The sequence below is a fragment of the Geothrix sp. genome, assembly GCF_030219325.1.
GTDB lineage: Bacteria > Acidobacteriota > Holophagae > Holophagales > Holophagaceae > Geothrix.
On sequence record NZ_CP126625.1, the window covers coordinates 224,152 to 339,494 of the forward strand.

At 64.5% G+C, this 115,343-nt stretch carries 90 protein-coding genes, 1 tRNA gene and 1 pseudogene; 59 read left to right on the forward strand and 33 right to left on the reverse strand.

The genetic code is table 11. The features are described from left to right. Positions 1-45: 45 nt before the first annotated feature. The 6 genes from QOZ81_RS00970 to QOZ81_RS00995 all read left to right on the forward strand — a co-directional run bounded on the left by QOZ81_RS00970 (position 46) and on the right by QOZ81_RS00995 (position 7,121). Complete coding sequence (locus QOZ81_RS00970; protein WP_291202964.1) at positions 46-339, forward strand: hypothetical protein; 294 nt, start codon at positions 46-48, stop codon at positions 337-339. A gap of 90 nt (positions 340-429) precedes the next feature. Continuing rightward, on the forward strand, positions 430-651 hold the full coding sequence (locus tag QOZ81_RS00975; RefSeq protein WP_291202961.1) for a hypothetical protein: 222 nt from the start codon (positions 430-432) through the stop codon (positions 649-651). Between the two features lie 48 nt (positions 652-699). Further along, positions 700-855, forward strand: a complete 156-nt coding sequence (locus QOZ81_RS00980) for a DUF3309 domain-containing protein (RefSeq protein WP_291202959.1) — start codon at positions 700-702, stop codon at positions 853-855. Between the two features lie 8 nt (positions 856-863). Further along, entirely contained in the window at positions 864-2,501 is a 1,638-nt protein-coding gene (locus tag QOZ81_RS00985; RefSeq protein ID WP_291202956.1) for a BamA/TamA family outer membrane protein, read from the forward strand. Between the two features lie 465 nt (positions 2,502-2,966). After that, entirely contained in the window at positions 2,967-6,194 is a 3,228-nt protein-coding gene (locus tag QOZ81_RS00990) for a PAS domain S-box protein (RefSeq protein WP_291202953.1), read from the forward strand. 15 nt (positions 6,195-6,209) lie between these two features. Beyond that, the gene (locus tag QOZ81_RS00995; RefSeq protein ID WP_291202950.1) at positions 6,210-7,121 is read left to right on the forward strand and encodes a response regulator; all 912 of its coding nucleotides are present in this window, start codon (positions 6,210-6,212) and stop codon (positions 7,119-7,121) included. 66 nt (positions 7,122-7,187) lie between these two features. Here QOZ81_RS00995 and QOZ81_RS01000 read toward each other — a convergent pair whose 3' ends face one another. The 5 genes from QOZ81_RS01000 to QOZ81_RS01020 all read right to left on the reverse strand — a co-directional run bounded on the left by QOZ81_RS01000 (position 7,188) and on the right by QOZ81_RS01020 (position 12,840). Continuing rightward, positions 7,188-8,903, reverse strand: a complete 1,716-nt coding sequence (locus QOZ81_RS01000) for an ABC transporter substrate-binding protein (protein ID WP_291202947.1) — start codon at positions 8,901-8,903, stop codon at positions 7,188-7,190. Next, a complete protein-coding gene (locus QOZ81_RS01005) occupies positions 8,900-9,520 on the reverse strand; it encodes an SCO family protein (RefSeq protein WP_291202944.1) in 621 nt (206 codons plus the stop codon). Before QOZ81_RS01005 ends, QOZ81_RS01000 begins: the two co-directional genes overlap by 4 nt. Positions 9,521-9,595: 75 nt before the next feature. Further along, on the reverse strand, positions 9,596-11,728 hold the full coding sequence (locus tag QOZ81_RS01010; RefSeq protein ID WP_291202941.1) for a multicopper oxidase family protein: 2,133 nt from the start codon (positions 11,726-11,728) through the stop codon (positions 9,596-9,598). A 222-nt stretch (positions 11,729-11,950) separates the two neighbouring features. Beyond that, the gene (locus QOZ81_RS01015) at positions 11,951-12,301 is read right to left on the reverse strand and encodes a hypothetical protein (RefSeq protein WP_291202938.1); all 351 of its coding nucleotides are present in this window, start codon (positions 12,299-12,301) and stop codon (positions 11,951-11,953) included. Next, positions 12,298-12,840: a hypothetical protein gene (locus tag QOZ81_RS01020; RefSeq protein ID WP_291202935.1), complete on the reverse strand. Its 543-nt coding sequence runs from the start codon at positions 12,838-12,840 to the stop codon at positions 12,298-12,300. Before QOZ81_RS01020 ends, QOZ81_RS01015 begins: the two co-directional genes overlap by 4 nt. A gap of 1,063 nt (positions 12,841-13,903) precedes the next feature. On the opposite strand from QOZ81_RS01020, the gene QOZ81_RS01025 reads away from it, so the two are divergent. The 4 genes from QOZ81_RS01025 (at position 13,904) to QOZ81_RS01040 (ending at position 19,915) form a co-directional block, all read left to right on the forward strand. Next, positions 13,904-15,553, forward strand: a complete 1,650-nt coding sequence (locus QOZ81_RS01025) for a sigma-54-dependent Fis family transcriptional regulator (RefSeq protein WP_291202930.1) — start codon at positions 13,904-13,906, stop codon at positions 15,551-15,553. A gap of 299 nt (positions 15,554-15,852) precedes the next feature. Then, a complete protein-coding gene (locus QOZ81_RS01030) occupies positions 15,853-18,300 on the forward strand; it encodes an ice-binding family protein (protein WP_291202927.1) in 2,448 nt (815 codons plus the stop codon). Between the two features lie 451 nt (positions 18,301-18,751). Next, complete coding sequence (locus QOZ81_RS01035) at positions 18,752-19,612, forward strand: ice-binding family protein (RefSeq protein ID WP_300715251.1); 861 nt, start codon at positions 18,752-18,754, stop codon at positions 19,610-19,612. Between the two features lie 102 nt (positions 19,613-19,714). After that, on the forward strand, positions 19,715-19,915 hold the full coding sequence (locus QOZ81_RS01040; RefSeq protein WP_291202921.1) for a hypothetical protein: 201 nt from the start codon (positions 19,715-19,717) through the stop codon (positions 19,913-19,915). Positions 19,916-19,997: 82 nt separating this feature from the next. Here the strand turns inward: QOZ81_RS01040 and QOZ81_RS01045 are convergent, their stop codons facing one another. Next, a complete protein-coding gene (locus QOZ81_RS01045; RefSeq protein ID WP_291202918.1) occupies positions 19,998-21,659 on the reverse strand; it encodes a sigma-54-dependent Fis family transcriptional regulator in 1,662 nt (553 codons plus the stop codon). A 159-nt stretch (positions 21,660-21,818) separates the two neighbouring features. On the opposite strand from QOZ81_RS01045, the gene QOZ81_RS01050 reads away from it, so the two are divergent. The 18 genes from QOZ81_RS01050 to QOZ81_RS01135 all read left to right on the forward strand — a co-directional run bounded on the left by QOZ81_RS01050 (position 21,819) and on the right by QOZ81_RS01135 (position 35,909). Then, entirely contained in the window at positions 21,819-22,124 is a 306-nt protein-coding gene (locus QOZ81_RS01050) for a hypothetical protein (RefSeq protein WP_291202914.1), read from the forward strand. Positions 22,125-22,184: 60 nt separating this feature from the next. Further along, positions 22,185-23,666, forward strand: coding sequence for an Ig-like domain-containing protein (locus tag QOZ81_RS01055; protein ID WP_291202911.1), 1,482 nt, complete (start codon positions 22,185-22,187; stop codon positions 23,664-23,666). A gap of 38 nt (positions 23,667-23,704) precedes the next feature. Further along, positions 23,705-25,198 carry an OmpA family protein gene (locus QOZ81_RS01060; protein ID WP_291202908.1) on the forward strand — a complete coding sequence of 498 codons (1,494 nt, stop codon included), beginning with the start codon at positions 23,705-23,707 and terminating at the stop codon, positions 25,196-25,198. Positions 25,199-25,251: 53 nt separating this feature from the next. After that, positions 25,252-26,010 carry a BON domain-containing protein gene (locus QOZ81_RS01065; RefSeq protein WP_291202905.1) on the forward strand — a complete coding sequence of 253 codons (759 nt, stop codon included), beginning with the start codon at positions 25,252-25,254 and terminating at the stop codon, positions 26,008-26,010. Positions 26,011-26,078: 68 nt separating this feature from the next. Then, complete coding sequence (locus QOZ81_RS01070; RefSeq protein WP_291202902.1) at positions 26,079-26,228, forward strand: lmo0937 family membrane protein; 150 nt, start codon at positions 26,079-26,081, stop codon at positions 26,226-26,228. A 10-nt stretch (positions 26,229-26,238) separates the two neighbouring features. Beyond that, entirely contained in the window at positions 26,239-26,526 is a 288-nt protein-coding gene (locus QOZ81_RS01075; protein WP_291202899.1) for a hypothetical protein, read from the forward strand. A gap of 66 nt (positions 26,527-26,592) precedes the next feature. Beyond that, entirely contained in the window at positions 26,593-27,084 is a 492-nt protein-coding gene (gene dps, locus QOZ81_RS01080) for a DNA starvation/stationary phase protection protein Dps (RefSeq protein WP_291202896.1), read from the forward strand. Positions 27,085-27,106: 22 nt separating this feature from the next. Next, positions 27,107-27,496 (forward strand): hypothetical protein, encoded by a 390-nt coding sequence (locus QOZ81_RS01085; RefSeq protein WP_291202893.1) that lies wholly within the window; start codon positions 27,107-27,109, stop codon positions 27,494-27,496. A 10-nt stretch (positions 27,497-27,506) separates the two neighbouring features. Continuing rightward, a complete protein-coding gene (locus QOZ81_RS01090) occupies positions 27,507-27,782 on the forward strand; it encodes a YtxH domain-containing protein (protein WP_291202890.1) in 276 nt (91 codons plus the stop codon). A 125-nt stretch (positions 27,783-27,907) separates the two neighbouring features. Then, on the forward strand, positions 27,908-29,410 hold the full coding sequence (locus tag QOZ81_RS01095; RefSeq protein WP_291202887.1) for an OmpA family protein: 1,503 nt from the start codon (positions 27,908-27,910) through the stop codon (positions 29,408-29,410). 94 nt (positions 29,411-29,504) lie between these two features. Beyond that, positions 29,505-29,780, forward strand: a complete 276-nt coding sequence (locus QOZ81_RS01100; protein WP_291202884.1) for a YtxH domain-containing protein — start codon at positions 29,505-29,507, stop codon at positions 29,778-29,780. Positions 29,781-29,863: 83 nt separating this feature from the next. Next, positions 29,864-30,694, forward strand: coding sequence for an alpha/beta fold hydrolase (locus QOZ81_RS01105; protein ID WP_291202881.1), 831 nt, complete (start codon positions 29,864-29,866; stop codon positions 30,692-30,694). Continuing rightward, the gene (locus tag QOZ81_RS01110) at positions 30,691-31,233 is read left to right on the forward strand and encodes a general stress protein (protein WP_291202879.1); all 543 of its coding nucleotides are present in this window, start codon (positions 30,691-30,693) and stop codon (positions 31,231-31,233) included. Before QOZ81_RS01105 ends, QOZ81_RS01110 begins: the two co-directional genes overlap by 4 nt. A 67-nt stretch (positions 31,234-31,300) precedes the next feature. Next, positions 31,301-32,344 carry a zinc-dependent alcohol dehydrogenase family protein gene (locus QOZ81_RS01115; protein ID WP_291202876.1) on the forward strand — a complete coding sequence of 348 codons (1,044 nt, stop codon included), beginning with the start codon at positions 31,301-31,303 and terminating at the stop codon, positions 32,342-32,344. Between the two features lie 67 nt (positions 32,345-32,411). Beyond that, on the forward strand, positions 32,412-32,969 hold the full coding sequence (locus QOZ81_RS01120; RefSeq protein ID WP_291202873.1) for a DUF1003 domain-containing protein: 558 nt from the start codon (positions 32,412-32,414) through the stop codon (positions 32,967-32,969). Beyond that, on the forward strand, positions 32,966-34,372 hold the full coding sequence (cls, locus tag QOZ81_RS01125) for a cardiolipin synthase (RefSeq protein ID WP_291202870.1): 1,407 nt from the start codon (positions 32,966-32,968) through the stop codon (positions 34,370-34,372). The genes QOZ81_RS01120 and cls overlap by 4 nt, the downstream gene beginning before the upstream one ends. 209 nt (positions 34,373-34,581) lie before the next feature. Then, positions 34,582-35,334, forward strand: a complete 753-nt coding sequence (locus QOZ81_RS01130) for a hypothetical protein (protein ID WP_291202867.1) — start codon at positions 34,582-34,584, stop codon at positions 35,332-35,334. A gap of 122 nt (positions 35,335-35,456) precedes the next feature. Next, positions 35,457-35,909 (forward strand): hypothetical protein, encoded by a 453-nt coding sequence (locus QOZ81_RS01135; RefSeq protein ID WP_291202864.1) that lies wholly within the window; start codon positions 35,457-35,459, stop codon positions 35,907-35,909. A gap of 18 nt (positions 35,910-35,927) precedes the next feature. On the opposite strand, the gene QOZ81_RS01140 is transcribed toward QOZ81_RS01135, so the two are convergent. Next, on the reverse strand, positions 35,928-36,365 hold the full coding sequence (locus tag QOZ81_RS01140; protein WP_291202861.1) for a helix-turn-helix domain-containing protein: 438 nt from the start codon (positions 36,363-36,365) through the stop codon (positions 35,928-35,930). A 345-nt stretch (positions 36,366-36,710) separates the two neighbouring features. Between QOZ81_RS01140 and QOZ81_RS01145 the strand changes: the two genes are divergently transcribed. The 4 genes from QOZ81_RS01145 (at position 36,711) to trhA (ending at position 43,239) form a co-directional block, all read left to right on the forward strand. Further along, positions 36,711-39,302 (forward strand): response regulator, encoded by a 2,592-nt coding sequence (locus QOZ81_RS01145; RefSeq protein ID WP_291202858.1) that lies wholly within the window; start codon positions 36,711-36,713, stop codon positions 39,300-39,302. A 113-nt stretch (positions 39,303-39,415) separates the two neighbouring features. Then, entirely contained in the window at positions 39,416-41,740 is a 2,325-nt protein-coding gene (locus QOZ81_RS01150; RefSeq protein WP_291202855.1) for a response regulator, read from the forward strand. A gap of 78 nt (positions 41,741-41,818) precedes the next feature. Next, positions 41,819-42,298 (forward strand): methylglyoxal synthase, encoded by a 480-nt coding sequence (locus QOZ81_RS01155; protein WP_291202852.1) that lies wholly within the window; start codon positions 41,819-41,821, stop codon positions 42,296-42,298. Between the two features lie 275 nt (positions 42,299-42,573). Beyond that, a complete protein-coding gene (gene trhA / locus QOZ81_RS01160; protein WP_291202849.1) occupies positions 42,574-43,239 on the forward strand; it encodes a PAQR family membrane homeostasis protein TrhA in 666 nt (221 codons plus the stop codon). Between the two features lie 18 nt (positions 43,240-43,257). Here the strand turns inward: trhA and QOZ81_RS01165 are convergent, their stop codons facing one another. Then, positions 43,258-43,632 carry a L,D-transpeptidase family protein gene (locus tag QOZ81_RS01165; RefSeq protein WP_291202847.1) on the reverse strand — a complete coding sequence of 125 codons (375 nt, stop codon included), beginning with the start codon at positions 43,630-43,632 and terminating at the stop codon, positions 43,258-43,260. A 312-nt stretch (positions 43,633-43,944) separates the two neighbouring features. Between QOZ81_RS01165 and QOZ81_RS01170 the strand changes: the two genes are divergently transcribed. Then, complete coding sequence (locus QOZ81_RS01170) at positions 43,945-45,366, forward strand: alanine/glycine:cation symporter family protein (protein ID WP_291202845.1); 1,422 nt, start codon at positions 43,945-43,947, stop codon at positions 45,364-45,366. Next, a complete protein-coding gene (locus QOZ81_RS01175) occupies positions 45,363-46,295 on the forward strand; it encodes an ion channel (protein WP_291202842.1) in 933 nt (310 codons plus the stop codon). The genes QOZ81_RS01170 and QOZ81_RS01175 overlap by 4 nt, the downstream gene beginning before the upstream one ends. Before the next feature lie 18 nt (positions 46,296-46,313). On the opposite strand, the gene QOZ81_RS01180 is transcribed toward QOZ81_RS01175, so the two are convergent. The 3 genes from QOZ81_RS01180 to QOZ81_RS01190 form a co-directional block, all read right to left on the reverse strand. After that, positions 46,314-47,009, reverse strand: a complete 696-nt coding sequence (locus QOZ81_RS01180; protein WP_291202839.1) for a response regulator — start codon at positions 47,007-47,009, stop codon at positions 46,314-46,316. Next, positions 47,006-49,690: a sensor histidine kinase gene (locus tag QOZ81_RS01185; protein WP_300715267.1), complete on the reverse strand. Its 2,685-nt coding sequence runs from the start codon at positions 49,688-49,690 to the stop codon at positions 47,006-47,008. Before QOZ81_RS01185 ends, QOZ81_RS01180 begins: the two co-directional genes overlap by 4 nt. 81 nt (positions 49,691-49,771) lie before the next feature. Further along, entirely contained in the window at positions 49,772-50,494 is a 723-nt protein-coding gene (locus tag QOZ81_RS01190; protein ID WP_291202833.1) for a hypothetical protein, read from the reverse strand. Positions 50,495-50,781: 287 nt separating this feature from the next. Here QOZ81_RS01190 and QOZ81_RS01195 point away from each other — a divergent pair, with 287 nt between their 5' ends. From QOZ81_RS01195 to QOZ81_RS16710, 3 genes and pseudogenes are all read left to right on the forward strand, one after another. After that, positions 50,782-52,155: an outer membrane beta-barrel protein gene (locus tag QOZ81_RS01195; RefSeq protein WP_291202830.1), complete on the forward strand. Its 1,374-nt coding sequence runs from the start codon at positions 50,782-50,784 to the stop codon at positions 52,153-52,155. A 14-nt stretch (positions 52,156-52,169) separates the two neighbouring features. Next, positions 52,170-52,463, forward strand: a complete 294-nt coding sequence (locus tag QOZ81_RS01200) for a hypothetical protein (RefSeq protein WP_291202828.1) — start codon at positions 52,170-52,172, stop codon at positions 52,461-52,463. Beyond that, positions 52,426-52,896, forward strand: a pseudogene (locus QOZ81_RS16710) (response regulator); the annotation flags it as partial. The gene QOZ81_RS01200 and the pseudogene QOZ81_RS16710, both read left to right, overlap by 38 nt. Before the next feature lie 187 nt (positions 52,897-53,083). On the opposite strand, the gene kdpC reads toward QOZ81_RS16710, so the two are convergent. The 5 genes from kdpC to QOZ81_RS01225 are packed head-to-tail and all read right to left on the reverse strand — an operon-like array spanning position 53,084 to position 57,802. Continuing rightward, positions 53,084-53,677, reverse strand: a complete 594-nt coding sequence (gene kdpC, locus QOZ81_RS01205) for a potassium-transporting ATPase subunit KdpC (protein ID WP_291202826.1) — start codon at positions 53,675-53,677, stop codon at positions 53,084-53,086. 9 nt (positions 53,678-53,686) lie between these two features. Continuing rightward, complete coding sequence (gene kdpB / locus QOZ81_RS01210; protein WP_291202824.1) at positions 53,687-55,810, reverse strand: potassium-transporting ATPase subunit KdpB; 2,124 nt, start codon at positions 55,808-55,810, stop codon at positions 53,687-53,689. Between the two features lie 14 nt (positions 55,811-55,824). Beyond that, positions 55,825-57,522, reverse strand: a complete 1,698-nt coding sequence (kdpA, locus tag QOZ81_RS01215; RefSeq protein ID WP_291202822.1) for a potassium-transporting ATPase subunit KdpA — start codon at positions 57,520-57,522, stop codon at positions 55,825-55,827. Beyond that, positions 57,519-57,611 (reverse strand): K(+)-transporting ATPase subunit F, encoded by a 93-nt coding sequence (gene kdpF, locus QOZ81_RS01220; RefSeq protein WP_291202820.1) that lies wholly within the window; start codon positions 57,609-57,611, stop codon positions 57,519-57,521. Before kdpF ends, kdpA begins: the two co-directional genes overlap by 4 nt. Then, positions 57,608-57,802, reverse strand: a complete 195-nt coding sequence (locus QOZ81_RS01225) for a hypothetical protein (protein WP_291202818.1) — start codon at positions 57,800-57,802, stop codon at positions 57,608-57,610. Before QOZ81_RS01225 ends, kdpF begins: the two co-directional genes overlap by 4 nt. A 303-nt stretch (positions 57,803-58,105) precedes the next feature. On the opposite strand from QOZ81_RS01225, the gene QOZ81_RS01230 reads away from it, so the two are divergent. Further along, positions 58,106-59,998 (forward strand): APC family permease, encoded by a 1,893-nt coding sequence (locus QOZ81_RS01230; RefSeq protein ID WP_291202816.1) that lies wholly within the window; start codon positions 58,106-58,108, stop codon positions 59,996-59,998. A 21-nt stretch (positions 59,999-60,019) separates the two neighbouring features. On the opposite strand, the gene QOZ81_RS01235 is transcribed toward QOZ81_RS01230, so the two are convergent. The 3 genes from QOZ81_RS01235 to QOZ81_RS01245 all read right to left on the reverse strand — a co-directional run bounded on the left by QOZ81_RS01235 (position 60,020) and on the right by QOZ81_RS01245 (position 63,377). Further along, complete coding sequence (locus QOZ81_RS01235; protein ID WP_291202814.1) at positions 60,020-60,469, reverse strand: c-type cytochrome; 450 nt, start codon at positions 60,467-60,469, stop codon at positions 60,020-60,022. A 181-nt stretch (positions 60,470-60,650) separates the two neighbouring features. Beyond that, on the reverse strand, positions 60,651-62,129 hold the full coding sequence (locus tag QOZ81_RS01240; RefSeq protein WP_291202812.1) for an aminotransferase-like domain-containing protein: 1,479 nt from the start codon (positions 62,127-62,129) through the stop codon (positions 60,651-60,653). 63 nt (positions 62,130-62,192) lie between these two features. Further along, a complete protein-coding gene (locus tag QOZ81_RS01245) occupies positions 62,193-63,377 on the reverse strand; it encodes a TIGR03118 family protein (RefSeq protein WP_291202810.1) in 1,185 nt (394 codons plus the stop codon). 203 nt (positions 63,378-63,580) lie between these two features. Here QOZ81_RS01245 and QOZ81_RS01250 point away from each other — a divergent pair, with 203 nt between their 5' ends. Then, positions 63,581-64,639: a hypothetical protein gene (locus tag QOZ81_RS01250; RefSeq protein ID WP_291202808.1), complete on the forward strand. Its 1,059-nt coding sequence runs from the start codon at positions 63,581-63,583 to the stop codon at positions 64,637-64,639. A 2-nt stretch (positions 64,640-64,641) separates the two neighbouring features. Here QOZ81_RS01250 and QOZ81_RS01255 read toward each other — a convergent pair whose 3' ends face one another. Beyond that, a complete protein-coding gene (locus tag QOZ81_RS01255; RefSeq protein ID WP_291202806.1) occupies positions 64,642-65,316 on the reverse strand; it encodes a cupredoxin domain-containing protein in 675 nt (224 codons plus the stop codon). Between the two features lie 55 nt (positions 65,317-65,371). Between QOZ81_RS01255 and QOZ81_RS01260 the strand changes: the two genes are divergently transcribed. From QOZ81_RS01260 to QOZ81_RS01275, 4 genes are all read left to right on the forward strand, one after another. After that, entirely contained in the window at positions 65,372-67,555 is a 2,184-nt protein-coding gene (locus QOZ81_RS01260) for a serine/threonine-protein kinase (RefSeq protein ID WP_291202803.1), read from the forward strand. Between the two features lie 123 nt (positions 67,556-67,678). Continuing rightward, positions 67,679-68,173 (forward strand): Rieske (2Fe-2S) protein, encoded by a 495-nt coding sequence (locus QOZ81_RS01265; protein WP_291202801.1) that lies wholly within the window; start codon positions 67,679-67,681, stop codon positions 68,171-68,173. Positions 68,174-68,223: 50 nt separating this feature from the next. After that, positions 68,224-69,462 carry a DUF5666 domain-containing protein gene (locus tag QOZ81_RS01270; protein ID WP_291202799.1) on the forward strand — a complete coding sequence of 413 codons (1,239 nt, stop codon included), beginning with the start codon at positions 68,224-68,226 and terminating at the stop codon, positions 69,460-69,462. 187 nt (positions 69,463-69,649) lie between these two features. Further along, on the forward strand, positions 69,650-70,039 hold the full coding sequence (locus QOZ81_RS01275) for a hemerythrin family protein (RefSeq protein WP_291202796.1): 390 nt from the start codon (positions 69,650-69,652) through the stop codon (positions 70,037-70,039). Between the two features lie 63 nt (positions 70,040-70,102). Here the strand turns inward: QOZ81_RS01275 and QOZ81_RS01280 are convergent, their stop codons facing one another. Further along, positions 70,103-70,513, reverse strand: a complete 411-nt coding sequence (locus QOZ81_RS01280) for a c-type cytochrome (protein WP_291202793.1) — start codon at positions 70,511-70,513, stop codon at positions 70,103-70,105. 209 nt (positions 70,514-70,722) lie between these two features. Here QOZ81_RS01280 and QOZ81_RS01285 point away from each other — a divergent pair, with 209 nt between their 5' ends. From QOZ81_RS01285 to QOZ81_RS01295, 3 genes are all read left to right on the forward strand, one after another. Continuing rightward, a complete protein-coding gene (locus QOZ81_RS01285; RefSeq protein ID WP_291202790.1) occupies positions 70,723-71,994 on the forward strand; it encodes a sensor histidine kinase in 1,272 nt (423 codons plus the stop codon). After that, entirely contained in the window at positions 71,987-72,526 is a 540-nt protein-coding gene (locus QOZ81_RS01290) for a response regulator transcription factor (RefSeq protein WP_291202788.1), read from the forward strand. The genes QOZ81_RS01285 and QOZ81_RS01290 overlap by 8 nt, the downstream gene beginning before the upstream one ends. A gap of 87 nt (positions 72,527-72,613) precedes the next feature. Beyond that, positions 72,614-73,567, forward strand: a complete 954-nt coding sequence (locus tag QOZ81_RS01295) for a TonB-dependent receptor (protein ID WP_291202786.1) — start codon at positions 72,614-72,616, stop codon at positions 73,565-73,567. Here QOZ81_RS01295 and QOZ81_RS01300 read toward each other — a convergent pair. Continuing rightward, complete coding sequence (locus QOZ81_RS01300) at positions 73,564-76,014, reverse strand: diguanylate cyclase (RefSeq protein WP_291202784.1); 2,451 nt, start codon at positions 76,012-76,014, stop codon at positions 73,564-73,566. The genes QOZ81_RS01295 and QOZ81_RS01300 overlap by 4 nt on opposite strands. A gap of 252 nt (positions 76,015-76,266) precedes the next feature. Between QOZ81_RS01300 and leuS the strand changes: the two genes are divergently transcribed. From leuS to QOZ81_RS01320, 4 genes are read left to right on the forward strand one after another with little or no spacing between them, the layout of a single operon-like run. Then, positions 76,267-78,693, forward strand: coding sequence for a leucine--tRNA ligase (gene leuS / locus QOZ81_RS01305; RefSeq protein ID WP_291202780.1), 2,427 nt, complete (start codon positions 76,267-76,269; stop codon positions 78,691-78,693). Between the two features lie 4 nt (positions 78,694-78,697). Continuing rightward, positions 78,698-79,636, forward strand: coding sequence for a PLP-dependent cysteine synthase family protein (locus tag QOZ81_RS01310; protein ID WP_291202778.1), 939 nt, complete (start codon positions 78,698-78,700; stop codon positions 79,634-79,636). Further along, positions 79,636-80,277: an orotate phosphoribosyltransferase gene (pyrE, locus tag QOZ81_RS01315; protein WP_291202775.1), complete on the forward strand. Its 642-nt coding sequence runs from the start codon at positions 79,636-79,638 to the stop codon at positions 80,275-80,277. The genes QOZ81_RS01310 and pyrE overlap by 1 nt, the downstream gene beginning before the upstream one ends. A 25-nt stretch (positions 80,278-80,302) precedes the next feature. Continuing rightward, the gene (locus QOZ81_RS01320; RefSeq protein WP_291202772.1) at positions 80,303-80,860 is read left to right on the forward strand and encodes a cob(I)yrinic acid a,c-diamide adenosyltransferase; all 558 of its coding nucleotides are present in this window, start codon (positions 80,303-80,305) and stop codon (positions 80,858-80,860) included. Positions 80,861-80,923: 63 nt separating this feature from the next. On the opposite strand, the gene QOZ81_RS01325 is transcribed toward QOZ81_RS01320, so the two are convergent. From QOZ81_RS01325 to QOZ81_RS01340, 4 genes are all read right to left on the reverse strand, one after another. Continuing rightward, positions 80,924-84,097 carry a TonB-dependent receptor gene (locus QOZ81_RS01325; protein WP_291202769.1) on the reverse strand — a complete coding sequence of 1,058 codons (3,174 nt, stop codon included), beginning with the start codon at positions 84,095-84,097 and terminating at the stop codon, positions 80,924-80,926. 316 nt (positions 84,098-84,413) lie between these two features. Continuing rightward, on the reverse strand, positions 84,414-87,362 hold the full coding sequence (locus QOZ81_RS01330) for a TonB-dependent receptor (RefSeq protein WP_291202766.1): 2,949 nt from the start codon (positions 87,360-87,362) through the stop codon (positions 84,414-84,416). A 256-nt stretch (positions 87,363-87,618) separates the two neighbouring features. Beyond that, complete coding sequence (locus tag QOZ81_RS01335; protein ID WP_291202763.1) at positions 87,619-88,923, reverse strand: thymidine phosphorylase; 1,305 nt, start codon at positions 88,921-88,923, stop codon at positions 87,619-87,621. Positions 88,924-88,951: 28 nt separating this feature from the next. Beyond that, positions 88,952-89,632: a hypothetical protein gene (locus tag QOZ81_RS01340; RefSeq protein WP_291202760.1), complete on the reverse strand. Its 681-nt coding sequence runs from the start codon at positions 89,630-89,632 to the stop codon at positions 88,952-88,954. A gap of 105 nt (positions 89,633-89,737) precedes the next feature. On the opposite strand from QOZ81_RS01340, the gene QOZ81_RS01345 reads away from it, so the two are divergent. Beyond that, positions 89,738-89,813, forward strand: a tRNA-Phe gene (locus QOZ81_RS01345). 129 nt (positions 89,814-89,942) lie between these two features. Continuing rightward, complete coding sequence (locus tag QOZ81_RS01350) at positions 89,943-90,536, forward strand: hypothetical protein (RefSeq protein WP_291202756.1); 594 nt, start codon at positions 89,943-89,945, stop codon at positions 90,534-90,536. 82 nt (positions 90,537-90,618) lie between these two features. Here QOZ81_RS01350 and QOZ81_RS01355 read toward each other — a convergent pair whose 3' ends face one another. The 6 genes from QOZ81_RS01355 to QOZ81_RS01375 all read right to left on the reverse strand — a co-directional run bounded on the left by QOZ81_RS01355 (position 90,619) and on the right by QOZ81_RS01375 (position 105,829). Then, positions 90,619-92,091 (reverse strand): IS4 family transposase, encoded by a 1,473-nt coding sequence (locus QOZ81_RS01355; protein ID WP_291202754.1) that lies wholly within the window; start codon positions 92,089-92,091, stop codon positions 90,619-90,621. A 1,479-nt stretch (positions 92,092-93,570) separates the two neighbouring features. After that, positions 93,571-93,993: an antitoxin Xre-like helix-turn-helix domain-containing protein gene (locus tag QOZ81_RS16715; protein WP_441316714.1), complete on the reverse strand. Its 423-nt coding sequence runs from the start codon at positions 93,991-93,993 to the stop codon at positions 93,571-93,573. A gap of 167 nt (positions 93,994-94,160) precedes the next feature. Then, positions 94,161-95,102, reverse strand: coding sequence for a metallophosphatase domain-containing protein (locus QOZ81_RS01360; RefSeq protein WP_291202752.1), 942 nt, complete (start codon positions 95,100-95,102; stop codon positions 94,161-94,163). Positions 95,103-96,583: 1,481 nt separating this feature from the next. Continuing rightward, positions 96,584-96,970: a hypothetical protein gene (locus QOZ81_RS01365; protein ID WP_291202749.1), complete on the reverse strand. Its 387-nt coding sequence runs from the start codon at positions 96,968-96,970 to the stop codon at positions 96,584-96,586. 5 nt (positions 96,971-96,975) lie between these two features. Further along, positions 96,976-102,519, reverse strand: a complete 5,544-nt coding sequence (locus QOZ81_RS01370; RefSeq protein WP_291202746.1) for an RHS repeat-associated core domain-containing protein — start codon at positions 102,517-102,519, stop codon at positions 96,976-96,978. 10 nt (positions 102,520-102,529) lie between these two features. Next, positions 102,530-105,829: a hypothetical protein gene (locus tag QOZ81_RS01375; RefSeq protein WP_291202743.1), complete on the reverse strand. Its 3,300-nt coding sequence runs from the start codon at positions 105,827-105,829 to the stop codon at positions 102,530-102,532. Positions 105,830-106,574: 745 nt separating this feature from the next. Here QOZ81_RS01375 and QOZ81_RS01380 point away from each other — a divergent pair. Further along, the gene (locus QOZ81_RS01380; protein ID WP_291202740.1) at positions 106,575-107,687 is read left to right on the forward strand and encodes an NHL repeat-containing protein; all 1,113 of its coding nucleotides are present in this window, start codon (positions 106,575-106,577) and stop codon (positions 107,685-107,687) included. A 91-nt stretch (positions 107,688-107,778) separates the two neighbouring features. Here the strand turns inward: QOZ81_RS01380 and QOZ81_RS01385 are convergent, their stop codons facing one another. Further along, positions 107,779-108,546, reverse strand: a complete 768-nt coding sequence (locus QOZ81_RS01385) for a hypothetical protein (protein ID WP_291202737.1) — start codon at positions 108,544-108,546, stop codon at positions 107,779-107,781. 881 nt (positions 108,547-109,427) lie between these two features. On the opposite strand from QOZ81_RS01385, the gene QOZ81_RS01390 reads away from it, so the two are divergent. The 6 genes from QOZ81_RS01390 (at position 109,428) to QOZ81_RS01405 (ending at position 115,276) form a co-directional block, all read left to right on the forward strand. Then, positions 109,428-110,969: a hypothetical protein gene (locus QOZ81_RS01390; protein ID WP_291202734.1), complete on the forward strand. Its 1,542-nt coding sequence runs from the start codon at positions 109,428-109,430 to the stop codon at positions 110,967-110,969. A 69-nt stretch (positions 110,970-111,038) separates the two neighbouring features. Next, positions 111,039-111,386: a helix-turn-helix domain-containing protein gene (locus QOZ81_RS16720; protein WP_366082406.1), complete on the forward strand. Its 348-nt coding sequence runs from the start codon at positions 111,039-111,041 to the stop codon at positions 111,384-111,386. Between the two features lie 88 nt (positions 111,387-111,474). Beyond that, on the forward strand, positions 111,475-111,729 hold the full coding sequence (locus QOZ81_RS01395; protein ID WP_291202731.1) for a hypothetical protein: 255 nt from the start codon (positions 111,475-111,477) through the stop codon (positions 111,727-111,729). 592 nt (positions 111,730-112,321) lie between these two features. After that, entirely contained in the window at positions 112,322-113,566 is a 1,245-nt protein-coding gene (locus QOZ81_RS16725; RefSeq protein WP_441316718.1) for a ThiF family adenylyltransferase, read from the forward strand. A 2-nt stretch (positions 113,567-113,568) separates the two neighbouring features. Continuing rightward, positions 113,569-114,240 (forward strand): hypothetical protein, encoded by a 672-nt coding sequence (locus QOZ81_RS01400; RefSeq protein WP_291202728.1) that lies wholly within the window; start codon positions 113,569-113,571, stop codon positions 114,238-114,240. A 223-nt stretch (positions 114,241-114,463) separates the two neighbouring features. Beyond that, the gene (locus tag QOZ81_RS01405) at positions 114,464-115,276 is read left to right on the forward strand and encodes a hypothetical protein (RefSeq protein ID WP_291202725.1); all 813 of its coding nucleotides are present in this window, start codon (positions 114,464-114,466) and stop codon (positions 115,274-115,276) included. Positions 115,277-115,343: the final 67 nt, after the last annotated feature.

The following is a 115,343-nucleotide window of genomic DNA, read 5'->3' on the forward strand; positions in this document are numbered from 1 at the left end:
CGGGGTGAATGACTTGCGCATCAACCCCACTCCATGGAGTCAGACATGAACGGCAAAGCTCTCGTTCCAGTCCTCTCGATCCTTCTGCTCTCGGCCTGCGTGGTGGCCCCCAACCACCGGGGCGGCCTGGACATCATTCCCATCCTGCCGACCATCGTGGAAGTCGATTCGGACAACTACTACGCCCACGGCGGCTACCACTATTTCCACACCAATGACCGCTGGTACTACGCGTCCACGCGGGACGGCGAACGCAGGGAACTGCCCCGCTCCCACTGGCCGCAGGAGACCCGCCATCGCGATGAAGGCCATCACCGCGACGAGGACAATCGCCGGTAGTCCCGCTTGATGCCTGGATGGGTCGGCCCGCTTGACGCGATTCCCCGCGGCGCAGGCGGGCGGCCGTCCACTTTGACGAAGTGAGAGCCCGTGAAACCCACTGCCATTTTCGCCATCGTCCTGATCGCCGCGGGCATCGCCGCCATCGTCTATCAGGGGTTCACCTACACGACCCGGGAGAAGGTCGTGGATCTCGGCCCCGTCCACGTGCAGGCGGACCGGACCAGGTCCGTGCCCCTGCCGCCCCTGGTGGGAGCCATCGCCATCATGGGTGGCGTCCTGCTCCTGGCGGTGCGTCGCCGGCCCGATTGAGCCTGCCCTGGCCAGGGATGCCTGAACCCATCGACAAGGAGAGAACCCATGCTCGGAACCATTCTGATCGTCCTCGTGATCCTGATGCTGGTCGGTGCGATGCCGCGCTGGCCCCACAGCCGGGACTGGGGCTACTACCCGAGTGGTGGCCTGGGACTGGTGCTGCTCGTGCTGGTCATCCTGCTGCTGCTGGGCCGACTCTAGGAGCCACCTTGAACGGCCTTCGAAGGCTTGGAGCCTGTCTCGCCATGACCCTGGTGAGCCTTGCCGTACCCCTTCGGGCCGCCGCCCGGCCGGCCAAGCCATGGAGTGCCCTGGAGGCCCGCAAGGCCACCATCGGCAAGATCGACGTGGAGATCGGCGACGTCTTCGACCTCGCCAAACCGGAGGAGGACATCTGGGTCGGCCGGTTGGCCAACCACCTGCATGCCTCCACCCGGGAGACGGTCATCCGGCGGGTGCTCCTCTTCGCGGAGGGCGAGCCCGTTCGCGAGCGCCGGATCCGCGAGACCGAGCGCCTGCTCCGCGCCCTCCCCTTCGTGAAGCAGGCCCGGATCGATCCCGTGGTCCAGCCGGATGGCAGCGTGGTGGCCGTGGTGAAGGTCCGGGATGCCTGGACGACCCAGCTGAACGTGGGCTACACCCATGTCGGCGGTCAACACGCCATGAACCTCGGCCTGGACGAGAAGAACTTCCTCGGTTCGGGCAAGAGCGTGACCTACGATCTGTCGAAGGACCACGAGCGCAGCACCTGGGGCCTGGCCTATGGAGATCCCCAGCTCTTCGGGAGCCGGTGGACGCTCGCGGCGCACACCCAGTACCTCACCGATGGGTTCGTGCGCAGCATCCACCTGGAACGCCCCTTCTACGCCCTGGACACGCCGTGGTCCACCGGGTTGGCCCTGTCGCAGAGCCACTCCAGCCTCTACCTCTACGACCAGGGCCTCCAGGTGTTCCAGGCCCCCTTCGTCCAGAACGAGGTCCGCCTGTCCGGCGCCTGGCTGGTGCATGAATCAGAGAACCGGGTCTGGCGGGCCGGCCTGCTCCTGAAACGCCAGGACACCAGCTATGGCCTCATCACCCAGACGAACCCCCTGGGCACCCTGCCAGCGCCAGTCCTGACCGATCGGCGGCTCCGTGGCGCCGGGGTGACCCTGGCCACCCAGGAGGACGCCTTCGAGGAATTCGAGAACCTGTCGGGCATGGACAGCCCCGAGGACTACAACCTGGCCTGGACGGGCGATCTGGAACTGGGGAACTACAGCCGCGCCTGCGGGTCCACCATGAATGCCCCCTTCTTCAAGGTCCAGGTGGCCAAGGGCTGGTCCTCCTCCAGTGAGAACCTCACCCTCCTGACGGCCTCCTGGGATGGCCGGGGGCCCGCCACCGGCCTGGAAGACAGCCGCCTGGCCCTCGCCCTGGTGAGGTACCACAAGCTGACCGAGCACCAGATCCTGGCTGGCCTCGTGGCCGTGGACAGGGCCCGGCGCCCGGACCCCGAACACTGGTACTACCTGGGTGGGGACCAGGGCATGCGCGGCTTCCCCAACCAGCTGCATCCCGGGGACGCCCGCTGGCTGGCTTCTTTCGACTACCGGCTGCTGACGGAACAGCGCTGGTGGGGTCTCGTGCGGCTGGGGTACAGCGCCTTCGTGGACCTGGGCTCTGTCCGCCGGATCGATGGACAAGGGTGGTCCCGCACCTACTCCGACGTGGGGATCGGGCTCCGGCTGGGGAACCTCAAGAGCTCCGTGGGCCGCGTGATCCTGCTGAGCGTGGCCGTGCCCCTGAACCGCGAACCCTACCAGGCCCGCTGGCAGTTCACCGTCGGCAACGCCATGCGGTTCTGATCCCGACCGGGTGATGGGAGGGCCCAGCCCGCCGGGGCAAGGCCTTCGAATTGAAGGAAGGTCGCTCCAGAATGATGGACCGATTCCTGGGCATCGGCGGCGGCAGTGAACTTAATTGCCTTTGAGTAAGCTCTTTATGGTTCGGAACGGAACGTGCTGCATCTCCTCCGGGAGGATCTCACACCGGAAGGGCGCAGCCTCCATGCCGAGGCTCAGCTTCTCACCCCCGGCCATCGACGCCGCAAGCCCGATTCCACCCAGAGGTCCACCGGCGTTCTCTTCCCGAGAATGCCAACTTCACTTTCAGCGAAACGATGTGTCCTGCGACACACACTGCAGATACATCCACCCCTATTTCCGCGGCGACGGGATTCCATGCGGGATGGGCGTATAAGTAGTCGAGGTGCTGCTTGCATCTTCGGCCTCGCGATCCGCACGTTTTTCGCGGTTTCCCAGAGGTTGGCCGTGCCCAAGATTGTCCTCTCTCCCGCCCTTGCGCCGCCTACCCTGGAGGGGGGAGAGGACCTTTCCCGAACCCGCCCGGGGGGCCTGAAAGCCTCGTCCCGGACCTACGCCACCCTGGCCATGGCGATCCTCCTGGCCGCCCTCCTGATCATCCCGTCCTTCTGGGTGTTCATCCAGGTCAAGGGGGCCGCCAAGGCTCGCAGGCATGCCTACGAGGTCATCGTCCAGGCGCAGACCCTGCTGACGGCCCTGAGCGATGCCGAAACCAGCCAGCGCGGCTTCGTGCTGACCGGAGACGAGGCCTTTCTGAGCCCCCATGCAGCCGCTCGAGACGGTGTTCACCGGCAGCTGGACGAGCTTGGCTTGCTTGCCCGAACGGGTGCGGCCCGCGCCCACCTCGCGGCGCTGAAGCCCCTGGTGGATGCGAAGCTGGCCGAGCTGTCCAGGGTCATCGAGTTGCGCCGCGCCCACCAGGTGAAGGCGGCGGTGGCGGTCGTGGCGGAAGGCCAGGGCAGGCGCCTGATGGATGCCATCCGGGTCGAAATGGGCGGGTTCCTCCTGATCGAGGATGGCGAGGTGGCGAAATACGAGGCGGCGCTCCAGTCGAACCTGGCGGCCCTGTTCGTCATCCTGGCCGTGGTCGGCGCCTTCGCCCTGCTCGTGGCCTTCTTCTTCGTCTATGCCATGCACCGCCAGACGCGGCAGAGGATCAGGGACCTGGTCCATGCGGAGACGCAACACCTGCTTGGCATCCAGGAGGGTACCAACGACCAGCTCCAGCGGGTCAACGCCATCCTTCAGGCGAGCGAGGAACAGCTTGCGGTCACGCTCAATTCCATCGGGGACGCGGTCATCGCCACCGATGCGGAGGCCCGCGTGAGGATTCTCAATCCCGTCGCCGAGCAACTCACCGGCTGGACCCTGGCCGAAGCCAAGGGTCGCCCCCTGGATGACATCTTCCGCATCATCAACCAGGAAAGCCGCCTGCCCGCGGTGGCTCCGGTCATGGAGACCCTGGCCCGGGGGACGATCCAGGGCCTGGCCAACCACACCCTGCTCATCGGGCGGGACGGTACTGAGCGGGCCATCGCCGACAGCTGCGCGCCGATCCGCGACCGGGTTGGGCAGGTGGTGGGCGCCGTCCTGGTGTTCCGCAACGTCACCGATGAGTACGCCTCGCAGCAGGCCCTGCACGACAGCAATGCCATGATCCAGACCATCCTAGGCACCGTGGTGGATGGCATCATCACCATCCATGCCCGGAACGGGGTCATCCAGACCGTCAACCCGGCCGCGGAGCGGATGTTCGGGTACGCCGCGACCGACCTCATCGGCCAGAGCTTCGGCCGGTTGATCCCCGAGCTCGGGCAGGTCCAGCTCGACGGGGCACTGGATCTCTTCCAGGCCAGCGAAGAGGCCCGCGCCCTGGGCTTCGGCCGGGAGGTCGAGGGCCAGCGCAAGGATGGCCAGGTCTTCCCTCTGGAGATGGCGGTCGGCGAGATGTGGCTGGGCGGCCAGCGCTACTTCACGGGCATCCTCCGGGACATCAGCGCCCGCAAGCAGGTGGAGGCGGCCCTGCTGAAGGCCGGGGCGCTCCAGAACGCGATCTTCAACAGCGCCAACTTCTCGAGCATCGCCACGGATGCGAAGGGCGTCATCCAGATCTTCAACGTCGGCGCGGAGCGCATGCTGGGCTACGCGGCGGAAGACGTCCTGAACAAGATCACCCCGGCCGACATCTCGGATCCCGAGGAGCTCATCGAGCGGGCCAGGGCCCTGAGCCAGGAGCTGGACACCCCGATCACGCCGGGCTTCGAGGCGCTGGTGTTCAAGGCCTCCCGGGGCATCGAGGACATCTATGAGCTGACCTACACCCGGAAGGACGGCAGCCGCCTGCCGGCGCTGGTATCGGTGACGGCCCTGCGGGATGCGCAGGGATCCATCATCGGGTACCTGCTCATCGGCACCGACAACACGGCCCGGATCCAGATCGAGGCCGAGCGGACCCTGCTGGACGAGGCCCTGCAGGCCAAGAACGCGGAACTGATGAGCGCCCGGATTATCGCCGACAAGGCCAACCTCGCCAAGTCCGAGTTCCTCTCCAGCATGAGCCACGAGCTGCGCTCGCCCCTCAATGCCATCCTGGGCTTCGCCCAGTTGATGGACTCGGCCTCCCCGGCCGCGAGCCCGTCGCAGAAGGCCAGCATCGACCGCATTCTCCATGCGGGCTGGTACCTGCTGGAGCTGATCAATGAGATCCTGGATCTGGCGGTCATCGAGTCCGGCAAGCTCTCCATTTCCGAAGAGCCGGTCTCGCTGGCGGAAGTCATGTTCGATTGCCGGTCCATCATCGAACCCCAGAGCCAGAAGCGCGGCATCAAGCTGACCTTCCCGGCCTTCGACGCGCCCATCTTCGTGAGGGCCGACCGGGTCCGCCTCAAGCAGGTCCTCATCAACCTCCTGTCCAATGCCATCAAGTACAACCGGCCCGGGGGGACGGTGGTGGTGGCCTGCACCTCCACCGTCCAGGGGCGCGTCCGCATCAGCGTCCGGGATACCGGGCAGGGCCTGGCGCCCGACCAGGTCCGGCAGCTCTTCCAGCCCTTCAACCGCCTCGGCCAGGAACGAAGCGCCGAGGAGGGCACGGGCATCGGCCTGGTGATGAGCAAACTGCTGGTGGAGCTCATGGGCGGCGCCATCGGCGTGGACAGCAAGGTCGGCACCGGAAGCGTGTTCTGGTACGACCTCAATGCATCCGCGGCCCCTGCAGCTCCCGGTCTTGATGACAGCTTCATGGACAAGGCGACGGCGCCGGATGCGGACGTCGGGTCACCCCGCACGGTGCTGTACGTGGAGGACAATCCGGCCAACCTGGAGCTGGTGTCCCAACTCATCGGACGGCGCCCCGACCTGCGGATGCTCGGCGCGGTGGATGCGATGCAGGGCCTCCAGATGGCCCGCGACCACCAGCCGGACGTCATTCTCATGGACATCAACCTTCCCGGGCTCAGTGGCATCGAGGCGCTGGCCCTCCTGCGGAAGGACCCTCTGACCCTCCATGTCCCGGTGGTCGCCATCAGCGCCAACGCCATGGTGGGTGACATCAAGAAGGGCCTGGAAGCCGGCTTCTTCCGCTATCTCACCAAGCCCATCAACGTCGTCGAGTTCATGGACACGCTGGATGTGGCCCTGGAGTTCGCACGGCTGGCATCCATCGAAGGCAAGTAAGGAGCTGCGGTACACATGATCAGTGCAACGGACATCCTCCAGGGCAGGATCCTCATCGTCGACGATCAGGAGGCCAACGTGCGCCTGCTTGAGCAGATGCTGCGGGAGGCCCACTACACCTCCATTGCCTCGACCATGGACCCGGGCCAGGTCTGCGAACTCCACCTGATCAACCACTACGACCTGATCCTGCTGGACCTCCAGATGCCGGGCATGGACGGCTTCCAGGTCATGGAGAACCTCAAGGAGATCGAAAAGGGCGGCTATCTCCCGGTCCTCGTCATCACCGCCCAGCCGGACCACAAACTGCGGGCGCTGAAGGCCGGGGCCAAGGATTTCGTCAGCAAGCCCTTCGACCTGGCGGAGGTGCTGCTCCGGGTCCACAACATGCTCGAAGTCCGCCTGCTCCACCAGGAGACCAAGAAGCTCTACGACCGCATCCTGGCCGAGCAGAAAGTGTCTGAGCGCCTCCTGCTCAACGTACTGCCCGGCTCTTTGGCGGAACGGTTGCAGGCACGGCCCGAGGCGAAGACGAGCGTCTTCACGGAGCTCGTGACTGAAAGCTATGCGGAAGTGTCGGTCCTGTTCGCCGACATCCTGGCCTTCACCAAGTTTACGGAGGGGGCGAGCGCCGAAGTCCTGGTCGGCGTGCTGGACGAGATCTCCCATCGCTTCGTGGACGGCTTCCACAATCCGGTGATGGACCGGACCCGGACCATCGGCAACGCCTACCTGGCGGCCATCGGCCTGACCGACGCGGTGGCCGAACGCACGATCCAGGCCTCACGGAAGGCGCTGGACATCATCGAGGCCGTGGACCGCTTCAACGAGCACAGCCGGTACAAGCTGAACCTGCGCATCGGCATGGATGTCGGTGCCGAAGTCTCCAGCATCGTCCACAAACGGAAGATTACCTACGACCTGTGAGGGCCCGGGCCAGTGACTTCCGCCTCCAGGATCCAGTCGAGGTGGGCATGGCCCTTGTCTGCGTTCCTAGTGGATGACCCAATCGCTCTTCTGGATCAGGTTTGGTGAAGGGCCGGAGGCGAGCTGCATGATGAAGCAGCCCTTGGAGGCGTAGCGCTGACCGGGGCCGAAGCTGAGGCGGAAGAAATCCGGAAGGGACTGGTCCCCTTGAAGGCTGATGCGGTCCAGGAGGTTCTCCCGGTGGATGTTGCGGTCCATGTCCAGCAGGGCCTGGCGGAAGACTTGGATCATCGAGTAGGTCCGGGTGGAAATCCGGGTTTCTGGGTTCCCCTTCTCTATCCCCGTCAGCAGGGAATCGGCGAGCTTGGACACCTTCGGTTCATAGGCGGGGTCGCGGTAGGGGTAGGTGAGGTAGGTATAGGCCCGGGCCCGTTCCGGCAGGCTGTAGAGCTTCGGGCCGAGCTGCCGGGAGGACATGAACACGAGCTCGGGACGGCCTGGCCGGTCCGCCAGGCCATCGAGGGCCGGGAAGGCGCCGGCGCCGGTCCACAGCATCACCGTGGTGAAGGTCTCCAGCTGGAGAAGGGATTCGAGAAGGCCCCGGTTCAGGGTTTCGCCCTTCACCAGGCGGATTTGTCTTGCCTCGCCCTGGCCCAGCTCCTGCCAGGTTTCCTGGAACCCGGCGGCCAGCGCCCGGCCCTCGGCCCCATCATGAACGACCTGAAGGACCCGCTGGACCTGCCCCCTGGAGGTCAGGCCCCGGAGGAAGCGGGCGGCGGCCTGACCCTCCTGGTAGTACCCCTTTGAGAAGTACTGGGTATACCAGTCAGAGTCGGACACCACTGGGAAATCCGTGATGGGGAATAGGCAGGGGAGCCGGTGGGATTCGCAGAAGGCATGGATGGGCTTCCAGTCCTGATAGGAAAGCCCGCCGAGCAGGGCGAAGACCGGTTCCTTCGCCAGGTAGGCCTCCAGCTGTCGGGGCCAGGAATCCGGCGAGCCCTTCAAGCGCCACACGGAAAGCGACAGGTGGCGATAGCTGCCTCCTGGATCGATGCCGCCGACGCCCCGGTCCATGCGGTTGTGGAAACCAGTCGGGATCTGGTTGTGCCGGGTCACATAGTTGTTCATGGGCACAAGCATGGCCTGCTGATCCTCCCGACTGACCTCGGCCGTGATCACCGTGGCCAGATGGATGGTTCTGGCATCCACGCCCGGGGGCGCTTCGGTACTGAGGGTCCGCAGGTAGTGGATCAGGGTGGCCATGTCCTCCTCTGCCAGGTCGTAGCGGGGCATGACCTGGCGCAGGGTGCGCCCGGCGGGATCGAGTCCCGAACGGAGGGCGCGGGCGAGGGTCTCGTCGGTATAGGCGGGCCGCACCGGGGGTGTCCGGAATTTCAGGCGCTTGCGCTCCTCCGGGCTCAGGTTGGGGAACTTCACGAACCTGGGCTGGAAGAGCCGGGCACCGCTGATGGCGAGGGTAGGGATGCCGCCCTCCCAGGAGCCGAACCCGCTGCGCAGGTGGCAGCTCACGCAGGTGAAGGCCGTGCCGGATACCGGCACGTCCCCGTTAACCAGGGCCTGCATCGGTTCCCCCGAAGGAAGCAGGCCCTCGCGGTACATGCGCTCACCCAGGGCCTCCCGGGACGGGGCGGCCGACGCAGCCCTCGCATCCCGCCTTGGCGGGGCCGCCACGGCCGCACTGGATGAGACCAGCAGGAAGAGGGCCAGGGCCTGGAACAAGGTCCGGAGTGGGGAGATTTCCTCGATTCGCTGGATCATAGGATGCCCTCCTTGCGGCACTCGGCGACAAACTCCGTGGAGCTCATCAGGCCGAAAATTCGAGTCCACTTGCCTGTTCTGGGCACGCGGATGAAGGTCAGGGGGTAGTGGGCCATCTTGTTGGGGATGTAGGCGTTGAAGGCCCGCATCACCTTGTCGATGTCTTCGCGTCGGCCGGTGAGGAACTGCCAGCCGGGCCTGGACCGGTAGCGTTTCAGATAGTCCCTCATCACTTTGGGAGTGTCGTGCTCGGGATCGATGGAGATGGACACCAGGTGCAGAGGGGCCGCCCCGGGTGGCCGCTTCAACTGAAGATTCGCGTAACCCGCCGAAAGCACCGGGCAGATGGTGGTACAGGTCCCGAAGATGAAATCCACGATGACGGGTTCGCGGGATTCGAGCATGGCCTTGAGGGACACGCCCATTCCGTCCTGGTCAACCAGGGTGACATCCGGAACGGAGTAGCTTTCGGTGGAGCGGGTGTAGGGCGCCGGTGTCTGGGCCGCCAATCCGGTCGCGGACAGGGCCCCCAGGGAAAAGACGAGTGCGGGGATGGTCCGTGTGCGGTGGTTCATGCCGAAGTCCCTCAGCTGAATCGTGCGGTTCTGGGTGTCCATCCGGTGCCCCGGGCTAGCCCCCGGCTCCATGACGGGGAATCGTGGACGACGATCCCCCGCCATGGGCGTGGGAGACTACTTCACGACCAGGGGCCGCATCATGTCGTGCTCTTCGTGCTCGAGGATGTGGCAGTGCCACACATATTCGGCGCCACCGGTCCGGGGGCTGGGCGGCACCACGAAGGGCAGATTCCTTGGCAGATCGAACTTCATGATCACGGTGGTGACCTCGCCGGGGTGCATCTTGATGGTCTCCTTCCAGCCGATCTCCGTGGTCTCGGGGCCACGGGCCGGACCCGTGTAGATCATGCTGGCTGCCTGACCGACGGGGGCCGCGAGGTAGGCGGTGGTATCGAAGGGCTGCCGCGAGAGGATCTGGATGTTCACGAGGTGGATGTGGATCGGGTGAGTATCCGCCGTCAGGTTGGCGATCTGCCAGACTTCCGTCGCCCCGGCTTTGACCGTCTCGGTGGTCGGGTCCGCGTAGGCCCGGGTGAAATCACCGACCTGCACTGGCGCGACGTTGGTTCCGAGCATCTGGACCAGGCGGCCGTCGGCGTCGAACGTCTCGTTCAGGGTGAGCTGCCGAACGGTGACGCCGCGACGGATCGGTATCGGCAGCGGAGCTGCCGGCGTGGTGTTCCAGCTCAGGAAGGGGATGGGCGTGGTCGAGACAGGACCGGCCAGGGGCTGATCCATCTTCGCGTCCGGAAAGCCCGCCAGCTGCATCGCGGGCGAGATCCGCAGGGGCTTGTCCCTGGGAATCGCGGGGCTGTCCGCCTTGACTTCGAACCGCAGCAGGGTCTGGGTATCCCCATCCCCGGCCGCATTCGGGAAGTCGTTGTCAATGGACCCACCTGGATAGGGCCCCGGCGAGTCGTTCCACATGATGTATTTCTTCCCGCCGTTGCCGTGGAAATCCACCAGGACATCCAGGCGTTCACCGGGAGCCATGATGAGGCTTCCTCCGGGGTTGGCCGGGTCGACGGCGCGGTTGCCGAGGGAGTCCGCGACCGTGTTGAGAGGAACGCCCGAGGGGACATTCACCGCATGGGCCAGGAAGCCGCCCTCGGTGCCGATCACGGTCCAGTTGGGGCCGGGCCGGGTGAAGTCTGGCCGGCCTGCGCCGTTATCCTCGTAGAGCTGGAGGTTGAGGAAGCGGGCCTGGCAGGCGTTGAGGATGCGCAGGCGATAACGCCGGGGGTCCACCGTCGCCTTGGGGTAGGGCGCTCCGTTGACCAGCATCGTGTCGCCGAACATCTCCGGCACGATCGAAACCGGGGGTGGCGCGCCAGGACCGAGCTCCCACTTGCTGCTGTTGTAGACATAGGGGTAGTAGAGGTCCCCGGGTCCCACGGCACTCCCCGGGAAGGCGGGATCCGGGTGGGCAGCGGTCTGGAAGATCTTGTCCTGGAAGACGATGGGAAGTTCGCGTCCCCCCTTCTCGATGAACTGCGGCAGCCCGAAATCCCGCACCAGCGAGGCTTCGAACGCGTCGCGCAGGATGTAGGCCGAGGCGATGCCGGCATAGGCATTCGGGCGCGTGATCCCGACCGAGTGATCGTGGTACCACATCAGGCGGGCGCTCTGATCATTCGGGTAGTAGTACTCCGCCTCATTGGCGGGGACCACCTCTCCGGGCCTGAGCACCTGGTTGTTGATGAAACTCGTGCCCTTCCCGCCTTGCGGATCCCAGTTGTTGAAGGGCCCGCCATCGCTGATCCAGGGGATGAATCCCCCGTGGAGGTGGGTGCTGGTGCGGTTCACCGCCCCCTGGGCACCCATGAGGGTCGCGTCGACGGGGAGGATGTGGGCATTGGGCAGGTTGTTGTGGAAGGTCAGCTGGGCCGGGTGCCCTCGCTGCGCGACGATGATGCCGCCCAGGTGCTTCTGAACGGGGATCCCCGTCACGCCTAGGGCGGTGCGCGGGTTGTAGCCCCAGAGGGTGGTGGGCCCGCCCAGGTCGGGATGCAGGGTGTCGGTGAATTCATTGATGTCGATGCTGTAGTGGTCGGCGACCTGCCCGTTCGGGAAAGTCCGCGTGCCGTCAGGCACCGCCACGGGGATCGCGCCGGGTCCGACGCCCCGGAGCTCCTGGGTGAAGTGGGTCAGGGGCGGTGTCACCACCCCCTGGGGCACGAGGACCCCCAGCGGCTTCGGCGGAGCCTGGGCGGTGGCGGACTGGCCGCAGACGAGAGCAGCTACCACCAGGCCGAGGAAGGGCCTCCCCGTCCGCCGCAGAAGCGCAGATGTTCTTGGTGCAGAGCCAGTACGAACACGCATAGATCACCTTTGGAAGAGCCGCGCGGATGCGCGTCGGGGTAGAGAAGGTCCTACAGCGGGGGGGGCTGCAGGGGTGGCCCCAGAAGTCATCTCCTGGGGTTGTGGATGGGGGTGGGGTGGTATCCGTGGTTGGTTGGGGTTGTTTGTTCAGGTGATGACCAGTCGATTCCAGCTGAAGGAAGCCACTGGCCGTGGTTTGGCGATATGCCGGTGGTGTTCGGCCTCGCAGAACCGGATGCGCCAGGCCTCCTGGGCCTGTTCCCGGGTACGGCTCCAGGCGGTGCGGCACCGGGCATCGTGATCCAGGAGCTCCAAGGTGGCTCCATTGAGAGCGGCCTGCAGGGCGGTGTAGTCGAAGCGGTCACGTTCCGCTCGCAGCGGGTCGACGCCGAAATGGGCCGGGAGGCCGCCGAGGAGACTCCGGAGGAACCAGGTCAGGCGTGATTCGGCATGCGGAAGCTCGTCGATCTTTGGCTTTGGTGAGGGCAGCCGGGTCATGATCCGCCTCCCACGTCGCACAGGACGCCCGGATGGATGGCGTAGTGGGTCGCCCCCGAGGTCACGAGGATGGCCCGGGCGACCGACACGTCGAAGGGTGCGCCGTGCGTGATGACGAGGCACTTGTCGGCCGTGATGGCGGCCTCGTACTGCAGGCTGCAGTTCCTGGGGAAGCCGAGGCTGAGGAACGCGCTGCCCAGGACGCCGAGATCACTCACCACCAGTCCGCTGTCCAGGGCTCCGACGAGCCAGTACACCAGGGGGCCGAAGGCGGTGAGGGTGCCCAGGCCCGGAATGAGGAAGGAAGCGGAGCCGAACACCAGACGACGGGTCCCGCCCCAGAAGCCGGCCTGGCTGTCCCAGACCTCGATGCTGTCGTCCGCATCGCCATGGCTGGCGAGGGGTCCTCCGGTTTCCACATCCCGGCAGACGATGGATAGCCGCTTCATGTCGAAACCGGCGATGTGGAGCGTCCGGATGCTCGATTCCGCCTCCCGCCGGGAGTTGAAGATGCCCACCGCTGCATTCTGCTCGGCCACGGCGCTCCTCCTTTCCTGGTGACGGTGGGTCGGTTGGACGGCAGGCCGGAGCCTTCGCCGCTCTGGGACGCAGAGGTTGCCCTCCCTCCAGAAGGCCAGGAGCATCGCCCCTGTGCCGTCAGGCTGGCCGAACATCAGAGGACTCGGAGGCAGGGCTGTCCGGTTGAAGGGAGTACTCCTGGGGAACGCCCAGGGAAGTCAGCGCATCGTCGGAGAGCTTGCAGTGGTTTCCGAGGGCATGGCTGAGCAGGGTTCTCCAGTCCCATGAGAGCTCGCTGCCTCCCGGGACGGATGCAGGCGGGGGCTGGGGAACCAGGATCGGAACCAGGAACTCACCAGGGCGTGGGGGGACGGACCCGACCATGTCAGGACTTCCGGCCATTTCCGGAGCTCGGCTTCCCGGTCACCGGTGGCGCCGCGGTGGGTTTGGCCGCAGGATCCTGCTTCTCCCTGGCATTGCGCCGGGGGGGCTCTGCATCTTCCCTCGGGTCGCCGTCAGAGGAATGCGACTGGCCGCGGCTGCGCATGAAGAACGCTGCATCCCGCATGGGCTCCCTATCGAGCTCGGCCTCGGCCGTCGGATGGAAGCCGATCCTCAACCGATTGGCTTCCCGTGGCAGCGGGACCAGGGAGCTGATCCCCTTGAGCAGGGCGATGGGTGGAGCCGGCAACCGACTGGATTTCATGGACACGATGAACCTCGGTGGGGAATTGACTCGGTGATCCGATGGGCTTTCGGCACGGGAATGACAGGGCAGACCAAAGAAACCCCCTCGGGAATCGATGGGTAGGAGGAGCGGGTGGGCGGGCTGGAGGAGGGGCGGGGAAGGGAGATCCCTTCTGGTCTCGATCAGGCGATCGAAGCCGGGATCTCGGGAATCGAGGATTTCGCGGTCTGCCCAATTGTTAGCAATTTATGAACCAATTATAAAAATTGAAATAAAACAAGTTGAAATATAGAAAAATAAAACGGCTCTGCATTACCGTTCAATTCGAAAGCATCCACTTCAATTTGAACGATATTGATGGAGCAAATCTAAAATGATGGAAGTCGGGGCCCCGCATGCGTGCCAAAGAGCTCGACCACAAGGAGGTGCTGGACCTGGATCCGGATCGGGGCCTGATCCATTTTGCGGGCCGGCGGGCGCTGATCCTTGATGCCGAGGCGTTGGGAGTGCTCAGAAAGTACCTGGTCGAGAATTTCGGCCTGTCGGCCGCCCGGACCCTGCTCACCCAGTTCGGATTCGCCCATGGCTGGCGGGTCGCCGAGGCCGTACGCTCCGGGTTCACGATGGATAGCGAGGATGACTGGCTGCTTGCGGCCACCCGGATCCATGCGCTCGGCGGGCACTTCCATGTGGAATCGGCGTGCAAGGACCCCCTCGTCCAGGAGGGGATCCGCATCGTTTCCTCGTATGAGGCGGAGCAGCACATCCTCCATTTCGGCCGTTCCGATGCCCCGACCTGTTGGACCATCAGCGGCATTCTGAGTGGCTACCTCTCCCGGATCGCCGGCGAGGACATCTTCGTCCTCGAAGACCGCTGTACTGGGAGGAACGACAGCTGCTGCCATCTCACCGGGAAGACCCGGGAGGCCTGGGGCGATGACCGGGCGAACGAGCTCGGTTTCTTCGAATCGGAGCGGATCCACGACTGCCTCGATGTCTCACTCCAGCGGGTCACGGACACTTTGAAGGCGGCCGAGGGAAAGTTGAAATCCCACCGCCAGCTGCTGGAAAAGGCGGTCCCCAGCTTCGACGATCCGCTGGGCCTCGTCGCCAAGAGCGAGGCGATGCGCCAGGTCCTGGACTGGGCGCGGCGCCTGGCCCGGGTCGATGCCACCGTCCTCATCACCGGCGAAAGCGGCGCCGGCAAGGAGCGGATCGCGCGGTTCATCCATAACGAGTCCACGCGGGCGGCGGGGCCCTTCGTGGCCGTCAACTGCGGCGCCATCACCGAGACCCTGCTCGAAAGCGAGCTCTTCGGACACGTGCGGGGGTCCTTCACCGGCGCGACGCATGACCGGGCCGGTCTGTTCGAGGCGGCCCACCAGGGCACCCTGCTGATGGACGAGATCGGGGAGATCTCGCCAGGCATGCAGATCAAGCTCCTGCGGGCGATCCAGGAACGGGAGATCCGCCGTGTCGGCGAGAACCGGAGCCGACGGGTGGACGTCCGCATCCTCGCCGCCACCAACCGCGACCTTGCCGCCAGTGTGTCGGAAGGTTCCTTCCGGCAGGATCTCTACTACCGCCTGAAGGTGGTCGAGCTGAACGTGCCGCCCCTCCGCGAGCGCCGGGAGGACATCCTGCCCCTCGCCCGGCAATTCCTCGCGGCCTCGGCCCTGCGGATGAAGCGCCAGGTGTCGGGCCTGGCCTCGGGTGCGGCGAGCCACCTGCTGAACTACCCCTGGCCGGGCAATGTGCGCGAGCTCGAGAACACCATGGAGCGGGCTGTCGCTCTCGCCCGGGGGAGCCGCGTGGAGTCCCAGGACCTGCCCGTGGAGGTCTGCCTGGCGATCCCCCGACCCCATGCCACCACTGGCACGGTGCTGCCGCTGGAGGCGGTCGAGAAGGACCACATCCTCGCCGTGCTGAAGTTGAACGGCGGGAACCAGGCCCGTACCGCCGAGCAGCTCAAGATCTCCCCCGTGACGCTGTACCGCAGGCTCAAGAGCTACGGCATGCTTGGCCGGGAAGCCAAGAACCGGTAGAACGGCCGTCGGCCACGACCCAGTCCTGGTGGCAGGTGATCGGTCCCTGCCGCTAAGCCCGAGCCGAAACCGGGGTTCCCGGCGGCAAGACGTCCATCCGCACCCATCAAACTGGAAATGAATGCCATCACATTGATGGGCATTCAAAATCGATGGGCATTCACAACGACTGGAAATAAAAGATTAATGACAACTTAAAGAAGTGGAACGAATGCTGCCCTTCTAGGTCTGGAATGCTCCATCGCTGGTGAGTGGCGTTTTTAAAAGAATTTCCGACCTACTCACGCAAGGAATCCACCGTGACATCCATTTGGAAGTCCTCCCTCTATCGACCAGGCGCAGCCCTGCTGGTCCTCCTCTCTTTGGCAGCCTGTGGCGCAGCCGCCCCAGGGGCCAAGACCAAGCAGGCGATCTCCACCTCGACCACCCCGGCGCTGCCCGTGAGCCTGGGCTCGGCCAAGCAGTTCGTCATCCTCGCCAAGACCGGGATCTCGACCGTGCCGACCTCGGCCATCACGGGCGACATCGGCGTCAGCCCCATCGCGGCGACCGCCATCACGGGGTTCGGCCTGATCGCGGACGCCTCGAACGGCTTTTCGACCTCCTCCCAGGTGACCGGACGGGTCTACGCGGCCGATTACGCGGCTCCCACCCCAACCTACATGACCACGGCCGTCAGCGACATGCAGCTGGCCTTCACGGATGCCGCTGGGCGCGCAGCCGATGTCACGGAGCTGGGTGCCGGCAACCTCGGCGGATTGACCCTCAGCCCAGGCGTCTACAAGTGGGGCACAGGCGTCCTCATCCCGACAGACCTGACCTTGAATGGCAGTGCGACCGATGTCTGGATCTTCGAAATCGCCCAGGACCTGAACCTCAGCAACGGCACGAAGGTCATCCTGTCCGGTGGCGCCCTGCCCGAGAACATCTTCTGGCAAGTGAGCGGCGCGGCCCACCTCGGCACGACGGCCCACCTCGAAGGCGTGGTGTTGAGCCAGACCGCGGTGACCCTGGCGACCGGCGCCTCGATCAACGGCCGGATCCTCGCGCAGACCGCGGTCACCCTGGATGCCAGCACCGTGGCGGCGGGCGCGAGTCCAGTAGCTCCCATGGTCCTTGCCAATACGCCCCTCAATGGAGCCACCGGCGTCCTCCTCAGTGAGAAGATCGGCGCTACCTTCAGCACCGGGATGGATCCCGCCACGCTGACCTCCGCCACCTTCACGCTGGTCGCCGGCGCAGGTGCGGTTCCGGTTTCTGGGACGGTCAGCTACGCCAATTCGACGGCGGTATTCCAGCCGATGGCCGTGCTCACGCCCAATGAAACCTACACGGCGACGATCACCACCGGGGCCAGGAACGGCGCTGGCGTGGCCCTGGCAGCCAACCGGGCCTGGAGCTTCACCACCGGCGCGGGCAACACGACGGTCCCGCACATCCTTGCCAACTCCCCCCTCGACGGCGCCACGGGCGTCACGCTTTCGGGCACCGCCAGCGCCACCTTCAGCGAGGCGATGGATCCCGCCACCCTCACCGCCAGCACCTTCACCCTGACCTCCGGAGCTGGGGCCCTTCCGGTCCCGGGCACCGTGTCCTACGCCAATTCAACGGCCGTGTTCGTGCCGTCCGCTCCGCTTGCGGCCGGCAGCACCTATGCCGCGACCATCAACACCGGAGCCCGGAGCGCCTACGGCGTGACCCTCGCCGCGGGTCGCACCTGGAGCTTCACCACGGTCAGCAACGTCCCCACCACTCCGACCGTCCTGTCCAGCGTCCCCCTCGATGGGGCCACCAATGTTCTCGTCAACGAGAACGCCAGCGCCACCTTCAGTGAAGCCATGGATCCCACGACCCTGACTTCGCTCACCTTCACCCTGACCTCCGGCATGGGTTCCATGGCGGTGCCGGTCCAGGGCACGGTCAGCTACACGAACATGACCGCGACCTTCCTGCCGTCGACGCCGCTGGCGAACAATGGCATGTATACCGCGATGATCAGCACCGGGGCCAAGAGCGCCTCCGGGATGGCCCTCGCCGCCAACCGCGCCTGGAGCTTCACCTGCAGTCCCATGTCAATCGGCCGGTCGGTGAACCTTGGAACCGCCGGCAACTACGTGATTCTGGCCAAGACCGGGATCTCCACCGTGCCTGATTCCGTGATCACCGGAGACATCGCCGTCAGTCCCATCGCCTCCGCCGCCATCACGGGCTTCTCCCTGACTGCGGATGCCTCGAATGTGTTCTCGACCTCCCTGCAGGTCACCGGGAAGGTCTACGCGGCCGAGTATGCCGCGCCCACTCCCGCCAGCCTGACCACCGCCGTCGGCGACATGCAGACCGCCTTCACGGATGCCGCCGGCCGCACCGCCGACGTCACCGAACTGGGCGCCGGCAACATCGGTGGCATGACCCTGGCCCCGGGTGTCTACAAGTGGAGCAGTGGCGTCCTGATCCCCACGGATCTGACGCTCACCGGCAGCGCGACGGACATCTGGATCTTCGAAATCGCCCAGACCCTGACCATGGGCAGTGCCACCAAGATCATCCTGGCCGGCGGCGCGCTTCCCAAGAACATCTTCTGGCAGGTGAGCGGTGCGGTGGTGCTCGGCACCACCTCCCACATGGAAGGAATCGTCCTGGCCCAGACAGGCATCACCCTGGCGACCGGCGCCTCGATCAACGGTCGGCTGCTCGCGCAAACGGCAGTCACCCTCGACCACGGCACCGTGACCCAGCCGGCGCTCTAGTCGCCCATCCCTTCAGCCGATCGATGGGTTCCTCCCTCTAAGAGGCATGAACGGAAATCCAGAATCGGCTGAAGGGTTCCCACCCGCCAGGATGCCCTGCGAAGGCGACCAGACCTTCCAGCCCAGCGAACCTGCGCAAGCACAAGCGCGCACCTCGTCCAGGGACTGGAGATCGACCCGAACCGAAGCCGCCTGGCGGGTGCGGACACGCAGCCCGCTGCTGCCACCCAGTGAACGGCCCCTGAACCACGAATCACCTGGCAGGGGGGCACAGCCCCCGTCTGCCCGCCATTCCACCCGCTGATTCGAAGGAGGCAGAGAAGTGCTGGCGCCCTAACCCTGAAATCTGCAAGCAATCCTCAACAACCGCAATCAACATCCGATTTTGGAGATCATCACCATGTTTACTTCACCTCGAACCAAGCTCATCTCAATGCTCATTCTCGGCGGCATGACCAGTGCGATTCCCGCCTTCGGACATGCCCTTCATGACGATCGCCACGAGGGCCGGAAGCATCGGCATCCCGTGGTCGCGCCTCCTCCTGTGACTCCTGCAGGAGTGCCCTACTCCGCCATTCTGGGGTCCGCATCCCCCTTCGGCGTCTTCGGTGGCGGCGCCGGGGTGACCAACTCGGGCATCTTCACGGTCATCAACGGGGATCTCGGCACCACCGGCATCACCACCATGATCACAGGCTTCCATGATGGCAATGCCGTCTACACGGAAACCCCCCTGAACATCGGCGCCGTCAATGGCACGGTTTTCACCGCCACCGCCCCTGACGGTTCCGTGCCCAGCGTGATCGCCTCCGCCGCGGCCCTGGACGCCCTGAAAGCCTATGATGCGCTGTCTCCTGCGGCGCTTCCCGGTGGCATCGATGTCGCCACCCTGGGCGGCGGCGCCGGCGAGCTGGGCAACCGCACGCTCGGACCTGGCATCTACAAATCCGCGGCCGCGTCCTTTGCCATTCAGGGGGGTGACCTCACCCTCGATGGCCGCAACGATCCCAATGCCATCTTCGTCTTCCAGATGGCCAGCACCCTCCTCGTCGGTGGTCCTGGCGCCGCCTTCCCCCAGAGCGTCATCCTCATCAATGGCGCCCAGGCCAAGAATGTCTTCTGGCAGGTGGGCAGCGCCGCCACCATCAATGCAGCAGGCGGGGGCCACATGGTCGGCACCATCATCTCGTCGGCGGCCACGACGTTCTCCACCGCCGGCAACGTGACCGTGGTGACCCTTGAGGGCCGAGTGCTGGCCTTGAACGCCTCCGTCACGATGGTCAATACGCACGTCAACCTGCCCGCGCTTTAAGGCTCAGGGCCCTGTCGTCATTGGATAGGCACGGGAGGAGATGGACTGGGTTTCCAGTCCGTCTCCTCCCTTTCACACATCATTGCCCGAGAAGGATCATCCATGAATTCCACCGGAAAGCTCATCCAGGTTTCGACCCAGGAAACCGCCCAGAAGACCTACCAGGATGGACTCCAGGCCATGTGGGAGGCGCGCTGGCGCGTGCTGGGGGCCGATGGCGAGGCCGACTGGGCCCAGCGTCACGGATCCCATCCCTCGGCTGTCTGCCCGCTCGTGGCTGTTGAGGATCCTCGCAAGGGTTAATCTGCTGTGCTCTCCGAGGAGCCCCGCTCCATCCACGGAATCACCGGAACCAGGACGGTCCCGGGTCAAGTCCTTCCGTTGGTCAGGCGTCCTTGCGGCTTGACCGGTTTCCGGCGATGACGCCGTAGCCCTTGAGCTTGCGGTAGAGGGTGGCGGAACCGATCTGGAGCTGCTCGGCGGTGCGCGTCTGGTTGCCGTTGTTGAGGGCCAGGGCTTCCAGGATGTAGTCCTTCTCGATCGAATCGAGGGGACGGACGGTTCCGTCGGAAGCTGCGGGGATGGGGCGCGCCTGCCGGACCTCCTCCGGCAGGTCTTCGAATTCCACCCGGGTTCCCGGCGACAGCGCCACTGCACGCTCCATGGCGTTCTCGAGCTCGCGCACGTTGCCCGGCCAGGCGTAGCGGACGAGCTGATCCGTCGCCGCCGGGGTCAGGCCTGAGATCTTCCGCTTCATCCACAGGGCCGAACCCGCCAGCAGGACCCGGGCCAGGGGCAGGATGTCCTCCCGGCGCTCCCGGAGGGGTGGGACGTTCAGTTCGACGACTTTGAGGCGGTAATAGAGATCTTGGCGGAAGGCACCGCTCGTGACTTCCGCGGAAAGGTTCCGGTTGGTGGCCGCGATGATGCGCACGTCCACCTTGCGGTTCTTGTTCTCGCCGACGCGCCGGATCTCGCGCTCCTGGATGGCCCGCAGGAGCTTGACCTGCATCCCTGGCGAGACCTCGCCCACTTCGTCCAGCAGCAGGGTTCCGCCATTGGCGGATTCGAACAGGCCCGGGCGGTCGTGGGTGGCGCCCGTGAAGGCACCGCGGGCGTGCCCGAAGAGCTCGCTTTCCAGCAGGGATTCGGAAATGGCGCCGCAGTTGACCGCGATGAACGGTCCTGCGGCCCGGGTGGATTCCTCGTGGACCAGGCGGGCGATGCGCTCCTTGCCCGAGCCGCTTTCGCCCGTGACGAGCACGGTGGAATCCACCTTGGCCACGCGGCGGGCCAGGTCCACCACCCGCTTCATGGCGGGGCTCTTGGCCACGATCCCCAGGATGGGCTCATCCCCCTCGGGTGTCACCAGGACCAGGACGCGCTTGTGCTCCTTGATCTTCCGCTCAGCCGCCTTGAGGGTCTCGGTGACCCGTTGGATCGAGACATCGAGGCACTCCGCCAAGCGGGTCTGATCATAGAAGCGCAGCTCGCCGGCCCGCTCGTCACCCCACTCCTCGCGCGTGCGGCCGAAGAGGTGGCAGCCTGCGTCCCCCTTGCCCAGGCAGCGATCCTCCAGGACGAAGATCTCCTTCCCCGCGGTGCGGCTGAGGTAGCCGCTGATGAGCCCGCTGATGGTCCAGCACATGGGTGCGTCGGCCCGGCCGAAGTGGAGCAGGTGCTGCTCCGCCTCGTACGAGGCCAGGAGCATCATGCCTTCCTTCGAGAGCGGATCGCGGCTTTCAGGCACCACGCCAAACAGCCCACCGAGGGCGGAAATGCGGCTGCCCGCCTGGCGCCACTCCTCATCATTCCTCCATTTGAACTCGGTCTGCATGGCCTCGGCCATGCGCCAGCCGTGGGCGAAGCCGAACTGGGTGAGCACAGTGCGGGCGGCGGTGAGGCCGAAGTTCTCGACCAGGTACTTGCGGAGGAGGCCCATGGCCACGGCATCCAGGACGATGGCGCGCTGTCCCGCGAAGCGGATGACTCCACCTCCTGGATCCAGCTCCAGGAGTTCCTTGTGGTCCAGATCCTCGGCACGCATCGGTGGCCTTCATCCTTCGGACTGAAGGAGTGGGTCGTTCATCTTGATCGAATATACCACCAGGCTCCAGTAGTTGATGATATTTAAAATTTGATTTAACAGATGTTAAGAAATGGCTTGGTTCGTGCGGAGGAGAACTTCAGTAAGAGGAGTTCCCCCTTGAGTTCTCGAATTGAAACGATCCGCCGCGTCATGTACGCCCTGGCCATGCTGACCGGCGTGGCTATGGTGGCCTCGCAGTTCGCCTGCAAGCAGCCGCGGTCCATCCCCTCGACTGCCGAGCTCCGCTCGGTGGACAGGCTGCCCTTGTCTCCGCAGGAAACGATGAAGGTCGTGCAGCCCGATATGGTCAGCCCCCTCAGCTGGTGGGTTCGATCCCAGCGCACCGCCAAGGCGGCGGCCACGGCCGCTTCGGAACTCGCCCCATCGAAGACCTCCGGCGCCGCCAGCCAGGCTCTGCCCTGACGAAGCGGGCAGGTCTTCCAACCATCCACAACCACCCCCCTCAACCTCAAGGAGTTCTCCATGAATCATTCCACACGTGAAATCCAACGGCTGGCGGTCCCCATGGGCTGCCTGCTGCTCATCCTCGCAGCCGGATGCCGGGGGCGTGACCCGATCCTGGGTGGCAGTGGCGTCGTGTCGGGCACAGCCCCGGACACGATCCGGCCCCGGGTGACGCTCACCCAGCCGGCCACGACAAATCCCGGCCCCACGGTGGTGGCGCCTTCCAACTCGGCCATCACGGCCACCTTCTCCGAAGCCATGGCATCCGCCTCGCTGTCCGGCGCCTCCTTCACGGTGACGAGCGGAGGACCTGGCGCGAACCCGGTCGGTACCGTGACCTACCTGGCCGGCAGCCGGACGGCGGTCTTCACGCCGGCGGCCGCGCTGGCGATCGGTACGACCTACACCGCCACCGTGACCATGGCCGCCACGGATCAGGCTGGCAATCAGCTGGCTGGCAATCAGGCGGCCCTGCCGGCCGCCAGCAACTTCATGTGGACCTTCGTCGCATCGGCACCCGACCTGGTGGCGCCGACCGTGATTCTCACCAGCCCGGCCCACCTGGCCACCGGTGTGGCGATCAACAGCAGCATCAACGCCACCTTCAGCAAGCCGATGGACCTGTCGAGCCTCACGACCACGACCTTCACCCTTCAGCCCAGCGGACCGCCCCTCGGCAATTCGATCCTGGGTGTGGTCACTTATGATGCGCTGAGCCGCATTGCGACGCTCAGCCCCTCCGGTCCCCTGACGGCCAGCACGCAGTACACCGCCACGATCACCGGCGCCAAGGACCTGTCCGGCAACGCCCTGGTGGCCGGGCTCGCCCCGAACCCCTGGACCTTCACCACGGGCACCAATGTGGCAGCCGCTGGCGTGGCCCTCGGTTCGGCCGGCGTCAACGGCATCATGGCCACCTCCGCCATCACGAACACCGGTGCCGGCACCATGGTCAACGGCAACGTCTCCCTGGAACCCGGCACATCGAACGGACTGCTGCCGGTGCAGGTGAACGGCCAGATCCACATCAATGACACCGTGTCCCACCAGGCGGCCATCGACCTGCTCGTGGCCTACAACTTCGCCAAGAACCTGCCTCCTGGCACCACCGTCACCGCGGGTGCCGACCTGGCGGCCGTGTATCCCCTGGGCATTCCTCCCGGAACCTACACCTCGGGCAGCACCATCCTCGTCTCGACGCCCCTGATCATGGATGCCGGTGGCAACGCCAACGCTGTATGGGTGTTCCAGATCGGTTCATCGCTGACCACCTCCGCCAACATCAGCCTCGTGAACGGGGCCCAGGCCAAGAACATCTTCTGGGTTCCCACCCTGGACGCGACCATCGGCGTCGGCTCGACCTTCTTCGGAACCATCGTGACGGGTCGGGATGCCACGGCGAAGACGGGTGCCGTGATCAATGGCCGGATCCTGGCTGGCGCGACCCTCGCCGGCACCATCGCCCTCGACACCAATACCGTCAACGTTCCTGCCCTTTAGCATCCTGAGCCCCGCTCACCCACCCATTGGAGAACCCCATGAAGGCATCAAGACTCACAGGAATGCTCGGCCTGGTGGCGCTCGCGCTAATCGCCAGCCCCCGCGCCATGGCCCAGGACTCGGGCTGGTACATCGGACTCAACGTCGGGAAGTCCAAGGCGAAGATCGATGACGCGAAGATCACCAGCGGCATCGTGGGCTCCGGCTTCACCGTCACCACGCTGAACGACCAGAACAGCAGCACCGGCTACAAGGTCTTTGGCGGCTACTCGTTCAACAAGTACTTCGCCTTTGAGAGCGGCTACTTCGACCTGGGCAAGTTCGGCTACGACGCCACCACCCTGCCCGCGGGCGCCCTGAACGGCGAGATCAAGGTCAAGGGCTTCAACTTCGACGCTGTCCTGAGTCTCCCCCTCACCGAGAAGTTCTCGGTGTTCGGCCGGATCGGCGTGGATCGGGCCAAGACCAGCGGCACGTTCTCGGGAACGGGCTCTGTGACCGTGGCGACACCGAATCCCAGTGAGCAGGCGACCAACGTCAAGTACGGCGGCGGCCTGCAGTACGACTTCACTCCCACCATCGGCATGCGTGCCGAGCTGGAGCGCTACCGCATCAACGACGCCGTCGGCGGCAAGGGCGACATCGACCTGGCCTCCATTGGCCTCCTCGTGCGCTTCGGACGGACCAGGCCGACGCCCGTCGCCTATACGCCCGCGCCTGAGCCGGTGGCCCCCGCTCCGGAACCCTACCTGGCGCCCCTCCCCGTGGTCGTACCGGCTGTCGCCCGAACCGAGCAGTACTGCACCATCCTCGACCTGACCTTCGAGATTGATCGTGGCGCCATCGAGCGCGACGACCTGGAACGGCTCGCCGTGGTGGGGACCTTCCTCACCAAGTACCCCGGCACCACCGCCGTGATCGAAGGCCACACCGACAATGTCGGCACCGAGGAACACAACCTGGCCCTTTCCAAGCAGCGGGCCGAGAGCGTGGTGACCTACCTGGTGGACACCGTCCACGTGGACCGCAGCCGCCTTTCGGCCGTGGGCTACGGGTACGCCCGCCCCATCGGGGACAACGCCACCGAGGAAGGCAAGCGCCAGAACCGCCGCATCAATGCCGTCGTCTCCTGCGTGACCGACATCGAGGGCCTGAAGGTCAAGCCCGCCCGGATCACCATGGCCCTGGAGATCGAGTTCGACCTGCTGAAGGACGACGTCAAGCCCGAGCATCGCGAGGAGCTCCGCAAGGTGGCCAATTTCCTGAAGGCCAATCCCGCCGTCACCGCGACGGTGGAAGGCCACGCCGGCAAGGTCAAGACCACCGATGCCTCTGCCATGGCCATCTCCAAGCGCCGCGCCGAGAACGTCGTCACCTACCTGGTGGACAACTTCGGCATCGAGCGTTCACGGCTGACCGCGGAAGGCTTCGGCAAGACGCGCCGCTTCGCCTACAGCACCACCCTGGAGGGGCAACAGGAGAACCGCCGCGTGAACATCATCATCAGCTACCCCGGCACCACGAAGATCTAGGAAACACCAGCACTTCAACCCCATTCGCCCTTCGGGCAGAAAGTGAACTCACCATGCGCAATTTCAGGCTCTCCCCCGCCACCGCCATCACGGCCTATGCCGCCATGATCATGGTGACCGGCGTGTCGCTCCAAGCCTCGGATGCCGACCACAAGATCGAGCATGCCGCCAAGACCAGCTACAACTTCAAGACCTATCTCAAGGACGACAACATCAAGGTGGATTCGGCCGATGGCGTGGTCACCCTGACGGGTACCGTGGCCCGCGAGTACCACAAGTTCCTGGCCCAGGAGACCGTGGTCGGCTTGCCGGGCGTGAAGCGCGTGGACAACCAGCTGGGGGTCGTGGGCGAGCAGCCCGCCGAGCACTCCGATGGCTGGATCACCATGAAGGTGAAGACCGTGCTGGCCTTCCACAAGCATGTCAGCGCCACGGGCACGGAAGTGAACACACAGAACGGGGTGGTCACCCTCACGGGCAAGGCCGACACCCTGGGTGAGAAGCAGCTGACCGGGGAGTACGCCAAGGACGTGGAGGGCGTCACCGAGGTCCGCAACGACCTGGTGATCGCCAAGTCCAACCGGCGCACCATGGGCGACAAGGTGGACGATACCTCCATCACGGCCCAGGTGAAGTCGACCCTGCTGTTCCACAAGTCCACGAGCATGCTCGCCACCAAGGTCTCCACCCTGAACGGGGTGGTCAGCCTGAACGGCGAGGCGAAGAATGCCGCTGAGCGCGATCTGGTCACCAAGCTCGTCGAGGACATCCACGGCGTGCAGTCCGTCCACAACCGGATGACGGTGAGGTAGACCCTTCCATGCCCGACCCCCGGAACGTTCCGGGGGTCGGGGCTTCACATCCCAAGAGAGGAGCCACCATGCTCTGGACCATCGCCATCATCCTGCTCGTCCTGTGGGCCCTCGGCCTCGTGAGCTCCTACACCATGGGCGGCTTCATCCACATCCTCCTGATCGTGGCCATCGTCGTCGTCCTCATCCGGCTCATCCAGGGCCGGAGGGTCCTCTAGGAGTGCCCTCATGTTCGAGAAGCGCAAGGCCTACGAAAGCAACCTCGAAGCCCAGCTGGCGATGTGGAAGGCCGACATCGACGTGCTCCGGGCCAAGGCCGGGCGCGCGGAAGTGAGCGCCAAGGTCCAGTACGACAAGACCATCGACAGCCTTGAGCGCACCCACGCCGAGGCCGGCCAGCGCCTGCACAGCCTGCAGGAGGCCGGTGACGAGACCTGGGAAAGCCTGAAGACCGGCACCGAGAAGGCCTGGACGGAGCTCCGGGACCTGTTCCACCACTCCAGGGGAAAACACTGACCAGGCGCCCAGGACCCGACACACTGCCAGCCCCCCCATCCCGACCGATCCCCCTAGGAGTCAGACATGAGCAAGCACCCCGCGCTCCTCGAGCATGAGCTGTTCAACGAGAAAACCACCATCGAGCTGGTGGCCCTGCTGAACCAGTCGCTCGCGGACACCCTCGACCTGGCCTACCAGACCAAGCAGGCCCACTGGAACGTGAAGGGGCCGAACTTCTATGGTCTGCACCTCCTCTTCGACCAGCTCTACATCCAGCTGGGCACCACCGTGGACGACATGGCCGAACGGGCCGTGGCTCTGGGTGGCCAGGCCCTGGGCACCATCCGCGCCGCTGGGAGCGCCTCCCATCTGGAGGAGTACCCCCTGGATGCCAAGCAGAGCATGGTCCACGTGAACGCGCTCATCGACCGCTACAGCGACTACACCAGCCGGGTCCGTCATGCCATCCGGAAGGCCGAGAAGCTCGGCGACCAGGACACGGCGGACCTCTACACCTCGGTGAGCCGCGCCATGGACAAGGCGCTGTGGATGCTGACGGCCAGCCAGGACGCCTGAGCCCACCCTTCTGGAGCCCGCCATGCCCATCGCCCTCGAGATCACCCTCATCCTCGTCCTGATCGCCCTGGCTGTCGGCCTGGTGCCCCTGCTCCATCAGCTCCGCCGGACGGCCCAGAGCCTGGACCTCTTCCTGCTCTCCACCCGGAAGGACCTGACCCAGATCGCCGAAGACGTGCATGCTTCCCGGCTGCGCATGGACCACCTGGCGGGCTCCCTGGCGGGCTCCCTGGGCGAACTGTCGGTCTTCGCCAAGTCGGTCGGAGAGATCGGCACCACCGTCTCGGAATGGCACGCGCGCTTTCGAAACACCATTGACTCCGCCTCCCGCAACTTCGGGGGCGTCATCGGAGGGATCAGCGCCGTGCTGGCCTTCTTCAAGAGCAGGCCCACCCCCCAAGAACCTGAATAGGACGCCCACCATGAGCGAACCCAAGACCTCCTCCTACGGCACCACCCTCCTGACCTTCCTCGCCGGCGCCGCCGTCGGCGCGGTGGTCGTGGCCCTCACCACGCCCAAGACCGGCCCCGAACTCCGCGGCAACCTGAAGGACCTCTCCCTCCGCGCCAAGCGCCGGGCCGGGGAGTTCGCCGACGACGCGAGCGACACCTGGGACGACCTGAAGGGCCGCACCGCCCTCGCCGCAGCCGATCTCAAGCGCGGCATGACCGACGCCGCGAACGACCTGCGCGGCTGAGGCCCTGACGGGCGAAGGCCCGGCCTCCGAACTCGATTTCCGCCCACTGCAAAACCAGTTTCCGGCCACCTCCGTCCAGTCCAGGCGGGGTGGCTGCCTTCCCATGGACCCTGGAAAGGAACAGCATGCACCTCTGGAAAATGATCCCCTTCATGACGGCCCTCCTGGCGGCCCAGGCCGGCACCCCGTCCACCCTTCTCACCGCCAATCCCAACCTGGTCGCCACGCCCCAGGCCCCGGCAGCCACCGTTCCCCTGTACCGGGTGACGGTGGTGCAGGGCTCGGCCAAGGCCATCAACTACCGGAACCTGAAGCGTTCCACCGAGATCGACCTGCTGGGCACGGTCCTGGTCGCGAACGCCTCGGGAGAGGCCCGGGTGAAGAGCGAGGGCGGCGCCATCCAGATCACCGCGACGTTCAAGAACCTGCCCCCGGCCTCCTCCTTTGGCGGGGAGTTCCTGACCTACGTCCTCTGGGGCGTGTCGCCTGAAGGGCGGGCCACCAACCTGGGCGAGGTCCTCCTCGAGCAAGGGCACGGCAAGGTGAAGGTGACGGAAAAGCTCCAGACCTTCGGTCTGGTCGTGACCGCCGAACCCTACTTCGCCGTCACCCAGCCGAGCGACGTGGTGGTCATGGAGAACGCGATCCGCAAGGGTTCCGTGGAGCAGTTCGAGTTCATCGACGCCAAGTACGAACTGCTGAAGCGGGGCCAGTACACCCTGAACCTGGATGCCCTGGCGCCCCTGGCGATGGATGACACGACGCCCTTCGCCGTCTTCCAGGCCCGCAACGCGGTCCGGATCGCCCGGGCCTCGGGCGCCAAGTTCTACGCTCCGGAGGCCTATGGCAAGGCGATCGGCTACCTGGTGGAGGCCGAGACCAAGGACGGCTCGAAGAAGGCTCGGATCATCTCCGCCAGGGAGGCGGTCCAGAGGGCCGAGGATGCGCGCCTGATCGCCATCCAGAAGCAGGGCGTCGAGGTCGCCGCCATGGAGCGGAAGACGGCCCAGGACAAGCTGGATGCCGCCAACCAGCAGACCGCCCAGGCCACGGCCGCCGGCGATTCGGCCCGCAAGGAGAACAAGATGGCCGAGCTTGAGAATCGCACCCTGCGGGCCACGAACGAGGGCCTGTGGACCGCCAACAAGGGGCTGGAGTCCAAGAACGATGGCCTGCAGACCAAGAACGAGGGGCTGAGAAACCAGTTGATGGTGGAGCTCAATGCCGTCCTCCAGACCCGTGCCACGGTCCGGGGCCTCATCGTGAACATGTCCGGCGTGCTGTTCGAGAATGGGAAGGCATCGCTGCTGCCCACCGCCCGGGAGAAACTCGCCAAGATCGCCGGCATCCTCTCCACCCACAAGGGGCTGAAGATCGAGGCTGAGGGCTTCACGGACAGCAAGGGCAGCAATGCCTCCAATCAGGTCCTGTCCGAAAAGCGAGCCCAGAACACGAGGGATTACCTCGTGCAGCAGGGGGTCGCCTCGGATGCCATCAGCTTCAAGGGCTTCGGTGAGAGCCATCCCATCGCCACCAATGAAACGGCAGCCGGGCGCCAGGAGAACCGGCGCGTCGAGCTGGTGGTTTCGGGCGAGGGCCTCTCGGCCACCAAGGCCGCCGGCCTCTGAAGCGGGCCCCGGGGGGGCCAAATGGCCCCCCCGGGTTTCACCCCTGGCGCAAATGGCCAGGCCCACCATCCGCACGCCTTCCGGAGCCTTTCACATGAGCCAGAACCAAACCCCATTCCCACTCCCATCCCTGATCACCTTTCTGATGGGTGCCGCCATCGGCGCCGTCGTGGTGGCCCTCACCACGCCCAAGTCAGGTCCCCGCCTCCGGAAGGACCTGAAGGACCTGGCGCGCCGTGGCAGGGAGCGCGCCCATCGGGCCATCGAGGGCTTTCGCGGTCATGGCCCACGGTCCCGCCGGACCTATGTCTGGCACACTCCCGACGCCAAGGGTGACCACCCGATTTCCGTGAACGATCTGCCCGGCTGAGCCGGATGCGAATCACCTTGCGCCCTGGAATCCGAAAGCACGAAAGGGGAGTCATGATGATGGCCCTGGTTCATGGACAACGAATGGCCTACACGGATGAGGGAAAGGGATCGCCGATTCTCTTCGTCCACGGCTTTCCCTTGAATGGGGATGCCTGGTCCCGGCAGTTGGATACCTTCAAGGCCACGAACCGGGTGCTCACGCCGGATCTGCCCGGGTTCGGCGCCAGTGCGCCAGCGGCTGGCCCTGCCACCATGGCCCGGTACGCCGAGGATCTGTTCACGCTGTGTCAGCACCTGGAGACGGGTCCGGTCGTCATGGTGGGCCACTCCATGGGAGGCTACATCGCCCTGGCCTTCGCCAGGGCCTATCCCCTCTTCCTCCGGGGCCTGGTGCTGGTGGGCACGAGGGCCGGAGGGGATCAGCCCGACGTGGCCGAGGCCCGGCGCGAGACGGCGACGAAGGTCCGGAACGGCGGCTTCGAGGCTGTCGTGAAGGGTCTGATTCCGAAGATGCTCTCGGAGACCCCTTCGAACCTAGGCATGGTCCAAGCCGTGCGCGACATCATGTGGGCGTCCAGTCCCCATGGTGTGAGCAGTGCCCTCCTGGCCCTGGCGGATCGGCCGGATCAGCGGGGCCATCTCGACGAACTCAGGATGCCGACCCTGGTGGTGACCGGGGCCGAGGACATGCTCATCCCGCCCGGCGAATCCGCGGAGCTGGCTCGGGGCATCCGTGGGGCCGAGCTGATCGTGATTCCCAAGGCTGGCCACCTCGTGGCCTATGAGCAGCCCTTGGCCTTCAACGAAGCTCTGGGAGCCTGGTTGGGGGCCCTCCAAGCCCATGGCCTGGGTCAGTCTCCGGCCAGTCTGGTTGGGTCACCCCAGGCCCCATCCCAAGGAGTTCAACCATGAATGAACGCCACGCAGTGGTCGGCGTGTTCCTCTCCCACCTGGAGGCCGAAGGCAGCATCAAGGAACTCCAGCTGGCGGGGTACGACATGAAAAAGCTCTCCATCGTGGGAAAGGATTTCCACACGGAGGAACACGTCATCGGCTACTACAACGCCGGGGACCGCATGAAGGTATGGGGCAAGCTCGGCGCCTTCTGGGGGGGCTTCTGGGGTTTGCTGTTCGGATCCGCCATCTTCGTGGTGCCCGGCCTGGGGTCCCTGGTGGTCTTCGGGCCATTGGTGAGCTGGATCGTGGGCGCTCTGGAAGGCGCCCTCACGGCCGGCGGGCTGGGTGTGCTGGCTGCGGCCCTCTACAGCCTGGGCATCCCCAAGGACAGCTGTCTGCAATACGAGACCGCCGTCAGTTCCAACCGCTTCCTGGTGATCACTCACGGCACCCATGAAGAAGCCGCCAAGGCCAGGGGCATCCTCGAGCAGGCTGGTGCGGCACATATCGGCGTCCATGCGGAGTCCTGCCGGGAACTCGTCAGCTTCACCTAGCTCTTCATTAGCACCACCCGGCCGCTCCATTCGCGATCCGCCGCCGGGCTCGAAAAGAGGTTCCACCATGCAAGCCCTTGTCTATCACGGTCCTGGGATTAAGGCATTAGAGGAACGGCCGGATCCTATCCTCAAGGACGCCACGGATGCCATCGTCCGGATCACCAAAACGACCATCTGCGGCACAGACCTGCACATCATGAAGGGCGATGTCCCCACGGTGACTGCTGGACGGATTCTCGGGCACGAGGGGGTCGGCATCGTCGAACAGGTGGGTGGGAGCGTCTCGAATGTCGCGATTGGGGATCATGTCCTGATCTCGTGCATCTCCTCCTGCGGGAGGTGCTCCAACTGCAAGGCGGGCATGTACTCCCACTGCGAGAATGGCGGTGGCTGGATCCTGGGCAACCTCATCGACGGCACTCAGGCCGAGCTGGTCCGGATCCCCTTCGCCGACCACAGCCTGTACCCCATTCCGTCGGGAACGGACGAGGAGGCGCTCGTCATGTTGAGCGACATCCTTCCCACAGGGTTCGAATGCGGCGTCCTCAGCGGGGCCATCAGGCCCGGAGATTCCGTGGCCATCGTCGGGGGGGGGCCCATCGGGCTGGCCACGCTCCTGACGGCGCGCTTCTATTCGCCCGCGGAGGTCATCGTGGTCGACGTGGATGACAACCGCCTCGAGGTGGCGAAGACATTCGGTGCCACCTGGGTCGTGAACAACAGCGATGGTCAGGCCGTGGAGCGCGTCATGGCGCTGACCGGGAACCGGGGCGTGGACGTGGCCATCGAGGCCATCGGCCAGGCTGCGGCCTTCGACATCTGCCAGGCCATCGTGACGGCAGGCGGGCACATTGCCAACATCGGCGTCCATGGCAAGCCCGTCCAGCTGAACCTGGACAAGCTCTGGTCGCACAACATCACCCTGACCACCCGGCTGGTGGACACCGTCTCCACCCGCATGCTCATGAAGTCGGTGGTCGCCGGGAAGCTGCAGCCGGCGCGGCTGATCACCCACCGGTTCGCCTTGACCGAGGTCATGAAGGCCTACGATACCTTCGGCCAGGCCAAGGAGGAGCGGGCTCTGAAGGTGATCCTGACCAATGAGTAAAATCCGTCCCAACACTCCGGCAACTGCCACCCACGGTGGGCGACCAGGGCCGCTGAAGGAAGGCTCTGTGAACCCCTCTGGCGAGTTGGCCTCAAAGTATCTGGGCATTCCCTTCGAGAGCCTGGATGAGCAAGCCCAGCGGGTTGCACGGCACGTGGCGGAGGGCCGGCACATCGCCCGGAACGTCACGAAGGCCTACGATGAGGGGACGACCTTCGGCCAGCGTGCTGCGGATGTGGTCGCGAGCTTCGGCGGCTCATGGACCTTCGTGGGGCTTTTCGCGGCGGTCATGCTCATTTGGGTTGGGCTCAATGCCTTCCTGCTGACAAGCCGGGGCCGAACCTTCGACCCCTACCCGTTCATTCTGCTGAATCTGTTCCTGTCGATGCTGGCTGCCATCCAGGCGCCGGTCATCCTCATGTCCCAGAACCGCCACTCGGAGCGGGATCGGCTCAATGCCGAGCATGACTACGAGGTCAACCTCAAGGCCGAGCTCGACATCATGCTGCTGCACGAGAAGATGGATCTGCTGCGGGAGAAGCAGTGGGAGGAACTGCTGGTGATCCAGAAGGAGCAGCTGGCGATCCTGTCCACCTTGATCCAGAAGAAGACCCTCTCGCCATGAGCCCCGACTCCAGCCTCTGCGGTCAGGAGGAGCGGCAGCTCCAGCCCCCATGGTACTGGATCCTGGCGTTCTGTCTGCTCTGCTCGGCTTGTGCGCGGCTGCCGGATCTGAAGTATCTGAAGGAGCCGCTCAACACCCCCACGACTCCGAGGGTGGTGGATGGTCGGGGCCCGCTGAGCGAGCCTGAGGCGGCCTCCCTGCTCACCCGCCGGCTGGGCCGCGCCAAGGTCGATGCCAAGTACCTCGCGGGCCTGGAGGAAGCCGCCACGGGTCGCCCCCTCATCGCGGGCAACCAGGTGACGCTGCTCTTCGACGGCCCCGTGACCATCGCGGCCATGATGGCGGCCGTCTCGGCGGCCCGGGACTCCATCAACCTGGAAACCTACCTCTTCGATCAGGACCCCCTGGGCATGAGGTTCGCCGACTTGCTCATCGCCAAGCAGAAAGAGGGCGTCCAGGTGAGCATCATCTACGACTGCGTGGGGACGCTCGGCACGCCGCAGGCATTCTTCGACCGCATGCAGGAGGCCGGCATCCGGCTCCTGCCCTTCCAGCCCGTGAGCCCGCACCACAAGCTCCTGGGATGGCGCATCAACAACCGCGATCACCGGAAGGTCCTCGTCGTGGATGGCAGGGTGGCCTTCACGGGAGGGGTCAACATCACCGCAAGCTACGCGCGAAGCTCGCTGTTCCGCTCCGCCCGCAAGGCCAAGGCCGTGGGGTGGCGGGATACCCACGTCCAGATCGAGGGGCCCGCCGTGGCCGCCCTCCAGTGGATGTTCCTGGACAACTGGGCCAGCCAGAATGAGGGCAGTCTGCCGGAGCGTGACTTCTTTCCCACCCTTGCCCCGGCAGGCGACAAGGTCGTGCGGGTGCTCCGCAGCCAGCCGGGAAGCAACCACGAGATCTTCAAGGCCTATTTCGTGGCCATCCAGGGAGCCAGGACCTCGATCCACATTGCCTCGGCCTATTTCGTGCCGGACGTGCAGATCTCGAAGGCCCTGCAGGCGGCGGCGCGGCGGGGCATCGACGTGAAGGTCCTCCTGCCCGGCGTCTCCGACAGCTGGCTGACCACCTATGGCTCGCACTCGTTCTACCAGGACATGCTGGATGCTGGCGTGAGGATCTACGAGCTGAAGACCTCCGTCCTGCACGCCAAGACCGCCGTCATCGATGGCTCCTGGTCCACGGTGGGCTCCACCAACCTGGACACCCGCAGCTTCCTCCACAACAAGGAGGTGAACGTGGTGATCCTGGGCGACGCCTTCGGTCGGGAGATGGAGGATGCCTTCCAGGATGACTTGAAGGATTCCAGGGAGATCACGCCGGGGACGTGGCAGCAACGGCCCTACCTTCAGCGGCTCAAGGAGTGGTGCGCACGGCTGGCATCCTACTGGCTCTGAGCGGCGGCAGCCTGGTCCCATCGAATTGACGGGAGAGGTCCCTCGGCATGATGGGCCTGCCTGGGCCATTTCCCGCATCGCCCATGGCAAGTCCAAGGAACCAGTCATCTTCTGGCCTGGCACGGAATCCGCTGCCTTACGGGTCCTGCTGGCGACCGCCCCCGTGGAGGGTCTGCAGATCAGCGCAGGCACCCACCGGGAGCGACGACATGGCATCCATCGGACTCATCAACCTCGGCATCCTGCCCCTGCTCTTGGAGGCCATGACGCCCGCCTATGCGCAGCATGACCAGCGCGAGCAGGACTCGAGAAAGCAGCAGCAGGAGCAGGAGACCAAGGCGAAAAAACCCCAGCCATCCCGACCGGAGCGGGAGGAGAAGCCGCAGCACGAGGCCAGGCCCCAAGGCCAACCGCGGCAGGAGCGGCCCGATCATCCGGAGAAACCTCAGCCACGCCCTGAAGTCAGGCCGGAGGGCCAGCCTCGGCAAGACCGCGCCACCCGCCGGGAACCGCCGCAGCAGCGACCCGAGCCCAGGTTTGAACGACAGCCGCCCCCCGCCCAGGTGCCCCGGCCCACGCCGCGTACCCCGCAGGCGCAGGCAGGCCAGCATCAAACGGCCTGGCCAGCCCGCCGCGCGCGGGACTGGAAGACGGAGCATCGAACCTGGCAGGATCGGGGCGGCTACCGTGGCTACCGCATTCCCGAGGCCCGGTTTCAGGGGTACTTCGGGGCCAGCCACGGGTTCCGGATGTTCCGCTTCCCCTTGATCGTCGTGGGCGGCTACCCCCGATTCCAGTACAGCGGCCTGTGGTTCAGCGTCATGGACCCCTGGCCCGAGTACTGGTCCGACACCTGGTACGGGGACGACGATCTCTACATCGAGTACTGGGGTGGCGGCTACTACCTGCTCAACCGGAGACACCCCATGGATCGCATCGCCATCACCGTCCTGGCCGGCTAGGCCTCGGCGGCGCCGCTCTCGGTGACCGTCCTTGCAAACGACAGCACCGTAGGCCCGAACTGGTTGCCGGCATGACCGAAGCGCGGCAGCTGCACCAACCCATCCCGGTCGAGGAGATCTGCATGCAAAAGACATTGGCTAGATTGGTTCTACCCGCCGTGCTGGCGGTGCTGAGTGCCGCGCCTGCGGCGGCCCAGGTCCGGATCGGCGTGGAGCTCCCATCGATCCACATCCGCATCGCGCCGGACGCCCCGCCGCCGCCCCAGGTGGAGGTCCGGATGCACCGTCCCAGCCGGGACCATCGGTGGATCGCCGGGTACTGGGATCGCCAGGATGACCGCTGGGCCTGGGCCCCGGGACGCTGGGAACAGCCCTCCCGCCGTGGCTCGAGCTGGATCGCGGCACGCTATCAGCGCGAGGGCGGGGCCTATCGGTATGAACCGGGGCACTGGTCCCACGAGAAAATGGTCGAGGGGGACGACTACACCCGCTGGCATCGGGACCACGGTCGCGGGCCGGAGAGACATGGCGACCGGGATAGGGACCATGAGCGGGACGATCACCGCCGGGATTGATGAATCCAGAGCGTGAACCTACTGGGGGGTCGCCAGGGCCTCGAGCCGGACCTTGACCTGCCGCTTGCCGATGCCCCTCAGGGCGGCGATGGCGGCCAGCTGCGACCGGCGGGGCCGGGACTTTTCGGCCTCCCAGTTGTAGACCGTCTGGGCCGAGACGCCCAGGAGCAGGCCCATGTCCGCCGCGGAGAGCCCCAGCTTCTCCCGCTGCCGGGCCAGGCGCTTCGCGCTGAACCGGATCCGGGTGGCATCCTCGGGGGTCTCCACTGGCGCGGCGGCACGCTTCTTCTCGCCCCGGGCCAGGCCCTTCTCAAGCACCAAGATCCTGCGCTTCAGGGCCGCGATCTCAGTGCGATGGGCGGCCGCCGCCTTCTTGAGTCCTTCCGTGGCCGTCCGCAGCTCCTTGCGCGCCAGCCGGACGACCTCTTCCTTCAGCACGGATGCAATGTTCGGCATGTGTCCTCCCCGGCGTCGAGGCCCTGATGGACCGGCCCTTTCTTGATAATAGGGGAGTTGTCGGGGCCGGGGCCCAATTACCAGTTCAAAAGCAATCTTATAACTTTGGCGACCGGGCCTCCGGCCCCGTCAGACCGGTCCGGATCAGGGGTGGAGGGGGGTCGCCCGAGCCTGCAGCTGCTTGATAACTGCAATGAATGTTTGATGTGTGGTTGAACCGGTGGGCGGGGCGGAGCGGTCCGGCCCCGGGATTCGTGATCTTCGGCCGAGGGTGGTCCTGCAACAGTTATCCAGCAGGAGAAACTTCGGAAGGCGTTCGACGATTTTCGGGGGAAGGACCCACGCATGCGCAGCGGCACCCGGTCAGCCATGATCAGTGGGCTCCTCGCCCTCCTCCTGATGGTCCTCCCCTGCGCGCTGGGGGCCGGGACCCGGCAGGTCCGGGTGGCGGTCTTCCCGCACAAGCCGGCCACCTTCCAGGACGCCGGGGGCCAGGTCCGGGGCTTCTACATCGACATGATCGAGGAGGTCGGCCGGGCCAAGGGCTGGGATATCCGCTACGTTCCGGGCTCCTTCGCCGAAGGACTGGAGCGGGCCCGCCGCGGCGAGGTGGACCTGGCCACGAGCGTGGCCTACACGGAGGAGCGGGCCCAGTACCTCGACTATGGGCGGGAGGTCACCCTCACGGTCTGGAGCCTCCTCTACGCGAATCCGAAGGTGCCGATCCAGAGTGTCTTCGACGTGCGCGGACGCCGGGTGGCGGTGATGAAGTCCGACGTGAATGGTCAGCACTTCATGGACCTCTGCAATCGGTTCGAGATCCAGGTGGACTTCGTGGTGGTGCCCTCCTTCGAGGACGTCCTGCTCACCGTGGCGGCCGGCGCCGCCGACGCCGGCGTGACCACCAGCATCTTCGGGTATTCGCGCGAAGGGGACTTCCGGGTCGTGCGCACGCCGGTGGTCTTCAACCCCTTCCCCACCTATTTCGCCACCACCAAGGGCCGCAACGCCGACCTGCTCCAGGCCCTCGACGCCTACCTCGCCGATGGCCGGGGCAAGGTTGACTCGGGATACACCCGGGCCATCGACCGGTGGATGCAGTCGGGCGGGGCGGTCCGGGGGCTGCCCCTCTGGCTCCCGCGGGCCGCCCTGGCCCTGGTGGTGCTGCTGGCCCTCACGTCGGGGCTCATGCTCCTCTTCCGGTTCCGGGTGCGCCGGGCCACGGCCGAGGTGCGGGCCCTGAACCAGGAGCTGGAGAAGGAGCTGGCGGAGCGCCGCCGGCGGGAGGACGTGATCCTGAACGTGGCCAGCGGCGTCTCCGCCATGACCGGGGACACCTTTTTCCAGGAGCTGACGCGCTACCTGGCCCAGGCGGCCCATGCGGACGGGGCGATGATCGGCGAGGGCTTCCTGAGGGATGGCGCGGAATGGGTTCGCACCCTGGCCGTGTTCCTCGATGGCGAGACGATCCCCGGCTTCGAGTATCCCCTGGCGGGAACCCCGTGCGCGGCGGTCTATCGCGGTGAGCCGTGCGCCTTCGCCGAAGGCGTCCAGGAGCGCTTCCCGGCCTTCGACCTGCTCAGGAAGCTGGATGCCAGCGCCTACGTGGGGTGCCCCCTCCTGGATGAATCCGGCCGCACTCGCGGCATGCTTGCGGTCGTGAAGCGTCAGCCGGAGGACCACCCGGAGGAGACCGCCTCGCTCCTGCGCATCTTCTCGAGCCGCGCCACGGCGGAGCTGGAGCGCCGCGCGGCGGAGCGGGAGCGGCAGCTCATGGAGCAGCAGATGCAGCACGTGCAGAAGCTGGAGAGCCTCGGCCTGCTGGCCGGAGGCATCGCCCACGACTTCAACAACCTGCTGACCGCTATGCTGGGCCACCTGAACCTCGCCCAGTCCCGGCTCAGCCCCGAATCGCCGGCCCATCCCTCGCTGGGCAACCTGGAGCGGATCATCCACCGCACCTCGGAGCTGACCCGGCAGATGCTCGCCTACTCGGGGAAGGGGCGCTTCCTGGTGCAGAACCGGGACCTGAACCAGGTCATCCGGGAGATGCTCCACCTGCTGGAGGTCTCCATCTCCAAGAAGGTCGCCCTGCGGCTCGGCCTGGCCGGCGCCCCCGTGCCCATCCAGGCCGATGCGGCGCAGATCCAGCAGGTGCTCATGAACCTGGTGACCAATGCGGCGGACGCCATCGGCGACCGGGAAGGCACCATCCGGATCACCACGGCCGTGACGGCCCTGGACCGGGCCTACCTCGACCAGGTGTTCCAGGGCCAGGAGCTGCTGCCCGGCACCTACGCCGTCATGGAGGTGCAGGACACCGGCTGCGGCATGAGTCCCGAAGTGCTGTCCCGCATCTTCGATCCCTTCTTCACCACCAAGCCCTCGGGCCACGGCCTGGGCCTGTCGGCCACGCTCGGCATCCTCCGCGGCCACCATGCGGGCCTGAGGATCTACAGCGAGCCGGGCCGGGGCAGCACCTTCAAGGTCCTCTTCCCGGTCGCCGACGGGGTCGCGGCCGAAGCGGGGCCCGAGGCCACCACCGCGGTATCGCTTCTGGGTCTGCGGGTGCTCGTGGTGGACGACGAGGAGATCCTCCGCGAATCCACCGCCGAGGCCCTGCAATCCCTGGGCGTGGAGGTCATCCTGGCCACGGATGGGCAGGAGGCGGTGGACCGGGTCACCCAGCAGGGGCCCTCCCTGGACCTGGTCTTCATGGACCTGACCATGCCCCGCATGGATGGCCGGGAGGCCTTCCAGCAGATCCGCAGGCTCTGTCCCGGCGTGCCCGTGGTGCTGACCAGCGGCTACAACGAGCAGGAGTCGATCCAGGACTTCATCGGCCGCGGCCTCGCCGGGTTCCTGCAGAAGCCCTACACCCTGAAGGCCCTGGGCGAGACCCTCCAGCGCTGTGCCCGGTCGAGGCCGGAAGCCTAGGCGAAGGGAATCCGGGCCTGCCGGTCCCCTGCCGAAAAGGTCGCCCGGGAGGGGCGGCCGGGGGATACTTTTGGGAATCCATTCCCAGGCCGCCGGGCCCACAGGAAAATGCCATGCCACCACTCGCCATGCGCCAGCAGGTCTGGAGCGGTCACCAGGAGGGACCGCTGTCCCTGGCCCTGGACGCGGCCGGGCTGGCCACCTGGGAGTGGCACCTCCCCAGCGGCGAGGCCCGCTGGAACGCGCGGCACTTCGAACTGCTGGGCTACGAGCCGGGCGAGGTCCAGCCGGGCTACGAGGCCTTGATCGCCCGGGTCCATCCGGCGGACCGGGCGGCGGTGGAGACCCTGCTGGAGCAGGCCCTGGCCCGGGGTTCGGACTACGCCGCCACCTTCAAGGCCCTTCGGCCGGACGGAAGCATCCGCTGGCTGGAGGCCCGAGGGCGCTTCGACCGCGACGCTGCCGGGCAGGCCGAATTCAGCTATGGCGTGGTGCTCGACGTCACGACCGAGCAGCTGCTGCGGGAGAGCGAGGCGCGCTTCCGCATGACCCTCCAGAACGCCCCCATCACGGTCGCCACCCTGGACCGCGACCTTCGCTACACCTGGATCTACAACACCCGCCACGGGTTCAGCCCCGACATGGTGATCGGGCGGCGCCCGGACGAGCTCATCCCTCCCGCCGATGCCGCGGAGCTGATGGACCTGCTGCAGCGGGTGCTCGACACCGGGCAGCCCGAAGTGCGGGAGGTCTCCGGCGAGACCCGGGGCCGGTCCTGGCACTACTCGGACTATGTCGAGCCGGTGCTGGATGCGGCGGGCCGGATCCAGGGCCTGAACGTGGCCATGATCGAGATCACGGAGCGGAAGGAGGCCGAGGCGGCGCTTCGGAATGCCAAGGTCGACCTGGAACGCCGCGTCGAGACCCGGACCGCGGAGCTGGTGGGACTGGCAGCCTCGCTCCAGTCCGAACGGCACCGGCTGTACGACGTCCTCGAGGCGCTTCCGGCCTACGTGGTCCTCATGACGCCGGAACACCGGATCACCTTCGCCAACCGCGACTTCGAACGGCGCTTCGGCAAGCCCCCGGACACCACCTGCCACGCGCACCTCTTCCAGCAGGAGGAGCCCTGCGAGGGGTGCGAGACCATCCGGGTCCTCGAGACCTTGGCCTCCCAGCAGTGCGAGTGGCGCGGACCGGACGGTCACGACTATGAGGTGTCGACTTACCCCTTCGTGGACACGGACGGTTCGAGGCTCATGCTGCGGGTGGGCATCGACATCACCCACCGGAAGCAGGCCGAGGTGGCCCTGCTCCAGCGCACCCGCCAGCTCGCCCACCTGGCGGCTGAGCTGACCATGGCCGAACACCACGAGCGCAAGCGGCTGGCCCAGGTGCTGCACGACGGGCTGCAGCAGCTCCTCGTGGCGGCCAAGTACCGCGTGGGGGCCCTGGAGGGGGCCGGTGACAGCCGGATCCAGGAGGAGGTCCACCACCTGGAGGAGCTGCTCGTCGATTCCATCGAGACGTCCCGCACCCTGACCTACGAGCTCAGCCCGCCCTTTCTCGGGGAGCAGGGCCTGCTGCCCGCCCTGGAGTGGCTGGCGCGGTGGAAGCTGGCCAAGCACGGGCTGCGCGTGGGCCTGCAGGTGGGAAAGGAACTGCCCCCCATCCCGGAGGACCAGACCATCCTCCTCTTCCAGGCGGTGCGCGAGCTGCTGTTCAACGTGGTGAAGCACGCGGGCACCAGGGTGGCCCAGCTCTCCGTGCAGCAGGCCGGGGGCGGCCTTCAGATCATGGTGGCCGACGAGGGCGTGGGCTTCGACCCCGCCCGTCTCCGCGTTGCCGGCGGCGAGTCGGGCGGCTATGGCCTGCTGTCTCTGCACGAGCGCCTTGGCCTGCTGGGCGGCCGCCTGGAGATCCAGAGCAGCGCGGGCCTGGGCAGCCGCTTCACCCTGACCGTGCCCCTCCATCCGGAAGGGGCGGACGGGCCGGGGGTGGCCCAGACCGGAGTGGTCGCCGACCCCCTCGTGAAGGCTGCGGAGCCGCCTGGGGGCGCTGCCCCGCCGCGTCCGATCCGCCTGCTGCTCGTGGATGACCACACCCTGGTCCGCCAGGGGCTGGGCACCCTGCTGCGCCAGGAGCGTGGCATTCAGCTGGTGGGGGAGGCCGCGGGCGGGGAGTCGGCCCTGGACCTGGTGGACCGGCTCCGGCCCGACGCGGTGCTCATGGACATCCAGATGCCCGGCATGAGCGGCATCGAGGCCACCCGGATCATCCATCAGCGCTTCCCGGAGGTGCAGGTCATCGGCCTCTCCATGCACCAGGACGTGGACATGGCCGAGGCCATGCGCTCGGCGGGCGCCGTGGGCTACGTGAGCAAGAGCGATCTCTCCGACACCATCCTCGCGGCGGTCCTTGCCTGCCGCACGACCTGACAGGTTGGACCGGCGTTTTCACCCGGCCTTGACAGCGGCCTCCGCCGCTTTCTGGAAGGATGGAGCAGGAGGCGCGCCGTGAAGCATCAGAAAGTCATCGCCCTGGTCGCCCACGATCACCGCAAGAAGGACCTCATCGAGTGGGTCTCGTGGAACCACGCGATCCTGGCGGAGCACCGGCTCGTCTGCACGGGCACCACCGGGCGGCTGGTAGAGGAGGCCCTGGCCCGGAAGGCGGCCGAGGCGGAGGGCACCTTCCCCGTGCCCCCCATCCGCAAGCTCAAGTCGGGCCCCCTGGGCGGGGATCAGCAGCTGGGCGCGCTCATCGCGGAAGGGAAGATCGACATGGTGATCTTCCTGTGGGACCCCATGCAGCCCCAGCCCCACGACGTGGACGTGAAGGCCCTCCTGCGCATCGCCGTGGTCTACAACATCCCCATGGCCTGCTCCCGCAGCTCGGCGGACTTCATGATCTCGTCGCCCCTCATGACCCGCGTCTACCAGCCGGCCGTGACGGACTACTCGGCCTACATCGGGCGGCAGGTGGAAGGGGACTGAACCCGGTCGATCTGCGCCGGGCGGCCGAGGTTCCCTTCAGCCTTTTGGTCCATTCGTTGTGATGGACACCCCTGTCATTTTGGAGGGTTCACCTCCGGTCCGGGTTGGTTCCGATTTAATAAAGCGCTAAAGAAATAAAGAAATAAACCGCGGAACAGAAAGTGCTTCCTCGTCCTTGATGTTCAAGGACACCAGCCATGATCTGCGAGCGCCTTCCCGTGTGTGCTGAGCCGAGTCCGGCAACCATGGCCGGAGCCGCGCCTCGTGGCAGGCCCATGGATCCTGGCCTGGAACCAAGCCTCCAGCCCCGGTTGAAACCGCGATGGCGAGGCGTGTCCCACCTGCTCGCTGCCTGTGTCGCCACCCCAGCGGTGGTGTTCCTGTGGCTCGGGGCAGGCTCCTGGGCGGCGCGCTGGGGTGCGGCGATCTACGGGTTGAGTCTGGTGACGCTCCTGGCCACCTCCGCCATCTACCACCGGCCCACCTGGGCGCCGCGGGCGAGAGACCTGGTGGGACGCCTGGACCAATCGGCCATCTTCCTGCTCATCGCGGGCACCTACACCCCCTTTGGCCTGCTGCTGGGATCCGGGACCGGCCACCTCCTGTTGGCCCTCGTCTGGGGCGGGGCGCTGGGCGGCGTGATGCTGTCCCTGCTGTGGCCGGCGGCCCCCAAGCCGCTGATGGCGGGGATCTATGTGGCCTTCGGGTGGTCCTTCGCGCTGCTGGTCCCCTCGCTGTTCCGCGCGGCGGGCGTGACGGTGATCGGTCTGATCGTGGCCGGGGCCCTCGCCTACACAGTGGGTGCCCTCATCTATGCGCTCCGGCGGCCCGACCCCTTTCCCCGCACGTTCGGTTACCACGAGATCTTCCATCTCCTGGTGGTGGCTGCGGCGGCGTGTCATTTCGTGGCCGTGACCCTGGCCCTGCCCTCGCTCGGTTGAGGGCGGTCCCGGTTCCAGTCAGTGAGCCTCGATCCGCATCCGATCGCCGGGCCGGGTTCGGGCGAGGATCTCCAGGAAATGGGCCCGGGTGACGGCCACGCAGCCGGCGGTGGGCTCGTAGCCGGGCCGCGCCACGTGGAAGAAGATGGCGCTGCCCAGGCCCGGCACCACGGGGGCATCGTTGTAGCCGAGGGGCACGATGAGGTCGTAGACGTCGTCCTCTCGCCAGAGATTCTCGTGGCTGGGGTCGAAGGGCAGCTTCACGGGGCGGTTGTAGCGGGAATCCCTCGGGTCGTCGCACCAGCCGTCGGCGGGCTGCAAGGCGATGGGCTTCCAGCATTCCGGCAGCAGCGAGCTCTCGACTTTGTCGGGCCGGTAGTGGAGGCCCCGCATGGCGAATGCCCAGAAGGCGTGCGGCCGTCGCCCTCCCGCTTGTCGCACCGGGGGGCCACGCCGGCCCGGGCCACGGCGCATGGATAGGCCCTGCCACCCACCCTCAGCACCCAGGTGCGGTTCGCGGCCTTCCGCACCCGCAGGGGCTCCCGGGCATGGATGAGCCCCAGGGCCAGGGCGGTCAGCGCCAAGGCGGCGAACCGGCGGAGGGGGGCACGGGGCCTCCTGGGCAGGGGAACGTGGGAATCGTTCCATCCTAGTCACATCGAATGCTTCGTCCATCTGGCCGCCCGGGTCCCGTAGGATCTGTCCATGCCCCTCCTCTCCGATCTGATCCAGCGCGCGGCCGACCGGCTCTTCATGCCCTGGGTGCTGCTCGTCCTCATGGGCGGCGGCCTCTACCTGACCCTGCGCCTGCGCGTGGTGCAGGTGCGGCGCTTCCGCGAGGCCCTGCGGGTCATGCTGACAGCGCGGCCCCGGGGCGCGGACGGCCCGCTGACGCCCTTCCAGGCCTTCATGACGGCCCTGGGGGCCTCCATCGGCACCGGCAACATCGCGGGCGTAGCCACGGCCATCATCTCCGGTGGCCCCGGCGCGCTGTTCTGGATCTGGTGCTACGGCTTCTTCGCCACGGCCATCAAGTTCTGCGAGGCGGTGCTGGGCCTGCGCTTCCGCGTGGCGCGCGGCGACCAGGTGCAGAGCGGGCCCATGTACTACCTGCGTGACGGCCTGAAGTCCCCGGCCCTGGCCTGGCTCTACGCCGCCGCAGCCTGCCTGGGGGCCCTGACCACCACGCCCTTCTCCCAGCCCAACAGCATCGGCGTGGCCCTGAGCCATGTGCTGCCCACCGGCGCGGTGGTGCTGCCCTGGCTGGGCGCCGTGTCGCGGACGTCGCTCTATGTGGGCCTGGCCGTGGGCGTGCTGACCTGGGCGGTCATCATCGGCGGCATCAAGGTCATCGGCCGCGCGGCGGAGAAGCTGGCGCCCCTCAAGGTGGGCCTCTACCTGGCCGGGGGCCTGATCGTGCTCGTGACGTACGCCGCGGCCCTTCCCTCGGTGCTGGCCCTGGTCTTCCGCGAGGCCTTCTCCCTGCATGCCGCCGGCGGCACGGCCGCGGGCCTGGGCGTGATGATGGCCATGCGCTACGGCGTGGCGCGGGGTGTGTACGCCAACGAGGCGGGCTACGGCACCGCGGCGGTGGCCTACGGCACCGCGCAGAGCGATCGGCCCGAACAGCAGGGCCTGCACGCGGTGATGGAGACCTTCATCGTGTCCTGCGTGACCTCCTCCATCAGCGCCCTGACCATCCTCGTGAGCGGCGTGGCGCAGCAGTCCATCGCGGTGATCCGCGCCGGGGGCGAGGGCCTCACCAGCACGGCGGCGGTGGCCGGCGCCTTCAACACGGCGATGCCCACGGTGGGTGGCTGGATCGTGGCCTTCTGCGCCTTCCTCTTCGGCTACACCACCCTCATCGGCTGGGCCTTCTACGGCGAGCAGGCCCTCGAGTACCTGGTCGGCCCCCGGGCCACGAGGGTGTACCGCTGGATCTACTGCCTGCTCATCCCCTTCGGCGCCATCGCCAAGCCCACCGCCGTGTGGGCCTGGGGTGACATGATGAACGCGCTGCAGGTGTTCCCCAACATGATCGGCCTCCTCGGCCTGGCCGGCCTCGCGGCGAAGTACGCGACGCGGCGGGGTGGCGCCGAGTCCAGCGCCGGATTGGAGGCGCCGTGACGCCACTCCCCCGCTTCAACCGCAGCCTCCCCAACGACGACCTGGGCCTGGGCGTCCGCGTGGGCCCGGGGCGCAGCGTCAACAAGGACGGCACCTTCAACGTGCGCCGCGCGGGCCTGCCCTTCTTCCGGGGCTACGAGCTGTACCACCGGCTCATCACCATGGGCGGCTTCCGCTTCCTGGCCCTGCTCTTCCTGGGGTTCCTCGTGGCCAATGCCCTGTTCGCGGCCGTCTACCTGGGCATCGGCATGGACCAGTTCATCCGGACCGGTGGCCACAGCCGCCTGGACCGGCTCATGGACGCCTTCTTCTTCAGCGCCCAGACCCTCACCACCGTGGGGTACGGGCACATCAGCCCCAACAGCCACCTGGTGAGCGCCGTGGCGGCCTTCGAATCCCTGCTGGGGCTCCTGAGCTTCGCCCTGGCCACGGGCCTGCTCTACGGCCGCTTCTCGCGGCCCCATGCCCAGATGCGGTTCAGCCAGCGGGCCGTGGTGGCGCCCTATCGAGGCGGCACTGCCTTCATGTTCCGGTTCGTGAACCGGCGCAGCAACCAGCTCATCGAGGTGGAGGCCACCGTGGTGCTCTCCTGCAACGATCCGGAGACCGGCACCCGCCGCTTCGTCACCCTCTCGCTGGAGCGCAGCAAGATCAACCTCTTCCCCACCAGCTGGACCGTGGTGCATCCCATCGACGAGTCCAGCCCCCTCTCCGGCCTGACGACCGAGGATCTGGAGCGGGCCCAGGCCGAGTTCATCGTCCTCATCAAGGCCTTCGACGACACCTTCGCCCAGACCATCTACCAGCGCACTTCGTACATCGCCGGGGAGATCCTCTGGGGCGCGCGCTTCCAGCCCATGGCCACCCTCGCGGTGGATGGCGTGATGGAGATGGATGTGGAGAAGGTCGATGCGACGGAGGTCGTCTAGAGAGCAGGAAGCACCGGCCTATTCCTCCATCCGCAGCCGGTAGCCCACGCCCGGCTCGGTCTGGAGGTACTTGGGGCGCGAGGGTTCCGCTTCCAGCTTGTGGCGGAGCTGGGTCATGTAGACGCGCAGGTAGAGGGGCTGGGCCCCGGCGGCGCCGCCCCAGACCTCCTTCAGCAGCTGGCGGTGGGTGACCACCTTCCCCGCATGGCGGATGAGGGTGGTGAAGAGGCTGTATTCCAGAGGCGTGAGGTGGACTTCCTTCCCGTCCATCAGCACCTGCCGCTTGGCCAGGTCCACGCGCCAGCGGTCCAGGATGAACACCGGTTCCTGCTGGGCTTCCGGACCCGCGTGGCGCAGGGCCACGCGGACGCGGGCCAGCAGCTCGCGGGTGCCGAAGGGCTTGGTGAGGTAGTCGTCGGCGCCGGCATCCAGGGCGCCCACCTTGTCCGTCTCCTGGCCCCGGGCAGAGATCACGATCACGGGGGTTCGGCTCCACTCCCGCAGCCGGACCATCAGCTCGAGGCCATCCATGTCCGGCAGGCCCAGATCCAGCAGGATGGCCTCGGGCCGGTGCTGGACGGCCAGGGCCAGACCCTCCTGGCCGGTGCCCGCCTCCAGGTAGCGGTAGCCGCTGCCCTCCAGCGCCACCCGGAGGAAGCGGCGCATCTGCGGCTCGTCCTCCACCAGCAGGATGAGGGCCCCGGTTCCGGTCATGGGGCCTCCTCCGGCATTGCGGGCGGCGTCCCCAGGGGCAGAGTCACCAGGAACTGGGCGCCGCCCTGGGGGTGGTTCACGGCCTGGATGCGGCCCTGGTGGGCCGTCACGATGCCCTTGCAGATGGCGAGGCCCAGCCCGGCCCCGGGCCGGTTCGAGGCGGCCTGGCCCCGGGCCAGCTTCTCGAAGATCCGCTCCTCCTCCCCGGCGGGGATGCCCGGCCCCTGGTCGGCGATGGAGAGCGTGAGCGACTTTCCGGCGGCCCAGGCCTTGATGTCCACGGGGGATTCCGGCGGCGAGTATTTCAGGGCGTTGTCGAGGAGGTTCAGCAGCAGCTGCTCCATGAGCACACCATCCATGGCCACCAGGGGCAGGTCCTCGGGCAGGGCGACGCGCACGCGATGGGCTTCCAGGGCCAGCTCCCGGCGGTTAAGGGCGGCGCCCACCACCTCCTCCACGGGCATCCACTCGGTCTGCAGGTCCAGGGAACCTGCCTCCAGGCGCGTGATGTCCAGCAGGTTGCTGACCAGACGGTGGAGGCGCTGGGCCTCCTCCTGGGCGGACTGGAGCAGCTCCCGCCGGGCGGGCTCGGGAAGATCCGGCGTCTCCAGGGCTGTGCTGACGGCGCCGGTGATGACGCCCAGCGGCGTGCGCAGGTCGTGGGAGACCGAGCTGAGCAGGGCGTTGCGGAGCCGCTCCTCGTCCGCCCGGCGCTTGTCCTGAGCGCCCTGCTCGGCCAGGAGGGCCCGCTCCAGGGCCAGGGCCGTCTGAGTGGCGAAGGCTTCGAGCAGCTGGCGCTGGTCCGGCTCGGCCCAGCGGGGCGCGCCCTCGGGGAGCAGGCCCAGGACGCCGAGGGCCCCGGCCGCCCCCTTCAGGGGCAGGTAGGTGGCGCGCGCGCCCGGCAGGGTGAGGGTGCCGAGGCCGGCGGGTTCCGCATGGTCGAAGACCCACTGGGCCACGCCCAGCTCCTGGTCGTTGAGGGGGAAGGCCAGGGGATGGGCGGGCGCCTGCAGACGGCCATGCTCATCGGGTCGCAGCATCACGCCCTGGCTCTGGAACTGGGTGGCCACGTTCTGGAGGGCGGAGGCCACCAGGGCCGCGGAGCCCGAGCTGCGGGCCAGCTCCTGCCCCAGGCGGTAGAGGGCGTGGGTGCGCTGCTCTCGACCGCGCGCCAGGCGGGCCTGGGCGCGGATCCGCTCCGTGAGGTTGCCGATGACCACGCCCATCAGCAGCATCACGGCAAAGGTGCCCACGTGCCGGAAGTCAGTGACCGCGAAGGTGTAGTACGGGGGCACGAAGAGGAAGTCGAGGGCCGCGACGCTGAGCACGGAGGCCAGCAGGGAGGGGCCGCGGCCGAAGCGCGTGGCCACGATGAGGATGCCCAGGAGGTAGACCATGACGATGTCCGCCAGCTCGGTGCGGCGGAAGATGAGGCTGGCCAGGACACTGGCCAGCACCACGGTCAGGGCGCTCAGCAGGTAGTTGCGCAGGGGGCTCGTGATGGTGCGCCGGATGAGGGGCGTGGCCGGTTCGCGGCCCGGCTCGCCGCTGATGACGTAGACGTCGATGGTGCCGCTGTCGCGGATGAGATCGTCCACCGTGGAGCCCATCACCAGCTCCATCCAGCGGGGCCGGGAGGGTTTCCCCACCACGATCTTGGTGATGTTGCGGTCCCGGGCGAAGGTGAGGATGTCCTCCACCAGGGCGCCGGCCCCTTCGATGACCGCCGTCTCGCCGCCCAGTTTCTCGGCCAGGCGCAGGTTGGCCTCCAGGCGGGTGCGGTCCTCGTCCGTGAAGCGGAGGTGCTGGCGGGACTCCACGTAGAGGGCCAGCCAGGGCGCTCCGAGCGCGCCCGCCATGCGGCGGGTGCCGCGGATGAGGCGCTCGGACAGCTCCCCCGGGCCCACGCACACGAGCAGGCGGTCGCCGGCCGCCCAGGTCTTGCGGATGCCCTCGGAGGCCATGTAGCGGCGCATCTGCGCGTCCACGCTCTCGGCCGTGTGCCGCAGGGCCAGCTCACGCAGGGCCAGCAGGTTGCCCTTGCGGAAGAAGTGATCCTGGGCGTGGCGGGCCTGGTCCGGCAGGTAGACCTTCCCCTCCTTCAGGCGGAGCAGCAGGTCGTCCGGCGGCAGATCCACCAGCTCCACCTCGTCGGCGCGCTCCAGCACGGTGTCGGGCACGTTCTCCCGGACGATCACGCCCGTGATCTGGGCCACCACGTCCTTGAGGCTTTCCAGGTGCTGCACGTTCAGGGTGGTGTAGACGTCGATGCCCGCGTCCAGCAGCTCCATCACGTCCTGCCAGCGCTTGGCGTGCCGGGACCCCATCACGTTCGAGTGGGCCAGCTCGTCCATGAGGATCAGCTCGGGCCGCCGCTGCAGGGCCGCGTCCAGGTCGAACTCCGGCAGGAACTGGCCCGCGTAGGCCAGCTCCCTGCGGGGCAGCACCTCAAGCCCCTCGAGCAGGGCCGCGGTCTCGCTGCGGCCGTGGGTCTCCACCACGCCCACGACCACGCCCACGCCCTCCTTCCGGCGCTCCTGCGCCTCCGAGAGCATGGCGAAGGTCTTGCCGACGCCGGGCGCCGCACCGAAGAAGACCTTCAGCTTGGCGCGCGTCTCGCGGGACTCCTGCTCCTGCACCTGGCGCAGGAGGGCATCGGGGTCCGGGCGTTCGAGCGGCATGCAGTCAACCTATCCGGAATTCGGCCCATGTTGAACACGGAACGGCTTGGGTGTGCCGATCAGGAGGGTTCTCGGAGGACCTCAACCTTGGATGGCCACAGTCATCGTGCTGTGGCGCTTCTGCCGGTCTCCCTGGTCGTAGAGGAATGCCTCGGAGGTCCGGGTGGCCACCACCAGCCGCTGCTCCCGGACCGTGTAGGTGGTCCTGATCAGGCTCGTGCCATGAATGCGGCCGTAGAGGCGGCTGTGCCGGCCGGTGTAGTCCAGGGAGCATTCCGTGACCAGGGGCACGCCGTCATCATCCATCCAGACCTTCAGGATGGATTCCGCCTGCGTAACGAGGCTCTGGTGGTGGGTGGGGATCCTGGTCGCGTTCCTGAAGATCAGGGTCCGGACCTCCTTCCCCTGGTACGACTCGCGGCCTTCTGACTTGAACCGGGCGGCGTCCAGAAGCCCGGACATCTCGCTCGCCTGGTTGAGCAGACTGTCCAACCGGGCCGGGCCGAGGTCCTTCTGCACCTCTTCCATGAAAATCGAGGTGAGCGATGCAGGGCCTGTGGGAGAAGGGTTCCAGGTTACCTGCAGGTCGGAGCCGCCCTCGGCCAGTTGCAGCCGCAGCGAATGCTCCTGGACGGCAGGCGTGAAGAAGGTGGTGCCTTCTTGCCGGAGGTTGTAGGCGACCTCGGCCTTCACGGGGGCCCGACCGTGGAGCCGGTTCAGGGTGGTGCGGAGGTCGGCAGGGCCGTCGGCCCGGGCCAGGGTGGTGAGAACCAGCACGAACAAAAGCTTGAGGGAGTACCGCATGGTGCAGCTCCAGATGGGGTCAGAGATGGTGGCCGGAATACCTGGGGGAATGGGACGACCAGAGGAGGCACACGGGACCTACCTCGGCGGATGTCAGTGTCGGCGAGCGGGTGTTAAAGCGGCGTTGGGATGCCGGCTGCGCGCATTAAGAATTCGCAATGATCCGCAATGGTCCGCATGGTTCCACTGCTTTCTTAACGCCGCCCCACCCTCTATTAGCGCCGCCCTAACGCCCGACGTGGCCATCCTTTCTGGCTGGCGATCTGCGCCGGATCTTTGGAGCTGTGATGAAATCTTCTCTTCTGCTACTCATGGTGGCCGGCATTCCGGCCATGGCGCAGGCCTCCGCCGAACTCACCGCGGTGCAGGTTCCCGCGGCGCCACCCGCCGCGGTGGTCAAGGTCGCCGAGCCCTTCACTTTCGCCGATTTCACCTGGCTGAACGGCAACCCCCGCACCAAGGATGCCCCGCTGGATTCCAAGGTCTTCACGGGTGAGTTTCGGGCCGACGTGAACATGGTCTACGACTTCAACCATCCCAAGGACCACACCATCGTGGGTTCCTGCGAGACGGGCCGGACCAATGAGATCCAGGTGCAGCAGCTGGGTCTCGGCGGCGATTTCCATTGGGAGAACGTCCGCGGCCGTGTCATGACCCAGTTCGGGATGTACTCGACCATGACCCCCCGGAATGATGCGAGCCCCTCCCGGGGCCAGTGGGAGTCGGACAAGGCCTACCGCTATGTGTCCGAGGCCTACGGCGGCTACCACTGGGACGTGCTGAACGGCATCAACCTCGACGCCGGCATCTTCATGTCCTACATCGGCCTGTTCAGCTACTACAACTTCGACAACTGGGCCTACCAGCCCTCTTACGTATCCGCCAACACTCCCTGGTTCTTCAACGGCCTGCGTCTCCAGGTGTTCCCCTCGGACAAGCTGAAGCTGGAGTTCTGGCTCACCAACGGATGGCAGTCCTACAACACCTTCAACAACACCCCCGGCATCGGTGCCTGCCTCAACTGGCGGCCCACCGGCGACCTCAACATCATCTCCAACAACTACGTCCTGGGCGCCGACACGCTGGGCAACCAGAAACGCACCCGCCGCCACACGGACAACAGCATCCAGTGGAAGTACTACGACAAGCCGGAGAGCTTCATCTCCAGGATGGCGACCAGCTTCACCTTCGACCTGGGCGATGAGCAGGGCGGGGGCGTGAGCCGCTCCGGCAACGCCGCCGAGCCCAAGCAGTACTTCGCGGGGTGGATGCTCTACAACCGCTTCTGGTTCAAGGGCGACCGCCACGCCATCACCATTGGCGGCGGGGCCATCACGAACCCCGGCCGCTACCTCGTCCTCGTGCCCCCCGTCAACGGGGCCACCGCGACCTCGGGCACTCCCTACTTCACTGCGAACCCCGGCGATCCCTTCCACGCCTGGGACTACACGGTGACCTACGACTACATGCCCAGCCAGTTCATCACCTTCCGCGGCGAATTCAACCGCCGGGGCGCCAGTGTCCCCTACTTCTCGGGCGAGAACGGCATCACCCCTCCCGGCGGCAACCAGGGGCCCCTGGGGTCGGCGGTGGCCGGGTGGGCCCCCGACCTCCGCAAGACCGAGAGCCGCATCAACCTGGCCCTGCTCGTGAAGCTCTAGATTCAGGACACGCGATGCTCACTCTGGTCCTGACCCTGGCTGTCGTGGGCACGAGCCCATGCCCCTCCCCGAACGATCGGTGCCCCGTCACGGGGCTTCCCGTGACGAACCCCATGATCTACAAGACCGTGGAAGTGCGCGGCCACTCCTACTACGTCCATGACCGCAGGGCAGGGATCCTGCTCAGGGCTTGGCCGGAAGGCTACCTGGACACGGACGGCACCCCACGGAGCGCCCATCCGATCTCCACACCATGCATGCCGGGCACCCATGGTTCGCCCCAAGGGTGCCGCTCCCGAGTCCGCTGACTCCTCGCCCAGTCCGACGTTCCGATGCCCTCCCTGCCTTGCGGGGCGGGCATCGTCGGCGGCCGGGGCCGCCATCCCGTTGGCCATCCATTCCGGAGGCATCGTGAGGGACGCTCCACCTCGGATCCTGATCGTGGAAGACGAACCTCACCTCCGGTCCTTCCTGCGGGAGGCCCTGAAGGCCCACGGCTTCTGCTGCGTGGAGGCGGCCACGGGAAGGGAGGGGCTGGACCTGGCGGTGCGGCATCGTCCCGACATCACCCTGCTGGACCTGGGGCTGCCGGATATCGATGGTCTGGACCTCCTCTCGCGCCTGCGCGAATGGAGTCGCATGCCCGTCATCGTCATCTCCGCCCGTCGCCGGGAGATCGACCGCGTGGCGGCCCTGGATGTCGGCGCCGATGACTATCTTGCGAAGCCCTACCCTCTCCGGGAGCTGCTCGCCCGCCCAGTGCCGTCCGCCAGGAAGCCCTGGGTGACGAGGCCCGGCATCAGCAGGGCGAAGAGGCCCACGGTCCGCCCGAGAATACCCGCTCCAGGTAGCGCCCCGCGGGAACCGTCAACCCGAAAACGAGAAGGAGGAAGAGGGCGTACTGGGCCAAGTCCCCGGGGGGCATGGGCTACTTCGACGACAATGCTTCGAGGGCGAGGTTCAGCTTCAGCACGTTCACGCGGGCATCGCCGAGCACGCCCCATTGGGGGCCTTGGGTGTGGGCGGCCACCAGGTCGCGGACCTTGGCCTCGTCCAGGCCCCGGGCCTTGGCCACGCGATGCACCTGGTAGGCGGCAGCGGCGGGGCTGATGTGGGGATCCAGGCCGCTGGCGGACGTGGTGACGAGGTCCACGGGCACGGGGCCGGTGGTGTCAGGATCCGCCGCGCGCAGGGCGGCGATGCGCTCCTCCACGGCCTTCTTCAGGTCCGGGTTGCTGGGAGCCAGGTTGGATCCGCCGCTGTTGGCGCCGTTGTAGGGCAGGGGCTTGCCGTTGGCGTCCACGGTGGCGGAGGGGCGGCTCCAGAAATCCTTGGGGGCCGTGAAGGACTGTCCGATGAGCTCGGAGCCGATCACCTTGCCATCCGCCTTGATAAGGCTGCCCGCCGCCTGCTTGCGGAAGATGGCCTTGGAGAGCCCCGTGATGACCAGGGGATAGGCGAGGCCCGTGATGACGCTGAGGGCGATGAAGGAGACGAGGGCGGGGCGGAGTTGCAGGTTCATGGCGTGTCCTTACGCGGCGAAGTGAAGGGCGACCAGCAGCCAGTCGATGAGCTTGATGCCGATGAAGGGCACCACCAGGCCGCCCGCGCCGTAGATGAGCAGGTTCCGCTGCAGCAGCTGGGCGGCGCCCACGGGACGGTATTTCACGCCGCGCAGGGCCAGGGGGATGAGCACCACGATGATCAGTGCGTTGAAGATCACCGCCGACAGGATGGCGCTCTCGGGGCTGTGCAGGCCCATGATGTTGAGCGCTCCCAGAGCCGGATAGGTGGCCACGAAGGCCGCCGGCAGGATGGCGAAGTACTTGGCCACGTCGTTGGCGATGCTGAAGGTGGTGAGGGAGCCGCGGGTCATGAGCATCTGCTTGCCGATCTCCACGATCTCGATGAGCTTGGTGGGATTGGAGTCCAGGTCCACCATGTTCCCGGCCTCCTTGGCGGCCTGGGTGCCGCTGTTCATGGCCACGGCCACGTCGGCCTGGGCCAGGGCGGGCGCATCGTTGGTGCCGTCACCGGTCATGGCCACGAGGCGGCCCCCGGCCTGGTATTCGCGGATGAGTTTCAGCTTGGCTTCGGGTGTGGCCTGGGCCAGGAAGTCGTCCACGCCCGCTTCCGCGGCGATGGCGGCGGCGGTGAGGGGATTGTCACCGGTGATCATCACGGTCTTGATGCCCATGCCGCGCAGCTCGGTGAAGCGCTCCTTGATGCCACCCTTCACGATGTCCTTGAGCTGGATGACGCCCAGGGCGTGAGGCCCTTCGGCGACCACCAGAGGTGTGCCTCCCGCCATGGAGATCTGATCCACCGTGCGGCGCAGGTCATCGGGGAACTTCCCGCCCTGGGCCTGGACGTAGTCCTCGATGGCGGACGCCGCACCCTTGCGGATCTGGCGGTCGCCGAGGTTCACGCCGCTCATGCGGGTCTGGGCGGTAAAGGGGACGAAGTGGGCGTCCAGGGCCTGGAGATCCCGCTCGCGGAGGCCGTACTGCTCCTTGGCCAGCACCACGATGCTGCGGCCCTCGGGTGTTTCATCCGAGAGCGAGGAGAGCTGCGCGGCATCGGCCAGGGCCCTGATGTCCACGCCCTCGGCGGGAACGAAGGCCACAGCCTGGCGGTTGCCCAGGGTGATGGTGCCGGTCTTGTCCAGCAGCAGCACGTCCACGTCGCCGGCGGCTTCCACGGCACGGCCCGAGGTGGCGATGACGTTGGCCTGGATCATGCGATCCATGCCGGCGATGCCGATGGCCGACAGCAGGCCGCCGATGGTGGTGGGGATGAGGCAGACCAGCAGGGAGACCAGCACCGTGAGGGTCACGGGGCTGCCCTGGCCTGCGGCCTTCACGCTGAAGATGGAAAAGGGCAGCAGCGTGGCCACGGCCAGCAGGAAGATGATGGTGAGGCCCGCCAGGAGGATGTCCAGGGCGATCTCGTTGGGCGTCTTCTGGCGCTTGGCGCCCTCCACCATGGCGATCATGCGGTCCAGGAAGCTTTCGCCGGGGTTGGCCGAGATGCGGATGACCAGCCAGTCCGAGAGCACCAGGGTGCCGCCGGTGACGGCGGAGCGGTCGCCGCCGCTTTCCCGGATGACGGGGGCGCTCTCGCCGGTGATGGCGCTTTCGTTCACGGAAGCCACGCCTTCGACCACCTCGCCGTCACCGGGGATGGTCTCGCCGGCTTCCACCAGCACGAGATCATTGATGCGCAGATCGGGCGCATCGATGGTGTCAAAGGCGCCCTGGCGGTCCGTCCCCTTGAGGCGCTTGGCCTTCACGTCGCGCTTGGATTTGCGCAGGGAATCGGCCTGGGCCTTGCCCCGGCCCTCGGCCATGGCTTCGGCGAAGTTGGCGAAGAGCAGGGTGAACCAGAGCCAGAGGGAGATGGCGAGGATGAAGCCGGGCCGCCCACCGCCACGCCCCGAAAGGGCCTGCACCCAGAGCCCCGTGGTGAAGGCGCTGCAGATCCACACCGTGAACATCACCGGGTTCCGCAGCTGGTGCAGGGGATTCAGTTTTCGAAGGGAATCGATCACTGCGCGGCGCACGATGCTGGGTTCGAAGAGGGGGCGGGCTTGACGAGAGCTCCCAACCCGCGTCTGCGCGAGGTGGGGAATGTCCTGCCGTGAATGGGAAACCATGGTCATCTCCAGAATCAACGAAGGGCCAGCTGTTCAGCGATGGGCCCCAGGGCCAGGGCGGGCAGGTAGGTGAGCGCGCCCACCAGCAGGACCACGCCCACCAGCACCGCCACGAAGAGGGGCGTGTGCGTGGGCAGGGTGCCCAGGCCCTCCGGCGTGTATTTCTTGCGACCCAGGGAACCGGCGATGGCGAGCACGGGGAAGATGACGCCGAAGCGGCCCACCACCATGGCGACGGCGAGCCCGTAGTTGTAGAAGGGGATGTTGCCGTTGAGGCCGCCGAAGGCGCTGCCATTGTTCTGGGCGCAGCTGCTGAAGGCGTAGAGAACCTGCGTGAAGCCGTGGGGCCCGGGGTTGGAGATGGAGGCCGTGGCCGCCGTCGAGAGCACGGCCGTAGCCGTGCCGATGAGGATGGCGGCGGAAGGCAGGAGGATGGCGATGGAGGCCATCTTCATCTCGAAGGCCTCGATCTTCTTCCCCAGGTACTCCGGCGTGCGGCCCACCATGAGGCCACCGATGAAGACGCCCACCAGGGCGAAGAGCAGCATGCCGTAGAGGCCCGAGCCGACGCCGCCGAAGACCACTTCGCCCAGCTGGATCAACCAGAGGGGGACCAGGCCGCCCAGTGGGGTGAAGGAGTCGTGCATGCCATTGACGGCGCCGCAGGAGGCGGACGTGGTGATGGTGGCGAAGAGGCTGGTGGCCCCGGTGCCGAAGCGGACCTCCTTGCCCTCCATGTTGCCGCCGCCCTGCTGGAGGGTGGCGACCTGGTCCACGGGGAGGGGCTTGAGTCCAGGGTTGCCCTTGGCCTCGGCCCAGGTGGTGACCGAGAGCGCCATCACGAAGATGACGGTCATGGCGGCCAACACGGCCCAGCCCTGGCGGCGGTCCTTCACCATCTTGCCGAAGGTGAGGCAGAGGGCCGCGGGAATGGCGAAGATGGCCAGCATGTGGATGAGGTTGCTGAGGGCGTTCGGGCTTTCGAAGGGGTGGGCGGAGTTGGCGTTGAAGAAGCCGCCGCCGTTGGTGCCCAGCATCTTGATGGCCACCTGGGAGGCCACGGGGCCCATGGCGATGACCTGCCCCGAGGCGGTGTGCACATAGGCGGAGAGGTTCTGGATGGCGCCCTGGGAGACCAGCAGGAGGGCGATGACGGCGCTGAGGGGCAGCAGCACGTAGAGGGTGCTGCGGGTCAGATCCGCCCATGCGTTGCCGATGCCGTTCGACGTGCGGCGCACCAGTCCCCGGATGAGGGCCACCAGCACGGCCATGGCCGTGGCGGCGGAGAGGAAGTTCTGCACCGTGAGGCCCAGCATCTGGGTGAGATAGCTCATGGTGCTTTCACCACCGTAGTTCTGCCAGTTGGTGTTGGTGACGAAACTGATGGCGGTGTTGAAGGACAGGTCCGTGGGCAGCTTGCCCATGGCTTCGGGGTTCAGGGGCAGGGCCCCCTGGGCTTTCTGCAGCACGAAGACCGCCACGAACCCCAGCAGGTTGAAAAGGGCGATGGCCCAGGCATAGGCCTTCCAGCCCATGTCCTCCCCGCCGGAGATGCCCATGAGCCGGTAGATGCCCCGCTCGAGGGGCCCGAGCACCGGATGGAGGAAGGTGCGCTCCCCTTCCATCACCTTGGCGATGAAGGGACCGAGCGGGACCGCGATCCCGATCAGGAGCACGAGGAAGAGGAGGTTCTGGATCCAGGCTGCGGTCATTGGAACTTCTCCGGTTTCAGCAGCGCGAAGGTGAGGTAGCCCAGCAGGCCCAGGGCCAGCAGGGACGCGACGAGGAGGGTGGGGCTCATGAGAGGCCTCCGGGATGGGTCGTGAACTGGGCCATCAGCCAGACGAAGAGGGGGAAGAACATCAGGACGAGCATCCACACCGCATTTTTCCGTCCGGCCCCGCTCTCGGCGCGCAGGTCCCTGGCGGTACGCAGGCCGAGCCAGGCGACCAGGGTGGCGAGGGGGAGGAACCAGGGCAGGACGAGATGCACAGGGGCTCCTGTGGTGTATGCGGACTGGGGCGGCCAGCGGCGCCGGCTCGGCTTCGCCTTCCAGGGATCAGGCGACCCCACAGCATGGTCATGGGGGGCGTTAAGGCGGCGTTAGGAGTCCGGGCCGAGCCGTTAGGTTCTCGTTGGGCCGGGGCCCAGGCCTGATTTCCTAACGTTTTCTTAACACCCTTCCTGGCCATCCTGAGGACCGGCTGGCCTTGGGGAGCGGGCGCGCCGGGTCGACCCTGTCGGCACGCTGTGCGCCCCGTCCAGATGACCTCACCAGACCAGGGAACCGCAGCCATGCCCAACTACCGAGCGCTCCTCCTGGGGCGGCGGCTCACCACCGAGGAGAGCCACGAGACCAGGATCAGCAATCCCATCGCCCTGGCGGTGTTCAGCTCGGACGCGCTGTCTTCCGTGGCCTACGGCACCCAGGAGATCATGGCCCCGCTCACGGCGGCCATCGCCATCTATGGCGCGGGGGTGCTCGGCTGGTCCTGGTGGGTGGCCCTCGGCATCGTGGGCCTGCTGCTCATCCTCAACGTGAGCTACCGGCAGACCATCCATGCCTACCCCAGCGGCGGCGGAGCCTACCTGGTGGCCAAGGACAACCTGGGGGAAGTGGCCGCGCAAACGGCCGGCGCATCCCTCCTGATCGACTACATCCTGACCGTCGCCGTGTCCGTATCGGCCGGCGTGTCGGCCATCGTCTCGGCGTTCCCGGGCCTGGAGGCCCACCGGGTCTTCCTGGCCGAGGGCATCATCGCCTTCATCGCGCTGATGAACCTGCGGGGCGTGAAGGAGAGTGGCCTGGTCTTCTCCCTGCCCACCTACGGCTTCGTGATCTGCATCGTGGGCCTGCTGCTCAAGGGCTTCTGGAATGTGGCCACCGGCCATGAGGTGGTCCTCGCCCCCCGCGCCGCAGCCCACCTGGAGGGCACCTCCAAGCTGGCGGCCCTGTGGCTCTTCGCCCGGGCCTACAGCGCCGGCTGTACGGCCCTCACGGGGGTGGAGGCCATCAGCAACGGCGTCACCGCCTTCAAGGACCCGGTGTCGCGCAATGCGGCGAAGACCATGACCTGGATGGTGGTGATCCTGGGCTCCATGTTCCTGGGCATCACCTACCTGACCAACCACTACGGCCTGACCTACCATCCGGACGCCCCGGAGACCCTGCTGTCCCAGCTGACCCGGGTGATCCTGGGCGGGGCGGAACACGGGTTCCCGAAGCTGGTCTACCTCACCACCACCGGTTTCACCATGGCCATCCTGGCCCTGGCGGCCAACACCGCCTATGCGGACTTCCCCCGACTGGCCGCGCTCCACGCCCGGGACGGTTTCCTGCCCCGGCAGTTCACCAGCCAGGGAGACCGCCTGGTCTTCTCCAATGGGATCTTCATCCTGTCGCTGGCGGCGGGGGTCCTGGTCCTGCTCTTCGGCGCCAAGGAGGACCACCTGCTGCCGCTCTATGCCGTGGGCGTGTTCCTGGGCTTCACCATCAGCCAGACCGGCATGGTGGTGCGCTGGTTCAGGCTGAAGGGCAAGGCCTGGCGGCTGAAGGCGGTGATCAATGGTCTGGGCGCCGTGACCACGCTGGTCGTCATGCTGGTGATCGCCGTGACCCGGTTCGCCCACGGGGCCTGGATCGTCATCGTCCTGGTGCCCGTGATGGTGACGACCTTCTTCAACATCCACCGGCACTACATCCGCGTGAAGTCCATCCTGGCGGCGAGCCGCGTGGACTTCATGGGGCCCCGCCGCAACCGCGTGGTGGTGCTGGTCTCCGGCATCCACGCCGGCGTGGTGCAGGCCCTGAACTACGCCAAGGTCATCGCCGAGCATGGCGAGGTGGAGGCGCTGACCGTCGACTTCCCCGATGAGCATGGCCGGGACAGCGCGGCGCTGGAGAAGCTGAGGTCAGACTGGCCCAGGTACTGTGAAGGGATTCCGCTCCGGCCGATCCGGAGCCCCTACCGCAAGGTCGTCGAGCCCATCGTGGACGAACTCGAGCGAATGCGGCGGGTGGAGCCGGAGTACACCATCACCGTGATCCTGCCCGAGTTCATCACGGGGCACTGGTGGTCGAACCTGCTGCACAACCAGACCGCCTGGCGCATCAAGGGCACCCTGCTCCTCATGCCCAAGATCATCGTGATCTCGATCCCCTACCACGTGGATCCCACGCTCGAGTAGGCCCGCCGAAGGCCTGCCTTCCTAGGGTTCGATGGTCCTGCCAGTCTCGGCCTTCAGCAGGATCTCCCGCACCATCAGGGTCGCGTCCTCCTGGCTGAGCTGGTCTTTCCAGGCGGGCATGGAGTAGCCGAAGAGGATGCCCTTGCGGATGGTCCGGATCATGGTCCGGATCTCCCGCTCGGAAGCCGGGCCGCTCAGCGTCCTGAACTCATGGGCGGCCTTGGTGAAGTCCAGCCCACCAAGTCGCCGTCCGTCGGGGCCCTTCGCGGAACCGTCCAGCCCGTGGCAGCGGGTGCAGTTCTGCTGGAAGAAGGCCTTCAGCTCGGGGATCGTCCTGGCCCTCGCTTCCGCCACCTGGGCCGGGGCGCTGAGCGCGGCGAGCAGCACCCAACCGGGCAGGAGGAGGCGGGAGAGGGCCCGCTGGATGGAGCCGAGGCACGGGAGAACTGCGGCATTTCCGATCCGGAGCATGCGAGGCACTTGCCCTCCTTGGGATGCATCGAGCGCCGGGGAGGACGCCCGCTCCGTCCATGGTCAACGGCGCCGACCCTGCCACCAGATCCGGTTCCCAGATGGCGTACAGTCCGGTTCTGGAGTGCCTGAGGGCACCCCGGCGGGGCCGCGTGAGGCCAGGCAGGATGCACCGCGGGGATCAAGCCCGCCTGGCGCAGGCTTCCTTCAGGGCCAGGGCCATCCGTGAGCAGGCCTCGTTCTGCTCGTCCAGGTCATGGGCCGCGAAGCCGAGGCTGATGAAGGGCAGGCTCTGGCGGTGGAGGTCGTAGAGTCCACCGGGGTAGAAGACCACGCCGTGGGCCAGGCAGCGCTCCGTCCAGGCCTCGAGGGGCACGCCCTCGGCCACGCGGACCCAGAGGGAGAGGCCCTCGCGGGGGTTCCGCACCGAGATGGCCGGGTGGAGGTGGAGGAGCAGCCGATCCACCATGGTCTCCCGGCGCTCGTCCGTGAGCTTGCGGAGGCGGCGGAGGTGCCGCAGGATCTCGCCGTCGCGCAGGGTCTCCTCGATGGTGGCCTCCTGCACCAGGTTGCCGGGCCAGTCCACCAGCTGGCGCTGCTGGGCCAGGGCCTTGATGAGGCTGGCCTCGCCCGCGAGGAAGCCCACCTGGAGGCCGGGCGCGAGGATCTGCTCGAAGCTGCTGAAGTAGAGCACGCGGCCGTGGAGGTCCTCGCTGGCCAGCGGCAGGCTGGGGTTCTTCTCCCGGTGGAAGCCCAGGCCAGGGTCTCCTTCGAGGATGCGGAAGCCATGCGCCCGGGACAGCTCCAGCAGCCGCTGGCGCCGCGCGGGATCCAGGGTCACCTGGGTGGGGTGCTGGGGGCTGGCCGAGAGGTAGAGCAGGCGGATGGGCTCCTGGATCAGCAGGGCCTCCAGGGCCTCCACGTTCAGGCCCCGGGCATCCACGGGCACGGCGAACAACCGGGCGCCGGCCGAGCGGAAGGCCTCGGCCACCCGGAACATGCCGGGGTTCTCCATGGCCACGGCATCGCCCGGCGCGAACAGCACCCGGGATACCAGGTTGAGGGTGCTCATCAGGCCGCGGGTGAGCAGCAGGTTGCCCGCTTCGACGGAGAGTCCCCGCATGTCTCGGAGCATCTTGCCGAGGGAGTTCCGCAGATCCAGCAGGCCCCTGGGGTCCCAGCCCGGCTGGAGCAGCCGTTCGGGATGCAGCTTCAGGATCCGGCCGTAGGCCCGGTGGATGGCCTCGGTGGGGGCGAGCCTCAGGTCCGTCGTGTCGGGGATGAGCTGGAAGGATTCGAGAGCCGGGGCCCCCGGCTGGAAGAAGGGCTCGCTCCGGGGCGTGGCGCGCTTCCAGGAGGCCGAGTCCTGGGCGGAAATGCCCGCCGGGACTTCGAGCACGAAGGGCAGCTTCCGGGCCACGAAGGTGCCGCGGTCCGGGGCCACCTCGATCCAGCCCTCCGCCTCCAGCTCCTTGTAGGCGGCCAGGGTCGTGTTCCGGTTGACGCCCAGCAGCTCCGCCAGGGCCCGGGTCCCGGGGAGGGCATCCCCGGGCTTGAAGCGCCCGTGTCGGATGCCCTCCTCGAGGGCCTTCACCAGCTGGAGGTACAGGGGTTCGGGATTGGATCGGTCGAGCGCGATGGCAAGATCCCAGTTACCCAAAATGGAACTCCGTGAGTCGGACCAGAATCCAGCCGGGTCCTGGTCCCGTCAAGCGCGTGGAAGTCAATAGCCCGTGCCGCCGGTGCCACCCGTGCCGCCCGTGCCGCCACCCGCCCCGACGCCGGCGGTGCCGTAGTTGATGACGGCGAAGAGACCATGGGTTTCCGCCTGGGGCCCTGCTGTGACATAGAGGTTGTTGACCGCCCCGGCGGAGCCGCCGTTGCCGAAGGTCAGCCCCCAGAGCCCGCCGATGGCCAGGGGGAGGTTGGTCGGCCCCTTGAGCTGGCCCAGCTCTGCGCCGGTGGTGGCGTTGAAGGCCGTGATGTGCCCATCCCCGAAGTTGCCCACGAGCAGGGCGCCGCTGTAGGGGCCGAAGTTGGCCGGGGCGAGGGCGATGCCCCAGGGGGCGTTGAGGGATCCGCCCGAGGCGACGCGGGCGACGAAGCTCCCGTCCAGGTTGAAGACGCTGACATAGCCGAGCCCCGCCCCGGTGGTCTCGCGGAGGGCCGGTGGGATGCGCTGGGCATAGGTCACGTAGAGCTTGGTGCCGAGCACCTGGACGTTGAAAGGGGCGAAGCCGGCGGGCAGGGTGGGATCCACCAGGGCGGAGACGCCCAGGCTCACCGGAGCGTAGGTCCCATCGAAGACGTCGATGGTCCCCGCCGTGAAGTTGGCGACGTACAGGTAGGTGGCGGTCCCGACGGTGGCAGTGGCGAGGCCGGTGTAGACGGCCCCGGAGCCGGAGCTGTCGACCCGACGGGTCGTGGTGGTGCCGGTGCTCCAGCCGCAGAGGCAGCCATCCAGCGAGGCGAGGATGAACTCGTCCCCGGTGAAGCCGGTGGAGCCGTTGAACACCACGCCCGTGGGTCCGCCCATCACGTGGCCCACGACGGAGGGGGTGGAGACGACGATGGGTACGGTCGGCTTGTTCCCGAGGCCGTCATACACCGTGGTCGTGGCGGTGGCCTGGTTGGCCAGCCAGAAGTAGGTGGTGGGGCCGTAGGCGATGCCCCAGGGGTTCACGAGGTTGGCGTCCGTGGTGGCCGCGCCGGTCGCGGCCTGATCCGATACCAGATGGGTGACCTGGTAGGCGGAGGGAGGAGGAGGCGGAGGCGCGCTGGCGGAACCGCCGCCGCCGCAGGCGAGGAGTGACAGGACGACGGCCCCGGCTCCGGCCAGCGAGGCTGGAAGGAGGGGCCACCCCCGCGGCGCGAAGGGATGGGTGGGTGGGATGGCCGTTCGTGGCATGGAAGCCTCCAGCCCGCGGATGCGGGCAAAGTCCCGATCAGGGATCCCGGGTCGAGCACCCGGTCAGCTCAGCTTCGGGCCCCAGGGCACCCCCACCAGATCCGGTTCGGAGATCGCAGACCCTCCGGTGGGGTCCGGCTCCGCTTCGCCAAAAGGGGTGGCACTGGGCTACCATCCACGGGAACCCGCCCTCCTGGATGGTGATGCCGCTCCGCCGATGGACCCTCGCCCTGGTCGCCGCCGCCGCCTCCGGCCAGGAGGCCGCGCCCTTTCCGCAGGCCGCCATCTCCCCGTGGACGCCCGCCTGGGAACTGACGCTGCGGGGTGATGACCTGGCCGAACCGAACCAACCCTCCGACAGCTTCCGCCGCGCGGGCCTCCAGCTGCGGCTGCGGTGGTCCTGGGAATGGGAGGCCCTGCGCTTCGTGGCCGGCACCCGGTCCGCCCTGGGTTCCGATGGCAACCGGTTCAACCCCCCCCGCTGGGATCAGCAGCCTTCCAATGGCTCCCAGATGGACGTGGCGCATGGGGATCTCTCCTGGGCGACCGAGCGGGCCTTCGGGACCCTCAAGCTGGGCCTGCAGGAGAACGGCCTCCTGAGCTCCCAGGCCCTCTGGGACCGGAACCTGCGCTTTCTCGGCGCGGGGGGGATGGCCGGTGTCCGGGGCACGGAAGGACTGCTGCAGGAGGTGAGCTTCCGGGTGGCCGCAGGCCGGGTGCGGAACATCCTCGGGGGCCGGGGCGACCTGCTCGCCGGCCAGTTCGTCCTCAAGCTGGACACGGGGCCCTTCTCCTGGACGGCCCATGCCGGCCGCTGGTGGTACGCCTGGGACCCGGGCGATGAGCGCCTGCGGCGACTGCCCGGCCACGACCCCCTGGACCGGCAGCGCATGACCGTGGATGCCCGGGGCGCTGCCCTGAAGTGGAATGCCGTGTTCCCCTGGGAGGCGCGCTGGTTCCGGTCGAAGAACCGGGAGAGCGGAGAGGACAGCGAGGAGGTCCAGCTCTCGGCCGGGAGCCGGGAACGGACCTACTGGCCGCAGCTGTCCTTCACCTGGCAGCGGCTCTCCTCCACGGGGGCCCTGTACCCCGTGAATGGCGACGAGTGGTGGTTCTATCGGCGGGCGAAGGGCCCGCGCTTCGACGCGGCCCTGCCTCTCCCGGGCCAGTGGGTCGTCTCCCTCGTCTACCTGCGCCAGCGCGCCGACGGGGACGAGTACGAGGTCACCCGGAAGATGCTGGTCCTGGTGAAGCGGTTCTGAGGCTAGTAGTTCCGGTCATCCGCCAGGGGAGGGTAGTCCCGGCCGAACTTGTTCTTGTGGGGCTCGACGGGCGGCAGGGAGATCTGCAGATCCCAGGCACCCTGCGTGATGCCGCCGTCCACCTTGAGGGTCCAGGCTTTCTCGCCGGCCTCGGGATGCCAGAGGCGCAGGCGGTAGGCGCCGGGGGGGACGCCCTCGAAGTGGATCCCCGACCGGCCGTCCAGGAGCTGGGCGAAGGGCGTGGTCACGACCCAGAGGAAGGCGTTCATCTGGTGGTGGACGTTGCAGTACAGCTTGACCAACCCGGGGCTCGTCACCTTCACCCGGGGGGAGTCCCCGGGGCGGTACTGGCCCGTGTCGAAGCGGTTGCCCTGGGTGACGCTGAAGACGTTGTGCAGGATGTGGTCCAGGTTGGGGAAGGCCACCTCCGTGCCCGGGGTGGCGATGGTGACGCGGGGGAGGAACTGCTTCCCCACGGTCCGGATCACCACGGCCTTGGAGGGACCCGCCACGGGCTGGGCCGAATCCAGGGGTTCCAGCAGGGCCACGCAGTCCTTGAGGGAGGCGCGGGGCCGGCCGTCCTTCTCGCGCAGCTGCACCGGACCCTGGACGCCACCTGCGCCCAGCGGCAGGGTCAAGGCCAGGACGGACAGGCCGCATGCAAGGGCTCGTATCATGCGTGGATTCCAGAGTAGATTCGACGCAAGTATACCGATCCCCCGAAGGAAGCCCATGCAGCCGACCATGAGGTGGTACCAGACGCTGGCCTGGAGCTACTTCATCCGGCAGGCGGCGGCCATCCTGGGGCTGCTGGCCATCATCCTGTGGGTGGCCTACCGCGAGGCCGAGCGGGGCGCGAGCAGCACGGCCCAGGCCAGCCTCTCGGCCGGGGGCTACGTGCTGGAGCGGGCCTTCGAACAGCAGGGCAGATCCATGGATGCCGGGCTCGAAGTCTTCACGCAGTATTCCGGCAACGTCGCCCTCATCGAGCACGCCCTCGAGACGGGGGCCCTGACCAGCCTCACGGACACTCTGGTGGAAAACCTCCCCCGCCTGGGCGCCGAAATCGCCCTCGTGGTGGCACCGGACGGTCAGGTCCTCGCCTGCACGGCGAAGGGACCGCGTCCCGCCCTGCCCGAGGTGGGGATCCTGCAGATGGCCCTGGCGCCCGAGGAGGCCGCCGCCGCGGGCCACCCGGGGCCCTTCTACCGGGGCTTCCTGCGGGTGGACTGGGGCGACCACCCCGGTGTCTACCACGCCGTGGCGAGGCCGCTGAGCTCTCCCGCGGGCCGGTCCCTGGGGGCCATGCTGGTGGGAGTCCCGGTGGACGATCGGGCGGCCGTGGACCTGCGGCGCCTGGCCATCGCCGGGCCCCAGCGTGGAGATCCCACGGCCCACCTGGCGCTCCTGAGCCAGTTCCGGGCCCAGGGCAGCACCTTCCAGGAGGCGGAGGCCGTGAACCGGCTGCTCGCCCGCGAGCCGGCCTTCCTCGCGGTCCGTGGCCAGGTGCTCGATGGCCAGCGGTCCACCGTGCTGCCCTTCCGCGTGGAGGGGCGGAACTACCTGGGGATGATCACCCCGCTCCATGGCGTGAACGCCCTCGACCTGGAGATGGCCGACGTGCTGATGATGCCCGTGGATCCGCTCCTGGCGCCCTTCCGGAACCTGCAGAAAGCCATCCTGGCCGTGGGCGTGGCGGGGCTCTCCGTGGCCCTGGCCCTCAGCCTGCGCTCCGCCCGCAAGGTCACGGCCCCCCTCAAGGCCCTGGTTTCGGCGGCCCAGGCCCTGGCGGAGGGCGATCCGCCCGAGTCTCTGGGCATCGACCCCACGCCGGACGAGGTGGGCGTCCTCACCCGCACGTTCAAGTCCATGCTGGCCGAGCTGAAGGCCAAGGATCAGCTGCTGGCCCTGTTGGACACGACGCGGCGGGGGACCGGTGGCCCCGGCCCGATCCGCTTCGGAGCCGCCTTCGATCCGGCGGCGGTGGCGCCTCGCGTGGAGCCGGCGGACGAGCGGACCCGGCGCCTCGGGGCGGCCCCGCCGGACGAGGAGGAGGCCGGCCTTCCGGAGGCCCTGCGCGAGGGGGCGATCTTCGCCGCCCGCTACCGGGTGGACGGCCTGCTGGGTCGCGGCGGGATGGGCGTGGTGCTGAAGGTCCGGGATCTCCAGCTCGACGAGGACGTGGCCCTGAAGGTCGTCCGCGCGGGGCTCGCCGCCAACCCCGCCTTCCTGGACCAGCTCAAGCAGGAGATCCGGCTGGCCCGGAAGATCACCCACCGCTACGTGCTCCGGACCCATGATTTCGGCGAGAGTGACGGCATCCCCTACGTGACCATGGAGTATCTGAAGGGCACCACCCTCCGCAGCCTCCTGGACGGACGCGGGCGGCTTCCGCTGGCGCTGGTCCTGCGCATCGCGCGCCAGGTGGCCGAAGGCCTGGAGGCCGCCCACGCGGTCGGCGTCGTCCACCGGGACATCAAGCCGGCCAACGTGCTCTTCGATGTGCGGGGCGATGCCAAGATCATGGACTTCGGCCTCGCCGCCCCGGTGGCCGCCGTGATCGCGGGGGAGGCGGGAATCCTGGTCGGATCGCCCCGGTACATGTCGCCCGAGCAGATCCGGGGCGAGCGGGTGGATGCCCGGACGGACCTCTACGCGCTGGGGGTCATGCTCTTCGAGCTGTGTTCCGGCCTTGCCCCCTTCGACAGCCCCCGCATCAACGACCTGCTGACCCTGCACCTCGAGGCGCCCGTTCCGAGCCTGGCGGAAGCAGCGCCGGACATGCCTCCGGATCTCTCCGTCCTGGTGCACCGGCTCCTGGAGAAGCGCCAGGCGGATCGCTGCCAGTCGGCCACGGAGGTGGCGGAGATCCTCAAGCTGCTGGCCACTGGAGGCGGCACCTCGCGGCTGGGATGAAGGGGGCTGGTCCGGAGGGGGCGGAATCCGCGAACCGGATCTGGTGAGCCCCCTGGATCGGATGGATGGTGGGCCTGGCCCGGTGCTTCAGCGCCCTGGCCACCGCCACCAGAGGAGGCCCCCATGTTCGAGCCTGCCATCCCCGATCCGGAACCCGCCACCACCGCCATGGATCGCCGCTGCTTCTGCGCCGGCGCCCTGGTCGCCGGCCTGACCCTGGCCTGCGGGGGTGGGGGCTACCCGACTCCCCCGCCGACCTCGGCCCCCCCGCCGAACGGTCCGCTGACCACCTCGGACACCAAGGCCGGCCTGCTGGCCACGCCCACCGACACCGTCCGGGACTACCGCAACCTGGGGAACTTCTTCCTCATCCGGGATGCCACGGGCATCTACGCCATGACCGCGATCTGCACCCACATGGGCTGCACGGTGGGAGCGCCCATCGGCATCCAGATCACCTGCCCCTGCCACGGCAGCCAGTACGACCTGAACGGCGGGAACACCCGCGGCCCCGCCATCCATCCCCTGGTCCACTTCCAGGTCACGGAGGCCACCCCCGGTGGCGCGCTCGTGGTGAACACGGCCCAGACCGTGGCCGCCACGACGCGCCTGACCTGAGCCGCTGCGCCCTCCTGAACCCTTCCCGCCACCCCTCCAAAGGAGCTTCCATGAAGCGCCACGCCCATCTGATCCGAACGACGCTCACGGCCTTCACCTTCCTGCCGGTCCTGTGCGGGCTCCTCGCCCTGTCCGCCTGTGGTGGCGGGGGATCCACAGCCCAGCAACCACCGCCGGCCTCGTCGATGAGGGTCGCCGGAACCCTGACGGGAACCTCCACGACGCCGCAGTTCAACCAGCAGCCCGTGAAGGTGGCCTCCGCCATCGTCACCGTGAATGGCCAGGCGGCCACCACCGCCCGGTTGCAGCCCGGCGTGGTGATCCTGGGCCGGGCCACCCGGACGGCCCAGGGCATCACCCTCCAGTCCGCGGACGTCCAGTCGGAACTGAAGGGCCCCATCTCCGCCCTCAGCCTGACCGCGGGAACCATGACCGTGCTGGACACCCTCGTGACCGTGAACGCCCTCACGCGCCTGGAGCAGGAGGGAGCGGACCACACCTTCACCGACCTCGCCCTCGCGGACTTCGCGGTAGGGGACCTGGTCTCGGTGTTCGGTACCCGGCAGGCTGCAGGTGACCTCCTGGCCACCCGCATCGAACGGGAAGTGCCGGGCGCCGGCGGCGAGTCCGAAGCCCGCGGCGTGGTGAGCGCGCTGGATGCCACGGCCAAGACCTTCACCCTCGGCGCGCTCCTCGTGTCCTATGGCTCGGCGACGGTCACGGGCACCCTGGCCGACGGCATCCGCGTCGAAGTGGAGGGCGCGCTCTCGGGAACGACCCTCACCGCCACCAAGGTCCATGTGGAAGACGGCATGGAAGGTGGGGAGGGCGGCGAAGCGGAAGTCTCCGGCGCCCTGTCGAGCCTGGATGCCACCGCCAAGACCTTCTCCCTGCTCTCGTTCAAGGTGGACTACAGCCATGCCGTCGTGGAAGGCGTCCTGGCCGAAGGCGCCACGGTGGAGGTCGAGGGCGCGGTGAGCACCACGGATCCCACCCTGCTCGTGGCGGTCAAGGTCGAGGTGCGCTTCCCGAAGATGGGGAACGGCGCCTCCGACACCGAAGCCAAGGGCCCCATCACCGCCTTGAACGCCACGGACCTGACCTTGACCGTGGGCGGAACGGTGTACTGGACCGATGCCCAGACGCTCATCCTGGACCACGATGCACCCCTCGGGTTCGCCCAGCTGCTTGTCGGGGATCGTGTCCAGGTGAGGGCCCTCAGCACCCGCACCAACGCCGCAGGGCAGCCCTATGCCGTGCGGGTCGAACGAAAGAACGATGGCGACTGACGCATCCCGCCATTCCGTCGTCGAGTGGGGAATCCTTCACGGGATTCCCCACTCCGCTGCATGGACCGGCACGATCCTGTCCGGTTTCCCCGGGGTGCGACCGCTTGTCGCATTCCCCGAACTCAATTCCGGCCCCAGAGTTGGAATCCAAACACACCCTGGCAGCACTCGCTTAGAAGGAGACGATATGGGCAAGCTGGCGAAGGCGAGTGGCGCGATGGCGGGGGGTTGGCAGGTGGCCCCCGACGTGGAGCAGCTGAGCGCCGCCGCAGCGGCCTGGAGGGCCGAGGGCCTGGGGGACCGGTCCTCCAACCGCCAGTTCCTGGCCACCTTCGCCATCTACCTCGTGAAGCATTTCAGGACGGAGGAGGATCGGCTCGAGCGGGTGAATGCGCCCGGTTGGGCCTGGCATCGGCGGGAGCATCGCCGCCTCGTGAAGCAGCTGCGGGACCTGATGAACGACCTGGATCTGGGCTTGGAGGTCAGCCCGCGGATCCACCAGTTCCTGGAGGCCTGGCGGATCCACCAGGAGACCGCCTCCCTGCGACGCGATGCCGGGAGCTCACGGGGCCACTGAAGGCCTTCGGATCCGATCCTGGGATGCGCGGGAATGGACCTGCGACAGGGCCGGCCTCGCGGCTCACCGGGACTTCGCCATCGCACTGGCCGGTGCCAGGATGGGCTCGCCCTTCCTGGCCTTCCGCAGGATGTTCCGCACGAGGATCAGGGCCTCCTCCTCGGTGAGCTCGTGCTTGTAGGCCGGCATGGCCATGCCGAAGAAGAGGCCCTTGCGGATGGTCGTGGCAAGGCTCTGATCGGTGGTGCCATGCATGTCCTTCTCCGAGGTGAAGTCCCGGCCCTTGAGCTTCCGCCCGTCGGCGGCGGTGGCCGAGCCGTCCTCGCCGTGGCAGCCGCTGCAGGACCGCTGGTAGAAGGCGCGGAGCTCCGCCTCGGAGCGAGGGGCGGCGCCCTGGGCCGAGAGGGGGGGCAGGGCGAATCCGGCCAGCGCCGCGGCAACCACGATGGGGGTGAAGGCATTCCGGTGTCGCATGGGGGCTCCTGCGGCGGGATCGATCCCATCCCAGCATTGGCCGATTCGGGAGGGCACACAGATCCGGATGAGAAATGCCCACCCCTCCGGTGTCCCATGGCCGGTGGAGCGGCCTCCTGCGTCAAACTGACGCAGGGGATCCGGCAGGCGCGCTGATAGATCTGGGTGGACGATCCTGCACCGAGGCCCTGAGGGATAATGACCCCACCATGACCCATCCCGGCTTCGGCATCTCCCTCACCTGGCTGCTGCGCCTGCGCTGGATCACCGCGGTCGGCCAGACCGCGGCGATCCTGGCGGCGAAGCGCCTGCTGCCCGAGGAACTGTCCATCGGCCCCCTGCTGGGGTTGGTGGCCTTCGGGGCCCTGAGCAACGCGGCGCTGATGCTGCGCCTCCGCCGACCCGAACCCGTGCGGCCGGCCCTGCCGGGGCTGGTGCTGGGGCTGGACATCCTCCTGCTCACGGGGCTGCTCTACGGCAGCGGCGGCGCGGCCAATCCCTTCACGGCCATCTACCTCGTGCACATCACCCTGGCGGCCGTGGTCATGCGGGGCATCTGGGCCTGGGCCCTGGGCGTGCTGTCGATCTCCGGCTTCGGCCTGCTCTTCTTCTACAACGTGCACGTGCATTCCCTGGCCCACATGAACCACGGCGGCGACGATGGCATCTCCCTCCATCTGGTCGGCATGTGGGTGGCCTTCGCCATCACGGCGGGGCTCATCGCCGCCTTCGTGGGCCTGGTGACCGAGGCCCTCCGCCGTCGCGACGAGGAACTGGCGGCCCTCCGCGACCTCACGGCCCGGCAGTCGCGGCTGGCGGCCTTGACGACCCTGGCCGCGGGCGTAGCCCACGAGCTGGGGTCTCCGCTCGGCACCATCGCCGTGGCGGCGAAGGAGCTGCAGCGGACCGCCGAGGGCCTGGGCGCGCCGGGGGCCAGCCTGGCCCAGGACGCGGCCCTCATCCGGGAGGAGGTCGGGCGCTGCCGCCGCATCCTCGACCAGATGGCCGAACCCAGCGGCTCGAACCTGGGCGAACCCCTCCAGGCCCTCTCCTGGGGCGAGCTTGAAGCGGACCTGTCCGAGGGGCTCGCCTCCGAGGACCGTACCCGCCTTGCCTTCCAGTGGCCGGACGCGGGCTGCGGCCCCATGCCCCGGCGGGGCCTGGGGCGGGCCCTGCGCGCGGTGGTGGCCAATGCCCTGGAGGCCACGCCCCGGCCGGGATCCGTGAAGGTCGTCGCGCGGGAAGACCAGGGCGCCTGGCTGCTGGAAGTGGAAGATCAGGGCACCGGCATGGCGCCGGAGGTGCTGGCCCGGGTGGGCGAGCCCTTCTTCAGCACCAAGCCCACGGGCTCGGGCATGGGGTTGGGGCTCTTCCTGGCCCGCACCTTCGCCGAGCAGCTGGGCGGCGAACTGCGGGTGGAGTCGCAGCCGGGGCAGGGCACCCGGGTGCAGCTGAGCTGGCCCCAGGTGGCCCGTGGCTGAATCCAGGCCCTCCCTCCTGGTGGTGGATGACGATGCCGTCTACCGAGAGCGCCTGGCCCAGGCCATCGCCGCCCGCGGCTACGACGTGCGCACCGCCGCCGACGCAGAGGCCGCCATCAGACTGGCCGAGGCGGACAGCCCCGAGTTCGCGGTGCTGGACCTGCGCATGCCCGGCGAGTCGGGCCTGGACCTGCTGCGCCGGCTCAGGGGCATCGACCCGGCCACACGGGTGCTCATGCTCACGGGCTACGGCAGCATCGCCACCGCCATGGAGGCCGTGCGTCTCGGCGCCGTGAACTACCTGACCAAGCCCGCGGACGTGGATGACATCCTGGCGGCCTTCAATCCCGAGGGGCCGGGCCCCGACGCGAACGCCGATCAGGAGACGCCTTCCCTGGCCCGCGTGGAGTGGGAGCACATCCAGCGCGTGCTGAACGACTGCGAGGGCAACCTCTCCGAAGCCGCACGGCGCCTGGGCATGCATCGGCGCAGCCTGCAGCGCAAGGCAGGACGGAAGCGCCCCCCGAAATAGGGCCGTTCCTCTCTGCGACAAAGTGACGCAGGCATGGTCGCCGCCGTCGAAGCACAATCGGTGGACACCGTCCAAAGGAACGACCTCATGCGTCAAAGCGCCGGACTCGCCATCGCCACGCTCCTGCTCGTCCCTGGCCCCTTGGTCCGGGCCTGCGGGGCCTGCGGCTGCACGCTGAATTCCGACTGGGCCAGCCAGGGCTACGCGGTGAAGCCGGGGTTCCGCTTCGACCTGCGCTACGACTACTTCAACCAGGACCAGCTGCGCTCGGGAACGAAGTCGGTGGATCGCGGCGGCCTGGTGATCCCGAACGGGATGGAGATCCAGGAGAAGACCATCAACCGGAACCTCACGGCCACCCTGGACTACAGCCCCGATCCCGACTGGGGTGTGACCCTGCTGGTGCCGGTCTTCAACCGCTACCACGCCACCTTGGCGCCCGGCGACATGGACCCCTCGTTCTCGAAGGGCAGCGGCCTGGGCGACGTGCGCGTGCTGGGCCGCTACCAGGGGTTTTCCGAGGACCATTCCTTCGGGATCCAGTTCGGCGTCAAGCTCGCGACCGGCGACACGAAGCAGACCTTCAACGCCGGAGCCCAGGCCGGTGAGCTTCTGGACCGGGGCCTGCAGCTGGGCACGGGCACGACGGATCTGCTGCTGGGCTGCTACGCCTTCGGCGAACTGGCCGCCGACTGGGGCGTGTTCGGCCAGGTGCTCTTCCAGAAGCCCACGGGCGGGAAGGACGGCTTCAAGCCCGGCGATGGCGTGAATGCCAACGTGGGCCTCCGCTACACCGGCCATGCGGGCTTCACGCCGCACCTGCAGCTGAACGTGCGGGCCGAGGGCCGGGAATCCGGCCCCAACGCCGACGTGGACAACAGCGGCGCCACCCTGGTCTACCTCAGTCCCGGCGTGACCTTCAACGTCAGTCCCCGGTTCCAGGTCTACGCCTTCGCCCAGGTGCCCGTGGCCCAGCGGGTGACCGGCCTGCAGATCGAGCCCCGGTGGAGCGCCTCCCTGGGGCTGCACTGGAGCTTCTAGGGCGCACCCACCAGGGGGAAGAACTCGCGGTCGGCCTTGAGCATGTGCTGGGCCACCACGTCGTGGGCCAGGAACTGGAAGAGGCTCCCGATCGACAGGGTGCCGCCCCGGAAGGCCTGCTCCAGCTGCAGGGCCCTGGCCACCAGCTCGGCATGCTTCCGGGCGTGGTCCGCCAGGCCCGGATAGGCTCGAGCGGCGAGGATCGCCTCCTCATCGTGGAAGTGCTGCACCACGTCGGCCAGGAGCTCCGAGACGAAGGCGGCGATCTCGTCGATGGGCCGCCCCGACAGCAGGGCGTCCAGCAGCTCGTTGGCAAGCCGGAAGAGCCGCTCGTGCTGGGTGTCGATGAGGACGTTTCCGCAGCGGTAGGCGGGGCTCCAGACCAGCTTCAGGAAGGAACTCTCGGGATGCTCGGCCACCACCTCGCCGTCGCGCCGGAGGGGATCCGTCTCGACCCGGTTCCGTCCCGCGTGCTTGGCCCGGTAGAGAGCCTGGTCGGCCCGCTCCAGCCACGCCGCCAGCCGGGAGGGCGGCAGGTACTCCGCCAGGCCGAGACTGACCGTCACGGTGCCGATCCCCTCGAACGCATGGGCGGCAATGCCCTCCCGGATGCGCTCGGCCAGCACCTGGGCATTGGCCAGGCCGGTGCTGGGCATGAGCACGATGAACTCCTCGCCGCCCCATCGCGTGAGGGAGTCCGACACCCGGATCACGCCCCGCACGCAGTCGGCCACCTGCCGGAGCACGCGGTCGCCCTCGGCGTGGCCGAAGGTGTCGTTCACCCGCTTGAAGTGGTCGATGTCGAGGATGAGCAGGGACAGGGGATGGCCATAACGCTCCGAGCGGTGGATCTCCCCCTCGATGGCCTCTTCGAAATGCCGCCGGTTCCAGGCATGGGTCAGCAGGTCCGTGGTCGCCGCCTCCTCCAGGGCCTGGAGCTCGAGCCGCAGGCGTTCCTCGGCCTGGCGGCGGAGCGTGATGTCGCGGCTGATGCCGAGTACCGAGACCAGGTGGCCCTCCGCGTCCGCATGCAGGGTGGTCACCACCTCGGTGGGGATCAGGCGGCCATCCTTGTGGGGCTGGTCCACCTCCATCGCTCGCGGCGCCACGGAGCGCCCGGCATTCCACTCGGCCATGGCCTTGAGCAGGTCGGCGCGCACGAGGGCCGCCGACTCGGGCGTCAGGGCCTCGCTCGCCGGCCGGGACATGATCTCCTCGGGGGTGTACCCCCGCAGCTGGAACACCGAGGGGCTGACGTAGGTGAAGCGCCCGCTGGGGATGTCCATGGTCCAGATGACGTCGGCCGCGTGCTCGGCGATGAACCGGAACCGCCGCTCGTTGCCCTGGATGATGGTGCCCAGCTCGGCCTGGGTGCGCAGGGCCCGGGCCAGGCGCCGGTTCAGGCCGAGGATGACCAGGGCCACGGTGCCGAGCAGCGCGGCGATGGGCAGGATCAGGATCAGGGCCAGCTTCAGCCGCTGTCGGGTGAGCCGGTCGGCGGCATCCGGATCATAGAGGAAGCCCTGGAGGCTGTAGGGCCGGGGCAGCAGGCCCAGATCTGCATAGGTGTCGGCGATGTGCTGCCAGCGGCCTTCATGCATGTAGCCCATCTCGACCAGCTCGGGCCGCAGGAGCGGCGCCATCTGGCGGGCCTCGAACAGCAGGTGCTCGCGGCTGTGGCTCCGGCCGTACCGGGCGAGGATCAGGTCCGCCACCGCTTCGGGGTGGGTCATGGCATAGCGCCAGCCCCGCATGCTGGCCTCCCGGAAGGCCCGCACCCGGTCGGGATGCCGTCGGATCTCGGCTTCCGTCGTGAACAGGTTGTCGCCGTAGAAATCAATGCCGGCGCTGCGGGGCGTGAAGGTCTGGTAGCGAAAACCGGCCCGGTCCAGGAAGAAGGGCTCGTCCGAGCTGTAGGCGCTGAGGGCATCCGTCCGGCCCTGGAGCAGGTCGGTGGGATCGAAGGAATGGCCCATGGGCTGGAGCGAGGGCAGGGGCACGCCCTCCTGCTGGAGGTAGGCGAGGAGCTCCTCGGCGTGGCGCTCCAGCATCAGGCGCCGGCCCACCAGATCGTGGACGGAACCGATGCCCACATCGGTGCGGGCGATGAGGACGAGGGGGGAGTGCTGGAAGATCGCCGCCAGCACGACCACCGGCTGGCCCTGCAGGCGGGCGAGCAGGAGACCGCTGTTGCTGACGCCGAAATGCGCCCGCCCCTCCACGACCTCCCGGACGGGATCCAGGATGGGGTCGGCCTCCACGATGGCCACGTCCAGCCCCGCCTCCCGGTAGTAGCCCTGCTCGCGGGCGGCGTAGTAGCCGGCGAACTGGAACTGATGCTGCCACTTCAGCTGGAGGACGACCCGCTCGGGGGCCTTCTCCGCCCGGAGGGCCAGGCCCAGGAGCAGGCAGAGGACCAGCCGCAGGTACCGGAACCCGCGACCCATGCCAGCGGCCCCGAGGGACCTTGGCATAGGTCTTGGGTTGGGCTGGGTGCAGGACGGGGGCATGGAGTGCTCGATGGAGAGCGGAGACAGGGAGCGGCCAGGGCCAGAGCGTGTCTCCGTATCGGCCATCTCCAGGTGTGGCGGGAGTTTCGGGGCTTCGGGGCACCCCAAGGACGGGGTGGCCAGGGCACCCGCGGGGCTGTGGGGACTGGGATTTCCTTGTAGAATCAAGGGTTCCGATGGAGTCCGACCATGCCCTTCCAGCCCCTGACCCAGGAACCCGAGATCCAGCGCCGCTGGCTCGAGTCCGGCGCGTTCCGCGCCAAGCGGTCAGCGGAACTGCTGCCGGACTCCAAGACCTTCTACATGCTCGTGATGCTGCCCTACCCCTCGGGCCGCATCCACATGGGCCACGTGCGCAACTACACCCTGGGCGATGTCACGGCCCGCTTCCGCCGAATGCGGGGCTACGAGGTCATGCACCCCCTTGGCTGGGACAGCTTCGGCCTGCCCGCGGAAAACGCCGCCATCAAGCACGGCATCCACCCCGCCATCTGGACCCGGGCCAACATCGAGGAGATGAAGGGCCAGATCCAGAAGATGGGCATCAGCTACGACTGGGACCGCGAGATCGCCAGCTTCCAGGACGACTACTACCGCTGGAACCAGTGGCTCTTCCTCAAGATGTGGGAGGCGGGCGACGTGTTCCGCGCCATGCGCACCGTGAACTGGTGCGAGGCCCTGGGAACGGTGCTGGCCAACGAGCAGGTGGTGGACGGCAAGGACGAGCGCACCGGCCACCCCGTCACCCAGAAGCCCCTGGAGCAGTACTTCTTCAAGACGACGAAGTATGCGGACGAGCTGCTGGACTGCCTCGACGGCCTGGACTGGCCCGAGAACGTGAAGACCATGCAGCGCCACTGGATCGGAAGGTCCGAAGGGGCCCGTGCACGCTTCACGCTCACGAGTGGGGAAGAGATCGAAGTGTTCACCACGCGGCTCGACACCTTGTTTGGCGTGACCTTCATGGCATTGAGCACGGAACATCCGGTCATCGAGAAGGCCGCGGAAACGGACCCCGAGCTCAAGGCCTTCTGCGACACGGTGGCCTCGCAAAGCCGCGAGGAACGGCTCACGAGCGACGTCAAGCTGGGCCACCGCTCAAAGCTCTCCGCCATCCATCCCTTCACCGGCGAGGAGGTGCCTGTCTTCGCCGCCAACTACGTGCTCATGGACTACGGCACGGGCGCCGTGATGGGCGTGCCCGCCCATGATGAGCGCGACAACGAGTTCGCCAAGAAGTACGGCCTAGCCATCCCCCAGGTCATCGAATCCGAGAGCGAGTGGGATCTCGGCACCCTCGTGAACAGCGGCGAGTTCACGGGCATGAAGAGCGAGGATGCCATCACCGCCATGGTGGCGAAGCTGGGCGACCGCGCCGCCAAGACGACAACCTACAAACTCAAGGACTGGGGCCTCAGCCGCCAGCGCTACTGGGGTACGCCCATCCCCACCGTGCATTGCGAGGCCTGCGGCGTCGTGCCCGAAAAGGCCGAGAACCTGCCCGTGCGCCTGCCGGAAGACGTGGCCTTCACGGGCGTGGGCCCCTCGCCCCTCACCACCTCGCGCGCCTTCCTCGACTGCGCCTGCCCGGCCTGTGGCAAACCTGCGCGCCGCGAGACGGACACCATGGACACCTTCGTGGACAGCAGCTGGTACTGGCTGCGCTACCTGGATCCCAAGAACACGGAGCTGCCCTTCGCCAAGGCCGAAAGCGACGCCTGGATGCCCGTGGACCTCTACGTGGGCGGCATCGAACATGCCACCATGCACCTCATCTACGCCCGCTTCTTCTACAAGGTGCTGCGCGACCTGGGCCTCGCCTCGGGCCCGGAGCCCTTCCAGAAGCTCATCTGCCAGGGCATGGTGCTGAAGGACGGTTCGAAGATGAGCAAGTCCAAGGGCAACATCGTGGACCCGGACGAGGTCATCTCGAAGTACGGAGCCGACGCCCTGCGCCTTTTCATGATCTTTGCGGCGCCCATCGAGAAGGAGATCGACTGGACCGGCTTCGAGGGCATCGAGGGCGCCAGCCGCTTCCTCAAGCGCATCACCCGCATGGTCGAGGACCACGCCGTCACGGCCGATGCCCTGCCCGCCAAGGACCAGCTCAGTGCCGAGGAGAAGGCCCTCCTCATCAAGCTCAACCAGACCCTGGCCCGCCTCACCGACGACCTGGAGCGCCGCTACCAGTTCAACACGGTGGTCTCCGGCCTCATGGAGCTGTCCAACGCCCTGCACGATCTGCCTGGGGATGCACCCCACCGCAGGGCCGTCATGCAGCACGCGCTGGACGCCTTCGTGCGCCTCATGTCGCCCGTGGCGCCCCACCTGGCCGAGCAGCTCTGGAGCCAGCTGGGTCGGCCCGGCCTCTGCATGCAGGCCGCCTGGCCCGAGGCCGACGCGCAGTACCTCGAAGCCGATGAGGTCCTCGTGGTGGTGCAGGTGAATGGCAAGGTGCGAGGCCGCATCACGGTGCCCGCCTCGGCCACCGAAGCGCAGCGCCGCGAAGCCGCGCTGGCCTGTCCCGAGGCCCAGTCCCACCTGGCGGGCAAGGAGGTCGTGAAGGTCGTGCTGCCCCCCGGCGGCAAGCTGGTGAGCATCGTGGTGAAAGGCTGATCCCGTGACCAAGTCCCTGCCTCCCGTCGTCGACTCCGTCCTGGACCTGGTGGGGAACACCCCCCTGCTGCGGCTCACGCGCTTCGCACCGGAATTCCAGATCTTCTCCAAGCTCGAGTACCTGAACCCCGGCGGCAGCGTGAAGGACCGCATCGGCGTGGGCATGATCCGGGCCGCCGAGGCCCTGGGCCAGATCCGGCCGGGCATCAGCACCATCATCGAGCCCACCGCGGGCAACACGGGCGTCGGCCTGGCCATCGCCGCGAAGGCCCTGGGCTACCGCTGCATCCTCTGCGTGCCCACGAAGTACAGCCGCGAGAAGATGATGCTCATGAAGGCCCTGGGTGCGGAGCTGGTGCTCATCCCCAAGGAGCAGGGCATGAAGGGCGCCATCGAGAAGTGCGCCGAGCTGGCGGCCAGCATCCCCCACGCCTTCGTGCCCCAGCAGTTCGCCAACCCCAGCAACCCCGACAGCCACTACGCCACCACGGGGCCCGAGATCTGGGCACAGATGGAGGGCCGCGTGGACGCCGTGGTGCTGGGCGCCGGCAGCGGCGGCACCTTCACGGGCATCGCCCGGTACCTGAAGGAGAAGAATCCCGCCATCCAGGCCGTGGTGGTCCAGCCCGAGGGCTCCATCTACTGTGGCGCGCCCCTCAAGGACTGGGTGGTGGAGGGCGTGGGCAACAGCTTCATCCCCGCCAGCCTGGATCTCTCCATCGCCGACAAGATCATCGACGTGGCCGATGCGGACAGTCTGGCCACGGCCCGGGACCTCATTGCCACCGAGGGCTGCCTGGTGGGCGCCTCCAGCGGCGCCAATGCCTGGGCCGCCCGGGAAGTGGCGAAGTCCCTGCCCGCGGGTGCCCGCGTGGTCACCCTCTTCCCCGATGGCGCCGAGCGCTACATGTCCAAGCAGCCCGTGGCCGACCTGGAGCTGTGATGAGCCTCTCTCCGCGTGATTTCGCTGGTTGTCTCCTCGAGGTGGGCGCGGTGCGCCTGCAGCCCATGGACCCCTTCACCTGGGCCAGCGGGCTGAAGTCGCCGATCTACTGCGACAACCGCCAGCTGATGGGTTTCCCGGAAGTCCGCGATCAGATCGTGGCTTCGCTGGTGGTGGCTTCCAGGGCGCTGAAGCCCACGCTCATCGCCGGGGCCGCCACCGCGGGGGTGCCCTGGGCCGCCATGGTGGCCGACCGCCTGCAGCTGCCCCTGGCCTATGTGCGGCCCACACCCAAGAACCACGGCATGGGTCGCCAGGTGGAGGGCCCCATGGCCAAGGGCCATCGAGCCGTGCTCATCGAGGACCTGATCTCCACGGGCATGTCCAGCCTCAAGTGTGCCGATGCGCTCCGCGCCGAGGGCGCCGAGGTGCCCGCCGTGCTGGCCCTCTTCAGCTATGGCCTGCCCCAGGCCGAAGAGGCCTTCGCCGCAGCCCGCATCGAGATGGCCGTGCTCAGCTCCTTCGAGGTGCTGTCCGCCGAGGCCGAGGCCCGGGGAATCCTCGACATCGCCGGGTCCGACGCGCTGAGGGCCTGGCGCTCGGATACCGTGGCCTGGAGCCATGCCCACGGCGGGGCCTAGGCGCCGGGATGGATGAGGTACGACCATGAAGCTCTACACGCGCACCGGTGACGACGGCTCCTCAGGACTCTTCGGGGGCGACCGGGTGAGCAAGTCCCACCTGCGCCTGGTGGCCTACGGCACCCTCGACGAGCTGAACGCGATCATGGGCCTGGTGCGCCTGCACGCCACGCCCGCCTGCGTGGACGAGGCCACCCTGCTGCGGGTCCAGCACGACCTCTTCGTGCTGGGGGCCATCCTGGCCACGCCGGCGGCCCGCCAGGAGCTGCTGGGGGCCCGCATGAGCCGCCCCACCTGGGAGCTCGCCGACATGGAGGCGGACATCGACCGCCTCACGGCCCTGGCGCCGGCCATGACGGCCTTCGTCCTGCCGGGGGGCACGCCGGGCTCCGCCCACGCCCACCTGGCCCGCACCGTCTGCCGCCGCGCTGAGCGCGAGGTGGTGGCCCTCACCCACGAGGAGTCCATGAACCCCGTGGTGCAGACCTACCTGAACCGCCTCAGCGACTGGCTCTTCGCCCTGGCCCGGGCCGAGAACGCCGTGGCGGGCGTGGCCGACATCCAGTGGGTGCCAAAGGACTGAATTGTTTCCTGACATGAAAACGGGCCCCGAAGGGCCCGTTTGTCTTGCGGTCGTGGGCTCCGATCAGAACTGGAGCTTCACGCCGAACCGGTAGCGACGGCCCTGCTGCCAGGCGGTGGCGGCACCGAAGCGGGCTTCGGGGGACCCACCCTGCGTCGTGGCCTGCTGGAGCTGGGCCGTGGCGTAGCGGGTGTTGAACAGGTTGAAAATGTCCACACTGGGGGTCAGCTTCATCTTGCCACCCAGCTTCTTCGACCAGTCGAGGTGCACATCGACATTGTTGAGGGCAGGGCTGCGACCGGCCGTGCCCTGGGTGCCGTTGACGGCCGTGGCATTGCCATAGAAACCGATATCCAGGAAAGAGTGGATGTGGTCCTTGCCCGTGGGGCCGATCCACTGTCCACCAATGCCACCAGAACCCCAGTTCAGCGGGTTGTCATAATCTGCCTGGGTGTTCACGGCAATGGGGTTGCCGCTAAGGGTGGTGTTGTTGTCGTAGTCGAGGTAGCCCAGGTGGGCCGTGTCCCAGCCGGGGGCGTAGCCATTGCTGACGGAGCCATCATCCCAGGCGCTATTGGGGGTGCCGCTCTGGTAGGTCCAGTTGACGCCCAGGTTCAGATCACCACTGAAGAAGTCGAAGCGGTGGCTGGCGTAGAGCTTGACCACGTGGGTGCGATCCAGGGGCAGCGGGCCGTAGCCCGCGTAGGGGAAGTAGTCGAAGCTGGCGGTGATGTTGCCGTCCGCCTGGCCGTTGGAACTGGAGACCACGCCCTCGTAGTTGCCTTCCAGGCGGCTCCAGGTGTAGCTGAAGCCGAAGACGTCGCGGTCGGTCTTCTTGTCCAGGGTGAAATCCACGCTGGAGAACTTGTTACCGGCCTTGGGGAAGTTCGTGTTCTGAACCGTGAAGAGCCCCGTGGCGGGGTTGTAGTAGTTCAGGTAGTCGATGCCGTAGTTGTTCTGGGTGTATGGATTACCCAGGAAGTTGGTGCCCGCGGGGCCACGGCCCAGGAGAACCAGGGTCATGCTGGCGGGGTTGGGACGCCACTGCTGGTAGGCACCGGGGTTGCCGATGACCGCCGCGCCAGCGCCGTAGCGCGGGGCGCCGGTGCTGGTGTAGGAGATGGCCGGGCCCTCATCGTAGGGGTTGCCGAAGTTGTCGGTGAACACCATGTCTTCCATGGGGTTCTTCAGCTCGCGGTACTTGCCATGGACGCCCACGGTCCAGCCGCTGGGCAGGGTGTGATCGATACCGAGGATGTACTCGTTGCGCTCAGGCAGCTTCACGCCCACGGCGATGGGATCGAAGCTGAAGGGCGTGGCGTAATCGGTGATGGTGTTGGGCGTCGCGCCGAAGGTGTAGGCGCCCGTGGCGTTGGTGTAGGTCGAGTTGGAGAAGCGGTAGTTGTAGCGGAGGTAGGTCTCGTTGGCATAGACGCGGATGGCCATGCGCTGCGGGATCTGCTCGAAGTACTTGGCGTAGTTGCCGCTGACCTTGGTCTTGCCATCCTGGTTCACGTCCCAGGTGAAGCCCAGGCGGGGCTGGACGTAGTCCTTGAAGTTGTCGAACTTCAGGAAGGACTTGTCGTTCAGGTCCCGCTGGTCCTGCATCTCAAACCGGAAGCCATACATCAGCTTCACGCCCGCGCCCACATCCCAGGTGTCCTGGGCGTAGAACGAAGTGATGATCTCCTTCACGGTGGCGTTGGTGTGCAGGAACTGGCGGATGATCTGGCTGCTGCTGGTGCCCACGGCATTGATGGTGACGCGCTCACCGCCGGAGGTGGCGGCGATCTCGGTGTACTTCGAGGTGAGCTGGGACACGCCGAACTTCATGTTGTGGGTGCCCAGGAAGTAGCTCAGGTCCAGCCTGGCCTGGGTGGTGTTGGTCTTGTCCTGGGCCACATAGTAGCCCGCGCCACCACGGCGGTAGCCGAGGCCGGATCCGGCATTGGGATCGCCGCCGAGGGCGCCGGGGCCGTCATCTTCCCAACGGTAGTCGGTGACGGCGATGTTGGTCGTATCCGCGGGTGTGGTGTCGGTCTTGTACTGGGTGGTGCCCAGCTTGGCGCTCAGGAAGAGGCTGGGGCTGATGGTCCAGTCGTAGTTGATGACCAGATTCTGGGTGGTGCCCTTGATGAGCGATCCCAGGCTGGCGTTGCCCAGCGTTGCAGGGTAGGCGATGGGCTGGTTGTCCTTGTGATCGTTCAGATTCGCCGAGAAAGTGAACTGCTGGTCCGGCGTGAGGTACCAGTTCACCTTGGCGATCACCTGATAGTCATCGATCTTCTGAGTGCCATTGGCAAGACCACTGCGGTTGGGCAGGTTGTTCGAGCCGCTGTTCTCGGTGTAGGTGTAGTCGATGCCCGCGAAGTAGAAGAGCTTGTCCTTGATGATGGGGCCGCCGACCTCGGCGCCCACGTCGTAGCGGCTGGGGGCAGGGGCCTGCGAGTAGAACTCGTTGTGCTTGGGCTTGGCTCCGATGCCGATGGGATCCCAGGTGAGCCAGGCCGAACCCTTGAATTCATTGGAACCGCTCTTGGTGATGGCGTTGATCACGCCGCCCAGGGCGCTGAACTCGGGCTTGAAGCCGCCCGTCTGAACTTCCACCTGATCGATGAAGTCCGTCACCAGGGTGGCGCCCTGAAAGCCGCGGTTGGTGTTGGTGGTGGAGAGGCCATCGACCACATAGCTGTTCTCGGCGGCGGAACCGCCACCGATGGAGGGATCGTCATGGCCGGCCATGCCGCCGCCGACGGCGCCGGGCGCCAGCAGCACGACGCTGCTGATGTCACGGCCCTTGGGGATGGCGGACAGGTTCTCCATGGTGGTGGTGAGGCCGGTCTGGGTGGTGGTGGAGTCCACCGTGGTGGTGGTGCCGAGCACTTCGACGACCGTGGCGGCCTCGGAGGCCATCTTGAAGGTCACGGGCTGAGTCTGGTTCACCAGCACGCTGACGGTCTGGGTGATCTTCTGGAAGCCGCCCTTGGTGACTTCCACGGTCCAGGCACCGGGGTTCAGCAGGCCGAGGCGGAAGGCGCCATCCGAGCCCGTGATGATGGTGCGTGAGGTCTGCGAGGAACTCAGGCGCACCGTCGCACCGGCCAGGGGCGCGCCGTTCTTGTCGGACACGGTGCCCGACAGCGCACCGGTGGTGGCCGTCTGCGCGTGAGCGATGATGCCACTCCCGGCGACAAGGGCTGCGGCCGTAAAGCCGAGCCGCGTGAAGATTCGATTCATAGGGACTCCTTTGGAGTGAGCGGCGGGGGGCCGCGAAAAAAGCGTGATGAAGTTCGGCCGGTGCCAATGCACCATCCCCCGAGGTGGCGATGCCCGGGGCGACTGTCACAAGGACGACCAAAGATCGGGGGAGTGTCGAAAGAATAGGTCAGGTTCCCCGGGTAACACAAATTATTTTCGACGGATGGGACCGGCAACATCAGTATGTGAGGCATTTAAAACCACCTTTCTATCGCCTTTAAGGGAGGACGATCGCCGGGCAGGTACGAAAAAACGAGGCCCTTGCGGGCCTCGTTTTGGGTGGTACCGGGGTCGCTTAGAAGCGGAAGCCGGCAGAAACGGCGACGGTACGGGGAGTGCCGTAGTTCCCGAAGGACTGGGGGTTGCCGAAACCAGTGTAAGTGGTGGTGGCAGGGGACTGCACCCAGGGGGCGGTGTAGGCATTCGGGTAGGCGTAGGGGGCCGTGTTGGGCACGCGGTTCCAGGACGTATTGAAGGTGACGATCTGCTGGTGGTTGAGCACGTTGCCGATGTTGAACTTGGCAAAGGCTGTCACGTCCTTGCCCATGGCCTTGAAGAGCGGGAAATCATGGGTGACGGCCAGATCCAGGTAGGAGGCGGAGTTGTAGACGCCTCCGCCGCGGAAGTCGTTCAGGTACTGGGTGGAGGTGGCACCGAACTGGCCGGGCAGGGCCGGGTTCAGCTGGGCGGCGGTCATGGTGCGGGTGTTGCTGTAGTGGGCGCCGGAGTCGAAGCGGTAGACGAGACCCACGGAGGTCTTGCCGAAGCCATTGTTGAAGACCCGGTTGCCGGTCGCGCGAATGCGGATGGGCACGTGGCCCGTCAGGTAGCCGTAGGGCGCGGTCTTGCTGGAGTCATACAGGGAGACGCCGCCCACGACATCGTAGTAGTGGATGGATTCGCCACGTCCGGGGGTGTTGGTGCCTTCCCCTTCGTAGTTGCCCTTGAGGCTGCTCCAGGTGATGCCGGTCGTGTAGCTCCACTGGTTGCGGTTGTACTGGGACTCGACTTCCAGGCCCTTGTATTCGCGCTTGGCATCGGGGTTGTTGTCCCAGAGCTTGACATACAGCGTGTTCCCGGCGCCGTCCAGCACGGTCCCATTGTTGCCGGTGCTGACGTCCATCAGGTTATTCCACTTCTTGCTCACGCCAGTGACCTTGACGTAGCCGTCGCCGTAGCCGCCGAAGTTGAAGGAGTAGGCGTAGCTGGCCTGGAGTTCCTCAACGGTGGGAGCCTTCATGTTGCGGTTCAGCTTCACATTGAGGGTGGGGTCGTTGTAGTAGGCGATATTGGTGAAGTCGTACAGGGCGGGATTCTGAAGGTTCGCGAAGGTGGTGCGGTTGGCGTTCAGCCAGTCGTAGCTGGTGGCCGGGGTTCCGCCGCCGGTGGCATACGTGAAGGCGTAGTAGTCAATTTCCTTCGGGTTGCCCTGGAGGGTCACGGAGTTGGTGATGCCTTCCAGCACCTTGGCGTTGTACTTGGCATAGCTGGCACCGAAGATGTGCTTGCTGTCGCCGAAGAGGTCGAACTTGACGCCGAGGCGGGGCGAGAGACCATTGGCGCCGGCGGTCTGGGCGCCCGCTTCGTTCTGCGCCTTGTACTTGTCCCAGCGCAGGCCGATCTGGAAGTTCCAGTGCTGGTCGAGGCTCCACTTGTCGTTCACGTAGAGGCCGGTGGAGAAGCTCTGGGCCTCGCCAGCAGCGCTCTGGTAGGTCCAGATGGCCGTGGGGATGGCCGTCCGGGTGATGAGGTTCATGCCCGCAGCCTCAAAGATGAAGCCCGTCGGGGTCTGCTCGTTCTTGGCGCGGCGGATGCCGTCGTAGTAGTCGATGCCGAAGTCGGTCTGGTGGCTGCCGAGAAGGTTCCAGAAGAGGCTGGCCTTCACGTTGTAGGTCTTGTTGCCGCGGTTGTCACCACCATCGGTGCTGTTGAAGATGCCGTTGTTGTAGTAGAGGCCCGTGTCATCCGACTGGATGGGGCTCTGGCCGTTGGCGAGACCACCGGCGCTCAGCATCTGGTTCTTGCGGCCGAAGCGGACTTCCGTGGTGAGGTTGCTGGTCCAGGCGGACCGCAGGGCGATGTTGTAGAAATTCGAGGTGCTCTTCTGGGGCACGAGGGACGCGATTTCACCCGCAGAGTAGTTGCGGTTCGTCTGGTTGGTTTCATTGCGCATGAAGGCGCCAACCAGGGTGTGGTCCTGGTTGATGGACCAGGTCAGCTTGATCTGGCGCCGGATTTCATTGGTGCCGGCCGTGTAACTGGAGCCGTAGCCGGTTCCAGCAACCGTCGGATTGGCGGCGCCGAGGCCGAGCGGGTCGGCAGAGAGGTTGCCGCCGATGGAGCCGATGGCACTGCTCTTGGTCGTGTAGTAGGAGGTGGAGAACCAGAGCTTGTCCTTGAGGATGGGGCCGCTCACCGAGAGGGTCTTGAACTCGCTGAGGAGATTGTTGATGCTGGCACCCCGGGCCTGCAGGGGCGCGGTGGCGTTCCAGTCGGGATTCTGCAGTTCCCAGCGGAGGGAGCCGGCGAACTCGTTGGAGCCGGAGCGGGTGATGGAGTTGATGACGCCGCCATCCACGTCGCCGTACTCGGCAGACATGGCGCCCGTGATGATCTGGGTCTCTTCGATGGAGTCATCGATCACGGCCAGGCCGCGGTTGTTGTAGGCGTTGTCAGCGATGTTCTGGCCATCCAGCAGGTACAGGTTGCCGGAGGTCATGGCGCCGCGGATCTGGACACGACCACCCACGCCGGCGGTGACGCCGGGGGTGAGGAGGGCGACGCCTTCCATGTTGCGGGCGTTGGGCAGGAGATCGACGCTGTCGGCGCGGTAGTTGCTGGCGGTCTTGACATCGGTCTTGTCGACGGCGGGAGCAGCCGCGATCACTTCAACCACGGCGCCGCCCACCTTCGTGAGGGTGACCTTGGGGCTGAAGGTCTGGTCGATGCCGAGGGATTCAGTGACCTTGCGGGTTTCGAGGCCATCCTTGGTGTACTGGATGGTGTAGAAGCCAGGAGGCAGCAGGCGGGCGATGAACTTGCCCGTGGCGTCCGTGGTGTAGGTGCGCACACCCTGGAGGGCGGGGGAGGTGAGGCGGACGACGACGCCCGCGATGGGGGCGCCAGCGGCGTCCACGACGGTGCCGGTGATGTTCGCGGTCTGCGTGCCCTGTGAATACAGAGCTGCCCCGCCCAGGGCGATGAGGGCCGTGATGCGGCCCAGGCGGTTGTTCAAGAGATGCATAGCATCCTCCAGAAAGTCGGGACTTGTGGTTGGGGGGGTCCCGAGGGGAAAAAACGAATCCTCAATCCGGGGGTGGCACAGGACCACCGCCGCAGGAAGGGTGTGGCTACTGATGTCGGGATTGAAGACGGTGAAAAAGATCTAGGAGACAGGAGAGTAACTTTACCAGAACCCACAAGGGAATCTGGTCAGACCAGAAGTTTTCCGGGAACCATCTGGTCAGACCAGGCACTCGCCACCCTTGCCCGGGTCAACATCAACACCCGATGGTGGCCATCAACCAGGGTGTCTGCTTTGGCGGGGTCATTGTTAACTCAAGGGTCATTAAGTATAATTCCGGCACGACCACCTGGTCGGCTTTCGCCAGGACCTGGAAGAGCAGGTCGCCCTTGGCCACCTTCTGCCCCACCCGGGCGAGGACCCGGATGCCCACTCCGAGATCCAGCACGTCGGTCCGGTCGCGGCGGCCGGCCCCGAGGTCCATGGCCAGGATGCCGAGAGCCCGGCCATCGATGGCGGCGAGGTAACCATCCTGCGACGCCCGCACCTCCACCACCTGGCCCGGTTGGGGCAGGCGGCTGAAGTCGTCAAGGGCCTTGGCATCGCCACCGTTGAGGGCCACGAAACGCCGGAGGGTCTCCAGGGCGGAGCCGTTCTGGATGCTGGTCTGGACCAGGGCCTGGGCCTCGGCCAGCGTCTTCGCCACGCCGCCCATGATCAGCATCTCGGCGGCCAGGCGGAAGCTCATCTCGGCCAGTTCGGAGTCGCCGTGCTCGCCACGGAGGATCTCCACGGACTCCATGACCTCCAGGGCGTTGCCGATGGCCCAACCCAGGGGCGCGTCCATGCGGGTGATGAGGGCCCGGATCTGCATGCCGTGGGCCGTGCCGACATCGACCATGCTCTGGGCCAGGGTGGTGGCGTCCTCCAGGGTCTTCATGAAGGCCGTGGGGCCGCACTTCACGTCCAGCACCAGGGCATCGGCGCCGCCGGCCAGTTTCTTGGACATGATGCTGGCGGTGATGAGGGGGATGCTCTCCACGGTGGCGGTGACGTCGCGCAGGGCGTAGAGCTTCTTGTCGGCGGGGGCGATGTTGGCGGTCTGGGCGGAGTTGGCGAAGCGGGTCTCGGCGAGGCTGCGGATGAATTCGGCCTCGCTCAGCTCGACCTTCAGGCCGGGGATGGCAGCGAACTTGTCCACGGTGCCGCCGGTGTGCCCCAGGCCGCGTCCGCTGAACATGGGGCAGGGCACGCCGCAGGCGGCCACGATGGGGCCCAGGATGAGGGTGGTCTTGTCGCCCACGCCGCCGGTGCTGTGCTTGTCCACCTTCAGGCCGGGCACCGGGGACAGGTCGAGCCGCTTGCCGGAATCGCGCATGGCCAACGTGAGGGCCAGGGTCTCATCGGTGCTCATGCCCCGCCAGCAGATGGCCATGAGCAGGGAGGCGCTCTGCTCATCCGGGATGCTGCCGTCCGCGGCCCCCTTCACCCAGAAGGCGATCTGCTCGGCGGACAGGGCCCCGCCCAGCTTCTTGGTGTAGATCAGGTCGTACATCCGCATGGGATGACTCCTCTCAGTCTGAGTGCCCTCAGATGCTCTGGACCAGGTTCTCCATGGCGGAGGCATCGCCGCGGCCCTTGAAGCGGGCCTTGTACTCGGCCAGATCCTTCAGGGCCTGGGCGCGGTCCCCGGCGAGGCGGTCTGCATCCAGCTGGCTGGTCCAGAAGGCTTCGGCCCAGGCTTCACCGGGCGTGGCCTGGGCGCGGAGGGGATCCAGCTGCGCCCGGGCATCCTGGATCCGGCCCAGGGCGATGGCGCGCTGGGCGAGGCGGAGCTGGCCCCAGGCATCCGAGGGTTTGGCCGAGGCCTGCCCCTTGCCGTCGAGGGTCAGGCGCCAGGTGTCCAGCAGACCGGCCGTGGCCGCCTTCCTGGAGGAGGGCGCGGCGTTCACCAGGGCTTCGAGACGGCCGAGGCGCTCGCGCATCCGCTTTTCCACCTCGGCTGCGGGCAGGGGCACCATGCCGTCGCCCTCGACTTCCATCTGAAGGGCGGAGAGGGCGGCCTCGTGCTTCTCGGTGACCGAGCTCCGCCAGGCATTCCAGGCCCCGTAGATGACGCCCAGGGCCACCAGGGAGACGACGCCGATGAGGATGGGCTTCAGCAATCCCCCATCTTCCTCCTGCCCCTGGGCCACCTTGGACTGGAAATGCGCCAGGCTCTGCGCGGGCTTCTGGACCTGGATTTCTCGACTGCTGCTGGGGCGGGCCATGACGAACCTCTTCGATGAACCATCACTCGGACCCTTGAGGATGCACCAATCCCTGCCTTTCCGGCACTTGAAAATGCGTCCCCGCCTGCTAGGATATTCGTTCGTGCCTGGGTAGCTCAGTTGGTAGAGCAATGGATTGAAAATCCATGTGTCGGCGGTTCGATTCCGTCTCCAGGCACCAAAGCTACCGGGCCCCCGTTTGGGGGCCTTTGGCCATGGTGAGCCGGGATCGAAGTCACACCCTGCCTGGGGGCCGATGGCCCGTCCGGGGGGCTGGTTTAAGCTGGTGCTTCATTGCGATGGAGTCCCCATGCCCCTGCTCTTGCTGGCCGTACCTGCCCTGGTGGGCACTCAGGCCCCCGCACCCGCCCCCAAAGCCGTGGACCGGGTCCAGGACCTTTTCGAGGCGATCCCGGAGGCCTTCATCGACGGGAAGCGCGGCGCGATGCCCGGCCTGGTGGCGAAGGCGAAGGCGGGCTGGGAGCAGGCGCGGCCGGAGCTCCTGAAGGCCCTGGGGGAGGCTGAGGCCGCCGCCATCGACCGGCAGGTCGGGGCCATGGTCAAGATGTCGCCCCGCGAGCAGGCGGTGGGCGCCCTGGGCGTCTCCACGGCCCTGAGCCGGCTCCAGGGCAAGTCCCGCCAGCAGGACCTGTTGAACGCGGATCGGACGGTGATGCTGGCCTGGTGCCTGGTGGATTCGGGCCAGTTCAATCCCCTGCCTGGCGTGGCCGAGGCCTTCCGGCCCGTCATCGATGGGGACAACGGGCATCACGGGCTGGCGGTCATGGCCGTGCGGGATGCGCTGAAGCGGCTCCAGGAGAGCCAGCAGAAGAACCAGGCGGCCGGGGCGAAGAAGGCCCTCAAGGACCTCCTGAAGCTGGTGGACGTGTTCGAGAAACCCTGACCTGGCGAAGGGACACGAGAAGGCCCCCTCGCGGGGTAATGCCGTTCACTTAAGGAGAACAGGGGCGCAACCGCCCCTGTTTTTATTTCTTTCGAGTCGTCTTTGAACCCCGATTTTGATTCGATTCTTTTGAATCGATGTATGAGTAGCGGACGTCGTACTTGCTTGGTCTCGACTTAATCACCCGGGGAAAGCGTCGACCTTTACGTTCGGGGAGCAGTTCCTTGGAGAGTTGGACACGACGGTGGTAGATGAGCCCGCAGAGAATCTCAGTCGTCCCGGGGGCCGCAGCCTCAATAACCAGCTCGTCCTGCAGTAACTCTAGCGCCTTCTTGAAGCTCAACCTTTTCGGAGATACTCCCCTTAAGGCGGCTGACTCCACCATCAACAGCCGTAATAGGTTGTAGCCGATAAAGGCGCCCCAAACCTCTTGCCTGATCCCCTCTGGAGTGAGAGACCGTAGGGTCAAAGAGTTCAGAAACAGCCGAACCTTGACCTCAAGATAGCTAGTTTCGACCTCCCACCGCTGGGTATAAAGCGAGCAAATCTCCTGTGAGGGGTATTTGCACTCGTCCAGAAGCGAGGTGAGCAATACGCGTGGATTGCCATCCAAGTCGTAGGTTCTGATAGCCCGCGCTATCCATTTTTTGGGGAGGTCGGGTGATTTAAGTCTGGCCTCCCTAGATACCGTCATTTCGACCAGGGCATCCTTTTCTGTTCCAGAAATGACCACGTGTCGACTATCTATCCGGGCTGGTATGAGGAAGTGTCTCGATTCCCCCACAGTTGATAATCCGAGAAGGATGGACGCAGAGATGAAACCCTTATCGAATATGGTGAGTGAATTTCCAGGGATCCTCGGGATCAGGTCTGCAACGTAGCGCATTTCGTTGATGTTGTAGCGACCAAAGGCTGCATCCACCAAAATCCTTGTGGGGAGTGACGTTAGTGTCACAGCCCTGAGTTGTGGATTGGATGAGCGTTTGCCACTCGCAAATGATTGGGCCCCAAATTCCTCTAGCATCTCGGGCGTGTCAGGAGTCTTCAAGGTGGTCCCGTCCACAACCCAGAGAGTCAGTCCTTTCCAATCTTGGTCGGGGGATTGATTAGCCGCCCAAGATCTCGCCGATTGTCTGAACAACTCTCGAAATGGGTCGACCCCAACCCTTTGTCGAGCCTGGGCAATCGCGCTCTTGGAGACGAAGCGATTTTTGCCGCCAGGGAGGGCTAAATCGAGAGCCTCGACAACTCCAGAGATTGACCTCGACCGAAATATTGAGACACAAATGACGATCCATACCACGATGTCAGCTGGCAATCGGCGCCGGCGTATGGTGGTTTTGCATGTTTCGCCCAGGGCTTGCAGGATCCACTCCATCGGTAGATAGACCCCTAGGCGCCTCAGAACGCTCAAAGTTCTTTGATGGAGTAGGCTTGGCCCCAAAAGGGGCTTATCATTGGCACAGAACCTCCCTACCAGGTTCTGGTGGCGTCCCTCGAAAGAAGCACCGAAACCTGGGGTTCGAGCAAAGGCGGTGGGCAATTCAATGCCCACCGTTGTGTTATTGGCTCAAGACTTTCTATATGGTCGGTAGTCCGTGATTTTCAGGGGGGGACCCCTGCCCATATTTCACGGCCCACAAAACCAGCCTGCCGGCAAATGGCTGAGTAACTCGCCAGACCTTGCCTGGTCCCTGGAAGAGGGCTATCCTGAGCAATGGAGTTCATGCCGTGAATTCCTTATCCTCTGTAGTGTTCAAGGACGGGTGCCAGCCCGTCCTTGAATTGTTTAGGGTGGATTGCCGGTTCTCCACTGTGGAGGGCAGCGTGCTGGCCACAAGGTGGTCCAGCTGGTCTTGAGGATTGACTCCACTCGCTCTCTAAGTCGATGCGAGCTTCCAGTCCTAAGCCCATAGGACACCCCGCTCGGGGACATACTGAGGTCTTCTGCGAGCCGACGCAGAGACCAACCCTTGGCGCTAAGAGCCAAAGCAATGTCTTCAGGTGACCACTGGGGGTGTACAGGCATGTGCAGATCCATCGAGAATTGATCGGTGGTGCGCCGATCACAACAGTTTGGAAAGCGGGAAGGCGTCTGAATAGGGCCGATATTACCTGCTATCGAGAGAGGCAATAGGAAGCGAGTAGACTCAAGTCATGCCTAAAATCACGAAGCATCGAATGGCAATTACACCCCCTCGACCAGTTCAAAGAGTGGATGATGTCTTCCAATTGATTCTATGGTTTTGGGCTAATACATTCCCTATCAGCTACATATCTGAAAAAACCGGATTATCGACCCGTACGGTAGCTGGCTATCTACGGCATCTCAGGATCCAAATCGAAGAGTCCGCACCACCATACACAGGGGTGTTGGATGGTGTTGTACACGTCGAGGCGTGGAACTATAAGCCTAGATTGAAGTTACCGCCTCCGAATCGGTCCTCTTTACCTAAAAAACGCCCATTGCTCCTAGGGATGATGAGCGCTGAAGGGAGCCTTCGCCTATTCGTAATCTCGAGTAGAAGTAATACGGAAATCCATCCCTTAGTCAAGGCGCATGTTGCTAGAGGAACTTCGCTTATTATTAACCACTCGAATGTTTATCGGGGTCTGCGAACGGATGGATTCCCAGACCAAGTGCAGAAGAGTACCGAGGAGCTCAAGTGGGATTTGGAGGCTGGAGGGGGGGGCTCAACCTTTATTACTTCTGGGATTACATAAATTTGGTAATGAAAACTGCTCGGGGAGTCCGAACCGACAACTTTCTTCCACGTGTTCGTGAGGCCGAGCTTCGATGGGCTTTTCGGGAATTACCTGCGGTATATCTCTATAAACATGCACTTGCCTTGATGAATCGTAAATAATTTCGTTTTCAAATTTGAAAACAATCGATTTTTAATAATTCTAATCATCTATGTTCAAGAGTGTACTGATCGCCATGCCTCATGACAGGGGAAAACCAAACTTGTAGAAGACTTAAAACGAATATCTGGTGAGGGCAGCTGGGTTGGAAGTCAGGCCGAGCAATTCCTCACTCATGCACCTGCCGACTGTCGGCCTTGGAGCCAAGCAACCCCTCCAGGTACAGTCTTGTTCGGACCAACCCGACGACCCCTGAGGCCATCCGAACAATGGGTGGTGATCCGCCAAACAGAGGATGGTCGTTGTCTCGCCATATCCAAGATTCTGCTTCATCAGACGGAAGGAGGCTGTGCAAGCACTCATGGATCACAAGAACGCTCGTGACCCTTTCAAGCCGGTCCATGCCTAGCCGGGCAGCTCCGGTAGCTCTCCAAGCTCTCAAGGTGGTCTTCGTCCGAATGTTCAGGAGTGCTCTCTGTTGCTCGGTCGTCAGACCCCATGCATCCGCAATCTCGAAAAACCCTCGGAGTTCGGACCTAGAGGACAATTTCTCAACCATGGCTCCTCCCCACCCCAGTGATGCCCGATACATCCATAGGCCAAATCGGGACGGGAGCTTGCGGGTCCGACGGCACGAAGGCGCTCCTGGCACCTCTGCGGATGAATGGTTGGCTTGAGCCGATCTGGGGGTTCCTCCATCCGGGGTGGATCCGCATCCTCGTGGATCTGTTCACCCGGGGGTGGAGGGGCCTTCGGGAATCATTCCTCCGCACGCCCTTCCTCCAATTTGGTGAAGGGGATAGGTCGCTTGGTCGGCTTCCTCTCAGATCGAAGGTGTTTGGCCAGATCGGATTGGAGCCCTCGTACAACATAATCCTGAAGGAGGGCATCTGCCTTCATCTCTCGGATTTCCGCCATCTCGTGCAGACCGGCAACCTGATGTGGAGGCAACTCGTACAGCACCTCCTCTCGGAGGGCACCCTCGGTTGGTTTCAACGCCACCTGCAGACGTTCCAGGCGTTCCAACCGCCGGTTGGGTTCAATTCCGTGAACCTTGATGGACTTGGGGCAGAGGTCCAGAACAATGGGTTGATGCGTAGTTCGATACTCCTCATCGCAACTGCACGCGTTCACATAGGTGGTGACCTTGGATCGAGCTACCCCGTACGAGTCATGGATGTGCCCGAACACATGAACCCGAGGCCGAACGGCGGCGAGTCTGATCTTCAGTTCTTCACAACCGAGGTGAGGGCCGCCATGTACTTGATCGAGCATCCCTCTTGGAGGTCCATGGGTGATCAAGACCTCCGTGTCCAACGGGATCTTGTTCCAGACCTGACGGAGGGCGGGTCCATTGCGCGGCAGATTGAACGCCCAGTCACAAAACCAGGGCTGCCAGGGTGAACCCCAGAACTTGACGCCCTCAATCTCAACCCCGGAGTCCTGGAGGTAGGTGATGCCAGGGTTGGCTCTCAAAAGCTGGGCGGCTCCGTCGGGATCATGCTGAAAGAGCCAATCATGGTTACCCGCCACGAGGATTTTATGCCGGTGCGGGCGGGTTGAAAACCAAGCTAAAAAGCGGTTCACCTCCAGGCTGGTCCCTTGCCCGGTGGCATCTCCGGCGTGGATGAGAATGTCTCCACGTGGAATGTTCAGGGTCTTGTGGGTGTTGTGAGTGTCGGAGATGCACACAAGGCGCATGGAACTCCTTCGTAGGAGGTTGATGATGGTTAACCAGAGGGAGTCCTAACCCTGCCTAGGCCGCACATGGACGGATCTGTCGCCCGTGAAACCCCAATGCCAGGAGCCGCCACCCTGCCAGCCCGGCTCTGCAGTGCGTGCTTCGGCTGTAGAGATTCGGCGACATGATTCCACCCAAATGGCCCACTGTTGCTCGCCCTGGTGTTTGATTTGCTTGCCCATCCGATCACTCCAGGTCCTGCCCGGTTTCCGGGTTACCAGGGCCTCCGTGATGATCCCCCGGGTCACCCAGATCATGACTAATGAGGTAATTCCTGGATTCGTCTGGGGTGATCTTGAGGGCAGCCTTCCGAGTCATGGCGAAATCACAGAACTCCCTTGAGAATCGGAAGTACCTCGTCTCATTTCCTTCTGGTGCGACCTGAAAACCTGTGGCCAGAACGTACCATTCGTAAGGGACCAAGACTGCCACGGGCTCGCGCCTGCGTTTGGCCCTACAGATGCGAATGTGGGCGCCCTTATCGATCTGGTTCAGGCACCGCCAAAGGTGGCGATCGGCCTTCCTCATGGCAAGAAGGAGGTGAAGAGGATCGTTCTTGCACACGCGTAGATTCCCTCTCATCAAACGGTCCTGACCAAGTGATTCGGTCCCTCAATGTAATCTCCTGAAAACCGCTTGCACACTATATTTGCGCGTCGAATAGAGAGTCGAATAGCGAGTCGAATAGGGAGTCGAATGAGGCTAATTTTTGGGCCAGTTCGTCGAATAGAAAGGTAAGTGAATCGCCCGACCGGATGTGATAGCGTCTGCCCACATCGAGACGATCCCGTCTCGGTAAGCCGTGGTGACGTCATGCACTGTAGAGGCCGCTCTAGATCCGAATTGGATGCGTATGGCCGATACTCAGGAAAGCCTCATAAATGCTGGCTTAGGTTGCACAGCATCGAGCGAATCAAGAAGGTGGCGTGATGGTCTCAATACTTGAAGAGTTTCAAACCCGTTTCCCGCGCCTCTTCGAGGGGTTTCCGGGTCCAGCGTATTTCGACATTGGGCCTGGTTGGTATGGCCTCGTTGCCGGCCTACTGGAGAAACTGGATGCTATGAACTTCCAAGACCTTCGGGTATTCCAGATCAAACAGAAGTTCGGCGGACTTAGGTGCAATCTTGAGGGTTCCTGGAACGACGAGGCCTCAGCCTTGATCAGGCACGCTGAGGAGGCGTCCTTCCACATTTGCGAACAATGTGGGTGGGATGCCACATGCCTCCATGAAGAGACCTTGTGCGCTGCATGCAGAGGCGATCGATATAAGCCCCTCCCCTGAAGATCAGCTGCCTAACGGATGAAGCTCAGCAGCAATTCCTGCACCAAGGTGATGAGCGGAGCCGAGACAGCGGAATGATGTGAGAAAGCGGAAAGCAAAGCAGGCGGGATCCGAGTTGAGCCAAGGGTTAGGCCGGTATCTTTGGTGGAAATCACCTGTTAGGCCCAAGTGAACTTCCGTTCACTGTCTCTGTAATCGATCTTAATAATCTGTAATATATCTGGCCATGATTCTTGGAAAGTGTAACCCTCGAGCGTATCAAGCACTCCATCTGTGACAAACAAGTTGAACCCAGCACCAGATTCGAGACCATTCATCTGCACAATAACATCTGATATCACAAAGTCCTTTCCTTTGAGTAATGATGGAATTGGGGACTTCATGGAAATCTCTAATTTCGTGAAAAACCCAACCCCAGTAGTTTTTCTTTCTCGATTAACAATATTATTTATTTGATCCTTTAGTAACCCGAGAAGGGGATCATTCCCCTCTACAATTTTGGCTAGAATCAAATTTTCGAAATCATCCCACTCAAATTCATTCATCAGATTCACCTATAAAATGCGTTGCCGAATACCGGGTTCCCATTAATTACATTGCCAGTGGCTGTAAATATTTGACCACCAACGTTAACCGTAACCTCAAATGGACCATTTCCACGTCCTTGGGCTGCTGCTATTGCTGCGTTTTCAATTGCCTGATAAGCCTGAGTTCTATCGCCACCAAACTGGCTAAGCAGAGCATCGAAGTTATGTCCTCGACCACCGCTAAAAACATGATCTATTGCATTTTGTAATGCACTACTGGCTCTATTCAGGGCATTTCTCAAATTGCTTGGAACTGGGCCACCACCATCTTCGAACAACTCAAACAGCAATCTCAAACAAGCGACTCTCGCTGCCAGAGAAGGAAGCCTCAGACAATTCATGATTGAAGCATCACAAGACGTGAGGCCTTGAAGCCCTAATGGATCAATGTTGTTCAAAGGATTATTGCCAACATATGAATAAACGTTGGAACCGTCTGGAAGGCTCTCTGCATCGACTGAAGAGATCAATTTCGTGACAACTCCAGCCCGCAGCATCCCCGTGAGCCCAGGTGTAATAAGGCGCGTTGGATTCATGATTGGATCCCGACTAATCCAGCGTCCAGCATTCGGGTCATAGGCGCGGTGGAGCGCAAGATTTAGCCCACTCTGCGCATGCCAGAGGTACCCAGTGAGCCCAAACAAGCTGTCCTTAACGCCCTGGACCTTCGTCAAGCGTCCATAGGGATCGTAGTCATACCGCGCCCTCACGTTCTGGCTCACGTCTACAAGCTCACGAATCGAGCCTAGGTGATCCCGGGTGTAGAGAAGGATCGTTCCATCGCTATCCACAAAGCCTTGGCTGTAGAAGCGCTTGGTGACGTTGGCGCCTGTGCTGTCGCGCTCTTCCGCGATCTCCACGCCATCCCAAAGGTACTTCTTGTCGCTCGTAATCTGGAGCGTCTGAGTGGCGTCTGGGTCTTTCTCAATGATCTCGACGCGCCTTCCAAGCCCGTCATAACCAAATTCACTTCTGTGCCCAGTGGCAATGATGGTGACGGTAACGAGACGGTTTTCCGCGTCCCACTCGAAGGTTCGGACTCCATCACTGATGAGGTTCCCGTTGAGGTCGTAGGCCAGAGTCGCGGAATTGGATCCTCCACTCACCACAACCGTGGCCTCATCCTTCACGTTCACGTCTGCCACGCTTGTTGCGGTCACGGTATAGGTTCCGAAAGTATTCGGAGCTGTGTAGGCCCCCGTGGATGCATTGATGGTTCCGCCTGATGCTGACCAAGTCACGGCAGTGTTGGCACTCCCCTCCACTATGGCCGTGAACGTGAATTGCGCCCCCTTGGCCAATGAGGTGGCATTTGGACTGACTGCCACAGTGATCTTCCCAGTCGACACTTGAACGGTAGCGACCGCCGACTTGGTGGGGTCGGCCATACTTGTTGCGACCAGATGGTAGATACCGGGGCTCCCGGGGGCGGTGTAGTGTCCACCCTTGTCTACGGAACCACCTCCCGTTTCCTGCACTCCCCAGGCCACCCTCTGATCAGTAAAACCCAACAGAGTCGCTGTGAAGGAATGGGCTGCTCCCGGGGCCAAGCTAATGGAATCTGGTGAGACCTCGACTTCCTTCGGAATCACAACAGAGGCTGTTGCCGAGAGCCCTGAATTGAGTGGGCCCAGCGCCTGAATATGGAAGAGGCCCGCAGTAAGTGGAGTGGAATAAACCCCACTAGCATTGATGGTGCCGCCACCAGCTTCCTGCACGCTCCAAGTGACCTGAGGAGATTGATCTCTTGTGTCCCTGGCGATAAAAAGTTGGTTGTACCCGATTGGTAGAACGGTGACGCTGGGATAGATCGACAGTGCAAGCGGTGTCACGCTGAGGGTGAAGCTAGATTGCACTGATGTCCCGGCGGGATTGGTCACTGTGAGCTGGAAGTTGGTTGTCTGGTTTGGGGTCGCACTTACCACTTGTCCACTGTCGACACCGAATATTGTGATACTCGGATTGATCTGAATGGAGCCTGTCCCTCCACTGAAAACCCCCTTATAGGTGGTGCTATCGCCCTGATTGATGGGGTTCTTGAGGGGTGCGAATGAGCTGATCACGGGGAGAGGAAGGATTGGAATCAACTTTGTGGCAGTGGCCTGCACACCACCCAGGTTCGTAACCGTGCAGGTCAAGGTGCAGGTACCTACTGGCCCAGGAGTAAATACCACAGCGGGGGTCGTGGTCGAGGAAGTGATGGTTCCTCCTGCAATGGACCATGCGTAGGTGCCACTCTGGTTAGGCACGGTGCAGTTGGCAGAGATGCCCGTCGTCACGGCTGTGGGGGCCGATATGTTTGGGTCGGGAAGCCCGGCAACTGACACAGTCGCTGTTTGGGTCTGCACCCTGCCAACCGAATTTGCCACGGAGAGGGTGTAAGTTGTCGTTGAGTTAGGCCGGTCCTGAATCGAAAAACCAGAACTGACATTCCAGTACCCACCAAGGCTCGAAGTGAGATTCGCTGACGTGCCGACAAACGCCCCAGTCACGGTGACCAAGCCCATACTTGCAACGGTTGTGGGGGTCGCATTCAGGGCTGTGATCGAAGGATTCGCAATCACAGTGACTGTCTTGGTGGCCGTGGCCTGAACCCCAGCGGCATTGGTTATCGTGCATCCTAGCGTGATGGTTCCAGGGGCAGCACCAGTAGCAAATGAAAGGGCGTTGGCTGTGGTACTACCGGAGGCCGTTCCTCCGACAATGGTCCAGAGGTAGGTGCATCCTGCCTGATATGGCACGGAGGCCGTGTAACTCTGAGATGAGTAGCTGTTGATGTAGCTCAGCGTAATCGTGTCATCCGCCTGAATCGTTGCAATCGGGGCAGGAGGAACAGTGACTGTAGCTGTGCCTGTGGCGGTGATGCCGGCGTCATTTGTGACGGATACGGTATAGGTTTTTGTCTGGGTTGGGTTAATGGTCTTGGCAACACCAGAGGTCACGGCACCAACACCCATGTCGATAACGCCGGTTCCGCCCGTAAAGGAGGGGGTGAGAGTTACGGCGGTACCAGGCGTCACATTGGCCGGGGTAGCAGTGAACGAGTTGATGGCTGGTGCCGCAACACAGGTAGCCGTGTTCGTGAACGTCGATGGAACGCCAGCCTTGGTTACAACACACTGAAGCGTGACCGTCCCCACCCCCGTAGCCTTGTAATACATCGAGTAGGCTGTGCCCCCGCTGATGATCGTCCCGCCAGTGACGGTCCACACATACGTGCTGGCTGCGTCGTAGGGCACTGACGCCCAGGATCCAGTGTCATTGAGCGTAACGGGTGTCTTGAGGGTGATGCCTCCAGGTGAACTGGGATTCACCGTGATATTGACCTGGCTAGTGGCGGTGATTCCGGCTGCATTTTTTACTACCAGGTAATAACTGATGCTGCCCTTCGGGGAAGCCGGGTACACCGATCCGGAGGCCACGACGCCGCCCCCAGGAGTTAAGGTGGCAACCCCACCACTAAATGTGGGAGTCAAATTGATGCTCTGGCCGGAGGTGATCGTCGTGGCACTTGCTGTGAATGAGGTGATCAATGGGGCAGCAACGATTGTTACAGTCGCGCTTCCCGACCGCACCACGCCAGCAGGGCTGGTAATTTGACAGGTGAGCGTACAGGTTCCGACTGAACCAGCCGTGTAATACACCGTGTTGCTGGTTCCCCCTGAAGTAATGGTTCCACCTACGATGGACCATAGGTATGAGGAACCGCCCACGTAAGCCACTGAAGCTGACTGCGAAGTGGCCGTAGTTACTGGTGAGGTGGCCGCCACCGTCGAATTGGGCCCGTAAGGATCCACATTGACGGTGACGTTTGAAGTCACTTTGGTCCCTGCCGAATTGGTTACAGACAGGTAGTAGGTGTGGCTCCCAACCGGAGTCACTGTCACTCCTGTGCCTGAACTGACCTGACCAAGACCAGAATCGATGTAGCCAACGCCATTGGCAAAGGATGGTGTCAGGACACAGGACTGACCGGGGGTCAGATTCAACTTGCTTGAAGTGAACGAGGAAATCGTAGGTGGTAGGACGCCTGTAAGGGTGATGGACTGAGTTTGAAAAACGCCTACCGGGTTTGTGACCTTGCACGTCAAGGTGTAGGAACCCACCGATGGAATTGTGTAGGAGACTGAACTGCTCGTGGCCCCGCTGGTGATGGTTCCACCCGGCAAGGTCCAAGCGTAGGTGGTCCCAGCCACAAAGGAGTAGGGCACGGAAGCAGAATTACTAACACCCACCGTGACTGTGGTGGGACCGGAAATTTGGGCACTTGGGGAGGCAGGCACCGTGACAGTAACAGGCTGTTGGATCTGGGTACCGGCAGCATTGGTGACGCAGAGGGAATAGGAAGTCGTGGCCAATGGGTTGACTGTGACCGAGAACGGACTGATCACCTTCCCTATCCCCCCGCTGATAACTCCATTGCCATTGGCGAACGTCCCAATAAGCACAGCCGCCCCACCCGAGGCCACATTAGCTGGGGTCGCCGTGTAGGAGACGATCTGAGGTGCGGCCACCACTGGGATAGTGGCCACGCGGGTGGAAGGAACCCCGTATTGGTTGGTCACTGTAAGAGTGACTGTGCAACTGCCAATCGCGGATGGAATAACGTAACAGTAGTTGCTGGTAGCCCCTGGATAGGCCGCTAGGGTTCCGCCAGCGACCGACCAGGCCCAGGTACACCCTGCCTGGATAGGTGAGATGGGAGAAACAGTGTTCTGGATACCTGCCGTCAACGCAGAGGGAACAGAAATGGATGCATCTGGTGGAACCGCAGTCACGGTTGCTGTCGCCGAAACGGAGGTCCCAGCCACATTGGTTACCGTCAGGGTGTAGGTCTTAGTGGTGGTTGGATGAACAGAAATCGCCACCCCACTTGTAACTGACCCGACTCCTTGATCTATAACCCCCGTACCACCCGAGAAGGTGGGAGTTAAAGCCAGGGTAACGCCGGCCGGGTAACTACCCTCACCCGTCAGAGAATTAATGCTGGGCGCAGCTACAAGGTTGACAGTCTGGCTTCCCGTATTGGACCCACCAGCATTGGTCACGAGGCATTGAAGGGTAAGGGTCGCTCCGGTTCCAGCATGAAAATAGGTGGTGGATGAATTGGAATAACCCTGAGCCAGGGTGCCGCCCGTGATGGTCCATTGATATGTGTTGCCGGCAACATCCGGTACAGAAGCCGCGAGATACTGGGCGCCGACAGTCGCATTGGCAGGTGCCGATATCGTGGCATCCGGGGCGGCGAATGCCAAGGACGTGGCGGAGTGGAAGCTTGCTGGCACGGCTCCCAGGGATTGGCTTGGTAAACAAAGCATTCCAAGAACCGCGAGTAGAGCAAACAGGGGGCGCTCTCCTGAGATGGCTCTACCCGTGAGGTGCGCGGAAACCTGATTCACTGAAATCAGACAGTGGGAGTTCTCTTGACTTGGTGTCTCAACAGAATGCAGTGAGGTCTTCAGCATGAGGAGCCTTAGGAAGTAGAAGGGGGGGATCGAGAGATTCATTGTTCGAGCCCTACTTGACTTCGGCGGCAGAAGCCTTCGCAACCGCCAAACGTTTGGCAGCCTCAGGACTCCTTCGTGGTGGTTTGGTCTTACTCCCCGGCTGTTTGGATTTTCCGCCAGGCTTTGTGATCATGGGCGTCGCGCTATAGGTTTCCCCCGTAAGCTGGTTGAGGTTGTTGAAGGTCGAAGCCGTCGTCGCACCGTTGATTTGCGATGTCGTGCGATTCCCAGCCTCGTCATAGCCATATCCGTACGCAATCAGGACGGATTGAGTCACCGCGTCGGTCTGAGTGTTCGACAGGATCTGACCCACCGCATCATAGGTGAAGGTATTCACCTTGGGGTTCTGTGCATCCGCCTGAGTGGTCCAGGTCTGAATCTGGCCGTTGGCATCATAGGAGTAGCTGAATGCTGAGATGTTCGTTCCATTTGCCTTCTGGTTCTGAATCGATTGAAGTCGCTTGTCTCCGCTCGCGCTGGAATAGCCAAACACTGTGCTTTGACCATTCGGCAGCGCAATGTTTTGAAGACGGTTTGTGGGCCCATCAAACGTATAAGTGAAAGTGCCAAGCGGATTGGCTACAGTGCTCATGCGTCCGAGGACATCTAGGGTGCGGGTCTCGTTGATGTCATTGATTCCCCGAGTGGTGACCCGACCAAGCGCGTCATAGCCATAGGTGATGGTGCTATTGGCCAAGGGGCCGGTGACACTCGCCAATCTACCGGCACCCAGGGTTGGAGTAGAGGTGATTGGATTGTATACGTAGGTAGTCGTTCCCAATCCACCTGTTGAAGTGGCAAGCCGATTGAAACGACCATCGTATGTGTAGCTCACATTCGGCGTGGGCTTGCTGGTGTTGGAATAGGTCACTGCAGCCAGGGCGTTGTCCTGGTAGTAACTGTACTTGGTGACCTGAGCCTTGGCGTCGATTCGCTGAGCAAGACGACCGATCGCGTCATAGGCGTATTGCAGACTTGTCAGGTCAGGAAAAATTTTTCCGGTCACGCGCCCCTGAATATCCCTCACCCATGATGTGATCTTCCCTTGGGGATCAGTCAGACCATCTAGCGTTCCACACCCACACCAGTCGAGACGAGTGATGCGCCCTTGAGGATCCTGCACACTGGTGAGTTGTCGGCTTGCGTTGTAGGACATCACGGTCCAGCGCCCGAGCCGGTCCTTTGTTTTCCACGCATCCAGCCGATCGAAAAGCGTTTCCTCGGTGGTGCCGTCTGGGTAGGTAATCGTGGTTCGGCGATCTAAATTATCGTAGTCGTAGGTCAGAGTGTAATTGTCGGGTTGATTCGTGACTGTTTTTACACGCCCCACGAGATCATATGTAAAGGTTGTGATCTGTTGACCCGCATTCAGCAGCGGGCCTTTCACGTTCTGAAGGTATCCGTTCAGGTCATAGGTTAGGGTGGTGACCTCCGATTTCGGATTGGTGATGGTCAGGATCTGGCCGAAACCGTTGTAAGTGAACGTGGTGGTTTGCCCAGCTGCATCGATTGTGGTCAGCGGTTTGTGCTGAGTGTTGTAGGTGTACTTCGCGAGGAGGTCATCAATCCCGCCAGTGAGGTTGTGAACCTCCAGCAAATCGATGCCATCCGTGGAGTAGACATATGAAGTCACCCTCCCCAGCGGGTCAGTGACCTGGGTGGGCTTCCCAATGGTGTTGTAGGTGGTGAGGGTCGACTGGGTGCTTAGGTCATCCAGAATCCGCAATACGGCACTCGGACTAGATATGGTTCCCATCTCCTGGGAGTTTGCCTGACCGGCCTGTAGAAACCAGGTCCTAGACTCTAGTGGTTTCTTTTCCCAAGACGGGACCGAATTCAGCCAGCCTCCAGGTGAGTACACCCAATGAGTGATCTTGGCCTTGGTGTAGTCGCCCGGATAAATCTCCATGGCTCTCTTATCCCAGTAATAGGAATTAAAGAACCAATGCCCTGTATTAACCACTCCGACTGGCGCCACAGGATCTGACAAGGGGAGACTGCTGACCAGGCCGACATATTCACTGCGTTCCTGATCCCCAGAAGGGTCCGTCGCAAGTATCCAAGTATTGTTCGCCGCACCATTGCCACAAGCGAATGTGCTTGTGCCATAGGGGGTGGTCATGCCGTTGATGAAATCGGCAGCCATCGCCGGGTTCTGGGTGGTCGGCCCATAGCTGAACGTCGTGGTTATTCCCAATGCATCCGTGATGGATTCCAAAAGGCCAGACGCTGTATAGGTCATGCTTGCCGTTCGACCGAAGGGGTCCGTGACTAAGGTGACTTTCTTGGGATCTCCTGCCAACCCGTAGGAAAGGGTTGTCACCTGGCCCAAGGCATCGGTGACGGTTGTTAGACGGCGCTGGGCATCGTAGCCGTAAGTCACTGTGTTACCCGATGGGTCGATCGATCTTGTCCGGAACAGGGTCCGAGGCGCCACGATCGCCCCATCGGTCAGATCGTAGATGTCGCTGCTTCCATCCCGGTGAACCACCTTGTAGGAGGAGGCTGAGGTCCGGACCAGCTGATCCTGATTGAAGTAGTCCGGGGCATAGGTCTGGGTGAGAGTGTTGTAGCCAACCTGGGCTTTCATGCCCCCGCTGGCTGGGAGTAGCTTCACCGTCTGGCCTACTGTCGTCGGATCATCGGTGAGAGTAAGAACCCAATCAAACGCCCATTTCGGTCCTAGGTTTGAGTAGGTATAGGTGGCCGGCTGATCGGCGTTCTTACTGTTGTAGGTGAGAGTAAGGGCGATCTTTTGTCCACGTGGAGGCGTGTAGGAAACTGGAATATCGTTGAGCAAAAGAGCCGAGCTGAGCGTGTTGAGCTGAGCCACCGGCATTCCGGTGCAGGCTGGTGCGAGATTTTCGGGAACAGGTGCATGAGGGTCCGCGGCGGTTCCACCGCCACAGGAGTCACCAGCCCATATCCGTGCCGCTTCAGACTCGGACACCGAGTGCCATCCAACTGGAAGTTGGCCATTGGGAATGAGAGCGTAACCAGAGCTTTCCTGGTTCAGAGTGGCTTCATGAATCCACCTCTCCCCTCCGAAGAGTGAGTCCCTCACAAGAAGCATCCCATCGCGCTTTTGAATTACGGCCACAAAGTGGCCGAGGCTCAGGTGCACCATGGCTGGAGTTGACCATTCCTGCCCAGTCTCTCGATGGGCCATTTGGAGATTCAACTTTCGAGCATTTGCCATTCGCCAGTTCTGCAACAGGGAGGTGCCATCGGTTTCGATGGGCATTGCCAGAATCGAGCGATCCAACGGCATCCCTGAATGAATTTCTCGCTCAAGCACTGAAAGTGCCATCGGACCGCATTTCAAACCTGACCTGGGATCTGCCGCCAACCCGTCCAACACGGTCCGCGCAAAGGCCAGCTGAGTAGACGGCTTGCCGTGAACCGGTCCAGACCAACCATCGACTACTTGGAGGACGTTCTGAAGATCCTCCCTCCTCCCTAGGTGGCTCAGAAGCTCCGCATAAGATCCGGCAATTCGATTCAGGAGCATCCGTGAACTGGACCTCTGATCAGCACGAGCCAAATTCCATGCCTTGACCCAGTACTCGAGACTTCGAGACACCTGCCCTGCCTCTAGGGCCATGTCCGCCAGATTGGCGCACAGCGAGGCATTCCAACTCGAGTGAGGGTAGGCTCTCAGAAATGGGTCCAACGCTTCAGTACTGGACTTACGTCGGCATTCACCCAGCGCTGCCAAAAGCGCTCTGTTTTCGACTTCGGAGGGAATCGGTCCAAGGGGCATCAAAGGTTCCCCGAAGACGCTCGCAGCTTGCACTTGTGTAAGGCCAACGGATACCGTTAGGCCCACCTGGGCTCCCTGTCCCGATAAGGGCGCAATCAACACAAGACCCCAGAATTGGGAAGTCCCTCGGCGCATCATTTCTCTCCAGGAGTTGTAGGAATACCGCAAAGAGAAACAGATTAAGTGGTTACCCGTCAAATAAATTTCATGTTACATATTTGATTTTTAATTCCAAGTTGACCTCAATTCCGCTTGGATGGATACCATCCTTTAGCCCTCACAAGGATTTGCCATGGTTTCCATAGTTGCCCTGTTTCTCGCCTTCTTACCCATTGCCCAGGGAACTTCAGGCGGGCCGACTGCGCCTGGAGGGGCTTCGGTCAAAGAACTGGTCTCCGTTCAGAGACGGGTGACCGTCAAGACGCTTGTCGGTCAACCCGGCTGGCCTGGAGCTGTTAACGGACCGACCAGTTCCGCCCTGCTTTTTGAGCCCCATGGTGTGGCGGTGGGCAACGACGGTACGGTCTATATCTCAGAGGCTGGCAACCATGCACTCCGCCAATTCACACCAGATGGCATCCTTAGGCCGTTGGCAGGTTCCCTCGGGCGCGAAGGTGGCCAGGATGGGAGTGGGGGAGAGGCTAGATTCTATTTACCAAACAGCCTGAGCATCGACCACAAGGGCAATCTTTTTGTGGCAGATCTCGCGAATCACGCCGTCCGCAAGATCACGCCCAAAGGCGTGGTCACCACCTTTGCTGGGAAGCTGAGGGCCCTTGGAGATGCGGATGGCCCGGCGTCAGTGGCTCGGTTCAACCGTCCCCACGGCATCGCGGTTGGGGATGATGGCACGGTTTACGTCACCGACGCTGTGAACCACACCATCCGCAAGATCACCCCTGATGGGAGGGTTGTCACGGTCGCAGGAAAGGCACTGCACCCTGGCTCAATGGATGGAGTAGGAACTGAGGCCCGATTCCTGATGCCGTTCGCCATCGCCGTAGATCGAAATGGGACGATGTTCGTCGCGGATCGTGGAAATGATGCCATCCGGAAAATCACACCAGATGGCGTCGTCACGACCTTAGCCGGCAAGCTCGGTGTCCCTGGGACGAAAGATGGGCTTCGTGGTGAAGCACGGTTCTCCAGCCCGCGTGGCATTGACATCGACCAGAATGGAAATCTTTATGTCGCAGACTACGATAGCTGTCTGATTCGGATGGTCTCACCAGAAGGGCTTGTCACCACCTTGGCGGGAAAGGGGTATGAAGCGGGAAGTGCCGATGGATCTGGTTTGGAAGCACGCTTCAAGGGCCCCCACGGGATTACGGTCGACACCAAGGGGCGTGTTTTCGTCGCGGACTCCGACAACCACCTCATCCGAATGTTGATTCTAAACGACTAGGTTTCTAGCGTTCTCACCGAAATTCGCCCCGAATGGGATAACAGTTCCATTCCTTTGAAGGGCATTCGATCCAGAAATTAAGCTAAGGACTTCACGACTCTGGATGCAATTCGCCCATCGGTAGCACCTTCAGCATCGCCAAGAAAGCATCGATCGCCTGTTGCAGGAACAACTGATGCGACGGGTACTGTTTGATGGACAGGTAGATGTAGTGGCATGCGATCACTCGCTTCCATTTCGCATTCAGGAGTTGGGCAGGCGGGTCCAACACCATGGGAACACCCATGCCGCTCGCATAAAGGATGTGGTTCCGGATATTGGCCTCCCTCCGGATGTAATCCAAAATATTCTTCGCCCCAGCTTCCGTCGCCAAGACAGAAAGACTCGTTGAGAAGGAGCGCAGTTTGTCTCCCGTCGAGGCCAGGAAGTTGAATGGCATATCCGGGACCATCACGTGGTCTCCGAAAAACGCTTTGTTCCTGATATGTAGGGTTGGAGGCTCCAACCCATCCTTCTTCATGACTAAAGTGAATTCAAACCCATGGTCGCGGATCAGCAAACCGAAGTCATGGCCGAGGACTGCAAGGAGGGCTGCAACTGCATTCTTGTGGAGGTGGCTGCGTGGCTGGAGTTTGTCTGCGTTGGGATAATTCAACTCCTGGAGGCAGCACATTAAGCCAGTGGCCGCCTCTTCCTCTGCTGTGATGGCCCTGAATGCCGCCATCGCGTTATCCACTCCCAAGAGCTTTTCGGCTTTCTCCAGGTGGTGGACCGCTGATTGGAAACAAAACCTGGACTTGCACTTCGGAAGCTTCTTGATCCTCTGTATCACGCCTAATTCGATTTCCTCAAATTCCATGGGTTGTTCCTGTTGGCCTCAGCCAACCGGCCGCGCTTGCACCAGTGTGCCAAGCGGAGCCGAGGAAGCGAGAGGTTGAGAGAGATCGAAAGAATATACAGGCGCAGTCCGAGTTGAGCCAAGGGGGGGCCTCCCCTTACCCTGTGGCGCCTGGACCACCTAGAACCTGCCATGGGGCAACCATCCAGACCAGGCCAGCCTGCTCGAGAACCTAGTGGCTCCTGATCTTCCGATCTAGGGGGGCGTCCGGGGGACCCCTGCCCCCTCACTTCGCGCCGCAATTCCCACCAGCGTGCTCTTGCCCGAGGCGATCTGGATGAATCGACCCAATGAGGTGCTGGCATCGGGCATGAGGGCGGACACCCACACTCTGGAATTTCCACCTTTGTCAGATTACCAGAGCCCGCGCCATCGGAAAAAGTTCTGATCTGTATTGATTAAATAATGCAGGAAAATCCAATAAATGCCAATTTATTCAGAGCCTTTCTGTGACCTCCGTTAATTCACTGTCCCTCTGAGCCAGACGTCCCGGGTCGGCGGCAAGGCAAAAAACAATGGCTACAGGTCCCCTGAGTTTGGAGTAGGATGCCCCTCCCCGCTGTTGTGAGTTCGTGGGTTTCGGCTACCCTTCAGCCAATGCTCCAACTCCAGATGCCCTCGGTCATGCAAATTGCATTGCTACCCGTGGAGTCAACATGCCGACCCACCCATCTCAGCCTGAAGGTCCTGGTGCCTCGCACCCTTGTGATCCTCCTGTCACATCTGAGTCGTTCATGCACGCCTTTCACTCAGCATCGAGTGGGGCCAATGACCTGAACAGGGACCTTCAGGAGCAGTTCACTCTCCCTGACTCAGCTGCAAACCTCCGATTCCGATGACGCATGGTTGAGAATGAAATCTCGGTAATCCAATTCACCCAGGAATCTTTGGTGGATTTGGTCTGTGGGGCGAGCGCCTCCGGTAATAGGCTGGTGCCTCCTCAGGTCAAGTACCTCGCTCGATACTGTGAGCGTCTCGGTGTCAAAACCCTCGTTCATGAGCGGCATTACATTGACCGCCATTTTATGGACGAGTACGCCAACTACTACAGTCGGAAGCTTGAACCACCCCCGAACTTCGTCCAGCGCGTTCACTTCTTTGCTCATGCATTCAGCGACGCACAGCTTGCCCAGTGGTTGAGAAAGGGCTTCGCTTCCCCTACCGATAGGCAGTTGGCTGAGAGGGAGATCCAAGCCCCGCCGGGAGGGACCAATCTCTCAAGCGGGTACTGTGGTTACAGCTCCATCCGCCCAATACAGACAGTTCCCCTTGGGCGAACAATCATCGTCCGGCTCCCTGATGAGGAAGGGCCTGAACGACAAATTTGGACCACCAACTCACATTCCGTCCATCTTGGCAACCTTCGGCTCACTGTAGAAGGCTTGGCCTTCCAGCAACAGGATGCCGCTGTAGGGGCCTGTGCAACCGCAGCACTTTGGAGCGCACTTGACCAAGTTGCTCGTCATGATGGAATTCGAGCACCCACTCCTGCTGAGATCACCGAAGCCGCCGTTCGAGGAGCCAGATCTGGTGGACGTTCCATGCTGTCGGCCAGTGTCGGACTCACCTTGCTTCAGCTCTGTGAAGCCACCAGAGGTTTTGGCTTTACCCCGGAGGTTTTAAGTCCTCTCGGACACCCCGAATACTTTTTCTTGGCCCTCCATACATATCTTGCTTCTGGGATCCCAGTTGTGCTTGGGCTAGTCGGCGAGGCAGGACGTCACGCTGTTACCGCCGCAGGCTTTCAGCTCAGCGGAAGCGACAACGCAACCTTGTCCTGTAGCATTCCAGTTAGAAGTTCACGGCTCAACAAGATTTACATTCATGATGACCGCGTGGGACCATACGCACGGGCATTCATCAAGCCCATAGTCTTCCCACCAAAGGATTCGAGGCCTGGTCCCGAAGGCGTTTCGTTGGATCTAGAGTTAGAGGATGGAGTCTCTGAGCAGTGGGTCGTGGAATGTGCGGTAGTGCCGGTCTACCCTAAGCTCCGACTCCCAGTCAGTTCCTTGATCTCTATTGCTGAATCGCTCGCCTCAGGGATGGAGCTGGTTGTTGGGAAGGCGAAAGCCCCTGCGCTTCGCGTAGATCTTCGCTATCAGAGAGCAGGGGAATACCTCAAAACCCTTTCTGGCCGGCTCTCCAACCCCGGTGGCGCCGGCGAGTTCGTCCGCAAGGTTTCGCTGTCTCGATGGTGTGCAATTGTCAGGTGGTCCGTCATGGATACCCCTGTTGCCGACTTTGTCTTCGACACCACCGATGTGCTCAGGAATGCAGATTCCGACGTACCAGCACTCCTAAGATGCATCGTTTCGCTCTCCACTGAGTTTCAGGGTGCGATTGAACAAGCGGGGGCGGGATTCAAAGTCCCCACAGTCTGACCTAGTTTTGAACTACCCCTTGCTTTGTTTGCTGTTTTAGCTAACATGTAGAAATTGGATGGATGTTCTATGCGCCACGTGCCAGAAGGTGTGAAGACTCTTGGTGAAGCCGTGAGACTCCTTCGCGAGCTAGAGGGCCTCACCCTACGTGGGCTTGCTGAAAAAATTGGCGTCTCTGCCCCGTTCCTTAGCGATCTAGAGCATGGTCGTCGGCAGACCGACAGGTACGAGCAACTTGCCTCCGCATTAAACACTCATATAGATGAACTTAGGGCTTTGGACACTCGGGTCTCTGCTGATATGCGGGACTGGCTGGCCGCAAACCCTAAGCTTCTGTATCTATTGAGAGATATGCAAACCTCTGGGCGGCCTGTTCCCTATGAGGCATTAAGGCGAACCTTCGACACAGAGGGTTGATGGAAGAATTTCCCCTGGGGGGACTTGACTTCTCTGACTTGTTAGCTAATATGGCTTACATGGCCTACACGGCAAACAGGAGATTCCCATGAGCCACGACCCCAAACCCACCCATGAGGTCATCATCCTGGTGAACGAGAACCCGGTGAAGATGGTCGCCCACAAGGCGAATGGTGCCGAAATCAAGGCCGCTGCCATCGCCCAAGGAGTTCAGATTCAGCAGGACTTCCTACTTTCTGAGGAGCTCGGGGCCCAGAGGTCTCGAGTGGTTGGCGATGTCGACGAAGTACCCCTCCACAAGGACCAGAGGTTCATCGCGGTGGCTCCGGACGATAACTCCTAGGGAGCTGTCCCATGACCGAGCATGTTGCAAAGGCGGTGGAGGAACTCCGGCTCCACTTCGAAGGTCATCAGATGTCGGTGCAAGAGGACGGAGATGGCGGAGCGTGGGTGATCATCGAAGAGGTTCCCATCGATGGCCTCTATACCTTCGGGCATTCCTGGGTGGGATTCCGCATCACATTTCAATACCCCCACGCAGATGTCTATCCCCATTTCGTCCGAGGGGACTTGCAACGCCTTGATGGCCGTCCCTTAGGTGAGGGGATTCAAGCTGGCCAGACGTTCCTAGGCCGGCCCGCCCTCCAACTTTCGAGAAGGTCCAACCGCCTCAACCCCAGGACAGACACCGCCCTCCTCAAACTTCATAAGGTCCTTTTATGGTTCAGGACGCATCCTTAGACTACGAGCTAGTACTACCTGGGGGAATCGCCTCCGATCTCTTCAGCCATCTCTTCCCTGGCGATGGTGACGAGCATGGGGCGGTACTGGCCGCTGGGATTTCTCGTACTGGGAATCGAGTACGCCTTCTTGGGCGGAACCTTTTCCTCGCGAAGGATGGCTTGGAGTATGTTCCCGGCCAGCGCGGGTATAGGATGCTCACCCCTTCCTTTGTGCGAGACCGAGCGCTCTTTTGCCGGGATGAGGGGTTCGCCTACCTAGCGATCCACAACCACGCAGGCCTAGACTCCGTGGAGTTTTCAGGGGATGACCTTAGGTCTCATGAGCGAGGCTACCCTGCCCTCAGGGACATCACCCGGGGTCAAATAGTTGGTGGCCTCGTCTTCGCGCAGAACGCAGTTGCCGGGGACCTCTGGTTTAAGAATGGGAGGAAGCCCCTCGCAGGAGCTCGAGTGCTGGGCTCTACATTTCGCTACCTCACCTCAGACCCCATCGCTGGAGGCAGGGGCCTCGACATCAAATATGATCGGCAGGCGAGGCTCTTCGGGGAGCGGGGGCAGGGGATTCTTCGTAAGCAACGAGTTGGGATCATTGGCCTTGGTGGAATCGGTTCTCTCGTTTGCGAGCTTCTCTCGCGCCTTGGAGTTGGATCTTTGGTGTTAGTTGATCCGGATCGGATTGAACCATCCAACCTTTCAAGGGTTGTAGGGAGTTCCGCCTGGGACACCCGTGAAGTTTTTCAGCAGTCTGGTTTGCCGAAGTGGATCAAGAATATGCCATTTTCCCGTCCACGACTGAAGGTGGATATTGCTTCTCGAGTCGCTCGCCAAGCAAATTCTTCAATCGAAGTTCAACGAATTCCTGAGTCTGTCGTGGACGGCGATACAGCAGAGGCCCTCACCAGTTGTGATTTTATTTTTCTTGCAGCTGATAGCCATCAGGCTCGGCATGTCTTCAACGCTCTGGTTCACCAATACCTAATCCCTGGTGTCCAACTTGGGGCAAAGGTTGAGGTAGAGGCTGCTACCGGAAAGGTCGGACGCGTATTCAGCGTTGTTCGCCCTTCAAACCCCGGGTCAGCTTGTCTCTGGTGCAATGGACTCATCTCGCCGGCCAAGCTCCAGGATGAAGCTCTCTCAGCCACGGAGCGAATTGCCCAAAGGTACGTGGATGAACCCGATATCCCATCGCCAAGTGTAATCACCCTCAACGCCGTAGCTGCGGCCCGTGGGGTCGACGACTACCTATTTAGAACCGTAGGCCTCCGGCTTGGGGGGCTAGAACATGACTTCCTCTACTTCGAGCCCAGGTTAGGATCCATTCGGTTCGACGCACCTCGCACCGACGCAGAGTGCACGGAATGCGGGGCTTCATCGGGCAGCAGGTTTGCCGCTGGTGACGGTGCAAGGCTGCCTGTACGTCCTTTTAGGAGGAGGTAAGCATGGGCGGAACTGCCTCTCTCCCTCATGGCGTCAATAGGCTCGACCTTGAAGAGGCAGTTCTGATCATTTGTGAGGATAAGTTGGTCCTCCATCCCAAGGATGGGGACCAACACTGGACACTACATTTCGGCCCGATTTCAAAAATCCTAGACATCCACCGTACGCGGAGGGCTGCTGGCGGTGCGGTGGAATACGAAACCCTGTTCGAGATCAGCCATGAACGCCTAGGTTCTCTCTTAGGCGAGATTTCAGCCGAATTGATGAGCGCGTTTCGATCACTCCTTCACCCTCTCCAAATCGATTGGATGGTTCGCCATCATGTCAGTGCTGAACCCGCGTTCTTTCCACCAGAGTCTGAGTTTGAAGAATTGACGAGGGTGCGGAAGAAGCGGCTCTATATCGATGCGACGAAACTCCAGGATCGAATTGGGCATCTTGCCTACCTGGAAGACCTCTTGGACCTCCCTGACGGTCGCGCCTTTTCGATCATCTGCCATAGAAACCCACTCACGCCGAAGGACTTCGGTGTCGGATTCAAAGTTACAGACCCTCTGGGTAGACCCCAGTTGCTGTGGTGCTCCTATCGCCGCGGGGAGAGACAGTTGAAAGCATTGGTTGGAAAGCTCATGCCTAGATTCATGGCAGCAATGGAGATTACCCCGTCAGAATAATTGGGGTGTGAATCCAACTAACTGGAAGCAAATCTCTCAAGGAGTCAATGCAGCTTGTTTGGACCCAATTGAATACCGCTCCCCAGCAAACCCAAGGTACATGCGAGAACGACTCTTGAGCCCGAAAGAACGGAGTAGGAATACACCAGGTGAGCACACCTCCGAGTCAGCGGTGGAGCGGTAGTTCCCCGATGGCGACGCTCGCGCTCGACCCCTGGCTACCATGAGTTCAACACCGACTCCGGATCTCCTTTCTCCCTGCCGGTTCTGCGGTAGCACCAGCGCACCCAAGGCCGATGCACACATTTTCCCGAAAGCGATTTTTCTAAAGGCGAAAGCGGCGCAGGGTAACGAGGATTTTCTGTGGGCCATCGATCGGGATGGATCCAAGCCGCCAAGAAGGGTCCGGATCGGAGAATACGACTCCAACATCCTCTGCCAGGAATGCGAGCGCAGCCACCAGGACATCGACACCCGCGGTGTTCGCGCGCTTTTCCAGACCCCTTACAAATCGGTCCGGGTGCATGCGAAAAAACAGCTCATCTTGAAATATTCGGATCGAGCGAATGCTCGTGATATCCGGACATTTCTATATTTCACTCTGCTCAAGGCGGCCTGGTCTCAGCGCGACACATTCTCGAACGTGGACCTGGAGCCGGGGGTTGAAGCGCATTTCCGGAGAACCATCCAAGAAGGAATCGAACCGGATGACCTTCATGTGCCAATCTTCCTGACTGAACACGGACAGGCCACCCCGGGCTTCATCTCCACACCCATGATTTACCACGGCCTCATCACCGTATTCCCGAGCGGCACCTACACCATCTACCAGCTGAATGTAGGCGAACGCTGCGCTTGGGTACAGGCCGGGAAGGGGGCCAAGGGCTTTGGTCAACAATCGGCACATCTGGCGCTTCGCGATGGTCAAAGGGTCCATATTCTCCGAAGTTCCCGAGCGGACGCGGCGAATGAAGAGTGGATCGCCCAACTGGTTGCCGATCGGATGAGCAGTGGTGGGGGAAGGTGGACCCCCTAGAGCCCGTGGTACCAGGTAGCGGGACGATCAGACACCATCGTTTTTATACTATTTACATTGAACTTGT

Bases quoted from the DNA above. Each gene is read 5' to 3' on its own strand.
- QOZ81_RS00970 (WP_291202964.1), top strand. From the start codon at position 46: ATGAACGGCAAAGCTCTCGTTCCAGTCCTCTCGATCCTTCTGCTCTCG.
- QOZ81_RS00980 (WP_291202959.1), top strand. From the start codon at position 700: ATGCTCGGAACCATTCTGATCGTCCTCGTGATCCTGATGCTGGTCGGT.
- QOZ81_RS00995 (WP_291202950.1), top strand. From the start codon at position 6,210: ATGATCAGTGCAACGGACATCCTCCAGGGCAGGATCCTCATCGTCGAC.
- QOZ81_RS01000 (WP_291202947.1), bottom strand. From the start codon at position 8,903: ATGATCCAGCGAATCGAGGAAATCTCCCCACTCCGGACCTTGTTCCAG.
- QOZ81_RS01005 (WP_291202944.1), bottom strand. From the start codon at position 9,520: ATGGACACCCAGAACCGCACGATTCAGCTGAGGGACTTCGGCATGAAC.
- QOZ81_RS01015 (WP_291202938.1), bottom strand. From the start codon at position 12,301: ATGACCCGGCTGCCCTCACCAAAGCCAAAGATCGACGAGCTTCCGCAT.
- QOZ81_RS01025 (WP_291202930.1), top strand. From the start codon at position 13,904: ATGCGTGCCAAAGAGCTCGACCACAAGGAGGTGCTGGACCTGGATCCG.
- QOZ81_RS01035 (WP_300715251.1), top strand. From the start codon at position 18,752: ATGACCAGTGCGATTCCCGCCTTCGGACATGCCCTTCATGACGATCGC.
- QOZ81_RS01040 (WP_291202921.1), top strand. From the start codon at position 19,715: ATGAATTCCACCGGAAAGCTCATCCAGGTTTCGACCCAGGAAACCGCC.
- QOZ81_RS01045 (WP_291202918.1), bottom strand. From the start codon at position 21,659: ATGCGTGCCGAGGATCTGGACCACAAGGAACTCCTGGAGCTGGATCCA.
- QOZ81_RS01055 (WP_291202911.1), top strand. From the start codon at position 22,185: ATGAATCATTCCACACGTGAAATCCAACGGCTGGCGGTCCCCATGGGC.
- QOZ81_RS01060 (WP_291202908.1), top strand. From the start codon at position 23,705: ATGAAGGCATCAAGACTCACAGGAATGCTCGGCCTGGTGGCGCTCGCG.
- QOZ81_RS01065 (WP_291202905.1), top strand. From the start codon at position 25,252: ATGCGCAATTTCAGGCTCTCCCCCGCCACCGCCATCACGGCCTATGCC.
- QOZ81_RS01070 (WP_291202902.1), top strand. From the start codon at position 26,079: ATGCTCTGGACCATCGCCATCATCCTGCTCGTCCTGTGGGCCCTCGGC.
- QOZ81_RS01075 (WP_291202899.1), top strand. From the start codon at position 26,239: ATGTTCGAGAAGCGCAAGGCCTACGAAAGCAACCTCGAAGCCCAGCTG.
- dps (WP_291202896.1), top strand. From the start codon at position 26,593: ATGAGCAAGCACCCCGCGCTCCTCGAGCATGAGCTGTTCAACGAGAAA.
- QOZ81_RS01085 (WP_291202893.1), top strand. From the start codon at position 27,107: ATGCCCATCGCCCTCGAGATCACCCTCATCCTCGTCCTGATCGCCCTG.
- QOZ81_RS01090 (WP_291202890.1), top strand. From the start codon at position 27,507: ATGAGCGAACCCAAGACCTCCTCCTACGGCACCACCCTCCTGACCTTC.
- QOZ81_RS01095 (WP_291202887.1), top strand. From the start codon at position 27,908: ATGCACCTCTGGAAAATGATCCCCTTCATGACGGCCCTCCTGGCGGCC.
- QOZ81_RS01100 (WP_291202884.1), top strand. From the start codon at position 29,505: ATGAGCCAGAACCAAACCCCATTCCCACTCCCATCCCTGATCACCTTT.
- QOZ81_RS01105 (WP_291202881.1), top strand. From the start codon at position 29,864: ATGGCCTACACGGATGAGGGAAAGGGATCGCCGATTCTCTTCGTCCAC.
- QOZ81_RS01110 (WP_291202879.1), top strand. From the start codon at position 30,691: ATGAATGAACGCCACGCAGTGGTCGGCGTGTTCCTCTCCCACCTGGAG.
- QOZ81_RS01115 (WP_291202876.1), top strand. From the start codon at position 31,301: ATGCAAGCCCTTGTCTATCACGGTCCTGGGATTAAGGCATTAGAGGAA.
- cls (WP_291202870.1), top strand. From the start codon at position 32,966: ATGAGCCCCGACTCCAGCCTCTGCGGTCAGGAGGAGCGGCAGCTCCAG.
- QOZ81_RS01130 (WP_291202867.1), top strand. From the start codon at position 34,582: ATGGCATCCATCGGACTCATCAACCTCGGCATCCTGCCCCTGCTCTTG.
- QOZ81_RS01135 (WP_291202864.1), top strand. From the start codon at position 35,457: ATGCAAAAGACATTGGCTAGATTGGTTCTACCCGCCGTGCTGGCGGTG.
- QOZ81_RS01140 (WP_291202861.1), bottom strand. From the start codon at position 36,365: ATGCCGAACATTGCATCCGTGCTGAAGGAAGAGGTCGTCCGGCTGGCG.
- QOZ81_RS01145 (WP_291202858.1), top strand. From the start codon at position 36,711: ATGCGCAGCGGCACCCGGTCAGCCATGATCAGTGGGCTCCTCGCCCTC.
- QOZ81_RS01150 (WP_291202855.1), top strand. From the start codon at position 39,416: ATGCCACCACTCGCCATGCGCCAGCAGGTCTGGAGCGGTCACCAGGAG.
- trhA (WP_291202849.1), top strand. From the start codon at position 42,574: ATGGATCCTGGCCTGGAACCAAGCCTCCAGCCCCGGTTGAAACCGCGA.
- QOZ81_RS01165 (WP_291202847.1), bottom strand. From the start codon at position 43,632: ATGCGGGGCCTCCACTACCGGCCCGACAAAGTCGAGAGCTCGCTGCTG.
- QOZ81_RS01170 (WP_291202845.1), top strand. From the start codon at position 43,945: ATGCCCCTCCTCTCCGATCTGATCCAGCGCGCGGCCGACCGGCTCTTC.
- QOZ81_RS01180 (WP_291202839.1), bottom strand. From the start codon at position 47,009: ATGACCGGAACCGGGGCCCTCATCCTGCTGGTGGAGGACGAGCCGCAG.
- QOZ81_RS01185 (WP_300715267.1), bottom strand. From the start codon at position 49,690: ATGCCGCTCGAACGCCCGGACCCCGATGCCCTCCTGCGCCAGGTGCAG.
- QOZ81_RS01190 (WP_291202833.1), bottom strand. From the start codon at position 50,494: ATGCGGTACTCCCTCAAGCTTTTGTTCGTGCTGGTTCTCACCACCCTG.
- QOZ81_RS01195 (WP_291202830.1), top strand. From the start codon at position 50,782: ATGAAATCTTCTCTTCTGCTACTCATGGTGGCCGGCATTCCGGCCATG.
- QOZ81_RS01200 (WP_291202828.1), top strand. From the start codon at position 52,170: ATGCTCACTCTGGTCCTGACCCTGGCTGTCGTGGGCACGAGCCCATGC.
- kdpC (WP_291202826.1), bottom strand. From the start codon at position 53,677: ATGAACCTGCAACTCCGCCCCGCCCTCGTCTCCTTCATCGCCCTCAGC.
- kdpB (WP_291202824.1), bottom strand. From the start codon at position 55,810: ATGGTTTCCCATTCACGGCAGGACATTCCCCACCTCGCGCAGACGCGG.
- kdpA (WP_291202822.1), bottom strand. From the start codon at position 57,522: ATGACCGCAGCCTGGATCCAGAACCTCCTCTTCCTCGTGCTCCTGATC.
- kdpF (WP_291202820.1), bottom strand. From the start codon at position 57,611: ATGAGCCCCACCCTCCTCGTCGCGTCCCTGCTGGCCCTGGGCCTGCTG.
- QOZ81_RS01230 (WP_291202816.1), top strand. From the start codon at position 58,106: ATGCCCAACTACCGAGCGCTCCTCCTGGGGCGGCGGCTCACCACCGAG.
- QOZ81_RS01235 (WP_291202814.1), bottom strand. From the start codon at position 60,469: ATGCTCCGGATCGGAAATGCCGCAGTTCTCCCGTGCCTCGGCTCCATC.
- QOZ81_RS01245 (WP_291202810.1), bottom strand. From the start codon at position 63,377: ATGCCACGAACGGCCATCCCACCCACCCATCCCTTCGCGCCGCGGGGG.
- QOZ81_RS01250 (WP_291202808.1), top strand. From the start codon at position 63,581: ATGCCGCTCCGCCGATGGACCCTCGCCCTGGTCGCCGCCGCCGCCTCC.
- QOZ81_RS01255 (WP_291202806.1), bottom strand. From the start codon at position 65,316: ATGATACGAGCCCTTGCATGCGGCCTGTCCGTCCTGGCCTTGACCCTG.
- QOZ81_RS01260 (WP_291202803.1), top strand. From the start codon at position 65,372: ATGCAGCCGACCATGAGGTGGTACCAGACGCTGGCCTGGAGCTACTTC.
- QOZ81_RS01265 (WP_291202801.1), top strand. From the start codon at position 67,679: ATGTTCGAGCCTGCCATCCCCGATCCGGAACCCGCCACCACCGCCATG.
- QOZ81_RS01270 (WP_291202799.1), top strand. From the start codon at position 68,224: ATGAAGCGCCACGCCCATCTGATCCGAACGACGCTCACGGCCTTCACC.
- QOZ81_RS01275 (WP_291202796.1), top strand. From the start codon at position 69,650: ATGGGCAAGCTGGCGAAGGCGAGTGGCGCGATGGCGGGGGGTTGGCAG.
- QOZ81_RS01280 (WP_291202793.1), bottom strand. From the start codon at position 70,513: ATGCGACACCGGAATGCCTTCACCCCCATCGTGGTTGCCGCGGCGCTG.
- QOZ81_RS01285 (WP_291202790.1), top strand. From the start codon at position 70,723: ATGACCCATCCCGGCTTCGGCATCTCCCTCACCTGGCTGCTGCGCCTG.
- QOZ81_RS01295 (WP_291202786.1), top strand. From the start codon at position 72,614: ATGCGTCAAAGCGCCGGACTCGCCATCGCCACGCTCCTGCTCGTCCCT.
- QOZ81_RS01300 (WP_291202784.1), bottom strand. From the start codon at position 76,014: ATGGGTCGCGGGTTCCGGTACCTGCGGCTGGTCCTCTGCCTGCTCCTG.
- leuS (WP_291202780.1), top strand. From the start codon at position 76,267: ATGCCCTTCCAGCCCCTGACCCAGGAACCCGAGATCCAGCGCCGCTGG.
- pyrE (WP_291202775.1), top strand. From the start codon at position 79,636: ATGAGCCTCTCTCCGCGTGATTTCGCTGGTTGTCTCCTCGAGGTGGGC.
- QOZ81_RS01320 (WP_291202772.1), top strand. From the start codon at position 80,303: ATGAAGCTCTACACGCGCACCGGTGACGACGGCTCCTCAGGACTCTTC.
- QOZ81_RS01325 (WP_291202769.1), bottom strand. From the start codon at position 84,097: ATGAATCGAATCTTCACGCGGCTCGGCTTTACGGCCGCAGCCCTTGTC.
- QOZ81_RS01330 (WP_291202766.1), bottom strand. From the start codon at position 87,362: ATGCATCTCTTGAACAACCGCCTGGGCCGCATCACGGCCCTCATCGCC.
- QOZ81_RS01335 (WP_291202763.1), bottom strand. From the start codon at position 88,923: ATGCGGATGTACGACCTGATCTACACCAAGAAGCTGGGCGGGGCCCTG.
- QOZ81_RS01340 (WP_291202760.1), bottom strand. From the start codon at position 89,632: ATGGCCCGCCCCAGCAGCAGTCGAGAAATCCAGGTCCAGAAGCCCGCG.
- QOZ81_RS01350 (WP_291202756.1), top strand. From the start codon at position 89,943: ATGCCCCTGCTCTTGCTGGCCGTACCTGCCCTGGTGGGCACTCAGGCC.
- QOZ81_RS16715 (WP_441316714.1), bottom strand. From the start codon at position 93,993: ATGTATCGGGCATCACTGGGGTGGGGAGGAGCCATGGTTGAGAAATTG.
- QOZ81_RS01360 (WP_291202752.1), bottom strand. From the start codon at position 95,102: ATGCGCCTTGTGTGCATCTCCGACACTCACAACACCCACAAGACCCTG.
- QOZ81_RS01365 (WP_291202749.1), bottom strand. From the start codon at position 96,970: ATGAATGAATTTGAGTGGGATGATTTCGAAAATTTGATTCTAGCCAAA.
- QOZ81_RS01370 (WP_291202746.1), bottom strand. From the start codon at position 102,519: ATGAATCTCTCGATCCCCCCCTTCTACTTCCTAAGGCTCCTCATGCTG.
- QOZ81_RS01375 (WP_291202743.1), bottom strand. From the start codon at position 105,829: ATGGCACTTTCAGTGCTTGAGCGAGAAATTCATTCAGGGATGCCGTTG.
- QOZ81_RS01380 (WP_291202740.1), top strand. From the start codon at position 106,575: ATGGTTTCCATAGTTGCCCTGTTTCTCGCCTTCTTACCCATTGCCCAG.
- QOZ81_RS01385 (WP_291202737.1), bottom strand. From the start codon at position 108,546: ATGGAATTTGAGGAAATCGAATTAGGCGTGATACAGAGGATCAAGAAG.
- QOZ81_RS01390 (WP_291202734.1), top strand. From the start codon at position 109,428: ATGGTTGAGAATGAAATCTCGGTAATCCAATTCACCCAGGAATCTTTG.
- QOZ81_RS16720 (WP_366082406.1), top strand. From the start codon at position 111,039: ATGCGCCACGTGCCAGAAGGTGTGAAGACTCTTGGTGAAGCCGTGAGA.
- QOZ81_RS01395 (WP_291202731.1), top strand. From the start codon at position 111,475: ATGAGCCACGACCCCAAACCCACCCATGAGGTCATCATCCTGGTGAAC.
- QOZ81_RS16725 (WP_441316718.1), top strand. From the start codon at position 112,322: ATGCTCACCCCTTCCTTTGTGCGAGACCGAGCGCTCTTTTGCCGGGAT.
- QOZ81_RS01400 (WP_291202728.1), top strand. From the start codon at position 113,569: ATGGGCGGAACTGCCTCTCTCCCTCATGGCGTCAATAGGCTCGACCTT.
- QOZ81_RS01405 (WP_291202725.1), top strand. From the start codon at position 114,464: ATGAGTTCAACACCGACTCCGGATCTCCTTTCTCCCTGCCGGTTCTGC.